Source organism: Bordetella tumbae, assembly GCF_965139195.1.
GTDB lineage: Bacteria > Pseudomonadota > Gammaproteobacteria > Burkholderiales > Burkholderiaceae_B > Bordetella_A > Bordetella_A tumbae.
The window spans coordinates 1-115,343 of sequence record NZ_CBCSJH010000005.1 but is presented as its reverse complement, the minus strand read 5'-3'; the positions used below and the strand labels follow the sequence as shown (position 1 = coordinate 115,343).

Sequence of the window (115,343 nt, the reverse complement as noted above, 5' to 3'; positions counted from 1 at the left end):
GCGTTGGAAAAAAGTGATCCGTGACGGCAACATCACTGTTGATTGATTCGGTAGTTCAGTTGAGCGGGCCCTGCTCGATGAGCAGGGCCCGCATGCGTTCCATCGCCGGGTTGGCGATGGCTCCGCCGCGCCGCCAGACGAGATGCATCTCGGCACGAATGTGGTCCGGCAGATCGATGTCGCGCACGGTCATGTTGTCCAGACGCATGAGCGCCGTGGACGCGGGGACGAGCGCCAAGCCTATCCCTGCGTTGACCAGTGCGATCATGGAGTGGGTGTGCCGCACATGCTGCATGAAACGCGGCGCGACGCCAGTTTCGTGAAATAGCGCCTGCAGCATTTCATGAAAATAGCGGCCATCTCCTGGCTGGTACATGATGAACGGCTCACCGTGCAGATCATCCAGCTGCAGACCGCGTCGACGGCGAGTCAGTGGATGAGCGCGAGGCAGCACCAATGACATGGGTTCGCGCACGACACAGGTCATTTCCAGGCCCTGCAAATCGGCCGGCAGGCGGATAAGCCCCAAGTCGATGCGTTCCGTGCGCAAAGCCTCCAACTGATCATCGGATACCATTTCGCGCAGTTCGAGATCAATGTTTGGTAATTGCTGCTGCGCGGCCGCCACCACGCGTGGCAGCAGGTCATAGTTCGCACCAGCCGAATAACCCAGCACAACCCGCCCAGCCTCGCCTTGCAGTGCATACCGGGCCTTGCTGGTTGCTGTGACGCAGCGCTGCAGAATATCGCGCGCCTCGGGTAAAAACGCCCGCCCGGCCGCGGTCAGGCGCACGCTGCGCCGCGTGCGTTCGAGCAACGCGGTGCCTAGTTCGTGCTCCAGCTGGCGGATTTGCCGGCTGAGCGGAGGTTGCGTCATGTTCAGGCGTTCGGCCGCTCGGCCGAAATGCAATTCGGTGGCGACTTCGACAAAGCAACGCAGTTGGCTGAGCTGGAACATGGCATAGGCGAAGCAAAAGCGTTATCTTAGCTAACTTTGACGAATCGCCTCGCCTGTCAGCCGCCGCAAGTTCCGATAGGCTTCCGGTAGCCATCAGCCTCTGTTTCCCTCTATGCCGCAATCTGTTCATCATTCGCCGTCCGCCGCGCCAGATCGCGTCCTTTTCCACAATACCAGCGACACGGTCCCTGTACTGCGGTTACGTGGGTTGCATAACTCACGGCTGGCGCCGGTCACGCTTGATATCCCTGCCGGGGAGTGTGTCGCCATCGTCGGCCCTTCCGGCTCTGGCAAATCGTTGCTGCTGCGCCAAATCGCCGACCTGGACCCAGGGCAGGGGTCTGCCGAACTCGATGGCCGCGATCGCATGCAGATGAGAGGTTATGAGTGGCGGCGTCAGGTGGTGTATTGCCAGGCCGAGGCGGGTTGGTGGGATGATGCCGTCACAGCGCATTTTGCGGATCTGGACGCCGCACGGGTCATCGCGCAGCGATTGGGCTTGCCTGCTGCCAAGCTCGATGCGCAGGTGCTGGAATTGTCGACGGGCGAGCGGCAACGGTTGGGGTTGGTACGGGCTCTGTTATTGAAGCCACGCGTGTTGTTGCTGGATGAGCCCACGGCAGCCCTGGATGAGCAGGCGACCGCGTTGGTTGAGCAAGAGTGGCAACGCGGTATGCAGCAGGGTTCGAGTATTGTGCTGGTGACGCATAACCAGGAACAGGCCCATCGTATGGGGCATCGGGGGTTCCGCATGGAAGCAGGCAGGCTGGAGGCTCTATGGACGTGATTCCTTTGCACGCATCGGACTTGATAATCGCGTCCTGTCTGGTCGTCTTGTGCGCGGGCGTATCGTTCGTACTACGACTGAATTTGCAGCGGCAGATTCTCTGGGCGGCGATTCGTACCGTATTGCAGTTGCTGCTGGTGGGGCATTTGTTGCGTGTAGTCTTCACGCATGCCAATCCCTGGCTGACGCTATTGATTATTGCCGTGATGATGGCCCTGGCGATCCGTGAGGTAGCGGCGCGTCCCAAGGCTCGTTTGATACAGCATGGCAACCTCGTCATCAGCGCCGTCGCGGTAACCGCAGCGACGTTGATCTGCGTGTTTTTCATCACGAATACGGCGGTGCAGCCGACGCCGTGGTATGACCCGCGTTATGTGGTGGCGCTGGTGGGGATTGTGCTGGGCAGTGCGTTGAACGCGGCCAGCCTGGCGCTGGATGCCGTCTTGTCCGGCGTGAGACGGGAGCGCTTGGCGATCGAGGCCCGACTGTCGTTGGGGGCGACGGTGCGCCAGGCATTTTCCACCTTGCTGCGCGAGTCCGTACGCCGCGGCATCGTGCCCAGCATCAACCAGATGGCCGCCGCGGGGATTATCACGCTGCCCGGCATCATGACCGGCCAGATCCTGGCGGGCATGGATCCGACGGACGCGGCCAAATACCAGATTTTGTTGATGTTTCTCCTTTGCGGCGCAAGCAGCATGGCCGCCATGGGGGCGGCCTATGGAGCAGTGCATCGGTTGACGGACGAACGCGGGCGCTTGCGTCTGGACCGGTTTCGAGAAGAGAGCTGACCCGGCGTTTAGGTATTTGTTATCAACCTCGCGTCATAATGCGCGCATCCATTGTGCAGGCGCCGTTCTCTGTGAAATCCGAGGGCGTGCCAATTTTGCGTCCCTATCATGCAAATTGAGAATGTCGATGTGGAGCCCAGGCCGAGCGCATGGAGCTTGTTCCTGATCTTTTCCCGTATCGGACTGTCGAGTTTTGGCGGCGGGTTGAGTGGTTGGTTTTACCGCGAGTTCGTCCAGGACCGGAAATGGATGAGCGAAGAGGATTTCCTCAACGGTCTGGCGTTGTCTCAGGCGCTGCCGGGCGTCAATGTCAAGAATATGGCGATCTGGATCGGCTACCGGCTGGCCGGCGCGCGGGGGGCAGTCGCGGGGTTTATGGGGATTATTGTTCCTCCGGCGATCTTCATCATCCTGCTGGCGACGGTGTTTGCCGCGCTGACTGAGTACTCTATTACCAACATTGCCTTGGCGGGCGCTGCGGCCGCCGCGATTGGCTTGTCCGCAAGTATGGCGATCACGACAGCGATCCGGGTGCCGAGGCGAGTGTTGCCTTGGATTTTCGTGGTGACCACATTTGTCGCAGTGGGCGTACTGCAATGGCCGCTGCTGTGGGTGGTGCTGGGCGAAGGTGTCCTGAGTGTCGGTATCGAATATGTCCGCCTGCTGAAAAAGGAGGCCTGATATGGGCAATATCCTGTGGACACTCTGGGGAGTCTTCGCGCCGCTTTCGCTGGTGACGATTGGAGGCGGACAGGCGACTGTAGCCGAGATTCATCGGCAAGTGGTGGATGTACAGCAGTGGATGACGGCGCAGGAGTTTTTGAATACCTTTGCGATCGCACGGCTCGCGCCTGGGCCAGGATCGTTGCTGGTGACCTTGATCGGTTGGGACGTTGGTGGTCTTTGGGGCGCGGTAGTCGCTACCATCGCGATTTTCGGGCCCACGGCGTTTCTGATTTATGCCGTGGCGTATGTCTGGCGGCGCCACCAGGGCGCGCGCTGGCAGTTGGCGCTGGAGGCGGGGCTGCGGCCCATCGCGGCCGGAATGATTTTGGCGGCAGTGTATGTGCTGTTCATGTCGCTGGAAGGCGGATGGTGGGCACGTGCAATTGCCGTGATTGCGACAGTGTTGATGATGCGAACACGATTGAATCCGCTGTTATTGATCGCCTGCGGCGCTGGCGTGTTGAGCGTGGTGCATGTTGCCGGATGGGTATAGGTGTAGAAAGCAGGGCGGCGTGAGGCGACTAGCGCCCATGTTACTGGCGGCTAGTCGAACTTCGCATCATTCACGGTCGGCTGTGCCAACGCTCAAGCCGCCTGGCTCAGGCGACGGCCGACCACAGCGCGGTGCTCGGGCCGATGTAACCCAAGGTGATCGCGCAGGGTGTGTCCTTGATATTCCGTGCGCACCAGTCCCCGGCGGCGTAGTTCTGGCAAGGCGAGATCAATAAAGTCGTTCAGTCCGCCGGGCAACCATGGAGACATGATATTGAAACCGTCGGCGCCTTCTTCTTCGAACCATTGCTGTAATTGGTCGGCCACGCTTTGCGGAGTTCCGACAATCTGCTGGTGTCCGCGTGCGCCGGCAATGCGTAGATAAAGGTCGCGGATGCTGAGGTTTTCCCGGCGAGCGAGATCGATCAGTAACTGCTGGCGGCTTTTCCCGCCATTGGTTTCAGGCAGATCTGGCAAAGGGCCATCCACCGGATAGGCAGATAGATCGAAACCGCCGATCATATTCGAGAGCAGTTGCACACCTACGATGGGATGGATCAGGTCTTGCAGCCGGGCGAATTTTTCCTCGGCCTCGGCTTGTGTGCGGCCTATGACCGGGAAAATGCCCGGCATGATCTTGATCTGATCGGGGTCGCGGCCGTAGTCGCTTGCGCGTTGCTTGATGTCGCGATAGAACGACTGGGCCTCGTCGAAGGTCTGGTGCGCGACGAAGATCACCTCTGCGGTGCGAGCGGCCAGATCCCGGCCGGCAGGCGAGGCGCCTGCTTGCACGACGACGGGGCGGCCTTGCGGAGAGCGTGCCACGTTCAGCGGGCCGCGCACACGAAAGTGTTCGCCGCGGTGATTCAAAGGGTGCAGCTTCTCCGGCTCGAAATAGACGCCGCTTTCCGTGTCACGCACAAAGGCATCGTCTTCCCAACTGTCCCACAGGCCGAGTACGACATCGTGGAACTCGGCTGCGCGGGCATAGCGCTGGGCATGATCGACGTGAGCGTCGAGGTTGAAGTTCTGCGCTTCGCCTTCACCGCTGGAGGTGACGAGGTTCCAGCCTGATCGGCCGCCACTGATCTGATCCAGCGATGCAAATTTGCGTGCGACATGATAGGGCTCGTTATACGTCGTCGAGACGGTCGCGATCAGGCCGATATGTTCAGTCACGGCGGCCAGCGCCGATAGCAGCGTCAGTGGTTCGAAATGATCGCTGCGCGCGGTACGCGACAATGAGTCGATGTTGCGATTGCGTACGCCAACGGAATCTGCAAGGAACACCGCATCGAATTTCGCGGCCTCGGCACGGCGCGCGAGCTCGACGTAATGTTTGAAATTGACGCCCGCATCTGCTTGGGCATCCGGGTGGCGCCAGGCGGCGATATGGTGCCCGGTCTGCATGAGAAATGCGCCGAGCTTGATTTGCCGGGGAGAGGTGGTCACGGTCGTGGCTCCGTATGGGTGTATGTCGTGGGACTAAGGAGAGATCACCAAGCCATTTGCAGTGAGGCTAAAGAGGGAATGGGGCGCAAGTAGAGATCAGTCTGTTCAGCGGGGACGCTGTCGGCCTCTGCCGGCGCGCCGTCGGGGGCGAGAAAATCCGAAAGAACGTCATCGCGGATGCGGATGAATCGAGGATCACTGCGGTTGCGCGGATGGGCAAGCGGCACGGGAACGATGCGGTGGATGCGGCCCGGATGAGGTTGCATGATCACGACGCGATCGCCCAGAAAGACGGCTTCTTCGACATCGTGGGTGACGAGGATCATCGTGATGCGTTCTTTTTCCCAGATGCGTTGCAGCTCGGTTTGCAGACGCGCGCGTGTCAAGGCATCGAGCGCACCAAACGGCTCGTCCAGCAGCAGCACGCGCGGCCGATTGACGAGCCCGCGCGCAATGGCGACGCGTTGCGCCATGCCTCCCGAGATCTGGTGAGGATAGGATTGCTCGAAACCTTCCAGGCCCACCAGCGCGACGTGCTCGGCCACCAGATCGCGTTTCTGTGCCGCGGTATGTGGGGAATTACGCAGCCCCACGGCGATGTTCTGTTCGACGGTGAGCCAGGGAAAGAGGCGATGATCCTGAAAGACGATGCCGCGTTCGCGTCCGGTGCCTTGCACGGGTGTGCCGCCTAGCGTGATGTGGCCATCGTAGTGATCTTCCAGCCCGAGTATCAGGCGCAGGAGCGTGGATTTTCCGCAGCCGCTGGCGCCGACGACGGCGACGAATTCTCCTGAGCGGACGTTCAGGTCAATCCCATGCAGGACTTGCAGTACGCCGCCCGCGGCTTGTGCGCTGGCGTAGCGTTTTCCTACTCCATGCAGGTCCAGATCGAGTTCCAACGTTGCAGATTCGGTCATATACGTTCCTGTGGTTATTGCGCGGCACCGCGCAGGTGCGCGAGACGGCGCTCGACGTGGCGGGCCAGGGCGTTCATCAGCCAACCGACCAAGCCCACGACGAACATGCCGAAGATCACCAGATCCATCTGGAAATGCTCGCTGCCTTCGATCAGCAGGTTGCCGATGCCGACACCCGCGACCAGCAGATATTCCGCGCCGATGGTGGCTAACCACGAATAGATCAAGGCGAGATAAACACCGGTGAAGATCGCGGGTGTGGCGGCAGGCAGTACGACGTGAAAGAACGTTTGTACGGGTGTATAGCGATAGACTTTGGCGACTTCGAGCAAGGGTTTTGGCGTGCTGCGGATGCCGTCGCAAGTGTTCACGACGACCGGCACCAACGCCGCCAATGAGAGAAAGACGACTTTGGCGGTGTCACCCAATCCGAACCACACCGAGATCAAGGGGATCCAGGCAAAGAGCGATATCTGCTTAAAGGTATTGAAGCTCGGCCCAACTAATCTATTGAACCAACGAGAGACGCCAAGCAGTGCGCCGAGCAGCAGGCCCGCCGATGTGCCGATGACAAAGCCCGTGAGTTCTCGTGTCAGGCTGGCGCCGAGTGCACGCCAGAGCTTGCCTGTGGTGATCTGGTCAGCGGCCGTGGCCAGGACTTTTCCTGGAGACACAAGCAGGGCCGAGTTGACGAGATCGGCGCGGGACAACGCCCACCACAGCAAGATGGCAGCGACTGGCAATACCAGGCCTCGCCAGCGACGCGTATCGCCATTGTCGTCAAGCGGAACAGGAGTGGCGCCGTTGGTGTTTGTCGCAGCGTTGCTCATGGCGCTTCTCCTTGGGTGCCCAGCCGCGACGCGGCGCGGGCGCCGATGAAACGCGCTTCTGACCAGTCGAGCAGACGATCAATGAGGTAGCCAATGGCACCTACCACAATGACTGCGGCCATGACGAGGTCCAGCTGGAACAGCTGGCGGCCATAGACGATGAGATAGCCCAGGCCTTCACTGGAGGCGACCAGTTCGACGACGACCAACGACAGCCAGGCCTTGGTGAAACCGAGCCGCAGACCGGTGAAGATGGTGGGAGTGGCCAGCGGCAGGACGACCTCCAGCACCTCCTGCCGCCGTGTGTAGCGGTATACATGGGCGACCTCGCGCAGTGCGGGACTGGCAAGCCGGAATCCCTGCAAGGTATTGAGCGTGACGGGGACCAATGCCGCCTTGGCAATGAGGATGTATTTCAGCGGTTCACCGATGCCGACCAGCAATAGCACAAACGGCAGCCAGGCCAGCACTGGAATTTGCACCAGCGCATTGAATGTCGGTAGCAGATAGGCTTGCAGCGGACGCCACAGGCCCATGGCCGTTCCCAGTGTCAACCCAAGCAGGCTGCCGACGGCAAAGCCAACCAAGACACGCAGCAGGCTCGCCTTCACGTTCAGCCACAAGTCTCCGCTGGTGGTCAGATCGCTGAGGGTTTCCCACACATACGAAGGGGGAGGCAGGACTTGGGGCGAGATCCAGCCTTGCTCTGCACCCAAGTGCCATAGGGCATAGAGAGACAGTGGTAATAACCACGGGGCAATAAACCAGATCGCCGCACGTGTATTCCAGGCAGGCGCGTGCGCTGACGCGAGATGGCGTCTGGGCAAGGTCAGGATGCTCATGGCACGTCTCCTAGCGAGCGCTGACCTGATTCGGTGCGGCCGTCGCTATGGTTTTGCCGCTGGCATCGGAGTACGCCCAGTATTGGTCCAGGCCCTTGTTCTTGAGGGCCTGTTCCAGATAACGGGTGTCGAACCAGTCATCGACCGAGACCTCCCGGCGGATCAGCTTCAGCTTGAGTGCATCGGCGGCAACCGCCTTGTAACGCGCGATGATGAAGTCATCGACGATGGGCGAATTGCGAGAGGCCAGGCTTTGCTGGTCGAACTCGGCGGCCCAGGATGTATAGGGCACACCGCTTTTCTCCCAAATTTTGAAAAGCGCGTCGCGATTTTTTTCGTCCGATGCCCAATGAGCGGCGTCGACGAAGACATCGACAACTTTCTGTACCTGCGCGGGGTTGTCGGTTGCGAAGTCCTCGCGTACGAGTAACGAGGCTTGGCGTGTATAGGCTGGGTCTTGCCCGCGTGTGGAGTAGATGATTTTCGCCAGGCCCTGGTCGCGAATCTTGAACCACTCGTAACCGCCAAAGGCGGCATCAACGCCATTGGATACCAAGGCGGCCTGAGCACTGCCGGAATCAAGATTGACGCCCTTGAGATCGCGCTCGGTCAGGCCATGCGCGGCAAGCACGTTGTTGGCGACCAGATGCCCATTGGTGCCGCGAAAGATCGAGACGCGCTCGCCTTTCAGGTCTTCGATGCTATCCAGTTTGGAGTTTGGCGGCACGACGACATAGAGATTATTGCGTGCGCCTGAGACCAATAGGATTTTGGTCTTCAGTCCATTGGCACGGCCGACTGTGGAAGGCAGGTCGCCTTGATAGGCAAAGTCGATTTGCTTGTTCGAGAGTGCTTCGTTGACGGCGGGGCCGGCGCCTTTGAAGAACAACCATTCGACTTTGACGCCGTCGGCCTGGAATGCCTTTTCCAATGCTTGGTTGGCACGGACAACACCACCGGGCGAGCCGCCCCAGGTGATGGGATCGCCGCCGCCGGCGGTCGCGACGCCGATGCGGATAACGTCGGCGGCATGTGCGCTGGCGGCAGCGCTGGTCAGCGTCAGCGCCAGCGCTGCGCGCGCTACCAGGGTGGACAGAAAATTCATCAGATACTCCAGAAATCCCCGGTGGTCACACCGGGGAGAATAGACATGACATCAAGCCGCGCGGGCTTGCGAGGTCGAGGTCAGTTTGCGGTCGACTTCAGTCCCGGCAAAGAATGCCGGGTTGGCTTCGGTATAGAACCGGTAGGGATTGCCGAAAACGAAGGCTTTGAAATTGGCTTCGCTCAAGACACCTTGTTCGACCAGATCCCAGCTTTCTGCCAAGGGCTCGGTCAGGTCCGGAACATCCCAATGCCCCACGTCGGAGGACCAGATCGCATTGATCTTGGCGCCAAGCGGATGAACTTTTTCGTTGAAGGCGGAGGCCACCGTACGATCGTCTGCTTCTGAGCCGAAGTAGAAACTGTTGACCCAGCGATCGCGTATGTCTTCGATTTTCTCTATGCCTGCCAATGCGAAGTCATCGAGTTCGTCGGGCTGGGGCTCACGGCTATGGGGCAGGGCCGAAATGCCCAGGCTGTCACGCAATAGCTGCGACGGATCGATGTCCCGGCCGCGGATGAAGTCTGCGCCGTAGCGTTCGAACAAGTCTTTCAGCAGGTCGAGATCAGCATTAGCGGGGTTGTAGTTCTGAACCTCGTGCCGATTACGTTTTTCCCACCGGTCGACCAGGTGCGTGTAGACATGTGATCCCCAATCTGCGCCACCCTCCAGCAGCGCGACGCGCAAGCCTGGAAAACGTCGCGTCACGCCGCCGAAGAACAGGGCCTTTGCAAATGCCTGAGAGCCATCGGCAAAATGGCCGATGTGATTGAACATGTAGTTGCTGATCGAATGCCGTCCCGTCCAGCCCTGACTGCCATAGTGTGTCGTGACCGGGACGCCGAGCTCGACGACCTTGGCCCAGAACGGATCGTAGTCGTACTCGCTGTCGATGCCGTAGAAATCAATATAGTGGGCATGCTTGGCAATATCGGGAAACTGCTCGGCGGGGTATTTTTCGGCAATTGCCTTGATCGGACGTCGCACGCCACCGGCGATGTTGATGACCTTGAGTCCCAATGTCTTGACGGCGAACTCCAGTTCTTCAATGCCTTCTTGGGGGGTATTGAGCGGGATTCCGGCTACAGGGGTCAGCCGATCACTGTATTTGCGGTATTGATCGGCATGGAAGTGATTGATGGCACGATGCAGTGCCTGGCGAGTGTCATCGCGGGCCGCCAGCGGGGCCAGCACGTCGTTGGGGAACAACACGGAGTAGTCGGCACCCTGTTCCGCGAGACGTTCGTAGAGTAATTCCGGCAGCGTGTATGTGGCGAGGTCCAGTGTGTTGCGCGTGACGCGTGCCCACCATGGTGAGCGCAACGTGCGGTGGTATTGACGTTCCTCCGCGGTCTGGGCATACCAGTCGCGCCCATTGCTTTTGGTGGCAAAGCGCGACCCCAATGCACGCCGCAACGAGTCGACGAGTTTGGCGCCGCCGTAGTGTTGAACATAGTCTTCGAGAATCGGCGCATAGTCGTTGACATGCACATCGGTGTCTATCACCGGGTAATCCAGCGTGGCTTTGACGGCTGCCGAGCGGGACGCGTGAATACGGTTCAAGCGATCATTCATGGGGCATCTCCGAAACGAGGTGAACGCAGCTAATGCGGACACGTCTGGCCCTTGTGCCGGAGACAAAGGCGTCGACGCATGCGCGATGCATAGCTCAAAACTCTACGGGCAGGCGTCGGGATGCCAAACGAAGATTTCGTTCTAATCTACTGCTTATGAGCAAATGCCGTGCGAAGGGGATACGGCCAGAGTAGAAAACCTGCGAAGGCTGAACGATTGCGCAGGCTAAGGACGGCGTGTCGGAAGATAAGCGCCTGAATGATGCAATTGGCCTTCGGCGTGCTCGATGGCTTTGATCGCGCCTTTGCCTTTCTTGGCGAGCAGTTGTTCGAGCAGGGCTTCGGTCAAAGCGGTAGCCGCGGTTGTGGACGGAAAAAACGATGGACTGTCCGTAGAGAACACAAGCGTGCAATCCGCATCCAGCGCGATAGGAGAGACCTTGCTGTCGGTCAGCGCCACGATCTTGCAACCTGCTGCACGAGCGGTGCGCGCAATTTGGCTGATTTCTTGTGAATACGGGGCGAAGCTGATCAGGACCATGGCATCGTTGGCGGTAAGCAAACGGAGTTCTAGTTCAAGCGTGCCGGCGTCGCTGCGGATGAGAAATGTGCTGCCGCGAAACAGTCGATAGACATAGTGAAAGCCGAATGCGATGGGATAGCTCGCACGAAAACCTGCGATATACACGTTTGTGGCGCGAGTCAGCAGCTCGGTGGCAACGGGCAGGGTCTCTGTGTTCTGGGCGCTGGTGCGCTCGAGATTTCGGAATTGTGTTGCCAGTATCTCGGCCTGCAGCCGCGCTGCTTTGCCAGTGCCGATGATTTTGCGGGCGCGCTGGGCATAAGGCTGAGAGCTGCTGTGAAAGGCGTCGACAAAAACCTCGCGCAGGTCTTGCCAGCCCGAATAGCCCAGATGCTGAGCCAGCCGCACGAGCGTAGCAGGCTGCACCCGGGCATCAGCAGCGATCTTGCGCATTGACAAGACAGGGACGTTGGTCGGCTGATTGAGCAGATAACGTGCCGCATTTTGAAATTGCGGAGTGAGCGCGGAGAACACCTGCCGCAAATGATCAATCAGTTGATCCAGCGATTCGGGTGGGGATGGGCTGTCGGAGCGCATAGATGGGATGCCGTTGGGGTGAAACGATTGTTGCATAAATGCCGCACCGTTGCATCCAGGCATGTGTGATCTGACCGCGATACGCTGGGCTGGTAAAGATGATGATTCATTTGTTCCTTGTATCTGGGTTTATGAAACAAGTGTTGCTTTGAGGAAAAAGAATTCATATACTGGCTGAAGGATGCTGTCCCGGCCCATCGCGCGTAGCAATAAATATCATCCGCTACCGCTTTCATACAAAGAGATCCGACCATGACGCACGTTTTCCATCGTCAGCCCAAGCAGAAACTCCCTGTCGCTGTTGCCGGAAAAGGGATAGAACTGTTCGATCAGGACGGCAAAAGCTATATCGACGCATCGGGTGGAGCGGCGGTGTCTTGCCTCGGACATGGCCACCCTGTTGTGATCGATGCGATCAAGCAGCAGGTGGAGTCGCTGGCCTACGCGCATACGTCGTTCTTTACGACCGAGGTGGCGGAGACGCTGGCCGACAGATTAGCCCAATCGGCGCCGGGGGATTTGAATCATGTGTACTTTGTCTCGGGAGGCTCGGAGGCGGTCGAGGCAGCCCTGAAGCTCGCGCGGCAATACTTTGTGGAAATTGGCCAGCCATCGCGCCGTCATTTCATTGCGCGGCGTCAGAGCTATCACGGCAATACGCTGGGGGCGTTGGCGATTGGCGGTAATGCCTGGCGGCGCGAGCCGTTTTTGCCATTGCTGGTGCCGGCGCATCATGTGTCGCCTTGCTATCCCTACCGCGAACGCCGGGAGGGTGAAAGCGACGTGCAATACGCGCAGCGGCTGGCCGATGAGCTGGAGGCCAAGATCCTGGAGCTGGGGTCGGATACGGTGGCGGCCTTTGTGGCTGAGACAGTGGTGGGGGCTACCGCGGGTGCGTTGGCGCCGGTAGGGGACTATCTCAAACGTATTCGGGCGGTGTGCGATAAATACGGCGTATTGCTGATCCTGGATGAAGTGATGTCCGGGATGGGGCGTACGGGATATCTGTTTGCCTGCGAAGAAGATGGTGTCGTGCCGGATCTGATCACCATTGCCAAGGGGCTGGGCGCCGGGTATCAGCCAATTGGCGCGACCTTATGTACTGACCGTATTTATGATGCCATTGTGGGCGGCAGCGGTTTCTTTCAGCATGGACACACCTATATCGGTCACGCGACGGCATGTGCCGCATCGCTGGCAGTGCAGCGTGTGATTCAAGAAGACAATCTCCTGGCCAACGTCCTGGCTCGAGGCGAACAATTGCGTGCCGGGCTCAAGGCCACGCTGGCAGATCATCCGAATGTCGGAGACGTGCGGGGGCGGGGTTTGTTTGTGGGCGTCGAGTTTGTGGCTGACCGCAATAGCAAAGAGACGCTGGACCCTGCTCAAAAGACCCATGCCAGACTCAAGGCGACGGCCAAGCAGAATGGCCTGCTGGTGTATCCCATGGGCGGGACGGTGGATGGGGTTCGAGGTGACCATGCACTGTTGGCGCCGCCGTTTATCTGCACGCCGGCAGATATCGACAGGATCATTGACCGGTTTGCGCAGTCAGTGCGCGAAGTCTTGCCAGTGACGTGACACCTGGGCTGCGTATGGCGAGTGAGCTCGCGGATGCATTGAGAGGGTGCATCCGCAGGCGGCGTTGGAGGGATGCAGGCCAGGCTTTCGGGCGGTCGAGTATGCTGTCGCCATGATGAGAAATTTTCGATCTGCCGGTGTGTTTGTGCTGCTGATGGCAGCGACGCTGCCGGTCATGGCCCAAGAGCAAGAATTCGACCGCTATGGTCACGCGTTGATCCAGGACGAGCACGGCTGGGTCTATGTCGATCGGGATCAGCGTCCCGTGTTGCGGCCGTTTATCTTTGATAACGGCCCGGACTACTACGAAGAAGGGCTGGCCCGTTTTGTCGAGAACGGCAAAATGGGTTTTCATAACCGTGCTTTGCACGTGGTAGTTCCCGCGGTATACGACTTTGCCTTTCCATTTGAAAATGGAACGGCCCAGGCAGGGACCAACTGCACTTTTCAGCGCGAGGCTGAGCACTCGAGCGTATCTTGCCAGCAATGGAAAACAGTTCGCAATCCGATGCGCGGCGCGGGCGCCAGATAGCGGGCTCAACGTCCGTGCAGCCCTTGGCACGCGTGGGCGCGATGGACGCACAGCGCCGGATTGCTGCGTTGCACGAATCCTTGATTTGATAGCCAACCCGAGTACACTCGGCAGACATCTCTCGTAGTGCGTGTCTTTGCCGAACAAGGAGCTCGTATGGCTAGTCTGACGATCAATGGCAAATCCCAAGAGGTAGACGTTCCCGATGATATGCCGTTGCTATGGGTGATACGTGACCGGCTGGGAATGACCGGCACGAAATTTGGGTGTGGCATGGCCATGTGCGGCGCCTGTACGGTGCATCTGGACGGTCAACCGATACGCTCCTGTATCACGCCGGTCGCCGCTGCGGCCGGCAAGCCGATCACGACCATCGAGGCAATAGGCGATGACGCCGTCGGCAAAGCTGTCAAAGAAGCCTGGGTAGAGATCGGCGTGCCCCAATGCGGATACTGTCAGTCGGGCCAGATCATGTCGGCGACCGCGCTGATCAAAGGCAACCCGAAACCTACCGATGAGGACATCGACGCGGCCATGAGCGGCAATATCTGCCGCTGCGGCACCTATCCGCGCATCCGGGCTGCGATCAAGGAAGTGGCCATCAAACAGGTCGCCAGCACAGGAGCCGCGAAATGAACCATTTTGCTCATTTGATGACGCAGCCGTCCGGAGCGATGGCTGATATGGCTCGTGCGGATCAACTGGCCTCGCCGGGCCGGCGCGATTGGATGAAAGCGGCAGGCGCGTTGACCGGTCTGGTGCTGATGGTGGGCGCGGGCGGCATGGTGCGTGCTGCAGAGGCCGCTAAAGAAGAAAAGAAGTACGGCGCCGACGGCATGCCACATGGTACGGTGGACGATCCTCTGGTGTTCGTATCGATCGGCAAGGATGGCATTGTCACGATCATCGCGCATCGCGCCGAGATGGGTACGGGGGTACGGACGGGTTTGCCGATGGTGGTGGCCGACGAGCTTGAGGCCGACTGGAGCAAAGTCCGTGTGATCCAGGCGCCAGGCGATGAGCCGCGCTATGGCAATCAGGACACGGATGGTTCGCGCAGTACGCGGCATTTCTTTCAGCCCATGCGGCGTGTCGGTGCGTCAGCGCGAGCGATGTTGGAAATCGCGGCAGCCAAGCAATGGAATGTGCCTGTGACCGAGGTCGTGGCGCGCAATCACGAAGTCCTGCACGAAGCCTCCGGACGCAAGCTCGGTTATGGAGAGCTCGCCGAGGCAGCCGCTGCGCTGCCGGTACCGGCCACCGACGCATTGCGGTTGAAAAAGCCAGAGCAGTTCCGCTATATCGGCAAGCAAAGCACGCGCAGCGTCGATATTCAGGACGTGGTGTCCGGCACGACGCATTTTGGTATCGATACCCGCCTGGATGGCATGCTGTATGCCGCGGTCGCGCGGCCGGCGGTACTGGGCGGCAAGGTCAAGAGCTATAAGGCCGATGCCGCCTTGAAAGTGCCGGGGGTGCTCAAGGTCGTGGAGATTCCTGCGGGTCCGATGCCGCCGGTGTTTGCCGCGTTGGGTGGCGTGGCGGTTGTTGCGGCCGATACGTGGGCGGCGATGAAAGGGCGTAATGCCCTGGAAATCGAGTGGGATGATGGCCCTAACGCGAGCTACGATTCAGAGGCGTTTCGCAAGACCCTGAGCGAGGGGGCGAATAAACCGGCCCCGGCGGTGCGCAATGATGGCGATGCGATGAAAGCCCTGGAGGGCGCAGCACAACGCATTCAAGCGGAATATTACCTGCCTCATTTGGCGCATGCGACCATGGAGCCTCCTGCGGCGACGGCGCGTGTGGCCGATGGCAAGTGCGAGGTCTGGGCCTGTGTGCAGTCGCCATACGGCACGCGCGAGAACGTGGCCAAGCAGCTGGGGTTGGATATCTCGGCCGTCACGGTTCATCAAACACTGTTGGGCGGCGGTTTTGGCCGCAAGTCCAAGTCGGATTACGCCGTCGAAGCGGCGTTGTTATCGCGTGCCATGGACGGCAAACCGGTCAAAGTCACCTGGTCGCGCGAGGATGACATCACCAATGATTATTTCCATACCGTATCGGTCGAACGCCTGGAGGCTGGGGTCGATGCCAACGGCAAGGCCGTCGCATGGCTGCATCGCACTGCCGCGCCGACCATAGGTTCGACCTTTGTCGCGAATGCGCAGGGCCAGCAGCCTTTCGAGCTGGGTATGTCGGCCGTGAATATTCCGTTTGCCATCCCGAATTTTCGGGTCGAGTCGGTGCCGGTGCCTGCCCATACGCGGATAGGCTGGTTCCGCTCCGTGTCGAATATTCCGCATGTTTTTGCGGTGCAGAGTTTCGTTGCGGAGATGGCGCATGCGCTCAAACGCGATCCGAAGGATTACTTGTTAGAGCTCATCGGGCCTGCGCGCAAGATCTCTCCGCCAGATATGTCCGACAGCTGGAATTATGGCGAATCGCCCATGATTTATCCACTGGACACAGGCCGTATGCGGCATGTGGTCGAGGTGGCTGCCAAAGCCGCGGGCTGGGGGCGCGAGCTGCCAGCCGGTCGAGGGCTGGGCTTGGCGGTGTCGTATAGCTTTGTGACCTACGTGGCCACGGTGGTAGAGGTCGAGGTCGGCAAGGACGGCAGTCTCATCGTGCATCAAGTGGACGTAGCCGTCGATTGTGGCCCGCAAGTCCATCCCGACCGGGTGCGTGCCCAGGTCGAAGGCGCATGCATCATGGGGCAAAGCCTGGCTACACGCAGTGAGATTTCGTTCGCCAAGGGCCGCACCAACCAGACGAACTTTCACCAATATGAGGTCACGCGCATGTCGGAGGCGCCGCGGGTGATCAAGGTGCATCTTGTTGAGCACGGCTTTGATGTGCCGTTGGGTGGCGTAGGCGAGCCCGCGGTGCCGCCATTTGCGCCAGCCTTGTGTAATGCGATTTTTGCCGCGACAGGCAAGCGTATTCGCAATTTGCCGATACGGGATCAGCTCAAGGCATGACGGGACAGATGCTTCGGNCCGGGCGATGTGCCCGGGCCGAAGTTCGTGTCACGATGGCTATCAGTTGACGTTAATGCCCTCGGCTTTCAGGATGGGTGTCCATTTGTTGATTTCGGATTGCACCCATTTTTTGAGGGACTCGGGCGTCTGACGGTCTTCCGAGACGATTTCCGCTCCCAGATCGGCCATCCTTGCGGTGAACTCAGGCGACTTGAGTGCGGCCTTGAGCGCTTTATTAAAGATGGCGATGTCTGCGGCAGGCGTGCCTTTCGGCGCGTAGATGCCGTGCCACACCTTCACCTCAAAGTCCTTGAGCCCTTGTTCGTTCAGGGTGGGAGCATCTGGCAGTTTAGAGATGCGGTTCAGTGTGGTGACGCCATAGAACTTCACATTGCCTGCCTGGATGTGAGGGATGGTCTGCGTGGTCTGGTCGCACAGCACGTCGACTTGTCCGCCCAGCAGGGCCGACATGGCGGGGCCGGTGCCTTGGTACGGAATGGTAGTGAATTTCACGTCCAGCGCTTGTTGCAGCAGTGAGCCGCACAGTTGCGAGACTGCACCCGGGCCGGCATTCGCCAGGTTGATTTTGTCGGCGTTGGCTTTGGCATAGGTAATGAATTCGGCCATGTTGCTGGCCGGGAAATCCTTGCGGGCCAACAAGGTCATGGGCACATCGATGACTTCGCCGACGTACTCGAAACTCGTCAGCGGATCGTATTTCAACGCGGGATAGAGCGCTGTGGCGGTGGCCATGCCATTGTGGTGGATGAAATACGTATAGCCGTCAGGCGCAGCGTTGGCGACATAGTTGGCTGCCACGGTGCCGCCCGCGCCAGTGCGGTTTTCTACGACGATGGGTTGCTTGAGTATTTTGCCGAGTTCAGCGCCGAGCGAACGGGCGACGACGTCAGTGGGCCCGCCTGCAGCAAAGGGAACGACCAGCGTGATGGGGCGGGAGGGATAGTCTGCGGCCTGTACGCTCGATGCGATGGAAAAGGACAAGGCGAGCGCCGACAAAGCAATATTTATAGGGCGATGGAAAAGCATACTGTCTCCTGTTAGGGGGCTTATGTTTTCCGAACCGCTCCAGTTCAGCAATTTGATTTTTTGGAAGCAGGGGTTTGGAGTGAGGAAAGCGGGGTAAACCCTGTTGTTGCGTCGCCGCAAAAATAAGCAAAGCTATGGCCTTAATTAGAGCCATAAAAATATTGCGGCCCTTGGGACTCTATTAAAAGAAAGAATTAAAAATAAGTGTCACAAATAAGGCTGACTCGGCACTGCAAAAACACGGTGATTTGCGGTGATGGGGGCTGTTGTGACGTGGCAGTATTGTTTCAATATATTGAAATTAGCAGTGTGGAATTTGTTCGAAGATTTTCTTATTTGTTAATGAATCGTAAGAAAAAACAGTAGCTGTTAGGTGTCATTGGGATGCGCACAGGCTATGCCTAGAATTCCGACTTCTGCGGGAGATAAGCGAAGATGGCCTATTTTAGGCTCAGGGTAATCCCGGATATGAACGATAGTTATGGAATTTGCCGATATTCTGACCGCTCTGGACCCACGTCTGCCTTGCGGCGAAGACTTGGAATACGACGCCGAGTTTCTGCAATTGCAGCAAGCTGCGGTCGAGCGTAGCGAGCAGCAATTCGGGTCGACGATCATTCCGGCCCAGCCGCCTGACTGGCGCGAAGTCGAAAGGCTGGCGCGCGGGTTATTGGACCGGACGCGCGACGTGCGCATCATGGGCTATTTGACGCAGGCCTGGACAGAGGCTCGTGGTCTGCCGGGTTATGCCGATGGCCTGACATTGGTGGCGGACACATTGGAGCGTTATTGGGACGCGGTGCATCCTCGTCTGGATAGTGTGGACGATAACGATCCGATGCCGCGCATCAATGCGTTGGTATCGCTGGGGGATCATGCCGGCGGNGNGCGGAGCGCGCGTTCCAGCCGATTGGTTAATGGCGTGCACGGGCAATTGTCGTTGCGCGATGCCGAATCCTTGCTGGACGGCAGCCGTTCGGATCCGGATTTTTATCCGGGCGGCCGCACACGCCTGATCGAGCATTTGCGTCAAGCATGGCTGCAGCAAGATGAAGATTTGATTGCCTTGTCGGCTGCCGTACAGGCGTTGCGCCGCATCCAGAATCAAGTCGCGGACAAGCTTGGGCAAGAATGGGTGCCGGATTACGCGGGCATCCTGCGGACGCTGGATGTGGTGATGCAGGTGCTGGGTGATAACGCCCCCATGACCAGTGCGGACACGTTAACTGGGGACGCAAGTGCTACGGCACAGCGTGAGGTTGCCGTAAAGGCCGCTGCAGAGCCCGCCTCATCGCATGCCGCGCCAGCGCCCGTGATGCGTTGGCAAGACGCACAGATTCAATCACGCGAAGAAGCTGCGGCGATGTTGGCCAAGGTCTGCGCGTATTTTGAAGTGCATGAGCCCAGTCATCCGGCACCGTATTTGATCCGGCGGGCGCAGCAGTTGATTTCCATGAGTTTTCACGACATTGTTAAAAATCTGGCGCCGCAAGGTCTCGAGCAGTTCGAGGCCTGGTTACCCAGGGACGCCAATGGCGGACCTGGCAACTGAGGTGACGTAATGCAGGCACACATATAGCTGGACAGGAGAGCACACATGGTAACGACACTAAAAGGCAGCGGGCAGAAGTTCATCGCACGTAACCGAGCCCCGCGCGTGCAGATCGAATATGACGTGGAAATCTATGGTGCAGAGCGCAAGATTCAACTGCCTTTTGTGATGGGCGTGTTGGCAGATCTGGCCGGTAAGTCTGTGGAGCCTCAACCTGATGTGGCCGAACGCAAGTTTCTGGATATCGACATCGATAACTTCGATGAGCGCATGAAATCCATTCAACCGCGCGCGGCTTTCCAGGTGCCCAATACGTTGACCGGCGACGGCAATCTGAACGTGGATATCACGTTCGAGAGCATTGACGATTTTTCGCCTGCTACGGTGGCGCGCAAGGTGGGCGCATTGAACGAGCTGCTGGAGGCTCGTACGCAGTTGGCGAACCTGTTGACCTACATGGATGGGAAAACAGGTGCCGAGGAATTGATCGGCAAGGTATTGAAAAACCCCGCTCTGATGAATGCGTTGGCTGCCGCACCGAATCCGGATGCGCCGACGACGGACGCCAATACGTCCGAATCTGATCCGGCCGCGAAATAAACGATAACGGAGATCGCGATGACTGCAGTAGCCAAACACGCAGATGCCCGCAGCACTGAAACGCTGGAGGCCGATGGCCTGTCCGCGTTGCTGAAGAAAGAGTTCAAACCCAAGACCGAGCAGGCCCGCGAGGCCGTCGAACACGCTGTCCGTACGCTGGCGCATCAAGCGCTGGAAAACAGCGGTGTGGCGGTGTCGGCAGATGCCTATCGAACGATTCAGGCCATCATTGCCGAGATTGACCGCAAGCTGTCGGATCAGATCAATCTGGTCATGCACCATGCTGATTTCCAGCAACTGGAAGGGGCATGGCGCGGTCTGCATTATCTGGTGACCAACACAGAAACGGACGAGTTGCTGAAGATCCGCGTGATGTGTATCTCGAAAAAGGAACTGGGCCGTACCTTGAAGCGTCACAAAGGCGTGGGCTGGGATCAAAGCCCGATCTTCAAGCGTGTGTACGAGGAGGAATACGGCCAGTTTGGTGGCGAGCCGATCGGTTGCCTGGTGGGCGATTACCATTTTGACCACAGCCCGCCCGATGTGGAGCTGCTGAGCGAAATCGCGAAGATTTCCGCCGCAGCGCATTGCCCGTTCATCGCAGGTGCATCGCCCAATGTGATGCAGATGGATTCGTGGCAAGAACTGGCGAACCCGCGCGATCTGACGAAGATCTTTACGAACACGGAATACGCTGCATGGCGTAGCCTGCGCGAGTCGGAGGATGCGCGTTATATCGGCTTGGCGATGCCGCGATTCCTGGCACGCCTGCCCTATGGGGCACGCACGAATCCTGTCGATGAGTTCGATTTCGAAGAAGACACCGACGGCGCGAATCACGACCGTTATGCGTGGGCGAACTCGGCGTATGCCATGGCGGCCAACATTAACCGTTCGTTCAAGTTGTACGGTTGGTGCACGTCGATTCGCGGCGTGGAGTCGGGCGGCGCGGTGGAAAATCTGCCATGCCATACGTTCCCGACCGATGACGGTGGCGTGGACATGAAGTGCCCCACCGAAATCGCGATCAGCGATCGCCGCGAGGCCGAGTTGGCCAAGAATGGTTTCATGCCGCTCGTGCATCGCAAGAACTCTGACTTTGCGGCGTTCATCGGCGCGCAGTCCCTGCAAAAACCGCACGAATACTACGATGCCGATGCGTCGGCCAACGCCAAGCTGTCGGCACGCCTGCCGTATTTGTTTGCCTGCTGCCGTTTTGCGCACTATCTGAAGTGCATCGTGCGCGACAAGATTGGTTCGTTCCGTGAGCGTGATGACATGGAACGCTGGCTCAATGACTGGATCATGAATTACGTCGATGGTGATCCTGCGAACTCGTCCCAAGAGACCAAAGCACGCAAGCCGCTCGCGGCGGCCGAGGTCCAGGTGCAAGAGATCGAGGACAACCCCGGCTATTACTCCGCGAAGTTTTTCTTGCGGCCTCACTATCAGTTGGAAGGGCTGACAGTGTCGCTGCGTCTTGTGTCCAAGCTGCCATCCTTGAAAAAGAATGATGGTTGAGATGGGCATTTTTTTCAGGGCACTTCGTGCCGTGACAGCAACTTAGGGAGAGAGAAGTGTCTGTTGACATGTTCATGAAGATCGACGGTGCCAACGGCGAGTCGAAGGATGCCAATCATAAGAATTGGACCGATATCGTTTCGTTCTCGTGGGGTGCCACACAGCCCGGCAACATGGCTAGCGGCGGAGGCCTGGGTGCTGGAAAAGCCAGTTTCAACGACTTGCACGTGGTGGCGCGTATTGACAAGGCCGCTCCGGCTGTCATGAAGCATTGCGCCAGCGGCAAACACCTGAGCAAGATTGAGTTGTCGGTGTGCAAGGCTGGCGGCCAGCAGATTGAATACACGAAGATCACGTTGGAAGACGTACTGGTGTCGTCCGTGCAATTGTCGGGTGAACTGAACCAGGAGTCCGTGACGGTGAACTTCGCTTTTCAAGCTGCCAAGGTCAAACAGCAATACTGGGAGCAGACGGAGCAAGGCGGCAAGGGCGCGGAAAGCGTGGTCGCTTGGGATATCAAGAAGAACCAGGAAGTCGGTTAAGCCGTCGGTACGGGCCTGGCGTTTCGGTGTCGGGTCCGTCCACGTCAACTCTTGCTCCCTTGAGCTGGCGCCACTGCGGGAAGTGTGTTGTGGTGGAGTCTCTTTGTTTTATGGCGACGGGCGATTTTCGGATCGACCGTCGACTTTGTTTTCTGTCTGCGGTGCTTTCTTATGATCAGACCTGCCGTTGCGTTGCGTGAAAGCAGCTTGTCCCAGCATCTGGAGACGATCCAGTCCCAGATACGTCGTCAACCGGCGGACGCTGATTTGCGGGCGCAGTTGTTCCAGTTGATGGTTGTGCAGGGTGATTGGGGACGAGCATCCGAACAATTGAAGTTGTCTGCCCAGTTGAATGCGCAGGCGCAGCCTACTGCCATCTTGTATGAGCAGGCGATTGCCGCTGAACGTCAACGCGAGCGCGTGTTGATCGGCCAGGAACAGCCGGCCGCGTTTGGTGAGGCACCCTCGTGGTTCGCTGATTTATGGAGAGCTTTGAGTTGTGATGCTGATGCGCCGGAGGAAGCGGCGCAATTGCGTGAACGTGCTTATGAGGCGGCCGAATCCCGAGCCGGGACATTGACGGTGTCCATGGATGATGCCGCGGCGACGTTCGAGTGGATCAGCGATGGCGACAGTCGTCTGGGGCCGGTTTTTGAATTCATGTCGGCGGGGCGTTATGGCTGGCTCCCGTTCTCGGCGTTGCGCGAGGTGCGGCTGTTGCCACCCGAAGGGTTGTGCGATGTGGTGTGGGCACAAGCGGAAGTGACGCTCGACGAAGGCCGTACCCAATACGGCCTGATCCCCGCGCGCTATCCGGCCCTGCCGGGACAAGTATTCGCTGATTTGCCGGACGGGGTGAAACTCGGTCGAATGACAGATTGGCATCCCCTGCAAGGCGAGATGTATGCCGGCGTGGGGCAAAAAATGTGGATGACCGATCAGGGGGAATACGCATTGCTGGATATCCGGTCGCTGGAGATGCGCTGATGGCAGTATCTGAGTCGACGGCGAGCCTGCGTCCCTGGGAGCAGTTGCCGCGCAGTGAGCGCGTGGCTCGGGATCGTTTGCAGCCGTCGCTGTTGGATCGCTTGATGGATAACGATCCATCCAAACGGCAGGAGCCTCGCGAAGCGTCGATGCTGACTCATGATGAGCTGCGGGTTGCCGTGCTGCGAGATCTGCGCTGGCTGCTCAATACCGTCAATTTACAGACCACGGATGATTTATCGTCGTATCCGTCTGTGCCGGAATCGACATTGAATTTCGGCGTACGGGCCATGGCAGGCAAGCGCATGTCGGAGATCGACTGGATCGACGTCGAGGATTCGATTCGTAATGCGATCGCGGCGTTCGAGCCTCGTATCCTGGATTCGTCGGTCGAGGTCCGGTGCGTGACAGATACCGGTACGCTGGAGCATCACAATGTGCTGAGCCTGGAAATCAAGGGCATGCTGTGGTGCGTGCCGCATCCCATGGAGTTCCTGTTTCGTACGGATATTGATCTGGAAAGCGGTCATATGGACCTGCGCGACCTGGGGGGTGTTGCCTGATGGATTCGCGCTTGCTCGACTATTACAACCGCGAGTTGGTGTACATGCGGGAAATGGGCGCCGAGTTTGCCCAGATGTACCCCAAGGTCGCCGGTCGTCTGGGGATGCATGGCACTGAGGTGGCGGATCCCTATGTCGAGCGGCTGCTTGAGGGGTTTAGCTTTCTGACGGCGCGTATCCATCTGAAGATGGATGCCGAGTTCCCGCGGTTTTCGCAGCGCCTGTTGGAGGTGGTGTATCCGAATTACCTCGCGCCTACGCCTGCGATGGCGGTGGTGCAGTTCTCTCCCAGCATGAACGAGGGGACGCTGGCCCGCGGCTTTGATCTGCCACGAGGGACGTTGTTGCGCGGACGTGTGCCGCGCGGCGAGCAGACACCGTGCGAATTCATGACGGGCCATGAGGTGCGTCTGTGGCCGCTGCGTGTGACGCAGGCCGAGTTCACGGGGACGCCGCCGGATCTGCCCTTGGCCCGGCTCGGATTGGGCGGACGCAATAGCCGCGTGCTGAGCGCTTTGCGAATTCGCATCGAGGTCTGCGGCGGTGTGCGTCTGGAAGACATGGATCTCGACCAGCTCGTGTTTCACCTGGCGGGCCAGGATCTGCAGATGCAGCGCTTGTTGGAAATCCTGATGGGCCATACCGTGGCGGTGCTGGGGCACGATACGCAGCGGCCGGTCAGTTGGATCAACAAGCTGTCTCCCTCGTCGATACGCCATGAGGGATTTGACGACGATCAGGCATTGCTGCCGGCCGATTCCCGCGTGTTTCAAGGGTATCGTTTGCTGCAGGAATATTTTGCATTTCCGCGCCGCTTCCTGTTTTTCAGTGTGAACGATCTGAAACGCGGCTTGCGTACGCCGCCCTTGTCGGGAAGTACTCGCCGCGAGACACGCAGTTTTGATCTGACGTTCTTGTTTTCCGTTGCGGCGCCGGAACTGGAAGGCGCCATTGCGGCGGAGCATCTGGCGTTGCATTGTGCGCCTATCATCAATCTGTTTCCCAAGCGTGCCGATCGTATTGCAGTGACCTCGCGTACGAGCGAATACCACTTGGTCGTGGATCGTACGCGCCCATTGGACTATGAGGTGTTTGGGGTAACCCAGGTGTTGGGGCATGCCTCGGCAGAGCGGCCCGAGCAGGAGTTCAGGCCGTTTTACGGGACGCTCGGGTCGGACCCGGATGATTACGGTGCGTATTACTCGACGCGTCGTGAGCCGCGCTTGTTATCTGAGCAGGCAAAACGCAACGGCACACGTACGGGGTATATCGGCAGCGAGGTGTTTGTGTCGCTCGTAGACCGGAATGAGGTGCCGTTTTCCGGTCAACTGCGTCATCTGACGCTGGATACGCTGTGCACGAATCGGGATCTGGCGATGTTGTTGCCGCTGGGAACGGATACGGATTTCACCTTGCGCGTATCGGCGCCAGTCGGTGCGGTAAAGGTGCTGCACGGTCCGACCCGTCCGCACGCTGCGTTGGCAGAGCATGCTGCGACGTGGCATCTGATCAGCCACTTGGGTCTGAACTACCTGAGTTTGATGGACCTGGACGCGGAGCAGGGCGCCCAGACGCTGCGCGAAATGTTGAATGTGTACGGCAATCTGGCCGATCCTGTCGTGCGTAAGCACATAGGCGGTGTACGTCACGTGCGTGCGGATCCGATGCATCACCGTCTGCCCCTGCCTGGTCCTATTGTGTACGGACGAGGCGTTCGTATCAGTATGCAAGTCGACGAGGCTGCGTTTTCGGGCATCAGTCCGTATTTGTTCGGCGCCGTACTGGAACAATTTTTTGCCCGGCATGTATCGATCAATATGATGTCGGAATTGGTGTTGTCTACATTGCAGCGCGGCGATATCGCCCGCTGGAAGCCTCGCATGGGGGCGCGGCCCGCCGTATAGGGCTGTCAAGGTTGATAGAAAGGAGTCGTGCCATGAATACCGCTGCGAAACGTCAGTATCCGGTCTACGATCCGGTGCATTTAATTGGCACGGTGTTGCATCGTGATGACGACGGTGGCTTTGTTGTCGAGTGTGATGGCCACCAGTGGCGCACGCGCTTGGCCGCCAGTTGCTTGTTGGTGCCGCAAGAGGGGGATCATGTGCTGATCAGTGGTCCTGAGGCGTCTCGCGTATATCTGATCGCTGTAGTTGAGCAGGCGGATCCGCAGCGTGCGCAGCTCGAGACGGTGGGCGACGTCGTACTGCGTTCGCGCACGGGCAGCGTGTCTCTTGAAGGGGCAACGGATGTCAATGTGTCCGGACAGAACGCGGTCAAGATCGATACTGTGTCGTTGGCGCTGCAGGCGAAAGAAGCCAGCTTCGTCACGGAAAAAATGAAATATCTCGGCGCAGAGGTGACGGCCACGGTCGGGTCTACGCGGGTCGTGGGCAAGGTATACGAGGCCATCATGGATCGGCTGTCGTTCTTGTCGCGCGTGACGTTCCGTGCGGCGGAGGAGGTCGAACATGTGCGCGCCGGGTCGTTGGACTATCGCGCCGACAAGAGCGCGCGATTGCATGCGTCGTACACCATGGTGACCGGCGAGAAGCTCGTGAAGGTGGACGCCAAGCAGATTCACATGGGCTGACGGATGACAGACACGATGGCGCAGGCAGGGGTACAAGCGACGGCCGACGAAATGTCAGGGTCGCAACCCGCTGCGACCGAAGCGGATCAGCAGGCGCCACAGACGTTGCCACCATCCAACGGCACGCTGCCGGGCATGCCGGCCGAGTTCTGGCGGGCATTGTCGCAGGACCCGTATTCCCACGATCTGTTTCATACGTTGCGCTGGATCGATGCACGGGCCGGCGCCCGTTTGCCGCTAGGCCGCGATACGGTCGCGCGCAATGAGCCCGTACGCTTGAGGCAAGAGCCGTCGATGGCTTTTGCGCCATCGACGCTGGCTTCGGTCGCGCTTGGGCGCGGAAACCGGCCGCCTGAACTCTCGATCTACAGCTTTGGCCTGTTCGGTCCGAATGGTCCGCTGCCGCTGCATTTGACGGAGTATGCACGCGAGCGCATGCATCACTATGGCGATCGAACGTTGTCGGGCTTTGCCGATGTCTTTCATCACCGGTTGATCCTGTTGTTTTATCGGGCATGGGCCGATGCGCAGAGCACGGTCAGCCTGGATCGGAAAGAAGCCCGTTTTACCCGCTATGTGGCGAGCTTGCTGCATATGGGCATGCCTTCGCTGGCCAGGCGCGACGCGGTGATGGATCACGCCAAGTTTTTCATGGCGGGCCATTTGTTGCGGCAAACCCGGAATCCCGAAGGGTTAAAGCAGATTCTGCAGACGTTTTTCTCCGTGCCGGTACGTATTGCGGAATTTGTGCCGCAGTGGATACGGCTGGATCCCTCGCAGCGATTAGGGCTGGGTGGATCCATGGGATTAGGGCAGGACACGATTCTCGGGGCGGCGGTGCGGGACGCGCAGCACAAGTTCCGCATCGAGCTGGGGCCGTTGACGCGGGCCGATTACGCCAGCTTTTTGCCTGGCGGCAGACGCGCCAAACAATTGCTGCATTGGGTGCGCGACTACATCGGTGTCGAACTGGCGTGGGATGTCCGGCCGGTGCTCAAGCGGCAGGACGTGCGCGGGGTCAAATTGGGCGAGCAGCAACCCTTGGGTTTGTCATCCTGGCTGGGTAAGCGCCGGGCAGAGCAAGGTGATGCTCGCGATTTACTACTGGATTATGAAGGCCGTGATCGTGCAAAGCGTGATGCACGCCAGGCGGCCGCAACATCGCAGCCCGAGGAGGCGAGATCGTGACGCATGACATGTTCTACGATGGCCAGGTACTGCATTGGCCAGGCCATGGAAAATTCCGTGCGACAAGCGGGATGCGCGGATCACAGATTCCGTCGGAATCGTGCACACCGGATGCTGGCCCGGTGCCGCCCGGGCTGTACAAGATATTCCTGGCGGATCAGGGCGCGGCGCAGGACGATGGGCGCGGCGCTTGCGCGTTGCAGCCGGCGTGGGGAATTCAGACGATCCCGCGTGGCGCTTCTGCCGGCGCGTGCGAACCGTATTGGGCCAACTGGGGCGTCAATCGCGCACGGATGGAGCCTGCCGATACGGCCACGCGTAATCGTTGCTCTCCGGTGCGCGGCGGGTTCTATCTGCATGATTCGACCAAGGGATTCAGTCATGGATGCATCGAAGTCGATGGCCGTATCTTTCCGCTGCTGCGCACGTATGCGCGTGGCGGCCGAGGGCGTTCGACGATGATCATCAAGGTCGATTATGTGGCCGGGCGCCAGACCAATGGAGGCACGCTTGTCGAATAATGCACGATGCCTGGCGGTGTTGTTGGCGGCCGCCCTGATCGGCACGGCGGCACAAGCGGCCGGGCCGATCAAAGTCGAGAATGCCCTGGCGCAATGCGTAACCTTGCAGCCAGGCGTGCGCACGACAACCGGAAAACAGGTGGTGACTGAAGCCACCCTCACTGTCAAAAAGCCAATCGGGGAATGTGGCTGCAAGTCTGCTATTGCGACGTATACCTCGCAGGTAGAGATGGAAGGAGGATATCGCAGCTTTTTGCAGCGCGGCGCCTTGTTGGTCAAGGAGTCGGGAGTGCAGCCGCTGACATTGGCCAGCAGTGAGCAATTGCTGGGGGATCGCGGTGTGGTGCTATCGTTGGCTTGCGCAGGACCGGATTGACGTTGCTCGAGCATGGCACTTGATTGATTTTCCTGTTTGATTCCTGCCGGATGATGCTGGCGGGCAGATTCGCTTTCACGCTGGGTACAACACAACGATATGTCTGACATTGGCCGCATAGATTTGTTTGGCAAGCTCAATCCGCTGCTATACCAGGCGCTGGAGGGGGCGACCTCATTCTGCAAACTGCGAGGTAATCCCTACGTTGAACTGGTGCACTGGATACACCAGATCGTACACACGCAGGATAGCGATCTGCATCGCATCGCGCGTCGGTTTGATGTTGATATGGGGATGCTGCAGGCCGATCTGACACAGGCGCTGGATCAACTGCCACGCGGTGCGGGGTCAGTATCCGATCTGTCGGAGCATATTGATCATGCCGTTGAACGAGCCTGGGTGCTCGGATCGCTGCGCTATGGTGCCGGACGCATTCGCGGCGGGCATTTGATCGCGGGTCTGGTAAAGACTTATGCCTTGCGCAACGTGCTGCTGGGGATGTCCGACCAGTTTTCACGCATTGTGCCGGATGTGTTGCTGGAGCAGTTGGACGCCATCGTGCATGGTTCGCCTGAGGATGCCACGGCGCAGCCGGTGGAGACTGACTCGGGGGCACCGGCATCCGTCGAAGGCGGTGGTTCCGCTTTGGCGAAGTATGCGGTCGACCTGACTGCCAAGGCCCGTGCGGGCGAAATCGACCCTGTGTCCGGAAGGGATGAGGAAATTCGCCAGATCGTCGATATTCTGATGCGGCGCCGGCAGAACAATCCCTTGCTGGCGGGCGAAGCCGGTGTAGGCAAGACGGCGGTGGTGGAGGGCCTGGCCTTGCGTCTGGCCAGTGGCGACGTGCCGCCTCCGCTGCGTGAGGTTTCTCTGCTGCTGCTGGATATCGGGCTGTTGCAGGCTGGGGCCGGCGTCAAGGGCGAATTCGAGCAGCGTCTGCGCGGCGTGATTGACGAGGTGCAATCCAGTCCTCGTCCGATCGTGTTGTTTATCGATGAGATTCACACGTTGGTAGGTGCAGGCGGCGCAGCGGGTACCGGCGATGCGGCCAATCTGCTCAAACCTGCATTGGCGCGTGGCCAGTTGCGTACGATCGGCGCAACAACCTGGTCGGAGTACAAAAAGTACATCGAGAAAGACCCGGCGCTGACCCGGCGTTTTCAGGTGGTGCAGATTCATGAACCGGCCGAACCTCGGGCGGTAGGTATGTTGCGCGGCCTGGCCGCGACGCTGGAGGCGCACCATCAGGTGTTGTTGCTGGACGAGGCGATCGAGGCGGCGGTGTCGTTATCGCATCGATATATTCCTGCCCGGCAATTGCCTGACAAGGCGGTTGCCTTGCTGGATACAGCGTGCGCTCGCGTTGCCGTGAGCCAACATGCGGTGCCTGCTGCACTGGAAGATGCGCGTCGCCGTATCGAAGCCCTGGAAATCGAGCAGCGTATCGCCGTGCGCGAGGCGCACTTGGGTGCGGGCGAGGAAGACCGGGTGGCCCAGGTCGGGACGGGTCTCGAACAAGCACGTGCACAAGAGAGCGAACTGGTGCAACGCTGGGAGGCCGAACGTGAGCTGGCTGAGCGGGTGTTTGCGTTGAGGCAGGCGCTGGATGCGTCGAATGCGCACGATGGTGAGCCGACAGGCGCAACGGCTGGCAGTGAGGCTGTCGCGGGTGAAGCATCGACGGTGCGCGCCGCTGACGCGGCCGATGCTGCTGGAGTGAGTGCAACGGCTGCGGCTGATGCATCGGCGCAGAGCCCGGCCGCCACGGTGGCCCCTGCGCAATTGCGTGCCGAGTTGGCGCAGGCGCAAGAGGAACTGGCGCGCCGTCAGGGCGAACAAGCGCTGATTTACCCCGCCGTGGATGCCGCCGCGGTGGCATCCGTCGTTGCCGATTGGACCGGCATCCCTGTGGGCCGCATGGTACGCGACGAGGCCCATTCGGTATTGCGTTTGGCAGATACGCTGGAACAGCGGGTCATTGGACAACGGCATGGTCTGGAGGCTATCGCACGGCGTATTCAGACGTCCCGTGCGCGCCTGACCGATCCCAACAAGCCGGTGGGCGTGTTCTTGCTGTGCGGCCCCAGTGGCGTGGGCAAGACCGAGACGGCATTGACCTTGGCCGAGGCCCTGTACGGTGGCGAGCAGAATCTGATCTCGATCAATATGAGCGAGTTCCAGGAATCGCATACGGTGTCCACGCTGAAGGGCGCGCCGCCGGGCTATGTAGGCTACGGCGAGGGCGGCGTACTGACTGAAGCCGTGCGGCGCCGTCCCTACAGCGTCGTGTTGCTCGACGAGGTGGAAAAGGCCCATGCGGACGTGCATGAGATTTTTTTCCAGGTCTTCGACAAAGGCTGGATGGAAGACGGCGAAGGCCGCTACATCGATTTTCGCAATACCGTCATCATCCTCACTTCGAATGTCGGTACAGAGTTGATCAGCAGCCTGTGCAAGGATCCGGATCTGATGCCGGATGCGGATGGTTTGGCCTCAGCCTTGCGAGAACCGCTGTTAAAGGCGTTTCCTGCGGCATTGCTGGGGCGTCTGGTGGCGGTGCCCTATTTGCCGCTCTCTGACGAGATGCTGGCCCGTATCGTGGATCTGCAGTTTGAGCGAATCCGCCAACGGCTCCGGGATAACCACGGCATTACGTTGACGGTCAGTCCTGGGGCGACGGCGCTGGTGGTGGCGCGTTGCACCGAGGTCGAGTCGGGCGGACGCATGGTGGATGCAATCCTGACGAATACGGTATTGCCGCAGATCAGCCACGAGTTGCTGACGGCATCAATGGATGGGCGCAATGTGCGTGCAGTCAGTTTGCTGGCGGCTGATGGCGAGTTTCAGTACGAGTACGAATCGCAGTCTTGAGTGTGCGGGCGCGCCTGCAGCGCAGTTACTTGCGGCGAGGCGTGTCTGTTTTTTGGCCGGTATTATCGTCAGATGCAGGAGAGGGCTGTTGCACGCGTGCAGGGCGCAGGTAGCCACCATATTCGCGTAAATGATCGCGTGCGGCCCAGCCCTGATTATCGTGATCCTGCGTGTTGCGCAGAGCCTCGCTGACGGGATCCAGTCGATGCGGGGCCAGCGGATCATCTGAGGGCAGGGTCGAGGGCGTTTGATCTGAAAATACGTTGTGCACGTCATCGCCTTCGTGAGAGTCCAGCAGGTCCAGTGGATCGCGCAGGGGACCGGAAACATTGGCATCGCCGCGCGGCAAATGACGTAAGGGGTCTTCAGGGTTGCGGTTTTGTGCGGATTCCATATCGAAGGGATGCGCGGAAACATCGGGTACGCTCCCGACCGGGAGGGTGCCAGGGCCGAACAGGTCGCTGAAAACGTCGGTGGATGAGGTATCAGCAGCCGACGTATTGGCAAACGGTTCGTCGAACAAGCGTTCCTCGGCGACCGGTGGACTGGACACGGCTGCCGTATCAGTAACGGCGTCCGTGGCCGCGGGTTCTGCGAAGTGTGTTGTGGGTGGCGACGGGGCAATGGCCTCGTCCGCGGGCTGAGGAATATCCTCGTTCAAGGGGGCCGTTGCAGTGGTATCTGCAGCAGTTGTAGTAGTAGTGTGGGCCTCGGCGACGGCTGCCGTGTCCTCGATATGTGAGGAGGGTGCGTTGTCGGACTGAGCCGTGGTGTCGGGCTCGGGCTGGGCGGCGGTGAGCGGGGCTGCGGCTTCTGCAGCAGCGGTCATCGCGACACTGGCCGTGGCGAGGGCGACAGGCGCCGATGATACTGATGGAGGCGAGGGAGGTGCTGAGGTGGTTAGCGAGATAGGAGTCGGGTTTTCCCGAGGTGGTGTGGGCGTTGGTGCTATCGCTGCAAGGTCGAGCAACGGGCTTTCCAGCAGAGGGTCCGGTTCTGCCGAGAGCGGGGTTTGCCCCGCATTCAGCGTCGTGAATCCGTCTGCCGATGCTGCGGTGTTCTCGACGGTGGGGGCAAGCGGGTCTTCTGCTCTGAGCTTATAGGAGCCGATCACCAATTCGTCGCCGAGGGAGAGCGGCACCTCCTGGTCTCGATGAATGGCGCGGCCGTTGATACTGACGCTGCTCATGCTGCTGAGATTCACCAGGTAGCAGGCATCGTTGCTGATGCGCACGGCTGCTTGGATACGGCATATGCCATGCGTGGGATCGGGCAGGACGAGGTGATTGTCTGCCGACCGTCCCAGCGTGCCGCCCGGGGCTTTGAATACCGCGGACCAGGGTGTGATGAAGCCGGAGTCTTCGGGGCGTTGCTGAACGGTGAGTTTCATGCAGAGATCTCCAATGCAGATGATCCAATGATAACGACCCTGGTAGGTAGAAGTGATGACGGGGAGTGATGAAAATTAATCGGCTCGGGTTTTTTTCGCCATGAGCGTAACAGTCGTAACTGTTTCTGTATTTACACGACAGTTTCTTATTTTTCGCTTGATATAGTCGGTTTATTCATAAGCTAGGGAGGCGTGCCGCGAATGATGGTGTTCCGTAGTACCTCGACTGCGCTTGGGAAAGCCCTGCGCATAGGGCTGCTGATGATTTTCTCGCTGGTGATCGCGGGCTGTTCTTCCACGGCGAGCCGTGTTGCGGTGCCGTATGCCATTGAGTTGACGGCTGATAAGCAGGTAAACCCTGATATCAACGGGCGGCCGTCTCCTGTGCAGATCACTATTTATGAGTTGAGCTCCACGAGCGCGTTCAGTTCCCGCGATTTTTTTGCACTGCAATCTGATCCCCAGGTCGCGTTGGGCAAAGAGCTGCTGAATTCGGATCAGGTGGTGCTGCGTCCTGGCGAAACAAAGACCCTGCACTATTCGGGCAACACCGAAGCCCGTATGGTGGGTATCGTCGCGGCGTATCGCGATCTAGAGAAAAGCCAATGGCGCCTGGCTGTGGAGTTGCCCGAGGCGCAGAAAACGAACATCTTCAAAGTATGGCAGTTTTCACCCAACGAAGAGACGATCAAGGTCTCTGTCAAAGATAACGAAGTGGTTGTCACGGATCGGGATAGATCGTGGTGGCCGTTCTAGGCGCATGGCTCGCGCTGCCCGCGGTCTGACTCCAACCCTATTGCAAGCATAACCATGGCAGAGAAGAACAAGGTCATTTGGTCAGAGGGGATGTTTCTGCGTCCCCAACACTTTCAACAATTCGAACGTTATCTCGATGGTGCGTTAAAGCAGCGCACTGCGGCGTTGCAGGGGTTTTCCTGGGGCTTCAGTCATCTGGTGCTGGATCGCGATGCGTTGGCGATCGGCAAGCTGGTGATGACGCAGGCCAGCGGCGTCTTGCCCGACGGCACGCCGTTCGATTTTTCTCATCCCGATGATGCGCCGGAAGCTTTAGATGTGCCAGGCTCGGTGCAGGACGTCCGCGTCATGTTGGCCTTGCCGCGTGTGCGGCCCGGGGCCACCGATGTGCAGTACGAGGACGAAGCCGATTCGCTGGCGCGGTACCTTGTGCAAGAGCTGGAGGTTGCCGATTCGGGATCGGTGGGATTGGAGCCTGCATTGCTGCAGGTGGGGCGTCTGCGCTTGCGTTTGATGCTCGAGACCGATATGGGTGACGAGTGGCTGGGCCTGGGGGTGGTGCGCGTCATTGAGCGCCGCGCGGACAACCGGGTCGTGCTGGATGAGCGCTACATTGCCCCATGGCTGTCGGTGGGGGCTCATCCCTTGTTGCTGGGTTTTGTACAGGAGCTTTACGGCCTGCTGCAGGCGCGCAGCGAGGCGCTGGCGATGCGTTTGTCGCAACCTGGCCGCGGCGGCGTGTCCGAAGTCTCCGATTTCATGCTGTTGGAGACGGTCAATCGCTATATCGGGTCGTTATGGCACACCCGTCAGACAACTTGGCTGCATCCCGAACGGCTGTTTCATGACTGGCTGATGCTGGCGTGCGATTTGGCGACTTATACCGCCGCGACGCGACGGCCGGAGGTACTGCCGACCTATGAGCATGACGATCTGCAGTTGACGTTCGGTACCCTGATGGATGAGTTGCGCCGTTCGCTGTCTGCAGTGTTGGAGCAGCACGCTTTGCAGATCCCGCTGCACGATCGTGGCCAAGGGGTGAAGGTGGCGCAGATTCCCGATCTGGAACTGCTGCGCACAGCGGGCTTTATCCTGGCAGTGCATGCGGATATGCCGTCGGATACGGTGCGCTCGCGTTTCCCCGCGCAGGTCAAGATTGGCCCGGTAGAACGTATTCGCGATCTGGTGCATTTGCAGTTGCCCGGTGTGACGGTACGGGCTTTGCCGGTAGCGCCTCGCCAGATTCCGTACAGCGCGGGCCATGTGTATTTCGAGCTCGACAAGGGCGGCGATTTCTGGAAACAGCTGGAGCGCACGGGCGCTCTGGCGTTGCATTTGGCGGGTGAATTCCCGGGCCTGTCCATGGAGTTCTGGGCCTTGCGCGATTAGGGTAGCCTGCCGGAGATATCATGCACGCATCTGATTCTGCATTACCCGGTCCCATGGGGTCGGGCCTTCCGGAAGGGGGCGCTTCGGCCTCCGGTCGCTTGCGGCCACACGAGTATGTGATCAGCGGTTCCAATCCACTGGTGGCTGCTGCGAACCCACTGCTGGACTTGATCCCCCAGATACGTGCGACCACGTCGCACCCGTCGCCAGCCATACTGCGCGAGCATCTGCTCGATGAGATTCGACAGTTCGAGTTGCGTGCACAACAGGCGGGTATTCCTAACGAGACTATTCTCGGAGCACGATATTGCCTGTGCACCGCCTTGGACGAGGCCGCCGCATTGACCCCGTGGGGGGGCAATGGGGTGTGGTCCGCACACAGTTTGCTCGTGACGTTTCACAACGAGACCTGGGGCGGGGAGAAGTTTTTTCAGTTGCTGGCGAAACTCTCGCAGAATCCCGGTCAGCATCTGGACTTGTTGGAACTGCTGTACTTTTGCCTGGCGTTGGGATTTGAGGGGCGCTATCGCGTACTCGATAATGGCCGTTCGCAGCTGGAGACGCTGCGTCAACGCTTGCTGCGGATTCTGCGCGGCGCCCGCGGCGAATATGCGCTGGCCTTGTCGCCGCATTGGCAGGACGTGCCGGCCCAGACGCAATTGCGGCGCTTGCCTGTGCCGTTATGGGTGTTTGGTGCACTGATTGCCGTGTTGGCATTGGCAATTTATTGGGCCTTGGCTTGGAGTCTGAGCCGGCAGTCTGACGTGGTGTTTTCTGCGGTGAATAGTCTGAGACCGCCTACGGTGCAGATCGCACCGACACGCCAGCCGGCGTCTTCTCCGCGTTTGGCCGTGTTTTTGGCGCCCGAGATCAGAGATGACCTGGTGACTGTGCGTGATGAGGTCGATCGCAGTGTGGTCGTGCTGCGCGGCGACGGATTGTTTGAGTCGGGGTCGGCCTCGGTGAGAGATCAGTATTTGCCGGTGCTGTCGCGCGTGGCCGATGCCATGCGTCAAACCGAAGGCAATATTCTGGTGCGTGGATATTCCGACAATGTCCCGATACGCAGTGCGCGCTATCCATCGAACTGGCATTTGTCGCAGGAGCGTGCAGATGCGGTCAAGGATCTGCTGGAGGCCCGATTGAATCAGCCGAACCGCGTGCGGGCAGAGGGCCGTGGCGATGCCGATCCGGTTGCGCCCAACGATACGGCAGCAGGGCGCGCGCGCAATCGTCGCGTTGAGATAACGCTGATGGTGCCGCCGGTGCCGCGAGGGGAAACTGTCGAGGGTACGCGGCAATGATTCATAACGTATTTAGTTTTATCTTTAGCCGAGGGCTGTGGAATTTCTTTGGCCTGGTGGCGATTTCCTTGCTGATCTGGATTGCTGGGCCGCTGTTGGCCATCGGCACGACTCGCCCTCTGGAAAGCGAGATGACCCGCATCATTGTGATTGCGGTGTTGTTCGGGCTCTGGTTGTTGCGCATTATCTGGCGCAAATGGCGCGAGGGCCGATTGAATGCGCAGTTGCTAGGTCAGCTGCGCAAGCCTGCGGCCAAAAAGAAAGTCGAGCCGGAACCCGGTAACCCCGAGATTCGTCAGCTCGAGGAGCGTTTCAACGAGGCCGTGGAGTTATTGCGCAAGACGCGCTTTGAGGGCGACAAAAGGCGATTTTCGTTGTCCCGCTTTTCCAAGCAGCATCTGTATCAGTTGCCTTGGTACGTCATCATCGGTGCGCCGGGGGCAGGAAAGACGACGGCGTTGGTGAACTCGGGCCTGAATTTTCCGCTCGCGGATCGTTTTGGCAAGGTGGCGCTGCGTGGCGTGGGCGGCACACGGAACTGCGATTGGTGGTTTACCGATGATGCGGTGTTGTTGGATACCGCTGGCCGCTACACGACTCACGAAAGCGATGCGACGGGAGACGAAGAGGAATGGAAAGGATTCCTCGGCCTGTTGTCGAAGTATCGCGGCCGTCAACCGATCAACGGGGCCATGTTGACGATCAGCGTGGAGGATTTGCTGGCCGCCTCGGATGCCGAGCGCGCGCAGCATGCCGCAGTGTTGCGCCGTCGTCTGCAGGAGTTGCGTGAACAGCTCGGTATTCAGTTTCCCGTGTATGTGCTGGTCACGAAAGCGGACTTGCTCTCGGGTTTCGAGGAATATTTCGGCTCCTTCAGCCGCGAGGATTTGTCCCAGGTCTGGGGCTTTACCTTGCCGTATACCCGGACGCAGGAAGCCGATTTCGATTTGTACGAGGCATTTCATACTGAGTATCAGTTGCTGCAGCGCCGCTTGCATGATGCGTTGCCTGAAGTGCTGGCTGCCGAGACGGATCCTGCTCGGCGGGCATTGGCCTATATGCTGCCGCAGCAGTTCGCAGGGCTGCAGACGGTGCTCGGACAGTTCCTGAGCGATGTGTTTGCGACGTCGAAATTCGAGGCACGGCTGGTGCCACGCGGGGTGTATTTCACCAGCGGCACACAGGGTGGAGAGACGTTTGACCAAGTAACGGGCTATCTGAAGCGCTACTTGCGTATTGATGGCGGTGCCGCGCAGGCAGCTGCTGTCCCGGAGGAAGACGGACGCAGCTATTTCTTGAAAGGCGTGTTGCAGGACGTGATCTTTCGCGAGGCGGGTCTGGCAGGCCGGAACTTGCGCTGGGAACGCCGCTATCGCCGTCTGCACTGGGCCGGTTATGGCCTGATCACGGTGGTGTTGATTGCCTTGTTGGTCGGATGGGGAATCAGCTATCGCAACAACAAGACGTACGTCGCCGAAGTCGAGCGTCGCGTGCCTACGGTAGAAAAGCTGGGGCGCGACATCAAGATTACGCGTGCGGGGGATGTGCTGGGGTTGATGCCATTTTTGGATAGCCTGTGGTATTTGCCGCGCGATGCGAGTTTTGAGTTGGCCTCGCCGCCGTTGACGTATCAGTTTGGCCTGTATCAAGGCCAGAAAATGCAGTCCGCGGCCCAGGGGGTATATCGAAATACTCTGGAGCAGGTGCTGTTGCCACAAGTGGCACGGCGTGTAGAAAGCGCGTTGCGTACCGCAGCGCCGAATGATCTGGAGTTTTCGTACGAGGCGTTGCGTGCGTATCTGATGCTGTATGAGCCGGATCACTATGATGCAGAGTTCATGCATGCTTGGCTGCTGTCCGATATGCAAAAGACTTTGCCTGAGGGCTATACGCGGCGTCAGTATGATTTGATGTCGTTGCATTTACGCAATCTGGTGCAGGGGCGTGTGTTGTCATCACCGTTCCCGCGTGATGACGAGTTGGTCGCCCAGATGCGTCAGCGGCTGGCGCATTACACACTGGCGCAACGCTCGTATAGCCGTCTGCGCCGATTGCTGTCCAATACGGATCAAGGTCCGGAGCAGACCGCGGTGACGCTGGGCGGGCCTCAGGCCAGCGCCGTGTTTGTACGCAAGAGCGGCAGGCCACTGACGGATGGAATCCCCTCGCTGTATAGCTACGATGGCTATTGGAAGGTCTTCAATCAACGGGTAAACCGGGTGGCCGAGCTGTTGCGTCAGGATGATGCCTGGGTGCTGAATATTGCCCCGCCAGGAGCGTTGGATCAGGCGGCACAGCAGCAGTTGATCGTGGATATCAAGCGGTTGTACATGAACGACTATGTGCAGCAGTGGGATGCCTATTTGAACGATCTGAAGTTGGCGCCCGCAACATCGTTGCTGCAGAATATTCAGATTGCCCGCACGCTGTCCGCGCCGGATTCGCCGTTGGTCAAGCTGGTGCAAGGCGTTGCGCGCGAGACAAATCTATTGCGTGATACCGGTGACGGACGCTCGCTGATGGACCAGGCCCGCGAACGCGTAAGCAGCACCCGCGATGCGTTGGAGCAGATGTTTGGCCCGACAGGACCCAACTCGGCAGTCCGCAGCGATGCCACGGATGAAAAGCTCGAGCGGATTGTGGACCTGCATTTCGAGCCCTATCGCCGCCTGGCCCAGAGTGAAACGCAAGGTGGACCTCCGCTGATTACCGCCACGACGGGTTTGATCAACGATCTGTACACGTATTTGACCGCCGCCGATGCGGCGCTGCGCAGCGCAAGCCCCGCACCCAATTCGGATGTTGTGACCAAGCTGCGTGCCGAGGCCGGGCGATTGCCGGAGCCGATACGTGATGTGCTCAATACGATGTCGGTAAATGCTTCTGGTGAGATCTCGGGGGCGTCGCGCCAGCGTATGGGCGAGACGATGTCGGCGACCATCGGATTATTCTGCCGGCAATCGATCGCGGGACGTTATCCGTTTGCGCGCAGCTCGTCGCGCGATGTGGCGCCGAACGATATGGCACGCTTGTTTGGCCCCAATGGGATGATGGATGAGTTTTTCCAGAAAGAGTTGGCCACACAGATCGATGTGTCGGGCCCGCGGTGGCGCTTTAAACCTGGCATCGACGGTGAAAAAGGCGAGCGTGCGTCGTATCTGGATTCGTTCCAGCGTGCAGGGGTGATCCGCGATGTGTATTTCATGGCGAGCAGCCCGTTACCGTCTTACCGCGTCGCAATTCGTCCGATCGAAATGGATGCGCAGATTACGCAATTCGTGATGGACGTGGATGGCCAGGCCGTGCGCTATGCACATGGTCCGCAGATTGCGACCACGGTGCAATGGCCGGGGGCCAGAGGATCGAATCAGGTGCGCATTGAACTGACGCCGCAAACGGGAGGCGCAGGACTGTCTGCTTCGGGGCCGTGGGCGTTGAACCGTTTATTGGACAAGGCGCAGTTGAGTCGTGGCCCGTCGCCTGAGATTACGATAGCGACGTTTGATATTAATGGCCGCAAGGTCGTGTTGGAGATCACTGCGAGCAGTGCCAAAAGTCCCTTCAATCTCGCCGAGATGCAGGGATTCGCCTGCCCGGGCCGCTAGATGAGACTCGCCATGGACGACGCAAGAGGACAGTTGGGGTGGTACGGCAAGATTCCTGCATCGGGAGATTTTGTCCATCGTCGCTTGCCGCGTGAACTCATTGCCTGGTGGGACCGATGGCTGCAATATGGATTGGCGGCGATGAAGCAGGCGCCCGATGACAGCGCGGCTCGCAGTTTTGCGTCGGCGCCGATCTGGAATTTCGCCATTCCGGCTGGACCGAGCGGCCATGGAGCACAGCTGGGTTGCCTGGCGCCAAGCCGGGACAGAGTGGGGCGCGCCTATCCTTTGTGCGTGATGATGCCGATTGCCGAGAGCGACTATCACAGCAGCATCCTGGATGGTGCGAGCGACTATTACCGCAAAATCGGCGCGAGCATTCTTACCGCAGTGCGTCATGGTTGTGTAACGGAACAGTTCGATCGCGAGTTGCAGACGATCCAGATACCCGGTGTTGTGCAGCCGGTGGCGCGCTCCAGCGGCAGCGATATCATGGATATCTTGAATGCGGGTCTGGAAACGGCGGCAGAGCCGGTGGCGGCGCGCAGTTTGACGGCATGGCCCGATTTGCCTTTTTGCTTTAACCCCAGTTCGCATACCAGCTATTGGTGGACGAATCAGATTGATGGGGCTGCATTACAGACGTATATACACGGCGGGGCATTCAATGCCACGTTATTCACCCGATTGTTTGCCTCGCTGCCCGCATGGCGCTAGCGACGTAGCAGGTGTCTGGAGTCCGGAGTTTGACTGCTCCCTTCCCTAAAGGAAAGGGATTCCCACTTCACCGAACCGAGCCGTTGCACATCATCATTCATGTACTCAGGTCTTACCGTTTCTCCATGGGCTAACACCGCCAGCCCGGCGGCTAATACGTTATGCGCCGCGTTGATGTCGCGGTCGTGGCCGGCGTTGCATTGCCGACAGGACCAATGTCGCACGCTCAATGGCAGCTTTGGTAACACGTGCCCGCACATGTGGCAGCGCTTGCTCGACGGGTACCAGCGATCTACCCGCACGAACTCACGTCCATACCAATGGGCCTTGTATTCGAGCTGTCTCAAAAATTCCGCCCACCCGGCATCGCCGATGGACTTAGCAAGGCAGCGGTTTTTCTGCATGTTGGACACAGACAAGCTTTCTACGGCAATCACTTGGTTCTCGTGGATCAACCGGGTAGAAAGCTGGTGCAGGAAATCTCTGCGAGTGTCTGCGATCTTTGCATGCAGCTTGGCGACTTTCAGTTTGGCCTTGGCACGACGAGCCGATCCCTTCTGCTTCTTCGCCAAGCGGCGCTGTAGCGTAGCTAACTTAACTTCATGCTTACGAAAGATCTGTGGCGCATCGACTTTTTCTCCTGTTGAGAGCACCGCAAAATGAGACAGGCCCAGATCAATCCCGACACAGTTCGGCGTAGGCGCTTTCCGCGCTATAACGTCGTCGCACAGCAGGCTGACAAAGTATCGTCCTGTCGGGTCTTTGCTGACCGTAACGGTGGTGACCTTGGCGGCTTTAGGGATTTGACGGGACCAACGGATGGACAACGCCTCAGTCATCTTCGCCAGCTTGAGAGAACGGCCATCCCATCGAAAGGCACTGGCGGTGTATTCCGCCGATTGCGGGCCATCCTTGCGTTTGAAGCGAGGATATCCCGTTCGCCTGGCAAAGAACCCGGTAAACGCCGTTTGGAGATGGCGCAGTGTCTGCTGCAACGGAACACTGCTGACCTCGTTCAGCCAGACATAGTTCGGCAGCTTTTTCAGCGTCGTCAGCGCAGCAGACGTCGCGTGATATCCCAGCCGCTCTTGCCGCTCAGCCCAGGCTGTCGAACGAAGACTAAGCATGTGGTTGTAGACCACACGAACACAACCAAACGTGCGAGTCAGCGTGATCGCTTGCTCGGGCGTCGGATAGAACCGGAATCGGTAGGCACGTTTGGTTTGCATGCCCGAGATACTATCCACGCCAGACCAGAAAACTGGATATTTATCCAGCAATCAACTCAAATCAGACCAATTCTGCAGCCTTACGGCTGCGCCCCTTACCTCCCCGGCGTGAATGCCGAGGTTTCTCGGAGCAGTGGATGAGTGCGACCACCCCTTTGCCCAAGCGCGATGCGTCTGCGAGCGATGCTCTTGGATTGCGATCTCTGAATGTGATTGCCGCTGCGGCCAACGGCGGCGTTCCTCAGGCGCGGATCCGCAGAGTGTTGGCCGATGTCGCCGAGTTGCTCAAACCATTGCACGCGCAAGGCGGTGTGCATGGTGGCATCGCTATGAGCACGATCGGCTTGGATGCATCGGGCAAGGCTCACTTGTTGATTCCGCCGCTGACGCCCGCTGCCAATGCAGAGAGCGCCGCCCGAATGGATGGTTATGCGGCCTTTGAGCAATACACGGACGATCCGGATTTGCCCTGCGGGCCTTGGACAGATATTTATGCCTTGAGCGCTGTGGCGCATACGATGCTGGTGGGGCAAGCCCCGCCATCTGCACTGGAGCGTTGCGTCAAAGATGTGTCTATTCCCTTGGCGGGTCGTGATATTGGTGTTTACGACCCCGAGTTTCTCGAGGCGGTGGACCGCGGGCTGTCGATGAGGCCGTCCGCTCGGCCAGCGAGTCTCGAGTCGTTTGCCCGTGCATTTGGTTTGGAGCCGGCCGTCTCGGCCGTTGCACCGGTTGCTGCGCCCGCTACAGCGCAAGCGCCGGCTCCTGAGCCAGCTCAGGCGTCTGCGCATGAGCCGGAGCCCGTAGTGCAGACGCAGCCAGAAACGGAGCAGCCTGTCGAGGCCGCTGTCACGTCTGCCGGTCCGCCTCCGATGATGGCTCCGAAGGTAGCGGGAGGGGCCAAGTCGGGACCGCGTGTGCCCTTGCTCGTTCTATTGGGAGTCTTGGCGGCGATCTCGCTGGCGGTCTATATGTGGTTGCGCCCCGATGGCCCGCTGTCGGCTTCGAGCGGACAAAAGCCCGCCGCCAGCGCGGGAACGGAGCCGGCTCCCACGCCGGCTCAACCGGAACCTCCGATTCCGGCGCCACCCGCCTTGTCCGATCTCGGGCGTGGCGGGCGTGCCAATGAGGCGGCCGGGGGGACGGCGACGGCGCCTGGTACATCGCCCGCGGCTAATCCCGACACATCTTCTGCGGTTAACTCAGGTGCTTCGCCCACGACTAATCCGGACGCGCCATCAGCAGCAGACAACGCTAGCGGTGCGGGCGCGCAAACCGGGGCGGCCGATTCGAGCTCGTCCGTGAATGCTGCGGGAACGGGGGCGTCGACCTCCCCATCTGTTGCGCCAGGAGGGGCGATTGCCCCACATGCTTTATCGAGCCCCGACAGTGTTGTGAACCCGGGAGCTGCGTCGAGCACTGAAACTGGGCCCGGTCCTCAAGCGCCGTCCAATGACGGCGCGGCTGCGGGTACGACGGGNGCCGGTGCGGGGGCAGATGGCGCTTCAACATCGCTCCCCGCGACCGGCGCATCCCCCGACACAGCAAACGGGTCAACGGTCACGGACGGTAATCAAGCCCTCGGCCAGGATGCCGACGCAGCCGCACAGGCTAAAGCCGCGGCGGAGGCGAAAGCTGCCGCGGAAGCTAAAGCTGCGGAGCAAGCCAAGGCATCGGCGGCACAGGTTCCGGTGCGGATCAGCGTGCGTCCCTGGGGCGAGGTGATTATTGACGGCCGTTCGCGGGGAATCAGTCCGCCGCTGGGTCAAGTAATGCTGCCGCCGGGGCGGCACCAAGTCACGATTCGCAATCCTGCATCATCCGATTATCAGACGACCATTAACGTCGGCGCAGGCGGTTCGGCAGGTATTTCTCACGTCTTTGAGTGAGGGCGGGTGGGGATGTTGGCGCCTGAGCGGCGCCAACATGGGCTGTGTGGATCTTTCAGGCCAGCGTCCTGATGACGCTAGTTTGAGTCCGCCATTGTTCCCTCGTAATCGGGGATGTCGGCGTCGACGAGCAGATCGGCGGTGAACATATAGCCCCAGCCATGGACGGCTTTGATGGGCAGGCGGACTCGCTGAGCGGCTGCCTTGCGCCGCATGCGGCTGATCATGACGTCGATAAAGCGCCCGCGGCGATCGCTTTCGGAGCCTTCGCCTGTGGCGGTGTCGAGGCTCAGTGCATCGCGGCTGATCCGCTTGTCGGGCTCGTGGGCAAACCGGAGCAGCAAACTGCGTTCGGCTGTGGTCAGGGAAAGCATCTGCCCACTGGGCGCCATCAACGCCCAGCCTTTGCTGGTCAGGCGCCACCCGCCCGACGGCGACGGGGCAGGATCGGTGGCTGGATAGGCAGATTCCTGTACTGTTGCGGGAGGCGTCAGCGCTTGGGCCGACGCCGCGTCTGCCGCAGCGGTGGCCTGCGTCGCATCAGGAACCCGGCGCGTGAGCGCCTGAAACACGGCAGCCAATTCGAGGCCGTTGACGTAGGTGTCCAGACAAGCATCGGCACCGCTCAAGAGCGTGCGTACCCGGGCATCGCTATCGGGAAACTGTGCGAGTGCGACAATCCCGATACCGGGACGCATGACACGCAACTGCGCTGCCGCAATATCGATGATGGCCAACGGACCTGAGAGCACCACTAACGGAATGGCCTGCTGAGACAGGTGCAGATATAGCTCCGAGAGCCCGGAATAACGGTGTACTTGAAATCCCAGGCGCGATAACTCAGTGATCTGCTGTGGATAGGCGGTGTCGTCGCCAGTAAGAAAAAGGACGTCCGGCGATGTGTTCATGATTCCATTCCGAATAGGGCGTCGAGACCCATCAAATAGGTCCGTGCCTAGTCTACCCCGGCGAGGGACTTGTTTATGTTGTGGCTCAGAATGAGCCGTGCGGGATGCACGCGGCAAAACTGAGCTAATGTCCAATTCGCGCGGATCAAGGATAGATCGCCACGCTGTAACAGACGAGATGTGAAGGGCAATCTTGTGTGACGCTGTGTGTCATATGGCGCGATGCGGGCCGAAGTCCGCGTTACAGTTAATGAGTGTACAAATAAGTTGGAGTGCAAAGATGTTCACTTGGTTGCATGTGCGTAATGTGATATTTGCAAGCCTAATTATCGGGACGGCGGGGTGCGCCAGCACGACCGGCCATGCTACGGCAGAGGGGGCTGCGGCCAGCAACGCGGCCACCAGTGCGGATTCGCTGGCCCAGACTGGCTGGGAATTGACCCGCTGGGTTAATTCGACAGGAGATCAACGGGCGATTCCGCATGGTGATAATGGTGAACCTATTCAGTTGGTATTTTTGGCTCAAGGCCAAACGTATCGGGTCAATGGGTTTTCCGGGTGTAATCGCTATATGGGCAATTATCGCTTGCAGGACGGGAAACTGTCGATTTCTGTGCAGGGGACGACACGCATGGCATGTGCGTCTCAGGACCGTGCGCAGTTGGAATCCTCGTATTTGCGCGCGTTGGCGGATATTCGCTCATTTACCCTGGATAGCGGCGGTGCGCCGCGCCATCTGACGTTCAATGTGCGAAATGGGGACGTGTTGGAGTTTGTGCGCAGGCAGGACCCGCCGACACCACGATAATTTACCCGGGTAAAATTTTGAAAGACGTCATTTGCGGCTGACTCGTTTACTATTACGCCGCTCCGCTTATGCCGTTGTTTCTTTTGCCATGTCTTCCGTCGTCAATATCGCTGCTTACAAATTTGTCCCTTTGCAAGATCTTCCTGTCTTGCGGGCCGAGGCGTTGGCGCGGGCCGGGGCGGCCGACCTGAAAGGCACTGTGCTGCTAGCCGAAGAGGGTATCAATCTCTTTTTGGCAGGATCTGCGAGCGGTATTCAGACGTGGCTGCAATGGCTGCAGTCCGATTCCCGCTTTGCCGACCTGGAGGTGAAATTCAGCCATTCGGCGAATGTTCCGTTTCGCAAGATGCTGGTCAAGATCAAGCGCGAGATCATTCGTATGAATCATCCGGCGATCCAACCCCGTGCTGGGCGCGCCCCGGCGGTAGCGCCTACGACCTTGGCCCGTTGGTTGGATCAAGGCGTGGACGACGAAGGGCGGCCGGTAGTGATGCTGGATACCCGCAATGCCTTCGAGGTCGACGAGGGGACTTTTGACGGAGCCATCGACTGGCGCATCGACCGGTTTACGCAGTTTCCCGATGCGGTGCAGGCGAACCGCGATAGTTTGCTTGGCAAGACGGTGGTCAGTTTCTGCACAGGGGGCATTCGCTGCGAAAAGGCCGCCCTGTATATGGCGGAAGCCGGGGTCGAGCATGTTTATCAGCTCGATGGCGGTATTCTGAAATATTTCGAGGACACCGGCGGCAAGGGCTTCCGCGGAAATTGTTTCGTGTTCGACGAACGTATCGCGCTGGATCCTGAGTTGGCGCCGGCCCCTGCATCGGACGATTCAGCCGGGCAGGGCCAATGACGCAGGTGCGGTGCACGGTGTTCTGTCTGACACGGTAATCCATAGAAAATCAGGGGCCGGGTTGCAACGCACTCGGCCCCTGGTTTTTATCCGGTGCGGTGCCCTTTTAACGTACGCGCATGCCTGGCTTGGCGCCAGGCCAGGGCTCCAGGACGTAGATGCCGGCATCGGCCTTGTCATCGGCATGACTGCCGGCCAAGACCATACCCTCGGAGACGCCGAATTTCATCTTGCGCGGCGCCAGGTTGGCGACCATGACGGTGAGCTTGCCGACCAGGTCCTCGGGCTTGTAGGCGGATTTGATGCCGGAAAACACGTTGCGATGACGGCCCTCGCCGACGTCGAGCGTGAGTTGCAGCAGCTTGGTCGACCCTTCGACGTGCTGGCAATCGACGATCTGCGCAATGCGCAGGTCGATCTTGGCAAAGTCGTCGATGGTGATGGTGTCCGCGATGGCTTCGCCGCCCGGCATGGGAGCGGTCGGCTCTGGTGCTGCCGGCGGTTCGAAGAGCTGATCCAGCATGGCGGGATCGACGCGCTGCATCAGGTGCTTGAAGGGCGCCACATGCTGCGGCAGCACGGACGCGTCAGCCCAGGTGTAGGCCTGCTGGGCACCGAACAGCTCGCGTGCGACGCGATCAGTCAAGGCGGGAAGGACCGGCGTCAGCATGACGGACAGTGCCTTGAAACCGGCCAGCGAACGCGAGCAGATATCTTGCAGCGCGGCCTTTTGCGCCGCGTCAGCGGTGCCGATGCCTTTGGCCAAGACCCAGGGCTGGGCCGTGTCGAACGCCTGGTTGATGCTGTCGGCGTAGGCCATGATCTCGCGGATGGCGCGGTTGTATTCCCGGGCCTCGAAGGCGGTACGGATGGACTCTGCCTGGGCAGCGAAACTGGCCGAGAGCGCGTCGGTGTCGCCGGTATAGGCCAACGCGCCGTCAAAGTGTTTGGTGATGAAGTTGGCCGCGCGGCTGGCGATATTGACGTACTTGCCCACCAGGTCGCTGTTGACGCGTGCGATGAAGTCATCGGGGTTGAAATCGATGTCTTCAACCTTGGCGTTGAGCTTGGCCGCGATGTAATAACGCAGCCATTCGGCATTCATGCCGATTTCCAGATAGCGCAGCGGCGAGATGCCCGTGCCCCGGCTCTTGGACATTTTTTCACCGCTGACGGTGATAAAACCGTGCACGTTCAGCGAGTCAGGCGTTTTGCGGCCGGCAAATTTGAGCATGGCCGGCCAGAACAGCGCGTGGAAATAAATGATGTCCTTGCCAATGAAGTGCACCTGCTCGGTGCTGCCTTGCGGATCCAGCAACGCGTCGAAATCCAGTCCTTGTTTGTGGCAATAGGATTTGAGCGACGCCAGGTAGCCCACCGGCGCGTCCAGCCAGACGTAGAAATATTTGCCCGGCGCATCGGGGATTTCGATACCGAAATAGGGGGCATCGCGCGAGATATCCCAATCGCCCAGTTTGGCCTCGCCGTCGTTGCCACCCAGCCATTCGCGGGTCTTGGCCTGGACCTCGGGTTGCAGGTGCTTCAGGCCAATGGCGTTGGTGCCGGTCGTCCAGTTTTGCAGAAACTCGACGCAGCGCGGATCGGACAGCTTAAAGAAAAAGTGTTCGGATGATTTCAGGACCGGCGTGGCGCCGGTCAGAGCCGAGTAGGGGTTGATCAGCTCGGTCGGGGCATAGACGGCGCCACAGACTTCGCAAGAGTCACCGTATTGGTCCTTGGCATGGCACTTGGGGCATTCGCCCTTGATGTAGCGGTCAGCCAGGAACATGCCTTTGACCGGGTCATAGAACTGCTCGATGGCGCGCGTTTCGATCAGGCCCTGGGCCTTGAGTGCGCGATAGATGTCGTGCGACAAGGCGACGTTTTCGTCCGAGTCGGTCGAATGCCAGTGATCGAAACGGATATGGAAACCGTCCAGGTAGCGAGGGCGCTCGGCGGCATAGCGAGCCACCAGATCGCGCGGCGAGATCCCTTCTTTTTCGGCCTTGAGCATGATGGGCGCGCCATGCGCGTCGTCCGCCCCCACGAAGTGCACGGTGTGACCGGCCATACGCATCGAGCGAACCCAGATGTCGGCCTGGATGTATTCCATGATGTGGCCGATATGGAAAGATCCGTTGGCATAGGGAAGCGCGGTCGTGACGAACAGAGTGCGAGACATATCGTGGATGACGGTTTGAGGACTAGAGTGGGGCTATTTTACCGGCCCTGCCGGGCTCGTGTGGCAGGGGTAAAAAAAGCCCCCACGCCGCGCCTTCGGCTTGCTGCCCCCCGAGGGGGCNGTTTTTATCTTGGGACGGCCCGGCGATAAAAANGCCCCCACGCCGCGCCTTCGGCTTGCTGTCCCCGAGGGGGCCGTTTTTATCTTGGGACGGCCCGGCGATAAAAAAACGATGCCCCCGCTCTGGCTCGTGCCAGAACAGGGGCTGGGTGATCGGTGCGCCGGATACAGCGATCTGTGACGCGTCCGGGGGACGCGCGCTGCACCAGGGACTCGGCACATCGTCGATCGTGCCGGGTCGGTGGCGGGAATTAGTGGATTTCTCGGGCCTCGACGTCGATGACCTCGCCGCGCGGCGTCGCAAAAGGCGACGCGGAGCGAGGGGGCGACGATGCGGTCTGGCCACCGGGCCGGAAAGCGTTCGGGCGGCCGTTTGCGCGCTGGCTCCAGTAGGCGCGTACGCCGAAGGGCTTGCCGCGGACCTTGGCGACGAGATACAGGATACCGATTGCGATGGCGGTCGATATCATGAAGGCCAGCGCCATGGCCATGCCGAACAAGGCCAGCACGGCGAACGCTACAGCACGAAGAAATCGGGAAATTGTGTCGATCATGATCATCCGATGCAAAACAGGAGAAAAGGTTCCCGTGTATCCGCTATCCTTGCGGGTAGCGGCGAGCGCAAAGCTCTCCTGCCTATGGAATTAGAGTAATGAGTATAACGATAGCGCAAGTTCGCGAGGTGTTGCGAGCAGTTACAGATTCGGCAGACCCCACCGACGCGGCGGCGGGGCAGGCGTTAGCGACATTTGTAAGGGACAGTGACATTCAAGTGGCCGGCGAATCGGTGTCGCTCACGCTGACGCTGGGATATCCCGCTGCGTATGCCGCCGCTCGCATCGAGCAGGCCGCTCGGCAGGCTTTGATCGAGGCGGGCGCGAAGCAGGCGCAGGTGTCCGTGAATTGGGCCGTCAAGCCGCACGCCGTGCAGCGTGGCCTGAAGCCGCTGCCCAATGTGCGTAACATCATCGCGGTAGCCTCGGGCAAAGGCGGCGTCGGCAAAAGTACGACAGCGGTCAATCTGGCGCTGGCATTGGCTGCTGATGGCGCGCGGGTGGGAATGCTCGACGCAGACATTTATGGCCCCAGCGTGCCGACCATGCTGGGGATTTCGGGCCGCCCCGCCAGCCATGACAACAAGACGATGGAGCCGCTGGAGGGCCATGGCCTGCAGGCGAATTCGATCGGGTTTTTGATTGATGCCGACGCTCCTGCGATCTGGCGAGGCGCGATGGTGACTCGAGCTTTTGAGCAGATGCTGCGCCAGACAAACTGGGGCGATCTGGATTATTTGATTATCGATATGCCGCCAGGTACGGGTGATTTGGCCCTGACCCTGGCTCAAAAGGTGCCTGTCGTGGGTGCGGTGATTGTGACGACGCCGCAGGATCTGGCGTTGCAGGATGCCCGTAAGGGGTTGCGTATGTTCCAGAAGGTCGATGTCCCGATTTTGGGGATTGTGGAAAACATGGCTGTGCATATTTGCACGCAATGCGGCCATGCCGAACATATTTTCGGCGAGGGCGGCGGCCAGCGCATGGCACAGCAGTACGAGACGCCTTGGCTGGGAAGCTTGCCGTTGACGATGCGCATCCGCGAGCAAACGGATTCGGGCCGGCCCACGATGGTGTCGGATCCAGAGAGCGAAGCGGCCCGGCATTACCGCGATATCGCGCGTAAATTGGCCAGAGCGGTTGCGGCGTTGCCGCGTGACATGGCGGGCAAATTGCCTTCTATCGTCGTTCAGCCGCCGACCTGACGTATGCGGGTCGGGGTTGCACTGTTATTCGTAGGCCTGCTGGGCGTGATGGGCAGCGCTCGCGCGCAAGGGCCCGAGGTCATTATTGATTCAGGGGGCGTACCGCCGGCGGCGTTGACTTCCATTACCGAGGCCGTTGCCGCGATCACGCGTCTGGCCGAGGACCAGGACGGTGGCGAGATCAACCGGTTGCGGCGTCGCGCGCGCGATGCTGCGTTGGCCGCACTGGCCACGCAGGGATATTTCACACCTAATGTCACGCTCGAGGTCGGAAAGGATGTTGGTGGTGAGACCTGGGATATCACGATTGAGCCCGGCAAGCGGGCCACGGTGGCTGCGGTCGATCTGAAATTCACCGGGCGCGTGACTCGCCCTGAGTACGCGACGCGCATCGAAGAACTACGCAAGAGTTGGTCCTTGGCGGTCGGGCAGCCCTTTATTAATGGTGATTGGAACAAGGCCAAGGCGGACCTGTTGGATGCGGTGTCGTCGCGCGATTTCATGCTGGCCTATATGACGGCATCGGAGGCGGCAGTGCACGCCGAGACTGCAGAGGTCTACCTGGCGGTCACCATCGATAGCGGGCCGCTGGTGCGCATGGGGCAGCTCAAGACCCAGGGTTTCAAGCGCGTGCCTGATTCATTGGCGCGCCGTTATGTGCGCTACGACGAAGGCGAGCCCTATAGTCAGGACAAGCTCAATGATTGGCAGCAGGATCTGCAGGCTACGTCGTTTTTCCGAGGGGCTTTTGTGACCTTGGGGTCAACGTCGTCCGACGAGCAGTCGCGGTCTTCGGGAGCGGGCGACCTGGCGGCGGCGACGCCGGGCGGTGATCCGGCTGTGTCGGGTGGCCCGACAGCGGCGCCTGCACCCTCTCGCGATTCCGACGGGGTCGTTACCTTGCCGGTCGATGTGCGCGTGGTCGAAGGGCCCGCACGCCGCTTGAGCGCTGCCATTGGCGTGGACGACGATGTGGGCGTGCGTGGTGAAGTGACGTATCAGCAGAATGTGGTGTTCGGTCTGCCCGTGACCCTGGAGAGCGGGATCAGCCTGGACCAGAAGGAGCAGCGCGCCTATGCCGATTTTCATTTGCCGCCCGATGAAAAAGGTCAAAAAGATTCCGTCGGTGTATTGGCCAGCCATTCGGATATTCAAGGGCTGGACGTCCGCCGTGTTGCCCTGGGGGCGACGCGGCTGCGCGAACGCAAAGGCGCGGGCGATAGCCGGGTTGAATACGAAAACCGTTGGGGCGTGCTGTTGGCCTATGACAAGGTCAAAATCGATGGCGGCGACGAGTATGACTTACCGACGGCAACGCTGACCTCGGAATGGCTGCGGCGCGATGTCGATAGCAAATATGATCCGCGCGAAGGCAATTTGATTGCACTCGGCGGCGGGGTTGGGGTGGTGCTGGATACCGGCAAGCCGTTTTTCCGTGCCCGCTTGCGTGGCCAGAAATGGTGGCCGATTGGCGAGCGTGATGTCTTGACGCTGCGGGGCGAGGTTGGCCGCGTTTGGTCCGATTCACAGACCCGGGTACCGGATGATTTCGGGTTCCGTACTGGCGGCGCCCGTACGATCCGGGGTTATCGCTACCAGAGTATCGGGGTGGAGCAAGACGACGCGGTGGTGGGGGCGCCTACGTTGGCCGTCGCGAGTATTGAATACGATCATTACTTTGACGAGCGGTGGGGGATGGGCGTCTTTGTCGATGCCGGCGATGCCGCCGAGTCGTTCGGCGAGATGGAAATGCATGTGGGGTACGGGGCAGGACTGCGGGTGCGCACGCCGGCTGGCCCTATCTTTCTGGATCTGGCGTACGGTCAAAAAGAGCGTGACCTGCGGCTGCACTTTTCGTTGGGGATCGCGTTTTGAAGGGCCTGCGAGCGCTGTTACGTCACCTCTTGGTGTGGTGGTTGCCGCTGCCGATTGCGTTGGTGGTGTTGCTGTGCGGCTTTGCATTGTGGCTGACAGGAACGCAATCGGGAACGCGCATGTTGCTGGGCGCGGTGGCGCAGCAGTTTGATGGGCGGGCAGAGAACGTCAACGGTACGATCCTCGGCAAATTGCAGGTCGGGCGCCTGCAGTTGGCGTTCCCGGGGACGGCTGTCGATTTGGCGGATCTGCGTCTGGATATACGCTGGAGCGCCCTGGGGCAGCGTTTGGTGCACGTACAGGAGTTGTCCGCGGGCAGCGTACAGGTGGCTTTGACGACGACGCCGGATGAGCCTGAGCCACCGGCAGTCGACGAGCCTTTCGTCATGCCGGAACTGCCCGTGAAAGTGCAGGTTGACCGATTTGCCGTGGGCGGCCTGGACGTGACGATGGACGGCGAGCCCTTGCCTGTCGCGGTGAGTGATTTTGCCGTCAGCCTGGGGGCGGATCAAAAGGGCGCCAGCTTGAACCTGCATAGCTTGCATGTGGCGCACGACCAGGTGCTGGCTGACATGCAGGGCAAGGTCGAGTTGTTGGGCATGGCGCAGCCATGGCCTTTGCAGGCAGCGCTGGATATCCAGGCCCAGGGAAGAAGCGCCGATTCCCCGCTATGTGCCAGCCAGATGCTGGCTGCGAAATCCGATAAGGCCGCAGGGACGAAAGCGGCGGCCGCTAAGGGCGCTACGTCGAAGTCGCCAGCATCGAAAGCCGAAGCATCGAAGGCATCTGCTTCAAAGACAACTGCCTCGAAAGCCGCGGCATCGCAGGACGCTGAGCAGAAAACCGCAGACTCGACGGAAACATCAACGGCGACGTCCCCCGCTGCATCGACCGTCACTTGCGCGGCCACGGTCCAGGTTCAGGCTGAGGGCTCGCTGCAGCAGATGGATGTGCGGCTGGATGGCGCGACCGCCGATGGCGCGTTGAAATTGTTGGCGCAGGCTGGCCTGGAGTTTGAACAGCCGTTTCCATTGCGTACGGCCAATGTGAATATGCGCTTGGCAGATCAGTCAGGCATCGTCGTGACGCTGGATCGTCAACCTTTACCGTTACAGTCCGGTGTCGATCGGGTCGTGGCGACGTTGGATGCCGAGCGGTTGAATGTCGGCGATTTTGTCGGGGATGTGATCCCGCCCGCGTTGTTGAGCGCGCGCATGGCTGTCGATGCACAGGTCGAAAATGTCTATGATTTGAAACACGCCTATGTGCAGGCCACGATTTCCAAGGATAGCCGCTGGAATAAGCAAGTGTTGGCCGGAAGTCTGACGGGCCGCATTGATGCGCTGCCAGTTGCGGAATCTGAGGCAACATCTGGATCGACATCGACATCGACATCGACATCGACGCCAGTGTCCGGGACGCCTGCCGCGCATTCCGACGATCCCCTGGCCGGCTTTGAACTTCGTGATCTGCTGCTCGATCTCATCGTAGGCCCGAATCGCGTGAAGGCCCAGGGTGGACTGAGTCGGGGCGAGGGCACGTTGACGTTGGACGCCAATACCCCACGGCTGGATGCTTTCTGGCCGGATCTGCCCGGTGGCGCATCGCTGAAAGCCAAACTGGCCGGACGGCTGGATCAGCATCAGGGGCAGCTTTCGGCCCGCTATACGCCGGGGGATTCCCGCGCCGATACATTGGGCCGCGCACCGATGCAGGCCGACCTCGCTTTTAGCGGCGGTTGGGGGCCGGGCCGTCCCGCAAATGCTTCGCGAGCTGCAACTGCTGAGCAGGAAAAGGCTTCGTCCGGCGCGACGGAAAACGGCGCTGCGGGCCTTGTCGGTTGGCGCGGCAAGATAGAACGCTTGACGGCTGGATCGATGAACTTCGCGGCGGCGTTGCAGCCCGTGATGTTGTCGTTCCTGCCTGAGGCCAAGGCCCCTCACTGGCAGTGGGACGTGGGGGCGACGCAATTGACCCTGACCCTGCCCGACAAACAACGTGCCGTGCTTTCGCACCAGGGATCACGCGGCGGCCAAGGGCGGTGGCAGACGGCCGGCCGTGCGGATAATCTCGTTGTTACCGCGTCGATGTTGCGCCAGATCATGCGGGCGCTGGATCCTGCCGCAGCCGAAGCTCGTCAACAGCGTGTCAATGCGCGCCCATCCGAGGGACAGCGCCGCATTGCGCTGGATGCTGCTTGGGATCTGAAATTTGCAGGCGCACTGTCGGGCACCGCACGTGTCGCGCGCCGTGACGGGGATTTACGCATTCCCGGGGATCCTCCGATTCCTCTGGGGCTGACCAATCTCGCGATCGACGTCAAAGCGACGCCGACGGGCGGCAACGCCAGCCGTCTGGATGCGACGCTGGATGTGCGTACTCAGAAAATGGGCACGGTGGCCGGTTCAGCCTCGGCGGTGCTCGTGAGCGGCACGGGCGGCGCAATGGGCCTGGATGCCAAACGTCCGATACGCGTCAATCTCGATGCAGACATTGCCGATCTGACGTGGGTAGACCTGTTTGTCGGCGACACGATGGAAGTGCGCGGCAAGGTCCAGGCCAAGATCGACGCGCAAGGCACGCTGAATGGCAAGTGGAGTACGGCGGGCACGATTCAGGGCCAGGCGCTGCGTATTGTCCGCATCGATGATGGGGTTCGCCTCATTGACGGCACATTGAACGCGCATCTCGATGGCACGCGCCTCGTGTTGGACTCGTTGAAATTCCCGGCCTCGCTGCGGGTGTTGCCGGATGAGTGGCGCACGAAGGAATGGGTGACTGAGAGTCCCGACGCCAAGAACGGCTACGCCGAGGCCTCAGGGCAGTGGGATTTGCAAACGATGCAAGGCGCGATTCGCCTGAAGCTGCATCGATTCCCCGCGTTGCAACGTTCTGACCGCTACGCCATGGTGTCGGGGACGGTCGATGTTGATGCGCAATTGCCCCGGTTGGCGATTACCGGCGATCTGACCGCGGACGCGGGCTGGTTCAGCCTGGAGATCCTGCAGGGCGTTCCGAGCCTGGATGACGATGTTCATGTCATTAAAGTCGGCGAGACGGATCAGCCTGCCGATTCGCCGATGCAGATGTCCATGACGCTGAAATTCGACATGGGGCCGCGTTTCTACATTACCGGCATGGGGCTGGATGCGGGATTGTTGGGTTCGATTCAGATTCACATGGCCGACGGCCGGCTGACGGGGATCGGGGCGTTGCGCACACGAGGCGGCGGTATCGAGGCATACGGACAGAAATTGCGCCTGCGGCGCGGTACCCTCACGTTCCAGGGGCGATTGGATAATCCATTGCTCGATATCGAGGCGCTGCGTACTGGCGATCAGGTCGAGGCCGGCGTCAAGGTAGGCGGAACGGCGCAGCGTCCGAGGATCGATCTGGTGTCGTATCCGGATGTCAGCGATGTTGAGAAACTGTCATGGCTGGTGCTGGGCCGTGGTCCGGACGAGAGCGGTAATGACGCTGCCCTGATGTTGTCGGTCGGTGCGGCGCTGCTGGGCGGTGGGCAGCCGTTTTACAAGCAGTTTGGACTGGACGATGTGAGTATCCGCTCTGGCGCCATCGGCAGCTCGGGGAGTCTGCTACCCGACCGTACCGTTGCCAGTGGGGTCAACGCAGACAGTGATAGCGATTTGGCGACGCAATTCCTGGTCGCGAGCAAACACTTTGCCAATGGGATCACGCTGAGCGTCGAACAGGCGATGGCGGGCTCGGAAACGGTGGGGCGCGCCAGTTATGAACTGTCCCGCCGCTGGTCGCTGGACCTGAAGGGCGGGGCGGTCAACGGGCTGGCATTGGTGTACCGGACGTTCTTTGCCGATTGAGGCGATAAAATACCTGTTAACCAACCTGAGCAAGTTATTACCATGAGCATTAAAAGCGACCGCTGGATCCGACGCGCGGCCGAGGCCGGCATGATCGAACCTTACGAGCCAGGCCAGGTTCGCACGGCCAATGGCGGCCGTATTGTGAGCTATGGCACCAGCAGCTATGGCTACGACGTGCGCTGCGCCAACGAATTCAAGATCTTTACCAACATCAACTCCACCATCGTCGACCCCAAAAATTTCGACGAAAAGTCCTTTGTGGATTTCACGGGCGATGTGTGCATCATTCCGCCCAATTCGTTCGCCCTGGCGCGTACGGTGGAGTTTTTCCGCATTCCACGCAGCGTGCTGACCATTTGCCTGGGCAAGAGCACGTATGCCCGCTGCGGGATCATCGTCAACGTCACGCCGCTCGAGCCCGAATGGGAAGGTCACGTCACGCTCGAGTTTTCCAACACCACGCCGCTGCCTGCCAAGATCTACGCTGGTGAAGGCTGCGCGCAGATGCTGTTCCTGGAAAGCGACGAGGTCTGCGAGACGTCCTACCGTGACCGTGGCGGCAAATACCAGGGGCAACGTGGGGTCACCTTGCCGCGCACTTGATGGATCGCCTGCCTCTTGGGCGGGTGCTGGGTGGTGTTGCTTTTTTGCAACTTTACGTGGGTTGCCGGAATATAATGGAATTTCCTTATCGCGCGGGTTGCCGGCGCAGGAGCCTACGATGTTCGGTTTCCTCAAAAACACCCAGCATGTGGATGAAGACGCGCAAGACGAGTTCGTTGATCGTGTCCATACAGCAGCCGAAGAATTTTTGACGGCAGTGTCTGATCAGTCCGCTCTGGACTATTCCCTCCAAAGCCTCGGTGCCTTGGATTCGGTGCTGGATGACGCTCACCAAGGGCGCATCACCCTGACTCCGATGCAAACCGTTGGTGCGGCCGCCTATCTGTACGAGGTGGCTCGGCGGCACTATGGCGGTTTGTACGAGGTGTGCGACGATGAGGATCCGGTGGTTCTGGTGACGGGCGAGCCCGAGTTCGACGTCTGCCTGTGCGCGATTGCCAAGGTTGAACGGCGGATCCGTGATGGCGAGGCCGAAGCATTGCCGGCCTTTTTTCAACGGTATGTCAGCGCAGTGAATGCGCGCGCCTCGGTGACGATCAGCTAGTGCGATTGCTCGATCGGCACTATCCAGTTGTAAATCTCCCTGCCAGGTTGACGAGATGTCAACCTGCTGCCTCCTTATCGCTGTACACTCGCGTCCGTTTTGGCCTTGCCTCAGGAGCGCCCGCATGAAATTCCGCTTCCCCATTTTTATCATCGACGAAGACTACCGTTCCGAGAACGCCTCGGGTCTGGGGATTCGTGCATTGGCGACGGCGATTGAGGCCGAGGGCGTCGAGGTCATCGGCGTCACCAGCTATGGTGATCTGAGTTCCTTTGCGCAACAGCAGAGCCGGGCCAGCGCGTTTATCCTGTCGATCGACGACGAAGAGTTCGACGTTGCTTCGCCCGAGGATGTGGCCAGCGCGATCAAGAATCTGCGCAGCTTTATCGGCGAATTGCGTTTCCGCAATGCCGACATCCCGATTTATCTGTACGGTGAGACGCGCACCTCTGAGCATATCCCCAACGATATTCTGCGTGAGTTGCATGGCTTTATTCACATGTTCGAGGACACGCCTGAGTTCGTAGCGCGTCACATCATCCGTGAGGCGCGCAGCTACGTCGATGGCCTGCCGCCGCCGTTTTTCCGCGAGTTGGTCAACTACGCCCAAGATGGTTCGTATTCGTGGCACTGCCCAGGGCACTCGGGCGGCGTGGCATTCTTGAAGAGCCCGGTGGGGCAGATGTTCCACCAGTTCTTTGGCGAAAACATGCTGCGTGCCGATGTGTGCAACGCCGTAGACGAACTGGGCCAGTTGCTGGATCATACCGGCCCGGTGGCTGAGTCAGAGTTGAACGCCGCGCGTATTTTTCACGCGGATCACTGCTTTTTCGTGACCAACGGCACGTCCACGTCCAACAAAGTCGTGTGGCATGCCAACGTGGCTGCCGGCGACGTGGTGGTGGTGGATCGCAACTGCCACAAGTCGATTCTGCACGCCATCACCATGACCGGCGCGATCCCGGTGTTTCTGCGTCCGACGCGTAATCACCTGGGCATCATCGGCCCGATCCCGCTCGAGGAATTCGACCCCGAGAACATCAAAAAGAAAATCGAGGCCAACCCATTCGCGCGCGAGGCGGTCAATAAAAAACCGCGCATCCTGACGCTGACGCAAAGCACTTACGATGGCGTCATCTACAACGTCGAGATGATCAAGGAAAAGCTCGGCGATTACGTCGATACGTTGCATTTCGACGAGGCGTGGTTGCCGCACGCCGCGTTTCATGAGTATTACCAGGACATGCACGCCATTGGTCAGGACCGTCCGCGTCCGCACGGGCCAATGGTGTTCGCCACCCACTCGACCCACAAGCTGCTGGCCGGTATCTCCCAGGCGTCGCAGATCATTGTGCAAGAGTCCGAGTCGCGCAAACTGGATCGCAATATCTTCAACGAAGCCTATTTGATGCACACCTCGACGTCGCCGCAGTACGCGATCATCGCCTCGTGCGACGTGGCGGCTGCGATGATGGAGCCTCCGGGTGGCACTGCCTTGGTGGAAGAAAGCATACGCGAAGCCATGGACTTCCGTCGCGCGATGCGCAAGGTGGAATCCGAGTTCGGCAAGAACGACTGGTGGTTCAAGGTCTGGGGACCGAATCGCCTGGTGTCCGAAGGCATCGGCAATCGCGATGATTGGTTCCTGGAGGCCAATGATCACTGGCATGGTTTCGGCGAGATGGCCGACGGCTTTAACATGCTGGACCCGATCAAGGCGACCTTGGTCACCCCCGGATTGGACATCTCGGGCAGCTTTGGCGAGACGGGTATCCCCGCTGCCCTGGTGTCCAAGTATCTGGCCGAACACGGGGTGGTGGTCGAAAAGACCGGCCTGTACTCGTTCTTTATCCTGTTCACCATCGGCATTACCAAGGGCCGTTGGAATACGCTGTTGACCGCGTTGCAGCAGTTCAAGGACGACTACGATCGCAACCAGCCTTTGTGGCGCATTCTGCCCGAGTTCTGCCGCGGTCATCGCCGCTACGAGCGCATGGGTTTGCGCGACCTGTGCCAGCAGATCCACGAGGCCTATCGCGCCAACGATGTGGCACGTCTGACGACCGAGATGTATCTCAGCGACATGGTGCCCGCGCTCAAACCGTCGGATGCGTTCGCACGCATGGCGCACCGCGAAGTCGAGCGCGTGGAAGTCTCGCAACTGGAAGGGCGCGTGACTGGCGTGTTGCTCACGCCTTACCCGCCGGGCATTCCGCTGTTGATCCCGGGCGAACGCTTTAACCGCACTATCGTGCAGTATCTGCAGTTCGCGCGTGACTTCAACGAGCGTTTCCCCGGGTTTGAAACCTATATCCACGGCTTGGCCGAAGAGACCACACCCGATGGCAGCAAGCGGTATTACGTGGACTGCCTAATCGAAGAGTGAGCGCGGTGTTCGTGACTGCCGTGCTGGGCTCGGAGCACGGCGGGCTCCGTGATGTCGGTGGGGACAAATGTCCCGCACCGGGGAGCCGCCTGTGTTCGACGTAGCCATCATCGGTGCGGGCGCTGCAGGCATGATGTGCGCCGCCGTGGCAGGGCAGCGAGGGCTGCGGGTCGTGTTGATCGACCATGCCGAGCGCCTGGCGGAAAAAATCCGGATTTCCGGCGGCGGCCGCTGCAATTTCACGAACCTGGGGGCAGGGCCGGCAAATTTCTTGTCCGATAACCCACACTTCTGCCGGTCGGCGCTGGCAGGCTACACCCCGCAGGATTTTCTGGCGCTGTTGCGCAGCCATCGCGTGGCGTGGCACGAAAAGCATCGCGGACAGTTGTTCTGTGATGACAGCAGCGAATCCATCATCGAGATGCTGCGCGCCGAATGCCAGACAGGACGCGTGCAATGGCGCATGCCCTGCAGTGTGAGCGAGATCAGCCGTTCCGACGCGGGCTATGCCTTGCACACCAGTCAAGGCGAAATCCGAGCTGCCAAACTGGTCATCGCCACCGGCGGAATGGCCATTCCCCAATTGGGCGCCACGGATTTTGGCTTGAAAATCGCTCGGCAATTCGGTTTGAAAATCATCGAACCTCGTCCTGCCTTGGTGCCGCTGACGTTCGACGCTGCGCAGTGGAAGCCTTTTGCCGAACTGTCCGGGGTGGCGCTGGAAGTATCGCTGACCACAGGGGCAGGCCGTGCGCGCGGCGAGTTCCTGGAGGACTTGCTGTTCACGCATCGTGGCTTGTCTGGACCGGCGATTTTGCAGATCTCCAGCTTTTGGCAGCCTGGTGAGGCCATCGTGATTGATCTTGCGCCGGGTCGTGACCTGGCCTCTGAACTGATCGCAGCCAAGCCGGGCAGCCGACAGCAGTTGCATACGGTCCTGGGCGCGCTGTGGCCCAGGCGCCTGACTGATCAATGGCTGGGCGTCGCGGGGCAATCAGGACAGCAGCAGGTTGCCGGGCAAACCAAGCAGGGAGGGCGGCAAGCCAGCGGCCCTGCCGGCAAGGGCGAACTAGCCGAACTGCGGTTAGCTGACATTCCCGATAAAACGTTGCGGTCCCTGGCCGACGGCATTCATCAATGGCGTCTCGCGCCCAGCGGCACCGCCGGATATAAAAAGGCCGAAGTCATGCGCGGCGGTGTCGATACGCGCGGACTGGATCAAAAGTCGATGCAGGCGCGCACCGTGCCGGGCCTGTACTTCATAGGTGAGGCGGTCGATGTGACCGGCTGGCTGGGTGGGTACAACTTTCAATGGGCCTGGGCCTCGGGCGTGGCGTGCGGCCGGGCGCTGTGAGAGTGCGGCCGGCTTAGGGGCGATGCGACCTGCACGCATCACCCCTATTTTTCCTACTCAAGAGTCCATCAGGCTAAAGCAAGCCTGAATCTGGCCGCCATGGGCGTGCGCAGGATGTCTCGCGTTGTTTTATTAAATAAAAATGACTATCATTTGAGTTATCTTTATTGATTATTTCATCCTGACGGGAGTCTCGATGGTCCATATTCAAACCAGGCCTGCCGCAGTACTGCCACCTGCGACCACGTCCTGCCTCGGCGTATGGCAGCGGGCGACGTTGCGGGGCAATCGTGCCTATGAGCGGGGCGATCACGCTGCGGCCTTGACGCAATACCGCGCGGCCCTGAGCCTGGCCGATACCTTGCCGGGGCAGTTGGATGATGTCGAGGCGGCGGTGGCCGCGCTGGTGGTGTCGCATCACAACCTGCTGACGTTGTATGAGCAAACCGGGCAATCTGAGTTGGCCGCCGCCCACGCCTGTCGGGCACATGAATTGCTGCATGAAATGGCGTTGGATCCCGCCTTGCCAGAGTGTTGGCGCGAGGCCGCCTGGCGCCATGGGCGTGTGACCTATGCGGAGTTGCTGCAGTTTTTGCAGCGTCATCCGGATCACGATCGCGCCCGCCGTGCTGCCGCGCTGGTGTGGCGCGACGAGACACAGCCGCAGCATTGAATCTCAAGGAAATGTCGAGCGCTTCCAGTTGTTGCCAGAGGCGCCACGTATTTCATTACGGCCGATTCACCTCGGCATCCGAACCGCTCCCTCCGGGAGCTCGAACAGGAGATTTGCCATGCCCTATACCTTGCCCGATCTGCCCTACGCCTACGATGCGCTCGAGCCGCACATCGACGCGCAGACGATGGAAATTCACTACACCAAACATCATCAGACCTATATCAACAACCTGAATGCCGCGCTGGAAGGCGCCGGTCTGTCGACGGACGAGCCGGTCGAGAAGCTGATTGCCCATATCGACAGCCTGCCCGAGGCAGTGCGCGGCGCCGTCCGCAACAACGGGGGCGGCCATGCCAACCACAGTCTGTTCTGGAAGGTCATGTCGCCCAAAGGCGGCGGCCAGCCTCAGGGCCGTGTGGCAGCCGCTATCGACGCCGATCTGGGTGGCGTCGAGGCATTCCGTGATGCCTTTACCAAGGCGGCCTTGACCCGTTTTGGCAGCGGCTGGGCCTGGCTGAGCGTCACGCCGCAAGGCAAACTGGTGGTGGAAAGCTCGGCCAACCAGGACAGCCCCCTGATGCAGGGTAATACCCCGGTGTTGGGCCTCGATGTCTGGGAACACGCGTATTATCTGAAATATCAGAACCGTCGCCCGGAATACATCGGCGCGTTTTTCAATGTGATTGACTGGGCCGAAGTGGCCCGCCGTTACGAGGCCGCCTTGGCCTGAGTACCGGTTTGTGCTGCATCCTTTGCGCAGGTTGTTGATGAACACATTTAGCCGTCACCGTATTCGCCCGCAGCTGACCAGCATCAGTGTCTGGACACTGGCCGTCCTGGTCGCGTGTCTCGGCGCTCATGCGTTGTGGGAATATCTGTTGCCGCGCGCGCCTCACGTTGCCAACGCATTGGCGGGTGGCTTGCTGGCAGCGGGCGCGACGGCGCTGGGCACAGTGCCGGTGATGTTCTCGCAGACCCTGTCCGACAAGGTGCAGGACACGATGTTTGGATTCGGCGCGGGCGTCATGTTGGCGGCCTGCGCCTTTTCCCTGGTGGCTCCAGGCCTCGACGCCGCCGGCCAGCTGGGGCATGGGCCTTGGGGATCGGGTTTTATCGTCGGCGGTGCGATTTTGTTGGGTGCGGCAGTGTTGTTGACGATGGACCGTCTCTTGCCTCACGAACATTTCATCAAGGGCAAAGAAGGCATCGAGGTGCATCGTTTGCGCCGCACCTGGCTGTTTGTGTTTGCCATTGCGCTGCATAACCTGCCCGAAGGCCTGGCCATAGGCGTGGGATATGTGGGTAACGACCCGGTGCAAGGCAGTGCGCTGGCGACCGGGATCGCGATTCAAGACGTGCCCGAGGGGCTGGTGGTCGCGCTGGCGTTATTGTCGGCGGGCTATAGCCGGGCGTTTTCCGTAGCGCTGGGCATGTTGTCGGGGCTTGTGGAGCCCTTGGGGGCTGTCGTCGGAGCCCTCGTGGTCGGCTGGTCGGCGGAGTTGCTGCCCTGGGGGCTGGGCTTTGCGGCGGGCGCCATGTTGTTTGTCATCAGTCATGAAATCATTCCGGAGTCCCATCGCAAGGGCCACGAGGTGTTTGCGACCGGGGGGCTGATGATCGGTTTTGTCCTGATGATGTTGCTGGATACGGCGCTGGGGTAAATCAGCTGCGCCAAATGCAGCTTGCCTCGCCCAGGCACCCGACAGGGACTCACAATGAGGGAATGCAACGAGGGCTGATTGCCACCAGCGGTTTTCGAAGCTGTCTTTGCGAATGCGATGGGTTGAGCTGGCGCCACCCGCGTAGCCAGAACGCCACTCAACAGCGTTGATGCAGCAAGGGAAGGCGTACGAACATCCGTCAATGGCGGCCATTGCGAGCAGGAGGTCGGCGTGTAAAAGCCCCGCCGGGCCGTTGAGCCGCGATTTAGCCCGCGAAGCGGGCCGAGGCCCCTGGTCATGGGCCGAGTCGCGGCGATAGGCCCGGCGGGGCTTTTACACGCCGACCTCCTGCGCCAAAAAAACTCCACCCGACGCATGCCACAGACCACAACCGTGGCGGGGAAAAATGCCCCACGTCGCGCCTTACGGCTTGCTGCCCCCTCGGGGGCTTTTTGATGTCCAACTGCCTCGAGTATGGAAAACCGGCACGCCGCCGCTAGTCGGCACCCCGCTTTTCGCGGTATGCTTCACTCCGCTGTCATGTTCGTCGCGGGAGAGAGCGGCCCACCACCACGGTATAGGGTCGTCGCCGAAGGCGCAATTCGCCCGGAATCGCTCAGGTAACCCATACCGCGACGCATCAGTTTCCTGTCTGGCTCTTGGGGCCAGCGCAGGTCGCTGACACAGCACTCTGGAGAGACCTGGCGCCGCGGATTCCGTGTGTAGCCCAGGCGCCGAAGGTGCAAACCCGCCGAACGCGGGGCAACTCTCAGGCAAAAGGACAGAGGGGCGGAAAATCCAGCTGGTTTCTGGCGCTTTCCGCATCCAGGCCGGCATTCCGTAACCTCAAGGCGATGCCGCCACTCTGGAGCCTGTCCATGTCTGCTGTTCTTCAACGTACCCCCTTGGCCGAGACCCATGTCGCCGCTGGCGCGCGCATGGTCGATTTTGGCGGCTGGGATATGCCGCTGGCGTATGGGTCGCAACTGGAAGAACACCACGCCGTGCGCCGTGACGCAGGTATGTTTGACGTGTCCCACATGTTGAACGCCGACGTGGCCGGCCCTCAGGCGACCGAATTCTTGCAGCGTCTGGTGGCCAACGATGTCGCCAAACTGACGGTGCCGGGCAAAGCGCTCTATACCTGCATGCTGAACCCGCAGGGCGGCATTGTGGACGACTTGATCGTCTATTTCTTTGCCGTGGACCAGTGGCGTGTGGTGGTCAATGCCGGTACGGCCGACAAAGACATCGCCTGGATGCGCCGCGTGGCGGCCGCCGGCCAGTTCGACGTGACGATTACGCCTCGCCGTGATCTGGCCATGGTGGCAGTACAGGGCCCCAACGCCCGCGCCAAAGTCTGGGCCGCGCGTCCGGCCTGGCAGGCCGCTACCGAGCCGCTGACGCCCTTTGTGGCCGCTGAAGTGGCCGACGATACCCTGGTGGCGCGTACCGGCTATACCGGCGAAGATGGGTTCGAAATTGTCCTGCCTGCCACCGAGGTCGTGGCATTGTGGAACGATCTGGCCGCTCAGGGCGTGCGTCCCTGCGGTCTGGGTGCGCGTGACACGTTGCGCCTGGAGGCTGGCATGAATCTCTACGGCCAGGACATGGACGAATTGACCCAGCCGAATCAGGCCGGGCTGTCCTGGACCGTTTCTCTGAAAGACGCGGCGCGCCGTTTCGTTGGCCGCGATGCGTTGGAACAATTCGCGACGCCGTGCGCATTCGTGGGGCTGAAGCTCCAGGACCGCGGCGTGATGCGTGCCCATATGGCGGTGCGTACGCCGCAGGGCGCGGGCGAGCTCACCAGCGGCACCATGTCGCCGACCTTGGGCGTATCCGTGGGTTTTGCCCGCGTTCCCCTGGGCGTCGAACCCGGTCAGACAGTCGAAGTCGAGATCCGTGGCAAATGGATGCCCGCCTTGGTAACCAAATTACCATTCGTGCGTCACGGCAAAGCCGTCGAACACTCGTAAACTGCCGCCATGCGCTGGCAGGGGTGCCGGCGCAGGCGCGACCCAATTTTTAGGAGCTTTTATGAGCCTGCCCACCGATCGTAAATACACTGAGTCCCATGAATGGGTGCTCGCCGAAGGCGATGTGTTCGTCGTCGGCATCACCGACAATGCCCAGGAGCAACTGGGCGATCTCGTCTTCGTTGGCGATGTCAACGTAGGCGCCAAGCTCAAGGCTGGCGAGACCGCAGGCGTGGTCGAGTCGGTCAAGGCCGCCTCCGATATCTATGCGCCCGTGACGGGCGAGATCGTGGCCTTTAACGAAGACCTGGAAAACACGCCGAACCTGATCAACGAGTCGGCCTACACCGCCTGGATCTTCAAGATCAAGCCCGATAACGCCGCTGACGCCGACAAACTGTTGGACGCCGCCGGCTACGAAGCCGTCGCCAACGGCTGATCTGGCCGATGCTGCGCGGGCGTTGGCGCCCGCGCGGCCATTTTTCTGTACCGAGACCTCTCATGTCGCGCGCTCTAGATACCCACTCTGATTTCATCCCTCGTCATATTGGTCCCTCATTGGGGGATCAGGAAAAAATGCTCGCAGCCGTTGGCTGCGACAGTCTGAACACCTTGCTTGACGAGGTGGTGCCGCCCGCGATTCGCAGCCAAGCGCCCTTGGCGTTGCCCGCGTCGCGCAGCGAACCCGATGTGCTGGCCGAACTGAAGGCTATCGCCGGTCGCAACCGCATTTACCGCAATTACATCGGCCAGGGGTATTACGGCACGCACACGCCGAACGTGGTGTTGCGCAACGTGCTGGAAAATCCCGCCTGGTACACGGCCTATACGCCGTATCAACCCGAGATCTCGCAAGGCCGCCTGGAAGCCTTGTTGAACTACCAGACCATGGTGGCCGATCTGACGGGCTTGGATATCTCCAATGCATCGCTGCTGGACGAGGGGACGGCGGCTGCCGAGGCTATGACGCTGGCGCGTCGTGGTTCTAAATCGGCCAGCCCGGTGTTCTTTGTTTCGGCGCACTGCCATCCGCAAACGATCGAAGTCGTGCGCACGCGTGCCGAAGGCCTGGGTATCGAGATCGCCATCGGCGACGAGGCGCAGGGCTTGCCGGAATGCTTTGGCGTGCTGCTGCAATACCCGCACAGCCTGGGCGCGGTGACGGACTATCGTGCGCTGGCCGAGGCCGCGCATGCACAAGGCGCCGTCGTCGCGTGCGCGACAGACTTGCTGGCGCTGGCGTTGTTGACGCCGCCGGGAGAGTGGGGCGCGGACATCGCAGTGGGTTCGTCGCAACGCTTCGGGGTGCCGTTTGGTTTCGGTGGCCCGCACGCGGGCTTCATGGCCTGCAAAGACGCCTACAAGCGCAATATGCCGGGCCGTTTGGTCGGCGTGTCGAAAGATGCGCAGGGCAATCCGGCATTGCGTCTGGCATTGCAGACGCGCGAGCAGCATATCCGTCGCGAGAAAGCGACGTCGAATATTTGCACGGCCCAGGTGCTGTTGGCCGTGATGGCGGGTTTGTACGCCGTATGGCATGGTCCCGAGGGCATCCGTCGCATCGCCACGCGCGTGCAGCGCTACACGGCGATTCTGCGCACGGCGCTGACGCAGTTGGGGATCAAGGTTGTCAACGACACGTTCTTTGACACGCTGCTGCTGGAAACCGGGGCAGCGACGCCCGCGTTGGTGGTGGCCGCCGAGTGCGAACACATCAATCTGCGCCGCGTCGATGGCGCCCGCCTGTCGATCTCGCTGGACGAGACGGTGACGGCAGCCGATTTGCAGGCTTTGGTGAATGTCTTTGCCGCAGGCCTGGAAAAAGACGATGTGGCGCTGGACATCGATGCCCTGGACGCCAAGGCTGCCGGCGGGATTCCGGCTGCGCTGCAACGTGAGGGCGCGATTCTGTCGCATCCGGTGTTCTCCAGCATTCAATCCGAAACCGACATGCTGCGTTATCTGCGCAAGCTGTCCGACAAGGACCTCGCCCTGGATCGCAGCATGATTCCGCTGGGGTCGTGCACGATGAAGCTGAACGCGACGGCCGAGATGATTCCCATCACCTGGCCCGAGTTCGCACAGATCCATCCTTATGCGCCTCTGGACCAAAGCCAGGGCTATCGCGAATTGGTGCAGCGCCTGTCCGACGCGCTATGCGAAATCACCGGATACGACGATATCAGCCTGCAGCCGAACTCGGGCGCACAGGGCGAATATGCCGGCTTGCTGGCAATCCGAGGCTATCACCGCGCCAACGGCCAATCGCAGCGCGATGTGTGTTTGATCCCGGCATCGGCGCACGGCACCAATCCCGCATCCGCGCAATTGGTGGGGATGAGTGTGGTCGTCGTGGCGTCTGACGCCAACGGCAACGTGGATATCGCTGATCTGCGCGCCAAGGTGGAACAGGTCGGCGATCGCCTGGCTGCCTTGATGATCACCTATCCGTCGACCCACGGCGTGTTTGAAGAGTCCATCACCGAGATTTGCGATCTGGTGCATCAGGCCGGTGGCCAGGTGTATCTGGATGGCGCCAACATGAATGCCATGGTCGGTGTCGCCCAACCCGGAAAATTCGGTTCCGATGTCTCGCACCTGAACCTGCACAAGACGTTCTGCATTCCGCACGGCGGTGGCGGTCCGGGTGTCGGTCCGGTGGCCGTGCGTTCGCACCTGGCGCCGTATTTGCCGGGCGTGTTGAATGCGCAAGGCAAACTGGATGTCGAAGCTGAAGTCGGCCCCGTGTCCGCAGCCCCGTTTGGCTCGGCCAGCATTTTGCCGATCTCGTTTGCCTATATCGCGCTGATGGGCGCCGACGGCCTGCGTAGCGCGACCGAAATGGCGATCCTGAACGCGAACTATCTGGCTGCACGGTTGCGTGATCATTATCCGGTGCTATACGCCGGCCGTAATGGCCGTGTCGCGCATGAGTGCATTCTGGACGTGCGTCCGTTGAAAGACACGACTGGCATCAGTGCCGAGGACATCGCCAAACGTTTGATGGACTATGGTTTCCATGCGCCTACCATGAGCTTCCCCGTTGCCGGGACGCTGATGGTCGAGCCGACCGAATCCGAAGGCCTGGCGGAACTGGATCGCTTTGTCGACGCCATGATCGCCATCCGCGAAGAGATCGCGCAAATCGAACGTGGTGAGCGCGATCGCGATGACAACGTACTGAAGAACGCGCCGCACACGGCGCAGATGCTGTTGGCCGAAGAATGGCACCACGATTACCCGCGCCAGCAGGCCGCGTATCCGGTCGAGTCACTGCGCGAGACCAAGTACTGGCCGCCGGTGGCGCGCGTGGATAATGCCTACGGTGATCGCAATCTGGTGTGCGCGTGCTTGCCTATCGAGGCGTATGCGTGACATCGTAGTGTGACGATGACGCCGCGCGGATAGCGCGCGTCAACGTAAAAACGCCCGCCGATTGATAGTCGGCGGGCGTTTTTGTTTAGTGATGCCGGCAGGGCCGGCATCATGTCAGTGCTTATTTACGAGGCGCTTCTTTGATCGTGTTGGTGAACATCGACACATTGGCCAGGAACATCTGCACCGTGAATTCCACGTTGTCTTGGCCCACGCCGCCGTAGGCGTTCACGTCCATTTCCATCGTGGCAACTTTGTTTTCGGCGTCCCAGTAGGCGCGCGTCAGGCGGTTGTTCTGGTTCCATTCGTTGAGTACGCGCATCGGCACGGCGTAAGGCGTGGCGACGGAGATGCGCATTTGCATGTCCGAGCACGAGGATTCGGTTTCGCAATCGTTGAACAGGATGTCGACGCTTTTGGCGCCTTCGTTGTTGCCATCGATCGTCAACACGGGTGTGTCGTAATCCGAGGTGCCGAGTTCGTAGTCGAAGCCCGCGTCACTGACCATTTGACCGATCTGAGCAGGATCCAGCGAATTCAGCATGGTGTTTTCGCTCTCCTCGCCATAACTGTGATCGTCGTCCTCGACACTGCTCAGCAGGGCGCCAAACAGCTCGTCGGCGGGGACTTCTTCACCATTCAGATTGGCCTTGCCGTCGGCATAGTGGAACGTGCTCACGACATTGTCGCCGTCGGTCTTGGCGATACCGAACATTTCGGCCATGCCGGCCATGGAGCTCACTTGGTCAGCGGCTTCTTTGGCGGCGGCTGCGGCGTCGACTCCCTCACCTTGCAAGTACTGCACGGCCAGGCCCTCCACCATGGGCTTGGACACCGTGACCTTCATGTCGATCAGCTTGACGGATTGCTGCAACAGTTGCTTGGCATCGTCTGGCAGTTCCTTGCCTGCGACCAGGCCGGCAGGCTTGGTCAGCTCGATGGCCAGATTCAGGTTGCTCTGGCCTTTGGCGGTTTCCCAAACGAAAGGATCGACGCGCATGGTCGGGTTGGCGGCCAGCAATTGGATAGCCTGGTTGACGAGCTCGATTGCCTGCGCTCCATCCGCCGTGCTGTCTTCCGCACCGTTGGCAATCTTGGTCAGCATTTCGTTATAGAGATCGGACAGTGCTTTTGCGGCTTTGCCGTCGATCTTGTCGAACTTGATCGTGGCATGGCCTTTACCGAAATCGCTGCCATTGACGGCGATCTGGCCGATTTTGTAGTCGGCCGCGACGTTTACGGTGGTGTCTTGTTCGGCGATTTTCGCGGTGTAAGCCAGATCCTTCAGTTCGATCTTGGTCTTGACGGTTGCGGCCGGGGCCTGAGCAGCCTGTTCAGGCTGGGCAGACTGTTCGGGTTGAGCCGGCGTCTGGCTTTCTGCACTCGGATTCTGCGCGGCATTGGCTGCCTCGTCGGCGGCTTTTGCGGCCTCTTCGGCTGCTCGGGCGGCTTCTTCTTCGGCGTCCGATGTTTCGTTCGCGTAGGGATCCAGCGGCTCTTCGACCTCGATCACGATGTTATCGAACTTGGCGCCGGAGCTGCCTACGCCAAAGCCGAATTTGCCTTGCTGGCTATCGACGTCCACCGTCATGCCGGTGATATTCGCGTTGACCTTCTGGCCTTCGTCATCCTCTGACAATTGCAGAGCCAACTGGTTGATCTTGCCGGTGCCGACCGTGTGTTTGGTGGCGCGTACGAAGCTGCCTTCGAATTGGGCGCCGCTGAACTTGACGGACTGGCCTTCTTGCGGGGCGTAATCGACGGGAGCGATCGTGGCCGTGCCGACGCCATCACCGTTGTAGGACAGAATCGTGTCACCGACCAACGGCGAGACGCCCTTGGTCAGGTCGAACAAGGGCTTGACGAGATCATTTGAGGCGACTTCGCTGTGAACAAAAGCCAGCTTGGGCAGCCATTGGCCACGGGCCAATGCGCCTTTGGGGAACGGGCCGTGTTCAATGCGGCCGACAATCTCAACCATGCCTTTGGGGGGCGTTTCTTCGCCCGGGACTTTAGTCAGCTGAATGCCATAACGGACATCGCTGCTGAAAAAATGGCGTTCGTAGGAAATCTGGCTGATCGTGACACCGAAGCCTGTGCTGCCCAATGCGCTGGCCAACTCCTTGTTGAGTTCCGTCAGGCGCACAGGCTCTTCTGTTTCGATGCGCTTGCCGGTGTACCACGTGGTGCCGAGCCAGCCCGCGACTGCGATGACGACCACGCCCGCCGTGATCCCTACTGCCTTTTTCATTTTTTCGTCCATTTATTGTTTGCATGCTGCCGGTATAGCGATGGTGCGCCATACCGGCACGGGCGATACCCGCCCGCGGCGAGTATAACGAGATGTAGCGGCAGTGTTGCCGGATCAACCGTTACGAGTCGTTTCTGTAGTAGACAGAATGGCAATAGACAGCTCAGAAGGGCAGGCAGATGCCGTGGTACGGCATGGTGCCTGTGCCGCGGGTGTTCGTGAATGAATGGACTCCTGTTTCAAAGGGTATCGAGCGGATAGATCGGCCGCCGCACGTGCTTGAATTCAATTTGACTGTAGTCTGAGGTGGTCACGCCCAGGCCGGTGCATGGAATGATCTCCGTTGCCATGTCGGCAAAGCCGGCACGCCAGTGGACACGGCTTTTCAGCACGACATAGCGCTTTTGTAGAGGATCGATACCGGCTGATAGCAGACAGTTGATATCAAAGGGCTCCTGGTGGCGGGAAATCAGGACGATTTGCACCTTGCCGGTATCGAATACCACTGTCAGGCCGGTGTCATTGCGCACGCCGCGATACATGGGGCCACGGTTCAGGTACACGCCATCGAATACGAGTTTGACGCGGCCGGTGACCGACAGCGGCCGGCTTTGCTGTTTCAATGCGGGCATGGGCAGCTTGCCGCCCATGGACAGCGTGATCTCGGCGCCTACGCCAGCGGCCGCGGCCTGTTGCGCAGCCTCGGGGTCGCAGAGAGCGTAGAACGCGACGTTTTCCAGGCCTTGGCGCAGGATCTCCGCCAGGACTTCAGTGGTATCCATCGTGCCGCCTGAACCGGTGTTGTCGAAGTGGTCCAGCAGTACGACGGGGCCTTGCTCAATGGCTTTGGCGCGTGTAATGGCAGGGGCGAGGGGTTCGCAGTGAAATACCCATTGCGCCCGGGCTTGCCAGGCTGTATCGAGCAATTCGTCGCGATAGCGCTCGGCTGCCGGCAGATCGCCGTCGGTGCAGATGACGGCGCTCAGACCCGCCTCACGTATATCCGCATGAGGAAAACCCACAAAGACCGAGGCGGCTAGAACCCCTTGCGACTCCAATGTCCGGCAACGTTCTTGCAAGGACTTATTCGGCTCGGCATGGGTGCCCTGGCACATGATGTGTGGCAGCATGGGTTTGTTGGCCCAGGTCATCACGGGACGAATTTCGCCTTTTAGGGTGCGTGCAATGGTATCGGCCGCACGGACCCCTGCGGCGCGAATGTCAACGTGAGGATAGGTATGAAATCCGGTGACGACGGTGGCATGGCGCACGATATCGTCATAGATGTTGGCATGCATATCCAGCGTGACGCCTACCGGCGTGTCGGGATCAATCTCGCGCAGGCGATGCAGCAGATTACCCTCGGCGTCTTCGACGCCGTCTGCCACCATGGCGCCGTGCAGATCGAGCAGGATGGCGTCGTAGCCGCCGCGCCGGACCTCGTCCAGGATGAGTTCGCACAAACGTGCGTAAGTGTCTGCGTCAGTGGGGGCGCTGGGCCACGATTCTGCGGCGACGGGGATGGTGATCTCGGCGCCTTCGCGGCGTGCGATCTCGATATAGCCTCCCAGGCCGCTATCGGTGTTCTCGTAAGCGCGAACGGCACGCTCGCCCGCCAGGATCTCCGGGCTGCCGCGAAAGAATCGCTCGAGCGGCGTGGGCACGGGAGAAAAGGTATTGGTTTCATGCTTGATCATTGCCAGTAGCCAACGCATGTCGAAGTCCTTATTAACCTATCAACAGAGGGGCCAAAGCCCGCGAGAGAGATAAAAAAAGCCCCCACGCCACGCCTTCGGCTTGCTGCCTCCCGAGGGGGCGCTTTTTGCCTTGGGGCGGCCCGGCGGTAAAAAAACCAGCGGTCGCCGAGCCGATCAGCAGCGCCGTCAAGCGGCCGCCAGCGGCCGGAAATGCTGAAAATCCCAACCGCGCCCGGGCGCGGCGTCAATCAGGGCGCGGGTGTAATCGTGTGTCGGCTGCGTGAGTACCGTTTCCGCCGCGCCCGTTTCCACGACTTGCCCGCGTTGCATGACCAGAATGGTGTCGCAGATTTGCGCCGCGACTCGCAGGTCGTGTGTAATGAACAGCACGCCCACGCCGGTGCGTTGGCGGATTTGTTCCAGCAGCCCTAATACTTGAGCCTGTACCGAGACATCCAATGCCGAGACAGCCTCGTCGGCAACGAGGACTTCGGGTTCCATCACCAAGGCGCGGGCGATGCAGATTCGTTGCCGTTGTCCGCCGGAAAACTGGTGGGGATAGCGATCCATGGCATCAGCATCGAGCCCGACGACGCGCAATGTGTCGACGGCCTTTGCGGTGGCTTGATCGCGTGGGGTGCCGAAATTCAGCAGGCCTTCGATAATGGATTCGCCAATTTTGCGGCGTGGATTCAGCGAACGATAGGGGTCCTGAAAAACGATTTGAATACGCTGGCGTACTGGTCTGAGCGCAGTGCCCGATAGCATGGCGATATCGTCGTTGCCCATCAATACTTTGCCTGTCGTGGGCTCGATCAAGCGCATGATGCAGCGCGCGACCGTGGACTTACCGGAACCCGATTCGCCCACGATGCCCAGGATCTCGCCTTTGCGCAGCACCAGATTGACGTCTTGGGCGGCAGGTACCTGGCGCAGGCCGCCGGACCAGAATGAACGTTTATCGACATAGGTGCGCCCGAGCCCCTGTACCCGCAATACCGGTTCGCCCGTCGGCGCATCGCGGCGCAGCGGGACCAGGCTGGGCACGGACGAGACCAAGCGCCGGGTATAGCTTTGTGCGGGGCGCGCCAGAATCTCGTCTCGTGTGCCGGATTCGATCAGGTCGCCTCGATTCATGACCACAATGCGGTCGGCGATTTCCGCGACCACGCCAAAATCATGCGTGATGAACAGGACCGCGGTCTGGTGTTCGGTCTGCAGTTCTTTGATCAGTGCCAGGATTTGTTTTTGCGTGGTGACATCCAGGGCAGTGGTCGGCTCGTCCGCAATCAGCAGGCGAGGTTCCAGAATGAGCGCCATTGCGATGACGATACGCTGGCGCTGACCGCCAGAGAGCTGGTGAGGATACGAGTCATAAATGCGCTCGACGTCTGGCAGATGTACCGAACGGAACATGCTCAGCACTTTCTCGCGCCGCTCGGCGCGTGATAGCCGGCGATGCAACCGCAGGACCTCATCGACCTGACGGCCTACGGTATGTACGGGATTGAGCGCGGTCATGGGTTCTTGAAACACCATGGCCATGCGGGTGGCGCGCATCTCGCGCAAACGCTGCGGTGTTGCGCTGAGGATGTCCTCGCCTTCGACGCGAATGGCGCCGCTGGGTTTGAGCGCGCCGGGCGGCAGCAACCCCATGACGGCCAATGAACTGACCGATTTGCCCGATCCTGACTCGCCCACCACGCAGACGGTTTCGCCTGCGCGCACGTCCAGGCTCAGATTACGTACGACCTGTTTGCCGGTTCCTGCAACCGTGACGGAGAGGTTGCGGATAGCCAGGACGGCGTCCGACGTGTCTCCGGCGGGGGGGTACGGGGAATAGGACATGAGGTTAGATCCTGCGCACCATTTTGGGATCGAGTGCGTCGCGCAAGGCATCGCCCAGGATATTGACGCTGAGCACGGTGAGCGACAGAAACAGGCCCGGGAACAGAATCAGGCCGGGCAGCATCCGAAAGTACATGCGTCCCTCGGACATGATGTTGCCCCAGGACGGAATTTCCGGCGGAATGCCTGCGCCCAGAAAACTGAGAATGGCCTCTGTCAGCATGGCCGAGGCGAATACGTAGGTGCCTTGTACGGTGAGCGGAGCGATCGTGCTGGGCACCATATGCCGCCACAACAGCAACGGCAATGGCGTTCCCAGAGCCAGGGCGGCCTCGACGTAGGGCTCGCCGCGTACGCTCAGGATCTGGCCACGCACGAGGCGTACGACGCGAGGAATTTCGGGGATGGTGACGGCGACCAGGACGGTAGTCAGACTGGCGCCCGTGACGGCGACCAACGAGATCGCCAGCAAGATTCCCGGGATCGCCATGATCGCGTCCATGACGCGCATGATGAATCCATCCAATCGACGGAACCAGCCTGCGAGCAGGCCGATGACCAAGCCCAGGGTGACACTGATGACGGCGGCGCCCAGGCCGGTGATGAGCGAGACGCGTGCGCCGTACACGATGCGAGACCAGAGATCGCGACCAAACGCGTCTGTCCCCAGCAGGGTTTCAGTAAAAGGCCGTTTGAGCCGCTGGCCAGGATCCAGGGCAGTCGGGTCGACTGTTCCTAGCCAAGGCGCCAATAGCGCGGCCGCGGTGATGATGAGCAGGATCGCCAGCGCCAGCAGCACAGGCCAGCTTTTGAATCCCTGCCGCACACGATGCCATGCCGTGGATCGCGGCGGTGCATCGGGTGCCTGAACGGCAGGGGCGGCGACGTTGGACGGGGTGGCCATGGTCAGTACCTGATGCGCGGGTCGAACAGCGTATAGGCGCAATCGACGACCAGATTGATGAACACATACACAAAGGCGAAGAACAGCGTCAGCCCTTGAATGACCGGATAGTCGCGCGCCAACACTGCCTCGACCACCAGGCGCCCCAGGCCAGGGATGTTGAATACGGATTCGGTGACGACGACTCCACTGATGAGCAAGGCGATGCCTACCCCGATCACCGTGGCGATGGGCACGGCCGCATTGCGCAAGGCATGTCCCAGCAATACACCGGTTTCCCCCAGGCCTTTGGCTCGTGCCGTGCGGATGAAATCCTCGCCCATGACCTCGATGACACTGGTACGTGTGATACGCGCAATCAGCGCGACATAGATCGTGGAAAGTGCCAGCGCGGGCAAAATCAAGCGGTGGAGAAAGGGCCAGAAGCCGCTGGATAACGGCGTATAGCCTTGCACCTTGAACCAATTCAGTTCGATCGCAAAGGCCCAGATCAAGAGATAGCCTGTCACGAAGACCGGTACGGAAAATCCCAATACGGAAAATCCCATGACCATGCGATCGAGCAAGCGGCCCTGTTTCCAGGCGGCCAGTATACCCAGCGGCAGCGACACGATCAGCGTGAATAGCAACGTCAGGACAGCGAGGCTGAGCGAGGGCTCCAGGCGTTGCCCGATCAACTGCCGTACAGGGACTCCAGACATCAACGAGGTGCCAAAATCGCCTTGTACAAGGCGGCCCGCCCATAGAAAAAACTGTTTGAACAGTGGCTGATCCAGCCCCATCACCTGGCGTATCTGCTCGATGCGTTCGGGTGTGGCCCCGTCGCCGGCCATGATGACCGCCGGATCGCCAGGGCTCAGACGCAAGATGGCAAAGACGACAACGGCCACCAGGATGAGTACTGGAATGGTGGCCAGCAATCGGCGCAGAATAAAAGCCAGCATGGCGGGGCTACCGGATCAAGGAGCTTTCTTGACGTTCCAGAACGCCATGATCGGGGCGTGCACCAGCCCGCTGAGTTTGACGGAGTATGCGGTGGGAACGGACATCTGACCCAGCGGCACATACAGACCCTCGTCGATGCCGATGCGTTGCACTTCGTCGGCGATTTTCTTTTGCTCGGCAGGATCTGAGGTCAAGGCGAATTTGGTGCGCAAGGCTTCGATTTGCGGGAAATCGGGCCAGCCGAACCAGGCACTGTCGCCATTGGCCGATGCGGGGGCGGAGCGCACCGGGTCCATGATGTCGGTGGCGTACCAGTTGGTGTTGTGGATATTCCAGCCGCCAGCATCCGGTGCGGCCTTTGATGCACGGCGCGTGGCGACGCTTTGCCAGTCCATGGCGGCCAGGTTCACATTAAAGCCGGCTTTGCGCAAAGCCTCTGCCATGACGACGGGTTGCGGGCTGAGGGTGCCGACGTCCGTCGCATGCATGACGAGGATAGGGGTATTGTCGTAACCGGCTTCTTTGAGCAGCGCCTTGGCTTTTTCGATGTTGGACGGTACGACAATGTCTTTGCCGATATCGCTTTCAAACGGCGTACCGCAACCCCAGAGCGACGCGCAGGTCTGGTAGTACTTTGGATTGCCGACCAGCGCTTTCATGACGTCTTCCTGGCCAATCGCGTACATGGCGGCCTGGCGGATTTTTTTATTGTTGAAAGGCGGGTATTTGAAGTTGAAGCGATACATCGTGAAATAACCCACCGGGCTGAGCGACTCGACTTTGAATTCGTCGTTGCCATCCAGCATGGGCAGCAGATCGTATGGGAACTGCTCGACGTAATCGAGCTCGCCGCCCAAGAGCGCATTCGCCGTGGTGAGCGCATCGGGCATGACGTCCCAGACGACTTTGTCGACGTTGACGACTTTGCCGCCGGCCAATCCGCTGGCGGGTTCTTTGCGCGGTACGTAGTCCGTGTTCTTGACGTAGACCGTTTTGACGCCGGGTTTGAATTCGGCCACCTTGAACGGGCCGGAGCCTGTCATGTCGGTGATGGGCTTGCCGATGGGCGTCTCGGCGATGCGCTTGGGCATCATGAACGCCGCGGTGCCGGTGGGTTTGGAGAGCGCGCGCAAGGCCAGGTCCGTGGGCTCGGTCATGACGATGCGAAAGGTGCTGTCATCGACCACGTCAATGCTGGAGACGAATTTCAGCAGCGTGCGGCCCATGCCGTCGCCGGCGGCCCAGCGTTTGATCGAGGCGACACAGTCTTCGGCTTTGACCGGCTGGCCGTCATGCCATTTCAGGCCGGGCCGCAGTGTCATGGTGTACGTCTTGCCGTCACTCGATACGTCCCACTTGTCCAGCATTTGCGGCTGGATTTTGTTGTTGGCGTCGGTAGCCAGCAAGGTGTCATAGATCATGTAACCATGCCACGTGGTGATGTATGCCGTGGTCGCATGAGGGTCGGTCAATCGCAGCGGGGAGTGCATGACCGCGCGAATGGCGGTTTCTGCATGAGCGCTTCCCATTGCCAAGAGCGCAGCACCGGCCAGGGCGGCCGCACGAACAAACTTCAACATGAAAATCCCCTTTTTCCGTTGTTGGGCGGACCAAGGCCGCCGCATGATCGGATACGCCGTGAAGACGGCGTATCCGATCAGAGTGTTGCCGCGCGGGCCGCAAAAGCGGGACCGCAAGGCGCCATTCTGATGCCATGGCGCAGCCGTGTCCATGGCTGCTGTGCTGCATCCATCAGCATCGATCCTGGCGCAGCGCATACCAGGATGGTCTGCGCAATCTGGGTGAAATCCGCCCGGAAATGGGCAGAGCTTTTCAGTACGAGGATGGCCTGGCGCGTAGGCTCGATGCCAGCAAAGCGGAACATTTCCTGATCCGCCATCTGGACTTTGTTGGACGCGACTACGATGCGTACGTCATTCAGGCGCAAGCAGGCACTGGGGCCGAGATCCATGTGAAAGCCGCGGTAAAACGCGCCGTGCGTGTCGAAACGGCCGTCGGATATTTTTTCGACGATGTAGTCGGCTTCGAGAGGTTCGTCGTCAGGAATGCCAGAATGTCCGCCCAGCGCGAGGCGCACGGTTTTGCCTTCGCCTGCGTGATGCGCAGCGAGCGCCGCTGCGGGATCCACGATCAGGCCGATGGCGGCATCGGTGGCGTTGTGACGTATCAGGGCGCGCAAAACGCCGGTGGTATCCGAGCTGCCGCCTGCGCCGGGGTTGTCCTGGACGTCGGCAATGATGATGGGGCGAAGGCTGGTGTGAGCCAGGGTAATGGCCATTTGCACGGCTTCGTCCGCGTTCAGTATTTTTCCGCCAAAGTCGGCTTCGGCGTTGAGAACCGCGCGTTCCATGGCGTCTGCCGCAGCGTCGGCGTCTGCCTGGGTGTCACCGTAGGCCCAGACCGTAGGGGCACATTCGGGAAAGTCTGCCGCTGGAAAGCCGGTGGCAAAGGACAAGCTGATCGAGGCGTCGCGAGACTCCAGATCCTCCAGCCGCTGATACAGGCTGTTCGAGGGTTCGATGTCGGTGGATTGCCAGCACAGTGATATCAAATAGGGGATGCTGCGCAGGGCGACGTAGGGGCGCGGCATGCCATGCAATCTGCGGTCGAGCAGTTGTGCTGCACGTTGGCCGGTCTCGGCCATGTCGATGTGCGGATAGGTGCGATAGCAGATCAGGCTGTCGGCGTGCGTGATCATGGCGCGTGTGACGTTGGCGTGCAGGTCCAGGCTCGCGACGATGGGAACGCTCGGGCCGACGAGTGCGCGTACGCGGCGCAGGAGTTCGCCTTCGCCATCGTCGAGATGTTCGGCCACCATGGCGCCGTGCAGGTCCAGATAGACGCCGTCCAGAGGGAGTGCTTGTTCCAGGCCGCTGAGGATCATGCCGCTGATGCGCTCGTAGGCGTCGCGGGTGACGTGTCCGGAGGGGCTGGCTGCGGCCCAGGTGGTGGGCAGGAGGGTGTAGGCGCGCATGGCATCGATGAAGCCTGCGATGGGGATGTTGGCGCCTGCGACGGCGTCAAACAGGGCTGGACCGGATACTAGTTTGGGCCAGCCGCCGCCTTTGTCGGCGAATTCTTCCCAGGTGGCGCGTGAAGGTGCAAAAGTGTTTGTTTCGTGCTGGAACCCGCCTATCCCGATACGCATCGGTACGATCCTTCTGTAGTGGGCGTGCGTTGGTGGTAGTTGACTATAAGGATTCTGCGGAAGATGCAAGGGATGGGCAATCAGGCTTTGCCCGGATGTATGAATGAGGCGCGCCTGTGAGGCGGGGTGTGCCTTTCAGTGGGGATGTTTGTTTTTGTAATTGGCGTTTGTTTTTAACGCGGGAGTTTGTTTTTGGCGATGGCGTTTGTTGATTTTTTGCGGTGATGCTTTTTGTGTTTGATGTGCCGGAGAGCGATCGTTTGTCTTTGACTCGTTGTTTGTTCTTTGGTCATCGGACAGCTCGTTCTTAACACGTCGGGGCTGGGGGATAAAGGCGAACGTCCCGGCTTATCTGATGTGAGTTTGTCGCCGCCCGGCGGGAGTCGCGGGCAGGCCTGTCGGAGGCTGCCGAGTCCGCAGAGGATTGGCGGGGGCAGTCCGGGGGCCATGTTTGAGCGAAGCGAGTTTGGCCCCCGGCCCGCCAATCCTCTGTGGACGAAGGCCGAACCCCCGTTCAGGGGGTGAGTCAGCCGACCAGGCCTGTCCGCGACTCCCGCCGGGCGGCGACAAACGCGTTAAGAACCCGATCCTTCCCTGCACTAAAGCTACCGAAAGATATCTACTGAGCTCTATTCAATCAGAGCCCGATTCGATTTATCAGGCAATGTTTTTCAGAGCATTGCCGATGTGTTGGAAGAGCTCTGCGATCTGGGCTTCCTCGATGATCAGCGGAGGCGACAGGGCAATGGTATCCCCGGTGTAGCGGACCATGAGGCCGCTGTCGAAGCATTTTTGGAATGCTTCGGCGGCGCGGGCGCCGGGGGCGCCTGCACGGGGAGCGAGTTCGATGCCCGTGACCAGGCCAATGTTGCGCACGTCGATGACGTGAGGGGCGTCTTTCAGACTGTGGGCGGCAGCTTCGAAGGCGGGGGAGAGCTCGCGGGCACGGGTGAAGAGTTTGTCGCGCTGGTAGAGGTCCAGCGTGGCCAGGATCGCTGCCGCGGCCAAGGGGTGGGCCGAGTAGGTGTAGCCATGGAAAAACTCGATGCCGCCCTGTACGCCGTTGACGATGGCGTCGTGGACGTCGCGTTTGACGGCGACAGCGCCCGCGGGGACCGCCGCGTTGCTGATGCCTTTGGCCATGGTGATCAGGTCGGGGGTGACACCGAAATACTCGCTGGCGGTGGCGGCGCCCAGGCGGCCAAAGCCGGTGATGACTTCGTCAAAGATCAGCAGGATGCCGTATTTGGCGGTGATGGCGCGCAGGCGTTCCAGGTAGCCTTTGGGGGGAACCAGGACGCCGGTGGAGCCGGCCATGGGCTCGACGATGACGGCGGCGATGGTGGATGGGTCATGCAGGGCGACGATGCGTTCGAGATCGTCGGCCAGGTATTCACCCCAGGCGGGCTGGCCTTTCGAGAAGGCATTTTTCTCCAGGTTGTGGGTGTGCGGCAGGTGATCGACTGCGGGCAACAGGGCGCCGGAGAAGGTCTTGCGGTTGGGCGAGATGCCGCCGACGGAGATGCCGCCGAATCCCACGCCGTGGTAGCCGCGCTCACGGCCGATCAGGCGTGTGCGTTGGCCTTCGCCGCGCGCGCGGTGGTAGGCCAAGGCGATTTTCAGTGCGGTGTCGACTGATTCGGAGCCGGAGTTGGTAAAGAAGATGCGATCCAGGCCCTGCGGCATGAGTCCGGCAACGGCCGATGCGGCTTCGAAGGCCAAGGGGTGCCCCAGCTGGAAACCGGGCGCGTAGTCCATCTCGGCGGCTTGGCTGGCGATGGCTTGCACGATTTCTTCGCGGCAGTGGCCGGCATTGACGCACCACAGGCCGGAGGTGCCGTCCAGGATCTGGCGGCCGTCAACCGAGGTGTAGTACATGCCCTTGGCACTGGCCAACAGGCGCGGCTGGCTTTTGAATTGCCGATTGGCGGTGAAGGGCATCCACAGATGGGACAGGTCGGGCAAATCGGTGGGGGCGTTCATGATGCAAGCTCCAGGTGAAACTGCGCGAAGGCCGCTGGTACGCAGCAGGATGGCACCATTCTGATCGCGCCGGGACGGGATGAAAATATACAATTGGTGCAAAACTTGCGAACTGTACTGGCCCCAATTCTATAACTGTATTGATATGTTCGATTTTCAGCCCGTTCGTACACGTAACCAGGCGCCGACTCTGGTGGACCAGGTGGTCGACGCCTACGTCAGCGCTATCCGAGACCAGACGCTGCGTTCGGGCATGCCTGTGCCGTCCGTACGCGATTTTGCCCGGACCTATCAACTCAGCACGTTTACGGTGGCGGGCGCCTATAGCCGGTTGGTGGCGCAAGGGTGGTTGGTCGCGCGGCCCGGCGCCGGTTATCGCGTTGCCCCTCGGCCTAAAGCGGATGCAGAGGCAATGCCCACGTCATGGCAGCCGCCACGGCTGAATGCGGGCTGGCTGCTCTCGGATATTTATGCGGATCATTCCATTCCGATCAAGTCGGGCGGGGGATGGTTGCCGGGCGAATGGTTGAACGAAGATGGTCTGCATCAGGCATTGCGGCATCTGGGGCGTGTGCCGGCTTTGCGTATTGCGGGTTATGGACATCCGTACGGCTATGCGCCTCTACGCGAGATGGTGGCGGCCGGTCTGGCTGCGCATGGTCTGGATGTGGCGATGGATCAGGTGGTGCTGACGCAGGGCGTGGCGCATGGTCTGGATGTGGTGATTCGTACCTTGTTGCGGCCGGGAGATACGGTACTGGTCGAGCAGCCCTGCTATGCCAACCTGTTGCCGTTATTGCGTCTGGCGGGGCTGCGGATCGTCAGTGTGCCGCGCACCTCGGAGGGACTGGATTGCGAGGCGTTGACTCGGATGGCCGAGGCGCATCGTCCGCGGGCGTTGTTCGTCAACACGGTACTGCAAAATCCGTCCGGTGCCGTGATGACCATGGCGAATGCGTTCCGGGTGCTGCAGGCCGCGCAACAGCATAATCTCTGGATTATCGAGGACGATATCTCACGCGAGTTGATGTCTGGTGCCGCCCCGTTATTGGCGGCGCTGGACGGCGCGCAACGCGTGGTGTATCTCGGTGGCTATTCCAAAGTCATCAGCCCGTCGGTCCGCGTCGGCTACATCGCTGCGCATCGGGATTTGATCCGTGACATCGCGCGCACCAAGATGGCGGTGGGGCTGACCTCGCCAGAGATCATGGAGCGTGTCGTGCACCAGGTGATCCGCGAGGGGCGTTATCGCGCGCATATCGTGCGCACGCGAGAACGTCTGGCTCAGGCTCATGCCCAGGTCACGCAACAGATGGATGAACTGGGTATGCAGGTGTGGGCGCGGCCGCAGGCCGGGCTGTTTCTATGGGCTCGCTTGTCCGATGCCAGCGCGCACACCGGCGCAAACGCCTTGGCCGAGTTGGCGCTGAAAGACGGTATCTGGTTGGCGCCGGGTTCTTATTTCGACCCGGACGAAGCGGATATCCCCTGGATACGCTTTAACGTTGCGTATTCGCAGGGCCCGCAGTTATGGCGATTCTTGCAGCGCGTGCAGGCTGGCGAGCGCTGACAGAGGGCGTGGTCTGCGATTACACTCAGGGCGACTGCGGCATTGGCGCAAGATGACATGCGCCTTTGGATTCAGTGACGGCTGCAATGGTCGCCCGGCGCTCGTGCGTCATCGTCCCGATGACGATCAGGTCCGGCGCTCGTACACGACAAAATCGTACGCGTAGCCGTTCTCGGCGGGCTGCGGTTCACGCGATAGTTCTTGCCATTGCTCAGCGGGCAATGCAGGAAAAAACGCATCGCCCTCAACCATGGCATGCACTTCGGTGGCGATCAACCGTTGCGCGATCGGCAGGGCTTGTTCATAAATCTGTGCGCCGCCGATGACGTACGCATCGGCTACCTCGCCACAGGCCTGAACGGCGGCTTGCAGGGTGGGCACGACGACGGCGCCGGGCGCGGCATATTCCGTATTACGGCTCACGACCACGTTCGTGCGTCCCGGCAACGGCCGTCCCAATGATTCCCACGTCTTGCGGCCCATGATAATCGGGCTGCCCAGTGTGGTCCGTTTGAAATGCGCCAGATCGCCTGGCAGTTTCCAGGGCAGCGCATTGTCGCGGCCGATCACGCGATTATCAGAATAGGCGACGACGAGGGTCAGGCGAGGCAAGGCGGACATGGCAGTAATGATGAGTTATGGCGAGGGCTCATCGGTGGCGCCGTGCATGAGCAAGCCCGCCTGATGAGCGATGTCTTGAGCACAGCGGGTCAGGCGAGGCAGCGCCTCTAGCAGGTCTGGACCATCCCGGCGCTTTAGTGTTGCCACCGTCAGCGCGGCTTGAGTCTGAGAATGGGGCGTGCCGACAGGCACACCGAGGTCCAGGCCGCCGACGAATTTTTCGCCATCTGCGTACTCGTATCCGCGATCGCGAATAAGCTCCAATTGTGCCAGGAACTGACGGCGTCCGGCAGAAGGCATGCTGACAAAGTCAGCGCGCTGGTTCAACAGGGTATCGCGTTCGGTTACCGGTAAATGGGCCAGCAGCACGCGTCCCGAGGTGGTCAATACCGGGGAATGCAGTGACCCGGCCTCGACCGACAAGCGAAAGGGTTGCGGGCTTTGTTCCTGGGCCAGCACCATGACCTGGCCCCGGTGCAGCACACAGAGGTGACACGACTCGCCTATGGTGTCGGCTAATTCGCGCATCAAGGGCTGCGCCGTCTGCAAGAGCTTGTCATGCGGCGAATGCGCGCGGCTGAGTTCGAACAGTTTCAGTGTCAGGCTGTAGCCGCCGTTGACGGGATCGCGCCGCAGGTAGCCGCGTGATTCCAGGCAGGTCAGCATGCGAAAAATCTCGCCTGGCTGCCGCCCCAGCGCTCGTGCAATTTGCGATTGAGTCAAGGGCACTGCCCGGTCGGACAGGTGCTCGAGCACATCCAACGCTTTTTCTACCGCTGGGACGGAATACTTGTTTTTTTTGTTGTCGTCCGGTGGGGGGGAGGCTGTTTTGGGCATAAAGGCGGGGCGGGACGGTGGATTGCGCGAATCTTAACGCGTTCTCCGTTCAACCAAATGCAAGTGATCGCACACCAGGACCACTTCGTCGTGTTGGTTGATCATGGTGACGGTCTCGGTCACGATGCCATGTTCGGTTCGCTTGGGGTGATCGCGCTTGTCTGTAATCTGCACACGAGCATAAATGGTATCGCCAATAAAGACCGGCTTCACAAATCGCAGGCGGTCATACCCATACGACATTGCGCGCGGGTTGACCTGACCCGCGGTTAGGCCGATGCCTACGCTGAAAATCAGCGTGCCATGGGCGATACGTTGTTTGAACGGCTGTGTCGCACACCATGCTGCGTCCATGTGATGGGGGAAAAAATCCCCCGTCTGCCCGGCGTGCAGCACGATATCGGTTTCGGTAATGGTGCGGCCCTGGGTGCGCCGCTCGCTGCCGATGGCGTAGTCTTCGAAATAAATGTCCTGGCTCATATCGATCTCCGGGAGGTCATTGCGCCGATGGCAGGCCAAAAGCGGTGACGATGTCTTGGGTGTGCGCGCCCAGTCTCGGGGCGCCGCGAGTGTGCCGCAAGGGCTTGCCATCGATACGGATCGGGCAGCGCGTTGTGCGCATGCGCGCGCCGCTGTCGCTGGTGATTTCCTGCACCATGTCCAGGACCGTAAAGCCGGGGTGCGCGACCAGTTCGGGCCATGTCAGGACGTCTGCGCACCAGATGCCCGCAGGTTCCAATCGCTCCAGCCAATACGCCGTGCTTTGCGTACGCAGATGTTCGGCCAAGAGGCGCTTGAAATCGTCCCGTCGGCTGAACCACGTGTCGCGTGCCGCCGCTGCGGCGATGCGCAGCGGCTCGCATTCCAGCAACGTCCCAAGGCGATCCAGGGCGCCCATGGCCAGCGCCAGATGCCCATCCGATGTCGCATAGATACCGTACGGGGCAGCGGCATGCACATTGGCGTGGCTGACTGCACTGCGACGAGGTTGTTGACCGGACGGATCGTTCAAGAACGCAGTGAACGGTTCGAATTGCAGGTCCAGTGCGGACTCCAATAGACTGGCCTCGACCAGTGCGCCTCGTCCGTGAACGGCGCGGCGCAACAAGGCCGCCAGGATGCCTTGCGCCAGATGGGCGCCGGTCAGGATATCTACGACCGAGACGCCGGCGGGTGTCGGCGGATCTGCGTCGTTGCCTGCCAGCCAGGCGAGGCCGGAGAGCGACTGCACTAATAGATCCTGGCCAGGTTTGTCTTGCCAAGGTCCTTCGGCGCCATATCCCGTGATGCTGGCGTAGACCAGGCGCGGGTTGACCGCCGAGGCCGAGGCGTAATCCAACCCGACGCGTTCCATGACGCCAGGCCGGAAATTATGAATCATCACATCGGCCTGACGTACCAGGGCGATCACGCGCGCGAGATCGTCTGGATCTTTCAGGTCCGCGGCAAAGCTGCGCTTGTTGCGGTTGATGGTGTGGAACAGCGCGCTGTCGCCATCGTGCGTCTGGTCTGCTACGACCAAGCTACGGCAGGCATCGCCGCCTTGCGGGCGTTCGATCTTGATGACGTCGGCTCCCAGGTCGGCGAGTCGCATCGCACACGAGGGGCCAGCCAGATACTGGCTGAAATCCAGAACCACGAGCCCCGTCAGGGGAAGATCGTGTGCCTCCATGTTTCCTCTATGTGTCGTTGGTAATTTTTGTTTGTTGAAAAATATTAAGTTTATATATAAACGTAGTCAATCCGGTGTGATGCAATTAATTTGCTTGACTGGCAAAATTTTGCCGGCTTAGAATTTTGCATATAAACAATAAATTAATATTTGAATAAATATGCCTCAGAGGCAAACAAGGAGACAAACCATGAAAATCCGCCATCTGGCGCTGGCCGCAGTGCTTTGCCTGGGAGCGTTCGGCTCTGCCGCCGCGCAAACGGTGCGTTTTGCGACCTCGCAGGTCAACCCGAACGAACCGGTCGTGAAAACGATGAAAGCCTTTGCGCAACGGGTAGAGGAGCGCTCCGGGGGCAAGCTGAAATTGCCTTTGTTCACGGGCGACCAGTTGGGCGCTCAAAAGAAAGTGAACGAGATGCTCAAGAGCGGCGCACGCATTGTGAACGTGACCGATTACGGCCAGCTCAGCCAGTTCGTGCCGGACTTGGGCATTCTGGCCGGGCCATACATGTACAGCAATCTGGACGAGGCCAATCGTCTGTTCGCGTCTGACGTCTTTGCCGAACTGTCGGGCAAACTCGAAGCGCAGGGCATCAAGCTGATCATGGCTGATGGCCTGTTTGGCTACCGTCACGTGATTGCCAACAAAGCCGTACGCAAACCGGCCGACATGCAGGGTATGACCATTCGTGTGCCGCCATCGCCCATCATGCTGGAGACATTCACCGCGTTGGGTGCGCGGCCCACGGACCTGCCGTGGAGCGAGGTTTACAACGCCTTGCAGACCGGGGTCGTGGATGCGGCGGAAGCCAACTTCGGTTCTCTGGCAGGATCCAAGCTGTACGAGGTGCGCAAGGTCGTCTCCATGACCAGTCACCAGATCATGTTCGCTGCGTTTGCCACCAGCACGCAGTTTTTCAATAGTCTGTCGCCGGATCTGCAGACCATCTTGCTGGAGGAAGGCAAGCGCGCTGGCCAGGAGCTGACAAAAGCGACCCTGGAGTCGGACGCCGCCTATGCAGAAGAACTAAAGCGCCACGGCGTAGAGATCGTCACCGATGTCGACGTAAAGGCTTTTGCTGAGAAAGCGCGCACCGCCTATGGAAATATCAAGGGATTGACGCCCGGTATGGTGGATCGCGTACGCGCGGCCATGGCCAACTGAGGGGCATTGCCGTGAGTGAAGCCGATATCGCAGAGGACGAAGGCCCGCTGTTCAGCCTGCGTCGCCTGGATGAACTGATTGCCGTATGTTGTCTGCTGGCCATCGTATTCGCTATCGCGTGGGGTGTCGTGACACGCTATGTGTTGCCTCAACCTGCGTCGTGGACCTTTGAGGTCGCCGTGATGGCGTTTGCCTGGATGGTGTTTTTCGGCGCCGCTGCCGGTGTGCGGCGTCGTATGCACGCGGATATCGATGTGTTGACTGCGTGCTTTTCGCTACCAGTGCGACGCGTGATCGCCATCTGCAATTGGGTATTGTTGGCTGCGTTTTTTGCGGCCATGACTGCCTTGTTCGCGCTGCAAGCCGTACTGGCGCATGGCATCTTGACGGTCGCCCTCAGTTTGCCGCGCTCGGTGGTGTATGCGCCGTTGGCGATTGCTTCGGCCATGATGTTGCTGCAGCACGTCTTGCTGCGTCCGTGGCGTCATGGATGGATGGCTTCACAACAACATGCCGAGGTGCCGCTATGACCTGGATGCATTTATGGCTGCCGTCAATCCTGATGCTGGTGCTGCTGTTCATGCAGACGCCCATTACATGGAGTATGGCCATTGCGGCATTGAGCTTTTTCCTGCTCAATATGGACACCATGCCCTTGGCCAATTTCGCCCAGGAAATGGCGGCAGGGACGGAGTCGGTGTCATTGCTGGCGTTGCCCTTGTTTGTGCTGGCCGGATGCATCATGAACGCATCGGGGATCACACGGCGCCTGATGAATGTGGCTGAAGTGCTGGTGGGGCACATGACTGGCGCGCTGGCACAGATGTGTACGGTGCTCGGGACATTGCTGGGCGGCCTGACCGCGTCGGCGAATGCGGATGCCGCCATGCTGGCCAAAACCATCGGCAATCAAATGGCGCAGCGTGGCTATAGCCGTGCGTTTGCCGCGGTGATTACCTCGTCCGCCGCCATCATCACGGCGTTGATTCCGCCATCTATCGGTTTGATCATCTACGGATTCTTGTCCGAGACCTCGATCGGCAGATTGTTTGCCGCGGGTGTCGTGCCCGGCCTGTTGTTGGCCGTCGGCCTGATGCTGACAACGCATGTCGTGGCCCGGCGGCGTGGCTACACCGCGCAACGTGCGACGAGAGCCAGCGCGGGCGAGATATCCAAGGCCGTCATCGATGGATTATGGGCCTTGTCGATTCCCGTCGTGATTTTTGCCGGGACCCGGTATGGTCTATTTACCACCACCGAGTCGGGCGCCATCGTAGTGCTATACGTGCTGCTGGTTGCGGTGCTGGGCTATCGGGAAATCCGTATGCGGGACTTGCCTGGCGTGTTGGCCGAGTCCGCGCGCGATGCTAGCTCTGTGATGATGATGATCTGCGCCGCCTCGGCGTTCGGCTTTTATCTCACGTGGGAACAAGTGCCGCAGTCGATGTCCTCGTGGCTGGCGGGGGCGACGTCTGATCCCCTCACCATGCTGCTGTTGATCAACGTGACCTTGATTCTGCTGGGCACGGCCATCGAAGGCTCTGCCGCGTTGATCATCTTGACGCCGATGCTGCTGCCCATCATCGACCACTCACAGATCGACAAGGTGCATTTTGGCATTGTCATGATCACCAATTTGACCATCGCAGGCATCACGCCGCCTGTCGGCGGACTGATGTATATCTCGTCGCAGGTCTTGCGTGTCCGAATGGGCGAATACGCCCGTGAGGTCTTGCCTTACCTGGCCATGATGATGTTGCTGCTCGTGCTGCTGTCGGCCTTTCCCGGCATTACGTTGTGGCTGCCGGATTTGATCTATGGCGGTGTTGCCGTCCAGTAACCCTTGATTGTTGATAATGATGCTCACCCTACATGGCATGACCTGGGATCATCCGCGTGGCTATGACCCGCTTGTGGCTTGCGCCCAGCAATGGAAAGCGCAGACCCAGGTCGATATCGTCTGGCATCGCCGGTCCTTGCAAGACTTCGAGTCCTATCCCGTTCAGGAGTTGGCCCGCCAGTTCGATCTCATCGTGATCGATCATCCTCACGTCGGACAGATCACGCAGGAACATTGTCTGGCACCGTTGGACGAGCCTCAGCGTCAGGCCGATCTAAACGCCATTGCGCGTGACGCGGTGGGCGCATCGCTGCAAAGCTATCAATGGGATGGACGTATCTGGGCGCTGCCTATTGATGCCGCCACACAAGTCCAGGCCTGGATTCCGGGGCGTCTGGAACAACCTCTGCGTGACTGGGACGACGTGATTGCTCTCGCTGAGCAAGGTGCAGTCGCCTGCCCGTTGCGCCCGCCGCATTCCCTGATGGTGTTGTATACCTTGTCCGCCCATCTGGGCGGACTGACTCGTGTCACAGGGCCCGAGTTGTTCAGCGGCGATGCGCCGCACGAAGCCTATGAGCGACTACGCGAGTTGGCAGCGCTGGTGCCCGCCGATAACTTCGGCATGGACCCCATTGCCGTATTCGAAGAGGCGGCGCTACCGCAGTCTCGCGTGGCGTGCGTCCCCCTGATTTATGGCTACGTGAATTACGCGATCGAGGGATTCCGTGCACAGCGCATCGCTTTTGCCGATATGCCTGTGATAGCAGGGCGAGCGCCGCGAGGTTCGGCGTTGGGCGGGACTGGCATTGCCGTGTCGGCCATGCGCGAGCATGCTGTGCACGCGGCCGATTTCGCCTATTGGGTGGCAGGGGAATCCACGCAGCGGACCTTGTATACCGCGGCAGGAGGACAGGCAGGACATGGCCGGGCGTGGGAAGACCCCGCGGTCAATGCCGCGACAGCAGATTTTTATCGCGCCACGCGGGCGACGCTGAATGGCGCGTGGGTGCGGCCGCGGCACAACGGCTATATGGCATTTCAACATGCGGCTTCCCTGCGTTTGAACCAGGCTTTGGCAGCCGGCGAGACGTCTGCCAGTTTGCTGCATGATCTCAATCGTTTGTTTCGCGATAGTCTGGCGGTGTCCGCATGATGCAGGCGACGGTTACGGGCCAGCCACCCTTGAACGGCTTGCTGGTGCTCGACTTGAGCCAGTTTTTGTCTGGGCCGTCCGCTGCCTTGCGGCTCGGGGATTTAGGCGCGCGCGTCATCAAAGTCGAACGTCCCGAGGGGGGTGATATCTGCCGTCATTTGTACTTGAGCGATACCGATCTGGGCGGCGACTCGACCTTGTTTCACGCCATCAATCGCAATAAGGAAAGCTTCGCTGCCGATCTGAAAGACGCAGGCGATCTGGCGTACGTGCGTGAACTGATTCGCCATGCGGATGTGTTGATCCAGAATTTCCGACCCGGCGTCATTGAGCGGCTGGGGCTGGGGTATGACGAGGTCCGCCAAATCAATCCGCGTCTGATTTATGCTGGAATCTCGGGTTATGGAGAGAACGGCCCGTGGGTGGGATTGCCGGGGCAGGACCTGCTGGCGCAAGCCGTGTCGGGAGCCATGTGGTTGACGGGAAATCGCGATGACGGCCCCGTGCCGTTTGGGTTATCCGTGGCCGACATGCTGGCAGGGCATGCGCTCGTCGAAGGCATTCTGGCCAGCCTGGTACGGCGCTCGATAACGGGCGAAGGCGCATGGGTGCAGACCAGCCTGCTCGAGGCGCTGATCGACTTTCAGTTCGAGGTCCTCACGACGCATTTGAACGACGGCGGCCGTTTGCCGCGGCGATCGGCTGCATTCAACGGCCATGCCTATTTGGCTGCGCCGTACGGGGTCTACCCCACGCGGGATGGCTACCTGGCAGTGGCGATGATGCCGTTGGCGCAGTTGCGCGACAGTTTGCCGTTGCCCGGGCTGCAGGCTTACTGTGACGATGCGTCGGCCGGCTTTGAGCATCGCGACGTCATCAAGCAGTTGATTGCCGATTGCCTGGCTCAACGCGATACCGCGCATTGGTTGACTGTGCTGCAGAAGGCGGGCATCTGGTGTGCCGAAGTCTACGATTGGCCCAAGCTGCTGCAAAGCGAAGCCATGCGTCGTCTGGATATGCTCCAGGTGGTATCGCGTGACGCTACGCACATCACAACGACGTGCAGCCCTGTCCGCATCGACGGCCGCCGGTCGAGCACGGCACGGGCCGCGCCCCATATCGGCCAGCACACGGCGGCCATTTGCAATGAGTTCGGCCTCAGACCGCCATCGGCGCCGTCAGGGCAGGATGGTGCTCGTAGCCTTCCAGGACAAAATCCGTAGGCTCGACTTGTTCCAGCCATTGCGGTTCATATTTCCCGGTCACTGCGTAATCGGGGATGCGATCCGACAGCACCAGTTGCGGCGCGGCGTAGGGCTCGCGCGTCAATTGTTCGCGCAGCATCGGCAGATGGCTTTCGTAGATATGCGCATCGCCGATGAAATACGAGAACCAGCGCGGCTTGTAGCCCGTCAGGCGGCCGACCAGGTGCAATAGCGCCGCGCCCTCGGTCAGGTTGAACGGGGTGCCCAGGCCCACGTCGTTGGATCGGATATACAAGCACAGCGAGATTTCCCGCGTGCTGGCATTCGGCAGGAATTGATACAGCAGATGGCACGGCGGCAGCGCCATTTCCTCGATCTGCGCCCAGTTCCAGCCATGGAACAGGATGCGGCGATCCTGTGGGTTGTTCTGAATCGTGTCCAGGCATTGACGCAGTTGGTCCACTGCTTTGTACAACAGGACATGAGGCACCCCGTCTTCGTCGGGTTCGGCGACCTGGCGGTAGCCGCGGCCTAGCGCGTCCTGAATCTGCGCGGTGTTTGCGCGAGGCAGCAGTTTGTACGCAGGCCAGCGGCGCCATTGGACGCCATAGACCGGACCCAGGTCATCGGGGCCTTCACGATAGGGGTTGGCCAGCCAATTGGCGTTTTCATTGGCGTTCTGGTCCCAGACCTTGCAGCCCAACGCCCGGAAATCGGCCGCGCTACGTGCGCCGCGCATGAAACCTACCAGTTCGCCGATGGCGGATTTGAACGCCAGCTTTTTGGTGGTCACGGCGGGAAAGCCCTGTTGCAGGTCAAAACGCAGCGCCGCACCGGGTAGCGAAAGCGTCCGTATGCCCGTGCGGTTTTCCTGCCACGCACCGTGGTCGAGAATGGATTGAATGAGCGAAAGGTATTGTTTCATGGCGATCTGCCCGCCGATGCGGGCGTGATGGCGAGGCGGCATTCAAAAACGCGCAGCTGCCTCAAATTGCTTGAGCCCTCTCGGGGCAGCCGGACAACGTCCGGCCCTGGGAACTGCTTTACGCGGCCTGTGTTTCCTGCGTGTCGGCAATATCTACCGAGAACGTTAGCTCTGCCGTTTTTTCCAGCATGGCGGACGCCGAGCAATATTTCTCGTGCGACAGTTGCACGGCGCGCTTGACTGCGGCACGGGGCAGGTTCTTGCCCGTGACGGTGAAGGCGAAATGAATCCGGGTGAAGACCTTGGGGTCCGTTTCCGCACGGTCGGCGGAGAGCTTGACGCTGCAGCCGGTGACCGCGTGGCGGCCGCGCTTGAGGATCAACACGACATCGTATGCTGTACACCCGCCGGTGCCAGCCAGCAGCAACTCCATCGGGCGCGGCGCCAGATTGTTGCCGCCGCCTTCGACGGCGCCATCCATGGTGGCGATGTGACCGCTGCCCGTCTGGGCCACGAACAGCATGCCGTCCGGGCCGCCCCAGTTGATCGTGCAATCCATGAGAAGAATTCCTTGTGCGTGATTCGCGAACAAAGGTTGATGATAACCGCTACGTGGGTAGGCGCGGGGGCGTGCGGCAGGGGTAATGGCGCCGTCCGTATCCCGGTAATCTTGTGTCGCTCGCAGGGGCTTTCAGCGATCTGGGACTGTCGTACATCATGCGGGCAATGGCAGGGTGCCGTTCACCAGGAACGTATCGATCGAAAACGTCGTGACGACGGCCTCGCCGGCTCGTTTGAACGTGATCTTGTCTGCCGTGGTCTCGCACAACCACGATTGCAGGTCATGTGGGTGTTTACTGGCGAAGGCGCGAGGAGTGAACAGGGCTACGCAGAGGCCCTTGTGCTGCGCACGTGCCGAAGGGTATTGAAACGCCTCGATCCCAGCCGTGCGCATGGCAGACCCCAGTTCCTGGCAAGGCAGGTAGTCGCGCGGGTGTGTCAATTGACTGTGGTGGTCGCCAAACGCGGCATCCTGCAGCCGGACCCCGTATTTCGTGGCATAGCGCGCTGAGAATAGAGTGTGTTCGGTGTGCATGGTGGGCTTGGCCGGCGGGGCGTCCATGGAAAACCAGAACACAAAGCGGTAATAGGCCGATTCGGCCAAGGTGGTCTGCAGGTCGGCGCCGCCGTAAAACAGATTGGGTTCGTGCACGCGCCCATAGCGCGAGCCCCATTTGAGAGGGGGATAGCGAAAGGGCGTACGCAGCAGGTAATGCAGATCGGTGCCGTCCGTCAGGCCCGGTGGCTTGACCGATTCGAGGAGGTCTTCTAATAGGGCTTGTTCTTCGAGGGTGTCGACAAAGCTCAGCGTCGCGATTTGCTCCTGGCTTTCGACGAGACGCAACACGACACCGGACATTGGCGCGACATGTTGCGGGCCTTGGCAGGCTTCCCATAGGTTGGGGTTCATTAAATCTTGCCCCGGATGGCGTCTACGAACTGCAATACCGTAATCAAGCCCTGAATGCTGCGGACCTGCTGAGCGGGAATACCGCCCGTGACAGTGTTGGGGGTTTGCATGAAGTGGCGCATCCATTCGGGGTCACCGCCCGTCAGCGCGAATAGCGAACGGGCCAGTCGCACCAGCAGCAGTGCCAACTCGCCTTGTTTCGAGGATGGATCCAGCGCCGGTGTGTGTTTCAGGCGGCTGATGGCGGTACGGTGCACGCCCAGCACCGCAGCCAGATCGGCCTGGTTCAGGCCGATCTGGCGAGCGGCGTTCAGCACGGCCTTGGCCAGAACGGCGTCAGCAGAGAGGACGGGCTTGGGCAGGGCAGTCATGATGGGCGGCCTGAAATGTTCATATTGCACAAATTGTAGGTAAAAAGTTGGTTTTGCACAATTTCTCGAAGGTCCGAGGCTTCCAGTAAAGCTGCATTGGTCTGGCAATTCCGTACAATTCCTCAGGGAGAACCCTGCCATGGCAGGCGGAGTGTCCATTCAGGAGCTTGTTTTATGTCTGTAGCCCCCACGCTTTCCGGTTTTGCGCCATTTTCACGCCGTCGCGGTCCGCTTGATGCCTTGTTCGGCGAGGTGGACAGGGCTCTGAGGGTGTTGACCGGAGCGGCGACGGCGTCGCGTCCTAATCCCGCTGAGGCTCCCGAACCGGAGCCTGCGCTGACCGAGCAGGAAAAACGCCATGCGGCGGGGTTGATGCGTGTCAATCATGTCGGCGAGGTGTGCGCACAGGCGCTTTATCGTGGCCAGGCTGCGGTCTGCCGTGACGAGCCCGCACGGAAATTGTTGCTCGAAGCTGCTGTCGAGGAGGTCGACCATCTGGTCTGGTGCTCTCAGCGGCTCGAGGAGCTGGGCAGCCGCCCCAGTCTGCTTAATCCCATGTGGTATGCCGGCTCGTTCACATTAGGCGTGCTGGCCAGTTATGCGGGCGTGCCGCGCAATCTGGGTTTCATGGCAGAGACCGAGCGTCAGGTCGAAGAGCATCTCGATGGCCACCTGATGACCTTGCCCGAGACCGATCAGCGTTCGCGCCAGATCGTGAGCAAGATGAAGGACGACGAGGCCAAGCACCGCTCGAGCGCCGAGAATGCCGGCGGGGTCCCTTTGCCGGCGCCGGTGAGAGGGGTGATGCGAGCCATGTCGCGGGTGATGACGACGACTGCGTATCGGATTTGAAGTCCGGCGACGGTTGGTGCGTTGCACAAGAAAATCCTCATATGGATATGAATTACCTCAACGTGTCCCACATAAGTAGTTGAAAACTATAGGGTAAGCCCGCAAGGGTTTACCCTTTTAGCTAAAATCGCGTTTGATGCATGTGCTTGTTGCGGTGCGGCTTTCCGGTGAGGTGATGTGGTTTTGCAACACTCGATGGCGATCAAAAACCCAGTTCAAAAAATATCTTGCATCGCACAAAACGATGCGCTAATATTCATTCATGGATGTTGAAAACGCAGCGGCGCGGTGAATAACCCCGATGCGTAGCGGTCGAACCTGATGCAGTGTTCACCCCAACATGCCCCGGTTGTCTCCTCCACCCTCCTCCTTTGGTGGATTTAGCCCGAGATCGCAAGATCTCGGGCTTTTTTTTAACCTGAATTAATGTGTCCCCAATTTCAAAGGGGGCAGGCTGCTATTCGATATCAAATTCATTTGAACCGCCTCAACACGGGTGGTCTGCGTGGTGTGGCAACACGCTCCTGAATTTGTTCTGGCGTCTGCCAATTTCTTTGTCTCTCTTAGTCTAGGGATAGCATTACAATCCGTTGAAACGGTGTGTGTAATGTGTACCTGCGCCAATGGCGCCGTTACGTTTTGTGGGGGTGCCTTGCACTTGTTTATGCCCTGCATACAAGAGCGTTACACGCACTGTAGATAATGATGTGTTTCCGGGCATTCCGCCCAATCCGCTTTTTTGCCGCCGAGCCGGCTCAAGGCAAAACGCCTTCTTCTGAGGGCAACAAGCCGAAGGCGCAGCGTGGGGGTTAGATTTTGTGACTTGGTTGTATATCTGCGTGGCGGCGTTCATGGTTGGGGGGCTCATCGTTGCCTCCGAGCGCTGGCATGGTGCGTTTACCGGTGATAGCGACCTGAGCAAGCCGCAGGCCTCGCACACGCGTGCGACGCCCCGGGTGGGCGGCTTGGCCGTGTTGGCGGGCTCATTGGCGGGCCTGCTGGTGCTGGGGCCCAGCAACATGACGCTGACTTGGCTCTGGCCGGCGCTGTTTGTCGCGGCGCTGCCTGTATTTGTGGCGGGCCTGCTCGAAGACATTACAAAAGATATCGGCGCCAGCAAACGCCTGCTGGCGGCTTTTCTGTCGGCAGCGATCGCCTGGTGGCTGCTGGGCGGTGTCAGCCGTGTCGGCATGGCACCGGTAGATTGGGTGCTGTCGTTCTGGCCTGTCTCGCTGGTTTTCACGATGTTCGCCGTCGGTGGCTGTACTCATGCCCTGAATATTGTGGACGGCATGAACGGCTTGGCGGGTATGGTCGCCACGCTGATGGCCGTGTCCATTGCGCTGGTCGCGATGCAGGTCGGCGATATGCCCATCTTTATGATTGCGGCTTCGTTGGCGTCGGCGACGTTGGGCTTTTTGGTGTGGAATTTTCCGTTTGGCCGGGTGTTCCTGGGCGACGGTGGGGCGTATTTCCTGGGCTTCATGTTGGCGGAACTGGCCGTGCTGCTGGTGGTGCGCAATCCGTCCGTGTCGCCTTTTTATGCCTTGGCCGTGCTGTTTTATCCGGTATTCGAAACAGGGTTTTCGATCTGGCGCCGCCGTTTCAAGCGCGGTGTGCCGGTCGATCAGCCTGACGCGCTGCACTTGCACCAATTGGTGTTTCGCCGGTTGGTCCGGGTGACGTTCAGCCGCGGGCGCCGCCATGCGGTGCCGGCCTTGTGCAATGCTTTGGCTTCCCCATATATGTGGGTGTTGGCCTTGATTGGCCTGGTTCCGGCGACCATCTGGTGGGACAACGCCTGGATCCTGAGCTTGAGTCTGGCCGTGTTTGCGGCAGCCTATATCTGGCTGTACGTGCGGCTGGTGTCGTGGCGTCGTCCGGGGTGGCTGTTGTTGCCACGTACTCACTGAGTGAATGTCCTGACGAGAGGCCCACAACGGGTCAAGGGCCGCTGTTACAATTTTCCCCGTTCCTATTTAAAATGCCGTGATCGTAGCGCGGCAAAGGGAGAGCTATCTTGCGTATCGATGAGGTAAAACTTGCCGTGGTTGGCCTGGGCTATGTCGGGCTGCCGCTGGCCGTGGAGTTCGGCAAGAAGCGTCCGGTCATTGGGTTTGATATCAACACCAAGCGTATTCAGGCCCTGCAGGCAGGGCATGACCACACGCTGGAGGTGGACGATGCCGAGTTGGCCGAGGCCAAGCATCTGACATACACCGCCGATCGTGCCGAGTTGGCCAAGGCCAATGTGTACATCGTGACGGTGCCCACGCCCATTGACGAATACAAACAGCCCGATCTGACGCCGCTGGTCAAGGCCAGCGAGACCATCGGTGCGGTGCTCAAGCGCGGCGATATCGTCATTTACGAGTCCACCGTCTATCCGGGCGCGACCGAAGAAGACTGCGTGCCGGTACTGGAGCGCGTGTCGGGCCTGAAATTCAACGAGGATTTCTACGCCGGCTACAGCCCCGAGCGTATCAACCCGGGCGACAAGGCGCACCGCGTCAGCACGATCAAGAAAGTCACTGCGGGCTCCACGCCCGAGGTCGCTGATCTGGTCGATGCGCTGTACAACGAGATCATCACTGCGGGAACGCACAAGGCGTCCAGCATTCGTGTGGCCGAGGCCGCCAAGGTCATCGAAAACACGCAGCGTGACGTGAACATCGCGCTGATCAACGAGCTGGCCTTGATCTTCAACAAGATGGGCATCGACACCGAAGCCGTACTGCAGGCCGCAGGCACCAAATGGAATTTCCTGCCGTTCCGTCCAGGCCTGGTGGGCGGACACTGCATCGGTGTGGATCCGTACTATCTGACGCACAAGGCGCAATCCATCGGCTATCACCCCGAAATCATTCTGGCGGGCCGCCGCTTGAACGATTCCATGGGCGGCTACGTGGTGTCGCAGTTGGTCAAAGCCATGACCAAAGAGCGTATCCACGTCCAAGGCGCGCGCGTGCTGGTGATGGGCCTGACCTTCAAGGAAAACTGCCCCGATCTGCGCAATACCCGCGTGGTCGACATCGTGCACGAGCTGGGTGAATACAACGTCGATGTCGACGTTTACGATCCCTGGGTCGATGCGGAAGAAGCCGTGCACGAATACGGCATCACGCCCGTTGCCAAACCGGAGCCGGGCAAATACGACGCCATCATCCTGGCGGTGTCGCATGAACAATTCGTCAAAATGGGCGCTGCCGAGATTCGTAAACTGGGCAAGGCCAAGCATGTGTTGTACGACTTGAAGTACGTGCTGGCCACCAACGAATCCGACCTGCGTCTGTAAAGAGGGTGGTATGAGCGAACGTTACGAAAACATCCAGCGCGAGTTGCGTGCCACGCCACGTAAATGGCTGGTCACGGGCTGCGCCGGATTCATCGGGTCTAACCTGCTGGAAGCGCTGCTCAAGCTCGACCAGACGGTTGTGGGGTTGGATAACTTCGCGACTGGCCATCAGCGCAATCTGGACGAGGTGCGTGACTCGGTAGAGCCCGCTCAATGGGCGCGCTTTACCTTTATCGAAGGCGATATCCGCGATCTCGAAACCTGCCAGAAGGCCACGCAAGGCGTGGACTATGTGCTGCACCAGGCAGCGCTGGGGTCGGTGCCCCGTTCGTTGAACGATCCGATCACGACGAATGCGGTCAACATCAGCGGTTCGCTGAACATGCTGGTGGCCGCGCGCGATGCCAAGGTCAAGACCTTTGTGTATGCCGCATCCAGTTCCACCTATGGCGATCATCCTGCCCTGCCCAAGGTCGAAGACCAGATCGGCAAGCCGCTGTCGCCCTACGCAGTCACCAAGTACGTCAACGAGCTGTATGCGGATGTGTTTGCGCGCTCGTACGGTTTCCGTAGCGTGGGCCTGCGTTATTTCAACGTGTTCGGCAAGCGCCAGGATCCCGATGGCGCCTATGCGGCGGTCATCCCGAAATGGACGGCGGCCATGATCGGCGGCGAGGATGTCAATATCAACGGTGATGGCGAAACCAGCCGTGATTTCTGCTTTGTGGACAACGCTGTGCAGGCCAATTTGCTGGCCGCGTTGGCACCCGAAGAAGGCATCAACCAGGTTTACAACGTGGCCTATAGCGGCCGCACGACGTTGACCCAGTTGTACGGCTTTCTGGCCAAAACCTTGGCCACGCAGGGCGTGCAATACGACAAGAAACCGGTATACGTGGATTTCCGCGCAGGCGATGTACGGCATTCGCAGGCCGATATCGGCAAGGCAAGCAAACTGCTGGGTTATCAGCCCGCGTTCGATATTCTGCGTGGCCTGGAAACCGCGATGCCCTGGTACGTCAAATTCCTGGGTTGATCATTCGAAAGGCCGTGGGCGCGCTCTGCCGAGCCGCCCGCGCGCCAGGCGGTCGCTTTTACCGCGACGAATCATAGGCGAGTGGGAGAATTCTTGAAAGCGCTCATTCGCAGAGTCAACGCGATCCATCCGGATCATCAACGCATCTTCAAGGCTGCGTTTCGGGTGGCGGTCTTCTTGATCCTGGGCAAGGCCGCCGGCGCCGTCAAGGAAATGGCGGTCGCGTACCGTTATGGCATCAGCGATGCGGTAGATGCCTATCAGTTCACGATGACCATGACCAACTGGTTGCCGGTCACGATCGTGGGCGTCCTGGGGGTGGTATTGATCCCTGTGCTCGTGCGCCTGCGGCGCACGGGGGGCAAGGAACGCGACCTGTTCATCAGTGAGCTCCAGGGCTGGATGCTGATGCTGGGGCTGTTGTTGGCCGTGGCGACTGCACTGGCCTGGCCTTGGGTGTTGCAATGGCTGGGCAGTGGCCTGTCTGTACAGGTCGCCAGCATGAGCACGGATTTGCTGCTGGCGTTTGCACCGGTGACGGTATTTCTGTTGATGGCGGGTATCAGCGGGGCGCGTTTGCGCTCACACGAGCGGCACGTCAATACCTTGCTGGACAGCGTGCCGGCCGTTGCCACGTTGGCTTGGGTCATGCTGGCCGCCGCCTCACCGCACGATGTGGGGCCGTTGCTGTGGGGCACGCTGGTTGGATATGCGATTCAGGCGGTGTGGCTGGCTTGGCTGGCTGCGCGCGCCGATAATGGCTTTTGGGGGGCTCCCCGTCTGACGATGCAGTCATCGCATTGGCCCGAGCTGGTGAGTGCGGCGGGCATCATGCTGGTGGGTCAGGTAGCGATGAGTTTCGTCGGTCCGCTGGATCAGTACACAGCTGCAAATCTGGGCGACAACGCCAACGCGACGCTGGGATATGCGGCTCGCTTGTTATCGTTGTTGATCGGTATTGGTGCCGTGTCCGTCGGGCGTGCGGCGCTGCCGGTGTTGGCAGACATACAGAGCCGTGGCGATGCGGCGCGGGCGCGTACGATGGCCTTGAAATGGTCAGTCTTGATGCTCGGGGCGGGTGCTGTTGCGGTCGCGATTGCCTGGGTGTTGGCGCCCTGGGGGGTGTCGGTGTTGTATCAGCGCGGCGCTTTTACCGCTGAAAACACGCAGGCTGTGGCCGAGGTGTTTCGTTGGGGGCTGCTACAGCTGCCGTTTTATTTCGGGGTGTTGATTCTGGTGCAACTGTTGGCGAGCCAGAATCGATATCGTGTCATGGCGCTGATTGCCGTCGCCAATTTTCTGCTCAAGGCTGTGTTGAATACGGTGCTTGCTCCGCGCATGGGGGCATCGGGCATCATGCTGGCGACGGCGTTGATGTATGCCTTGTCGTTTGCGTGTTATCTCGTGGTGGCGTTACAGCGTCATGAGCCGCCGGCCGCTAAGGAGACCGTTTGATGGATTCGCCCGCGATGCGTGAGCCGCGTGTCCTGATCTTCATTCATTCGCTGCATGGCGGTGGTGCGGAGCGTGTCGCCGCGGATTTGAGTGCGCATTGGGCTCAGGCCGGCTGGCAGGTCATGCTGGTTACGCAGGCGGATGCCAGCGAGGATGCCTACACGCTGCATCCGCACGTGCAGCGCAAAGTCCTGCACACGGTGGGTGAGGGTGGTGGTTTACGCGGGATATGGGCGAATGTGCGGCGCGTGCATGCTTTGCGCCGGGTACTGCGAAAGTTTCAGCCCGATATCGTGCTGGGCATGATGACGACGGCCTCGGTGTTGGCGGTGATGGCCGCGCGTGGCATGCCGTGCCAGGTGATTGCGACAGAACATACGCATCCGCCATCACAGACTTTGTCGGGGCTGTGGCAACGCCTGCGCCGGTGGACATATCCGCACGCCGCAAAGGTAGTGGCATTGACGCGTGGTACGGCGGATTGGTTGGACCAGCATGTGCCGGGGAGCAAGCTGGCGGTGATTCCGAATCCGGTGCATTGGCCGTTGTCGCGCGCCGAGCCGGTCGTCATGCCGCCTGTGGCCGATGGCCGCCGCCGTCTGCTGGCGGTGGGACGATTGCATCCGGACAAGGGGTTCGACCTGCTGGTACAAGCCTATGCGCAGATTGCTAGCCGGCATCCCGAGTGGGATCTGATCATCTTGGGCGAGGGTGGCGAACGTCAACGCTTGCAGGCACAGATCGATGCGGCAGGCCTGCACGGGCGTGTCAGCATGCCGGGGCGGGTCGGCAATGTGGGCGACTGGTATGCGAGTGCGGACATCTATGTGTTGAGCTCTCGTTTCGAGGGATTGTCCAATACGTTGCTGGAGTCTTTGGCCAGCGGATTGGCCGCCGTTTGCTTTGATTGCGATACGGGGCCGCGCGAGGTTGTCCGTGACGGTACGGATGGTGTGCTGGTTCGGCCCAATGGCGATGTCGCGGCCATGGCGGCGGCGCTGTCGGCGTTGATGGATGATGACGAGACCCGCCAGGCCTTGGCGCAGCGGGCTATCGAGGCGCGTGAACGATTTTCGGCTCAGCGGGTGCTGGGCTTGTGGCAACAACTTTTCGACGATGTGCGAGGGCAGGGCTGATCGCCCCGTCCGCCAGTCGTCTGGACGAGCACGGAAGAAACCATCATGTGTGGAATAGTCGGAATCTGGGGAACCTTGCAGGACAAGGCGCAGGTGCTGGCCGAGAGCTGCCGGCGTATTCGGCATCGTGGTCCCGACAGCAATGGCTTTTGGGAAGACCCCGCAGCCGATGTGGCGCTGGCACATGTCCGCCTGGCCATTCTGGATCTGACCGAGGCCGGGCATCAGCCTATGGTGTCGGCCTGCGGCCGGTATGTACTGGTGCTCAACGGCGAGATCTACAACCATATGGAGTTGCGTGCTCGCCTGGAGCAGGCCGGGCAGGCGCCTCAGTGGCGTGGTCACTCCGATACGGAAACCATACTGGCCGGCTTCGCCGCATTGGGTGTCGAGGCAACCTTGCAGGCGGCTGTGGGCATGTATGCGATTGCCTTGTGGGATCGGGAGCGCCGTACTTTGACGCTGGCGCGAGACCGCATGGGTGAAAAACCTCTGTATTACGGCTACACGGGCGCCAATCTGGTGTTCGCCTCCGAGCTGAAGGGGCTGATGCCGATTCCGGGGTTTGGCCGCGAACTGAGCCGCGCTGCGATGACTTCGCTGATGCGTCACAACTACATTCCGTCGCCTCAATCCATCTACGAAGGCATCTACAAGCTGCCGCCGGGAACGTGGTTGGAGATTTCCGAGGCAGACATGCGCGCGCGGCGTGTGCCGGCGCACCATGCCTATTGGTCTGCGTTGCAGATGGCGGATCAGGGTGTGCAGACACGCAGTAGTTTTGCTTCGGATGCGCAGGCCACCGATGAACTCGAGGCCGTTCTGTCCAAAGCCGTTGGCGGGCAGATGTTGTCTGATGTGAGCCTGGGCGCATTCCTGTCGGGCGGCATTGATTCGTCGACGATAGTCGCACTGATGCAGGCGCAAAGCTCGCAGCCTGTGCGCACGTTTGCGATCGGTTTTCACGAAAAAAAATATAACGAGGCCGAACACGCCAAGGCAGTGGCGCAGCATTTGGGCACCGACCATACCGAGCTCTACGTCACGGCCGACGATGCCTTGGCTGTCGTGCCGACGTTGGCCGATATGTATGACGAGCCGTTTGCAGATTCCTCGCAGATTCCGACCGCGCTGGTGACGCGCATGGCGCGCCAGCATGTGACCGTGGCGCTGTCTGGTGACGGGGGCGACGAGTTGTTTGGCGGGTATTCGCGGTATTTTCGCGTGCGGGACTGGTGGCACAAGTGCGGACGTTTTCCTGGGCCTGTGCGCCATGCGATGGGTGCCATCATGGGTGCGTCCACGGCGTTGCCCGGACGTGGCGCCTGGCGCGGTAAAGTCGGCAAATTCGGTGAGATGCTGCGCGCCGACACGCATGGTGATTTTTATCGGTCGTTCGTGTCGTATTGGTCGGACCCGGCGCAGGTCGTCAAGCAGGGTGTTGAACCCCCATCGTTGTTCGAACAGCCTATGGATGGCTCCGTGTTCGACGTGATGATGAAGCTCGACACGGTGACCTATATGCCGGACGATATTCTGGTCAAGGTCGATCGCGCCGCCATGGCAGTCAGCCTGGAAACGCGGGTACCCTTGTTGGACCATCGCGTTTATGAGTTTGCCTGGCGCTTGCCCTTTGAATACAAGGTGCGCGGCGACACCGGCAAGTGGTTGTTGCGCCAAGTGCTGTATCGCCACGTGCCGCAGTCGTTGGTGGATCGCCCCAAACGCGGATTTGCCGTGCCGCTGGCGAGCTGGCTGCGCGGGCCGTTGCGCGATTGGGCCGAATCGTTGCTGGACCCGGCGCGCCTGCGCCAAGAGGGCTGGTTTGAGCCCGAGCCTATCCTGCACAAATGGCGTGAGCATGTCTCGGGTCATCGCGACTGGAGCAGTCGCTTGTGGGGCGTGTTGATGATGCAAGCCTGGTTAGATCGCTATCACGCCGGCGTCGCCGGCGAAAAGGATTCCTTACGATGAAAATATTGCTGCTGGTCAGTTCCATGCATGCAGGCGGAGCCGAACGGGTGGCCGCCACGTTAGTAAACGCCTGGACCGATCGCGGTGATACCGTGACACTGGTGCCTACTTATTCCTCCAAGGGCACGTGTTTTTATCCTGTTTCCGATGCCGTGAATCTGATCTGGCTGGCCGACCGGGTCGGCACGCGCAGCGGCGGCCCGTTGGCCGCGTGGAGGCGATTGCGCGCATTGCGGGAATTGATTCGCGAGCAGGATCCCGATGTGGTGGTGTCCTTTCTGACCAACGTCAATGTGGCCGCGATCTTGGCGACAAAGGTGCTGGGTAAATTGGATATCCCGCTGATTGTCTGCGAACGGACCAACCCCGTTGCCGAGCTGTCGACCGGCCGCGTATGGCGTATTGCGCGCCGCTGGCTCTACCCCCGTGCGGACATGGTGACGGTACAGGCCGATGATACGGTCGGTCCGTTTGCGCGTCAGGTGCCCGGCATCAAGCAATTGAAGGTCATCCCCAATCCTTTGCCGCCCGAGTTGTTGAATGCCCCTGTGGTAGATACGCAGGCCGTTACGCCGCGTAAACAGCTGTTGGCAATGGGACGGCTGGCGCCGGCCAAACGATTCGATTTACTGATTGACGTTTTTGCGGACCTGGCCGGCGAGTTTCCCGATTGGGACCTCAGCATCTGGGGCGAAGGCGCGGATCGCGACGATCTGCAGGCACGTATCGACGCAGCTGGTCTGGACAATCGCGTGCAACTGCGTGGGCGTACCGACGCCCCTTGGGATGCTTTGTCTCAAGGGCACGCGTTTGTGCTGAGCTCGGCTGTAGAGGGCTTTCCGAATGTATTGCTGGAGTCGATGGCATTGGGCCTGCCCTGCGTGACGTTCGATTGTCCGAGCGGCCCGCGCGAGATGACGCGCGATGGCCAAGACGCCGTGCTGGTGCCCGCGGGTGACCGGGACAAGCTGCGAGAGGGGCTGCGCCGGGTATTTTCCGACCCGGCCCTGCGCCAAGAGCTCGGCAAACGCGCCGCCGAGTCGGTGCGTAATCGCTACGCCTTGCCGGCGGTGCTGGCGCAATGGGATGCCTTGTTTGACAGCGTAAGAGGCAAATCATGAATAACCCTGCGACCCTGCGCGTCACGCATGTGATTACCGGTTTGGGGCAAGGCGGCGCCGAAGCTGTCCTGTTTCGCTTGGCGACTTATCCCGATCAACAGGTGCATCACACGGTGGTATCGTTGACGGATGAGGGCGTGTATGGAGAGCGCCTGCGTGCGGCTGGTGTCACGGTGCATACGCTGGGCATGGCGCGTGGCCGTGTGAGCCTGGGTGGGTTGTTGACGTTGCGCCGGTTATTGGCCGAGCAAAAGCCCGATGCGGTGCAGACATGGATGTATCACGCGGACTTGATCGGTGGGCTGGCTGCGCGGTTGGCCGGTGTGCGCGCTGTGGCGTGGGGGATTCGTAATTCCGGGGCTCATCTGCAACGCAGCAGCCGTTCGGCGCGATTGGTGTTGAAGCTCTGCGCGTTGTTGTCAGGCCGCGTGCCTGCGGCCATTGTTTGCGCGGCGCGCGACGCTGCTGTACGGCATGAACAGTATGGTTATCGCGCCGATCGCCTCGTGGTGATCGCCAATGGCTATGATTTATCGCGGTATCAGCCCGATGCCGAAGCACGCCAGCGAGTGCGTGGGCAATGGCAATTGGCCGACGAAGTTCCTGTGATTGGCTGCGTAGCGCGCTGGGATCCACTGAAGGATCATGCGAATCTGCTGGGTGCTTTGGCCGTGTTATTGCGCCAGAATGGTGGTCAAGGTCTGGGCGCTGATCCGGGGCACAGTAATACGCAGCAGGACGCAGGGTCTAGTGCTGATGCGACGGCTGGCTCGACCGCATGGGCTCAATTGCGTTGCGCGTTGGTGGGACGCGGCATGTCGCCAGACAATGCCGAGCTGGGCGCTTTGATAGATCGTTTGGGACTGCGTGATCGTGTTCTGTTGTTGGGTCCTAGTGATGAGGTCCCTGCCGTCATGAATGCGTTGGACATTCACGTACTGTCCAGTTGTGCAGAAGGCTTTCCCAACGTGGTCGCCGAGGCCATGGCCTGCGGCACGCCTTGCGTCGTCACGGACGTGGGTGACGCGGCTCACATCGTCGGGCAGACGGCCGCTGTCGTGCCCCCCGAGAACGCCGAGGCCCTGGCCCAGGGGATCGCCAGCACATTGCAAGACATCGCTGCACGCGGCCGTCAGGCTGTGGGCGAGCCGGGGCGCGCACGCGTGCTGGCGGAATTCGACTTGGCCCACATGGTCGCGGCATACGACGCCGTGTGGCGCCGCATCGCGCAGGAGGCCAGATGACCGCACCTCGTTTGCTGTTCGTGGTGAATAATCCCGCGTTCTTTCTCTCGCATCGTTTGCCATTGGCACTGGCCGCGCAGCGTGCCGGCTACGACGTTCACGTCGCCACCATGGCAGGCGACAGCGTGTCGCGCATCGAGGGCTATGGGCTGACACATCATGCGATCCCGATGACGCGCAGCGGAAAGAACCCGGTGCAAGAGCTACGCACGGTATGGGCCTTGTATCAGTTATTCCGCCGGTTGCAGCCGGACGTGGTGCATCTGGTGACGATCAAACCTGTGCTGTACGGCGGCATCGCCGCACGGCTGGCCGGTGTGTCCGCGATGGTGTCGGCCATTTCGGGATTGGGTTTTGTATTTGTCGCCAAGGGCGCCAAGGCGACGTTAGTACGTCAGGTCGTTGCCATGTTGTATCGCCTGGCGCTGGGCCATCGCAACAGCCGTATCGTTTTTCAGAATGGAAACGATCGGGACGTGCTGCAGGGTCTGGGCGCTGTGCGCGATGAACAGGTGGTCATGATTCGCGGGTCCGGTGTGAACCTGGCTGACTATGCTGCCGTTGCTGAACCGCCGCCGCCAGTGGTTGCTCTGATGGTGGCCCGTCTGCTGCGAGACAAGGGGTTGCAGGAGTTTGTCGAGGCCGCTCGCATCCTGCGTCGTGAAGGGATCAACGTGCGTATGCGGTTGGCCGGCGGCATTGACCCCGGTAACCCCGCCTCGGTCACCCAAGCTGATGTCGACGGATGGCAACAGGAGGGCATTGTCGAGGCCCTGGGCGAACGCAGCGATATCGCTGCGCTGTATGCGGCTTCGCATATTGCGGTATTGCCCTCATATCGAGAGGGCCTGCCGAAGTCGCTGATCGAGGCTGCGGCTTGCGGCCGTGCGGTCGTCACCACCGATGTGCCGGGTTGTCGTGACGCCATCGAGCCTGATACGACAGGGCTGCTCGTGCCCTCGCATGATGCGCCGGCGTTGGCTGCAGCGATTGGCCGTTTGGCCAGTGATGACGCGCTACGCCAACAAATGGGCCAGGCAGGGCGTGTACTGGCCGAGCGAGAATTCGATATCGACGATGTGTGTCGTCAACATCTGGATATCTATCAGACGCTGCTCGATCAGCGTGTTCGTTAGTTAACCGAGCGGCATCCAATTAGAGATATTTGCGAGGGTGGAGTGCCTTCGCAAAGAATGACGGGCCGCCTTGAGTCAACAAGGTGGCCCGTTCAATCAGAACGGCAATTTCGCATCAGGAGCGAGTTGCTGCAATTGCTTGCGGAAATCCTCCTGGATGCGGGTCAGTGCCTCGTCCGTGTCAGCCTCGAATCGCAGCACGACGACCGGCGTGGTGTTCGAGGCACGTGCCAGACCGAAGCCATCGGGATATTCTGCACGCACCCCATCGATGGTGACCACGCGCAGGGAACCGTCGAATTTGCCTTGCTCCTGCAGCGTCTTGATCAGGGCAAACGGCTGGCCTTCTTCCATTTCGAGTTTGAGTTCGGGTGTGGAAACGGCCTGAGGCAGGGCCTCCAGCAGTTGCGACGGATTGCTTTCGCGCGAGACGATTTCGAGCAGCCGTGCACCGGTGTACAGGCCGTCGTCGAAACCGAACCAGCGCTCCTTGAAGAAAATATGCCCGCTCATTTCGCCAGCCAGCGGCGCGCCGGTTTCGGCGAGTTTGGCCTTGACCAATGAATGGCCGGTCTGCCACATCAGCGGCTTGCCGCCGGCGGCCTCGACAGCCAGGCCCACGTGGCGGCTGCACTTGACGTCGTAAATGATGGTCTCGCCGGGGCAGCGCTGCAGCACGTCGCGCGCGAACAGGATCAATTGGCGATCGGGCCAAATGATCTGTCCGGATTTGGTGACCACGCCCAGACGGTCGCCGTCACCGTCAAACGCCAGGCCGATTTCGCAATCGGTTGTCGCCAGGCAGTGAATCAGGTCTTCCAGGTTGTGCGGGTCGGCTGGATCGGGATGGTGATTGGGGAACGTGCCGTCGACCTCGCAGAACAGCTCGGTGACTTCGCAGCCCAGTGCACGAAAGAGCTGCGGCGCCACGGCGCCGGCGACGCCGTTGCCGCAGTCGATGGCGATCTTGAGCGGGCGCGCCAATTTGACGTCGCCGACGATGCGCTGGATGTATTCGTCGATCAGATTCAGCTCACGGCGGGTGCCGCGCTGGCCTGCCGGCGCAGTTTGCCCCGACGTTGCCGCGGTATTCATGGCATCGCGCAGCGCCAGGACGCCTGGTCCGTAGAGCGCCTTGCCGCCCATCATCATCTTGAACCCGTTGTATTGCGGCGGGTTATGGCTGCCGGTGATGGCAACTCCAGAGCCGGTTTTCTGGGTATAGGCTGCGTAATACACCAGCGGAGTCGGGACTTCGCCGATATCGATCGTGTCGACACCGCCATCCAGAATGCCGTCTTGCAGGGCCTGCGACAGTTCGGTGCTGCTGAGACGGCCGTCGCGGCCGATCACCAGCGCGGAAATGCCTTGGGTACGTGCCTGGTCGGCCAGCGCGCGGCCCAGTGCAACAGCAAAGGCCGGATTCAAGGCATCGGGTACCGTACCCCGGATGTCGTATGCCTTGAAGACGGAATCGGGGTAATGAGTAGCGGTGTTCAAGCAGACTCCTGGGAATGATGAATAATCAAATAGGGCTGATCATATTCAAGCAGAGAGGCGTTACGTGTGCGTGAATGTGAATTATGTGTGCAGGAATGTGAATTATCCTCGATTCGCGGGGCTTGCGGGGCGGCTGCCGGCCGGCGGGCCGCCATATCTGCCGGTCAGCCCCTACAATAACCCTCCTGTCTTCCATGTCGTCCTGCGTGGCCGGGCGCTTTGATTGCGGTTTTCGCTATGAGCTTATTAAACGCATTGCAATCCCTACTGGGCTCGGCCCACGTGCTGACCGGCGACGATGCTGCGGCGCACCTGCAGGACTGGCGTCGTCGCTATCGCGGCACTGCGCTGGCGGTGATCCGTCCCGATTCCACTGAACAAGTCGCGCAAGCAGTGCGTCTGTGTGTCCAGCATGGCACGCCCGTGGTGCCGCAGGGCGGTAACACCGGCCTGTGCGGCGGCGCAACCCCCGACGACTCGGGCCAGGCGGTAGTGCTGTCGACAGGCAGGCTGAACCGCGTTCGTGCCATCGACACCGCCAACGATACGATTACGGTCGAGGCCGGCTGCATTTTGCAAGCCGTGCAACAGGCGGCTGCCGAGGCCGGCCGCCTGTTCCCCCTGAGCCTGGCGGCCGAAGGCAGTTGCACGATAGGCGGAAATCTCGCCACCAACGCGGGCGGTACTCAGGTGTTGCGCTACGGCAATGCCCGCGAATTGGCGCTCGGGCTGGAGGTCGTGACCGCCGAAGGCGAGATATGGAATGGCCTGCGGGGGCTGCGCAAAGATAACACTGGTTACGATTTACGTGACCTGTACATCGGCAGCGAGGGCACGCTGGGCATTATCACGGCCGCCACCCTGAAGCTGTATCCGCAACCCGTGGCCTCTTGTACGGCGTTGCTGGCCTTGGACTCCATCGACGCCGCAGTCGAGTTGCTGTCGCGAGCGCGTTCCGGGTTCGGGGCGTCGCTGACGGGGTTCGAGTTGATGGCGGGCGATTGCCTGCAGACGGTTGTGCAGCTATTCCCCCAGCAGCGTCTGCCCTTTGAGGGCGATTCGGCTAAATCCCCTTGGTTTGCCCTGCTGGAGCTGTCTGACAGCGAGAGCGAGGCGCATGCTCGCGAGCGTTTCGAGGCAGTATTGGGCGAGGCGATCGAGGCGGGGCTGGTCACCGATGCGGCCATTGCCGCCAGCGTGGCGCAGAGCCGCGCGCTATGGCATTTGCGCGAGAGCATTCCCTTGGCCGAGGCCGAGCAGGGCAAAGGCGTCAAGCACGATGTATCGATTCCGATTTCATCGATTGCCGGGTTTGTGCACAAGACCAATGGGTTGCTGCAGGAACGCTTTCCCAATGTACGCAATGTGGTGTTCGGCCACCTGGGCGATGGCAACCTGCACTACAACGTGGCGCGTGCGCCCGGGCAGACAGAGGCCGATCTATTGGCGTTGCAGCAAGACATTTACGACATCGTGCATCGGAGCGTGATCGAGCATGCGGGCTCGATCAGTGCCGAGCACGGGATCGGGCAGCTCAAGCGTGATGAGTTGCCTCATTACAAGGCGGCTCTGGAACTGGGTTTGATGAAACGTATCAAGCAGGCGCTGGATCCCCGGGGCTTGATGAATCCGGGCAAAGTCTTGCAGGCTTGAACTGAGCCCGCGGCGGCACTGCCGCCGCGGTGTGTCTCACGCTCACTTGAACAGCAGGTCGGGTAACCACGACGAGAATGTCGGCACATAGGTCACGAGTGCCAACGCCGCAATCAGCGCGCCATAAAACGGCCAGATGGTGCGCATGACGGTGCCTACCGATACCTTTCCTATGGCGCATCCCACAAACTGCACCGTACCTACCGGGGGCGTGTTCAGTCCCAGCGCGCAATTCAACAAGATGACCACGCCGAATTGCACGGGGCTCATGCCGTACTGCATGCAGATCGGCAGAAAGATCGGCGTGCAGATCAGGATCGTCGCCGCCATATCCAGAAAGGTGCCCAGCAGAAACAGCGCGATGTTGACCATCAGGAAAATGGCCCAGGGCTCTGTGGAGATCGAGCCCATCAGTTCACCGGTCTTTTCTGCGACGCCGTAGAACCCGATCAAATAGCCAAAGGTGGCTGAAATACCAATCAGCAACAGGACGATGCCCGTGGTCTTGACGGCTTTGGCAGCTGCACGGATGAATTGATCCCAGCTCAGCGACCGGTACACCAGTGCGGTCAGCGCCAGTGAATACAGGACGGCGACGGCGGCAGATTCTGTCGCCGTGAATACGCCACTGAGAATGCCGGTAATGATCAGCACGATCACGAACAATCCCGGTGCCGCCGACACGAGCGATCGCACCACCATGGCCCATCCGGGAAAGGTGCCTGCAGGATAGCCGCGTTGGCGGGCCACGAGATAGGCTGCCGCCAGGTTGCACAGCGTCAGGATGACCGCCGGTACGACGCAGGCGGCAATCAATGCGGCGATGGAGACCTTGCCGCCGGTAGCCAGGGTATAGATGATGATGTTGTGGCTGGTAGGCATCAGCGCGCCGACCAATGCCGCATGCGTGGTGACGTTCACCGCGTAATCGGCGTGATAGCCCTCGCGTTTCATCATCGGGATCATGACGGAGCCCATGGCCGAGACGTCGGCAACTGGTGACCCCGATACGCCGCCGAACAGCGTGCAAGCCAGGACGTTGGACATTCCCAGCCCGCCACGCACGTGACCGACCACGGATTTGGCAAACGTGACAATACGGTCGGCAATGCCGCCGTACAACATCAATTCTCCGGTGAAGATAAAAAACGGAATGGCCAGGAACGAAAAGGCGTTCATGCCCGAGGTCATCTGCTGAAAAGCCACCGCGATGGGCAGGTCCTCATAGACGATGGCCGATATCGAGGCCAGACCGATGGCAAAGGCTACCGGCACCCCGATGACCAGAAAGCCGATGAACGTCAATGAAAGTAGAGTCAATGCCATGCGGGTACCACCTTTTGATTGCGCAGCAGCGCAATGATGTGTTCGATCGAAAACAACACGATCAATGCACCGGATAACGTGGCGGGCGCGTATTTCCAGCCTTCGGACAAACCCAGGTTGGGGATCTTGTAGCTGTGCACCGACTCGGCCAGCTGGCCGCAGTACCACGCCATGAGCGCACCGAACAGCAGCACCAGCAAATGGATGACGATTTGCAGGCGTCGCTGGCCGGCTTCGGGCAGCAGATTGACCAGGGACTCAAAACCGATATGGCCTGCATCGCGCACGGCCACTGCCGCGCCGAGCATCGTGACGTACAGCACCAGCAGCAGCGACAGGCTCTCGGCCCAGGTCGGTGTGTTGTTCAGCACGTGACGGCCGAAGATTTGATACGAGACAGCGGCGACCAGGCATATCACTCCGATCACACTTAGCACCATGCATAGCCGGGCAATGGCTGCGCACAGACGTGCGTAGCCATTTAATACCCGTGACATTGTGCTGCCGCTGCTTTCCGTGGATGAAAGCGTTTGGGCAGACATGGCTCTTCCTTATTTAACTGCCTGGATGCGAGCCACCAGATCTTTCATCTCTGGCGTCGTGACAAAGCGTTCATAGACGGGCTTCATGGCCGCCTGGAACGAGGCCTTATCGGGTTCGATGATTTCCGAACCGGCTTTGACGACGATGGCGCGCGACGTGTTCTCGCGTTCGCTCCATAGCTTGCGCATGTAGGGCACCGATTCGCGCGCGGCATCGCGAATGATCTTGCGGTCTTCATCTGACAGCTTGTCCCATTGACGTTTGGAAAACAGCAGGATTTCCGGTGTCATAGTGTGTTCGGTCAGAGAGTAATACTTGGCCACCTCATAATGGTGTGCGCTTTCGTAGCTGGGATAGTTGTTTTCTGCGGCATCCACGAGGCCGGTCTTTAATGCCGTGTAGACCTCGCCCATGGACATGGGGGTGGCATTGCCGCCCAGTGCCTCGACCATGGCGACTGACAGATCCGATTGCTGGACGCGGATCTTCATGCCTTTTATGTCGTCTTTGGTCTTGACGGGTTTGTTGCGCGTGTACATCGAGCGTGCGCCGCTGTCATACCAGGCTAGCCCGACAAAGCCTGCGTTTTCGCAGGATTTCAGGATTTGTTCGCCGATGTCGCTATCGAGCACTTTGTGCAGGTGTTCTTTGGACCGGAATAAAAAGGGCAGCGACGGCACGCGTGTCGTTTCGCAGATGTTGTGCATCGCGGCGCTGCTGACGCGCGTCATGGCGAGCGCGCCCATTTTGACTTGTTCGATGGAGTCTTCTTCGCGGCCCAGTGTGCCGCCGGCATAGACCTTGACGTCGATGCGTCCGTTGGTCCGTTGTTTGATCAACTCGCCCATGTGGCGTACGGCTTGTACGGTGGGGTAGTCGTCAGGGTGGATGTCCGCCGAGCGCAGCGTTTCGGCATGAAGGGATGCACCTGCGGACAGGCACGCAGCAGTCAACGCGGCCACGGTGGCGCGTTTCAGGGTAAAGCACAACATTGTCTACCTCCGGCTTAGGAGTGGGGCGTAATCAGGTTTCTTGTGGAAAAAACGCTGCGGGCACTACGTTGGTGCCAAGTGGGCCATGGGTGTTGGCCCGTTATGAGTCAGTCACTCGGGGGCTAGCCGATAAAAGCGGGTTCCTCCAGGCCGCGGGTGCCAGGTGTGAGGGCGAACAGCGCGCCATCCAGCGCGTCTGGAGCGACGTGAGGGGGACGTATGCTGGTGATGAATAGTGTGTCCAGGCCGGCGCCGCCAAAAGCGCACATGGCCGGTTTGGCGATGGGCAGTGTCAGGCTGCGATCCAGTTTGCCTGCCGGGGTGTAGCGGTACAGCATGCCGGCATCGTTGCCGCATATCCAGTAGCCGCCGTCTTGATCCACGGCTGCGCCATCGGGGCGGCCGGCTGGCAGGCGGTCGATGAAGACGCGGCCATGATGCGGCACGCCGTTGTCGATGTCGTAATCAAAGGCCCATACGGTTTGGCGATCCGGGTGCGAATCGGACACATACATGGTGCGGCCGTCGGGACTGAAGGCCATGCCATTAGGCACGATGAATGTCATGGGCAAGGGGATGCTGAGCTCACCGCCCGCGTAGCGATATAACCGGCCAGCGTCGTGGCCCAGTGCCATGTTCTGGACCATCGTGCCTGCCCAGAAACGGCCCTGGCGGTCGCAGCGGCCGTCGTTAAAGCGCATGTCGGGTGCCGCGTGCGTGACCAGGGCCAGCGATGTCGCAGGCAGCGGTGTTGTTTCAGAAACGCTATTGCCGGTGCTGGGTGACGCGGTGACTGCTGGCAAGGCATAGAGGCCGCTTTCCATGGCAGCCAGCCAGCCCGTGCCGTGCATCGCAATGCAGCCCGCCATTTCAGGGAGCAGCCAGTGATGTGCCAATCCTTGGGCGGGATCGTAGCGCCACAGGCGGCGTGCCGGGATGTCTGTCCAATACAGGGCCTGGTCACTGGCACGCCAGACGGGGCTTTCGCCCACGGTGCATAGCATGCTGCCCAGCCGTTCTGCTTGGGGCTGGGTGTTCATGGGTGGTCTCTGAGGTGAATGCCCACCGCCCGGCTAGTCAGCGAGCGATGGTAGTGTCGGGTGTTCGTGGGTGATTCAGTAACGAGAGTCATTCAAGCATTCCGGCGGTGTAGCAGAAGCAAGGGACAGACTGAGTGATACGTGAACGCCGACAGATATCCTGGGTGAAACAGATACGTTGTCGTACAACTTCGGGCAGTATAATGAGGCCAGAATTTTCACGTCAAGCGCAGTATTACTCGGGATATCCCTTGATGACGAACAACGCAGACTGGCCGGTTTCTGTGCCGCGTCGGCCGCGCAATCTGGCGCAAGGCTTGGTTGAGGACGTGTCCGAACGTATTCGGGGTGGGCAAATCCGGCCAGGTGAAAAATTACCGACCGAGTCCGAATTGATGCGGCAATTCGGTGTCAGCCGTACTGTGGTGCGCGAGGCTTTGTCGCGTTTGCAGGCGGCGGGGTTGGTCGAGACGCATCACGGTATTGGGACTTATGCGCTGGAACCCAGCGGCGGAGCGGATTTTCGGGTGGATCCCGCGGATCTGGCGACGGTGCGTGATGTGCTGGTGTTGCTGGAATTGCGTATCTGTCTGGAGAGCGAGGCGGCTGGGTTGGCGGCGATGCGCCGTACGGATGCGCAGTTGGCGGATATGCGGGTGGCGCTCGATGAGTTCCGCCATAGCCTGGGGAATGCGGGCGATACGATTACGCCCGATTTCAGGTTTCATTTACTGATCGCACAAGCGACGGACAATCGTTATTTTGCTGATCTGATGTCGCATTTGGGGTCGGCGGCTATTCCTCGGGCGCGGATTAATTCTGCGCGTATTGCGGATGAGGACCGGGAGCAGTATCTGGCTCGGGTTAATCGGGAGCATGAGGATATTTATGACGCGATTTCGCGTCAGGAACCGGATGCGGCTCGGGCGGCTATGCGGACGCATTTGAGTAATAGCCGGGAGAGGTTGAGGAGGGGGCAGACGCGGTAGGGGTGTCTGTCTGTGCGCATGTGTGCGTTGCGTATGCAGTGCGTGTGCTGTTTATTCCGTTTTGGTTGCGAGGGCGGATGTTCTTATGGACGTCGAGCCGAGGCAATCGGGCCGGGAGGCCNNCGCAAAGCCAGTCCGGCG

General features: G+C 60.2%; 95 protein-coding genes, 1 pseudogene and 2 riboswitches (1 of these 98 running past the window's edge). Of the genes and pseudogenes, 61 read left to right on the top strand and 35 right to left on the bottom strand.

Annotated elements, in window-relative coordinates:
• Positions 1 to 46, top strand: the 3' end of a protein-coding gene (locus ACNA0J_RS08510; protein ID WP_415818395.1) for a Bug family tripartite tricarboxylate transporter substrate binding protein. 950 nt of this gene lie to the left of the window's left edge; 46 of the gene's 996 nt are visible here — the last part of the coding sequence; the start codon falls outside the window, past its left edge; it ends in the stop codon at positions 44 to 46.
• Between the two features lie 9 nt (positions 47 to 55).
• Here ACNA0J_RS08510 and ACNA0J_RS08505 read toward each other — a convergent pair whose 3' ends face one another.
• A complete protein-coding gene (locus ACNA0J_RS08505) occupies positions 56 to 958 on the bottom strand; it encodes a LysR family transcriptional regulator (RefSeq protein ID WP_415818393.1) in 903 nt (300 codons plus the stop codon).
• Between the two features lie 112 nt (positions 959 to 1,070).
• Here ACNA0J_RS08505 and ACNA0J_RS08500 point away from each other — a divergent pair, with 112 nt between their 5' ends.
• The 4 genes from ACNA0J_RS08500 (at position 1,071) to ACNA0J_RS08485 (ending at position 3,755) form a co-directional block, all read left to right on the top strand.
• The gene (locus ACNA0J_RS08500) at positions 1,071 to 1,745 is read left to right on the top strand and encodes an ABC transporter ATP-binding protein (RefSeq protein WP_415818391.1); all 675 of its coding nucleotides are present in this window, start codon (positions 1,071 to 1,073) and stop codon (positions 1,743 to 1,745) included.
• On the top strand, positions 1,736 to 2,536 hold the full coding sequence (locus ACNA0J_RS08495) for an ABC transporter permease (protein WP_415818389.1): 801 nt from the start codon (positions 1,736 to 1,738) through the stop codon (positions 2,534 to 2,536). Before ACNA0J_RS08500 ends, ACNA0J_RS08495 begins: the two co-directional genes overlap by 10 nt.
• A gap of 108 nt (positions 2,537 to 2,644) precedes the next feature.
• Positions 2,645 to 3,217: a chromate transporter gene (locus tag ACNA0J_RS08490; RefSeq protein ID WP_415818387.1), complete on the top strand. Its 573-nt coding sequence runs from the start codon at positions 2,645 to 2,647 to the stop codon at positions 3,215 to 3,217.
• Position 3,218: 1 nt separating this feature from the next.
• On the top strand, positions 3,219 to 3,755 hold the full coding sequence (locus ACNA0J_RS08485) for a chromate transporter (RefSeq protein ID WP_415818385.1): 537 nt from the start codon (positions 3,219 to 3,221) through the stop codon (positions 3,753 to 3,755).
• Between the two features lie 92 nt (positions 3,756 to 3,847).
• Here the strand turns inward: ACNA0J_RS08485 and ACNA0J_RS08480 are convergent, their stop codons facing one another.
• From ACNA0J_RS08480 to ACNA0J_RS08450, 7 genes are all read right to left on the bottom strand, one after another.
• On the bottom strand, positions 3,848 to 5,206 hold the full coding sequence (locus ACNA0J_RS08480) for an LLM class flavin-dependent oxidoreductase (RefSeq protein WP_415818383.1): 1,359 nt from the start codon (positions 5,204 to 5,206) through the stop codon (positions 3,848 to 3,850).
• Between the two features lie 44 nt (positions 5,207 to 5,250).
• Positions 5,251 to 6,123: an ABC transporter ATP-binding protein gene (locus ACNA0J_RS08475; RefSeq protein WP_415818381.1), complete on the bottom strand. Its 873-nt coding sequence runs from the start codon at positions 6,121 to 6,123 to the stop codon at positions 5,251 to 5,253.
• A gap of 14 nt (positions 6,124 to 6,137) precedes the next feature.
• Positions 6,138 to 6,953, bottom strand: coding sequence for an ABC transporter permease (locus ACNA0J_RS08470; protein ID WP_415818379.1), 816 nt, complete (start codon positions 6,951 to 6,953; stop codon positions 6,138 to 6,140).
• On the bottom strand, positions 6,950 to 7,795 hold the full coding sequence (locus ACNA0J_RS08465; RefSeq protein WP_415818377.1) for an ABC transporter permease: 846 nt from the start codon (positions 7,793 to 7,795) through the stop codon (positions 6,950 to 6,952). The genes ACNA0J_RS08470 and ACNA0J_RS08465 overlap by 4 nt, the downstream gene beginning before the upstream one ends.
• A 10-nt stretch (positions 7,796 to 7,805) precedes the next feature.
• Positions 7,806 to 8,900, bottom strand: a complete 1,095-nt coding sequence (locus ACNA0J_RS08460; protein WP_415818375.1) for an ABC transporter substrate-binding protein — start codon at positions 8,898 to 8,900, stop codon at positions 7,806 to 7,808.
• A gap of 51 nt (positions 8,901 to 8,951) precedes the next feature.
• The gene (locus ACNA0J_RS08455) at positions 8,952 to 10,475 is read right to left on the bottom strand and encodes an amidohydrolase family protein (RefSeq protein ID WP_415818373.1); all 1,524 of its coding nucleotides are present in this window, start codon (positions 10,473 to 10,475) and stop codon (positions 8,952 to 8,954) included.
• A gap of 225 nt (positions 10,476 to 10,700) precedes the next feature.
• A complete protein-coding gene (locus tag ACNA0J_RS08450) occupies positions 10,701 to 11,594 on the bottom strand; it encodes a MurR/RpiR family transcriptional regulator (protein ID WP_415818596.1) in 894 nt (297 codons plus the stop codon).
• Positions 11,595 to 11,846: 252 nt separating this feature from the next.
• Between ACNA0J_RS08450 and ACNA0J_RS08445 the strand changes: the two genes are divergently transcribed.
• From ACNA0J_RS08445 to ACNA0J_RS08430, 4 genes are all read left to right on the top strand, one after another.
• Entirely contained in the window at positions 11,847 to 13,175 is a 1,329-nt protein-coding gene (locus ACNA0J_RS08445) for an aspartate aminotransferase family protein (RefSeq protein ID WP_415818371.1), read from the top strand.
• Positions 13,176 to 13,287: 112 nt separating this feature from the next.
• Positions 13,288 to 13,707: a WG repeat-containing protein gene (locus ACNA0J_RS08440; RefSeq protein WP_415818369.1), complete on the top strand. Its 420-nt coding sequence runs from the start codon at positions 13,288 to 13,290 to the stop codon at positions 13,705 to 13,707.
• Positions 13,708 to 13,863: 156 nt separating this feature from the next.
• Positions 13,864 to 14,343: a (2Fe-2S)-binding protein gene (locus tag ACNA0J_RS08435; protein ID WP_094823318.1), complete on the top strand. Its 480-nt coding sequence runs from the start codon at positions 13,864 to 13,866 to the stop codon at positions 14,341 to 14,343.
• A 17-nt stretch (positions 14,344 to 14,360) separates the two neighbouring features.
• Positions 14,361 to 16,691 (top strand): xanthine dehydrogenase family protein molybdopterin-binding subunit, encoded by a 2,331-nt coding sequence (locus tag ACNA0J_RS08430; RefSeq protein ID WP_415818594.1) that lies wholly within the window; start codon positions 14,361 to 14,363, stop codon positions 16,689 to 16,691.
• A 60-nt stretch (positions 16,692 to 16,751) separates the two neighbouring features.
• Here ACNA0J_RS08430 and ACNA0J_RS08425 read toward each other — a convergent pair whose 3' ends face one another.
• Positions 16,752 to 17,738, bottom strand: a complete 987-nt coding sequence (locus ACNA0J_RS08425) for a tripartite tricarboxylate transporter substrate-binding protein (protein ID WP_415818367.1) — start codon at positions 17,736 to 17,738, stop codon at positions 16,752 to 16,754.
• A 481-nt stretch (positions 17,739 to 18,219) separates the two neighbouring features.
• Between ACNA0J_RS08425 and tssA the strand changes: the two are divergent.
• The 13 genes and pseudogenes from tssA to tssH form a co-directional block, all read left to right on the top strand.
• Positions 18,220 to 18,623: pseudogene (gene tssA, locus ACNA0J_RS08420) on the top strand (type VI secretion system protein TssA); the annotation flags it as partial.
• A gap of 1 nt (position 18,624) precedes the next feature.
• Positions 18,625 to 19,290, top strand: a 666-nt coding sequence (locus ACNA0J_RS08415) for a type VI secretion system protein TssA (RefSeq protein WP_415818365.1), incomplete at its 5' end; no start/stop codon positions are given.
• Between the two features lie 45 nt (positions 19,291 to 19,335).
• Positions 19,336 to 19,890, top strand: a complete 555-nt coding sequence (gene tssB / locus ACNA0J_RS08410) for a type VI secretion system contractile sheath small subunit (RefSeq protein ID WP_415818363.1) — start codon at positions 19,336 to 19,338, stop codon at positions 19,888 to 19,890.
• Positions 19,891 to 19,908: 18 nt separating this feature from the next.
• A complete protein-coding gene (tssC, locus tag ACNA0J_RS08405) occupies positions 19,909 to 21,411 on the top strand; it encodes a type VI secretion system contractile sheath large subunit (protein WP_415818361.1) in 1,503 nt (500 codons plus the stop codon).
• Between the two features lie 56 nt (positions 21,412 to 21,467).
• Positions 21,468 to 21,953 (top strand): Hcp family type VI secretion system effector, encoded by a 486-nt coding sequence (locus ACNA0J_RS08400; RefSeq protein WP_415818359.1) that lies wholly within the window; start codon positions 21,468 to 21,470, stop codon positions 21,951 to 21,953.
• A 171-nt stretch (positions 21,954 to 22,124) separates the two neighbouring features.
• Entirely contained in the window at positions 22,125 to 22,940 is an 816-nt protein-coding gene (locus ACNA0J_RS08395) for a type VI secretion system accessory protein TagJ (RefSeq protein ID WP_415818357.1), read from the top strand.
• Complete coding sequence (tssE, locus tag ACNA0J_RS08390; RefSeq protein ID WP_415818355.1) at positions 22,940 to 23,503, top strand: type VI secretion system baseplate subunit TssE; 564 nt, start codon at positions 22,940 to 22,942, stop codon at positions 23,501 to 23,503. Before ACNA0J_RS08395 ends, tssE begins: the two co-directional genes overlap by 1 nt.
• Positions 23,503 to 25,407 carry a type VI secretion system baseplate subunit TssF gene (tssF, locus tag ACNA0J_RS08385; RefSeq protein ID WP_415818353.1) on the top strand — a complete coding sequence of 635 codons (1,905 nt, stop codon included), beginning with the start codon at positions 23,503 to 23,505 and terminating at the stop codon, positions 25,405 to 25,407. The genes tssE and tssF overlap by 1 nt, the downstream gene beginning before the upstream one ends.
• 32 nt (positions 25,408 to 25,439) lie before the next feature.
• Positions 25,440 to 26,096: a DUF3540 domain-containing protein gene (locus ACNA0J_RS08380; RefSeq protein WP_415818352.1), complete on the top strand. Its 657-nt coding sequence runs from the start codon at positions 25,440 to 25,442 to the stop codon at positions 26,094 to 26,096.
• Positions 26,097 to 26,099: 3 nt separating this feature from the next.
• On the top strand, positions 26,100 to 27,284 hold the full coding sequence (gene tssG / locus ACNA0J_RS08375) for a type VI secretion system baseplate subunit TssG (protein WP_415818350.1): 1,185 nt from the start codon (positions 26,100 to 26,102) through the stop codon (positions 27,282 to 27,284).
• Positions 27,281 to 27,805 carry a DUF2778 domain-containing protein gene (locus ACNA0J_RS08370; protein ID WP_415818348.1) on the top strand — a complete coding sequence of 175 codons (525 nt, stop codon included), beginning with the start codon at positions 27,281 to 27,283 and terminating at the stop codon, positions 27,803 to 27,805. Before tssG ends, ACNA0J_RS08370 begins: the two co-directional genes overlap by 4 nt.
• Positions 27,795 to 28,181 (top strand): DUF2195 family protein, encoded by a 387-nt coding sequence (locus ACNA0J_RS08365; RefSeq protein ID WP_415818346.1) that lies wholly within the window; start codon positions 27,795 to 27,797, stop codon positions 28,179 to 28,181. The genes ACNA0J_RS08370 and ACNA0J_RS08365 overlap by 11 nt, the downstream gene beginning before the upstream one ends.
• A gap of 99 nt (positions 28,182 to 28,280) precedes the next feature.
• Entirely contained in the window at positions 28,281 to 31,055 is a 2,775-nt protein-coding gene (tssH, locus tag ACNA0J_RS08360; RefSeq protein WP_415818344.1) for a type VI secretion system ATPase TssH, read from the top strand.
• Positions 31,056 to 31,080: 25 nt separating this feature from the next.
• Here the strand turns inward: tssH and ACNA0J_RS08355 are convergent, their stop codons facing one another.
• Positions 31,081 to 32,445, bottom strand: a complete 1,365-nt coding sequence (locus ACNA0J_RS08355) for an FHA domain-containing protein (protein WP_415818342.1) — start codon at positions 32,443 to 32,445, stop codon at positions 31,081 to 31,083.
• A gap of 201 nt (positions 32,446 to 32,646) precedes the next feature.
• Between ACNA0J_RS08355 and tssJ the strand changes: the two genes are divergently transcribed.
• From tssJ to tagF, 5 genes are read left to right on the top strand one after another with little or no spacing between them, the layout of a single operon-like run.
• Positions 32,647 to 33,201 (top strand): type VI secretion system lipoprotein TssJ, encoded by a 555-nt coding sequence (gene tssJ / locus ACNA0J_RS08350; RefSeq protein ID WP_415818340.1) that lies wholly within the window; start codon positions 32,647 to 32,649, stop codon positions 33,199 to 33,201.
• Positions 33,202 to 33,255: 54 nt separating this feature from the next.
• On the top strand, positions 33,256 to 34,590 hold the full coding sequence (tssK, locus tag ACNA0J_RS08345; RefSeq protein WP_415818338.1) for a type VI secretion system baseplate subunit TssK: 1,335 nt from the start codon (positions 33,256 to 33,258) through the stop codon (positions 34,588 to 34,590).
• 20 nt (positions 34,591 to 34,610) lie between these two features.
• On the top strand, positions 34,611 to 35,894 hold the full coding sequence (locus ACNA0J_RS08340; RefSeq protein WP_415818336.1) for a DotU family type VI secretion system protein: 1,284 nt from the start codon (positions 34,611 to 34,613) through the stop codon (positions 35,892 to 35,894).
• Positions 35,891 to 39,499 carry a type VI secretion system membrane subunit TssM gene (tssM, locus tag ACNA0J_RS08335; protein WP_415818334.1) on the top strand — a complete coding sequence of 1,203 codons (3,609 nt, stop codon included), beginning with the start codon at positions 35,891 to 35,893 and terminating at the stop codon, positions 39,497 to 39,499. Before ACNA0J_RS08340 ends, tssM begins: the two co-directional genes overlap by 4 nt.
• Before the next feature lie 12 nt (positions 39,500 to 39,511).
• Complete coding sequence (gene tagF / locus ACNA0J_RS08330; RefSeq protein ID WP_415818332.1) at positions 39,512 to 40,216, top strand: type VI secretion system-associated protein TagF; 705 nt, start codon at positions 39,512 to 39,514, stop codon at positions 40,214 to 40,216.
• Here the strand turns inward: tagF and ACNA0J_RS08325 are convergent.
• The gene (locus tag ACNA0J_RS08325) at positions 40,213 to 41,496 is read right to left on the bottom strand and encodes an RNA-guided endonuclease TnpB family protein (protein ID WP_415818330.1); all 1,284 of its coding nucleotides are present in this window, start codon (positions 41,494 to 41,496) and stop codon (positions 40,213 to 40,215) included. The genes tagF and ACNA0J_RS08325 overlap by 4 nt on opposite strands.
• A gap of 1,430 nt (positions 41,497 to 42,926) precedes the next feature.
• Between ACNA0J_RS08325 and ACNA0J_RS08320 the strand changes: the two genes are divergently transcribed.
• A partial coding sequence (locus tag ACNA0J_RS08320) for a PEGA domain-containing protein (protein WP_415818328.1) occupies positions 42,927 to 43,334 on the top strand: 408 nt, incomplete at its 5' end.
• 77 nt (positions 43,335 to 43,411) lie between these two features.
• Here ACNA0J_RS08320 and ACNA0J_RS08315 read toward each other — a convergent pair.
• The gene (locus ACNA0J_RS08315) at positions 43,412 to 44,242 is read right to left on the bottom strand and encodes a winged helix-turn-helix domain-containing protein (RefSeq protein ID WP_415818326.1); all 831 of its coding nucleotides are present in this window, start codon (positions 44,240 to 44,242) and stop codon (positions 43,412 to 43,414) included.
• A gap of 280 nt (positions 44,243 to 44,522) precedes the next feature.
• On the opposite strand from ACNA0J_RS08315, the gene ACNA0J_RS08310 reads away from it, so the two are divergent.
• Together ACNA0J_RS08310 and ACNA0J_RS08305 are read left to right on the top strand one after the other, a co-directional pair.
• Entirely contained in the window at positions 44,523 to 45,050 is a 528-nt protein-coding gene (locus ACNA0J_RS08310) for an META domain-containing protein (protein WP_415818324.1), read from the top strand.
• An 88-nt stretch (positions 45,051 to 45,138) separates the two neighbouring features.
• Positions 45,139 to 45,903 (top strand): sulfurtransferase, encoded by a 765-nt coding sequence (locus ACNA0J_RS08305; protein ID WP_415818322.1) that lies wholly within the window; start codon positions 45,139 to 45,141, stop codon positions 45,901 to 45,903.
• 106 nt (positions 45,904 to 46,009) lie between these two features.
• Here the strand turns inward: ACNA0J_RS08305 and metG are convergent, their stop codons facing one another.
• Positions 46,010 to 48,085 carry a methionine--tRNA ligase gene (gene metG, locus ACNA0J_RS08300; RefSeq protein ID WP_415818320.1) on the bottom strand — a complete coding sequence of 692 codons (2,076 nt, stop codon included), beginning with the start codon at positions 48,083 to 48,085 and terminating at the stop codon, positions 46,010 to 46,012.
• A gap of 371 nt (positions 48,086 to 48,456) precedes the next feature.
• Positions 48,457 to 48,759 (bottom strand): hypothetical protein, encoded by a 303-nt coding sequence (locus ACNA0J_RS08295; protein ID WP_415818318.1) that lies wholly within the window; start codon positions 48,757 to 48,759, stop codon positions 48,457 to 48,459.
• Between the two features lie 98 nt (positions 48,760 to 48,857).
• On the opposite strand from ACNA0J_RS08295, the gene apbC reads away from it, so the two are divergent.
• From apbC to gcvP, 13 genes are all read left to right on the top strand, one after another.
• The gene (gene apbC / locus ACNA0J_RS08290) at positions 48,858 to 49,964 is read left to right on the top strand and encodes an iron-sulfur cluster carrier protein ApbC (RefSeq protein ID WP_415818316.1); all 1,107 of its coding nucleotides are present in this window, start codon (positions 48,858 to 48,860) and stop codon (positions 49,962 to 49,964) included.
• A gap of 3 nt (positions 49,965 to 49,967) precedes the next feature.
• Positions 49,968 to 51,839 (top strand): autotransporter assembly complex protein TamA, encoded by a 1,872-nt coding sequence (locus ACNA0J_RS08285; RefSeq protein ID WP_415818314.1) that lies wholly within the window; start codon positions 49,968 to 49,970, stop codon positions 51,837 to 51,839.
• Positions 51,836 to 55,678, top strand: coding sequence for a translocation/assembly module TamB domain-containing protein (locus ACNA0J_RS08280; RefSeq protein ID WP_415818312.1), 3,843 nt, complete (start codon positions 51,836 to 51,838; stop codon positions 55,676 to 55,678). The genes ACNA0J_RS08285 and ACNA0J_RS08280 overlap by 4 nt, the downstream gene beginning before the upstream one ends.
• A 42-nt stretch (positions 55,679 to 55,720) precedes the next feature.
• On the top strand, positions 55,721 to 56,284 hold the full coding sequence (dcd, locus tag ACNA0J_RS08275; protein WP_415804027.1) for a dCTP deaminase: 564 nt from the start codon (positions 55,721 to 55,723) through the stop codon (positions 56,282 to 56,284).
• 118 nt (positions 56,285 to 56,402) lie between these two features.
• Positions 56,403 to 56,849, top strand: a complete 447-nt coding sequence (locus tag ACNA0J_RS08270; RefSeq protein WP_415818310.1) for a hypothetical protein — start codon at positions 56,403 to 56,405, stop codon at positions 56,847 to 56,849.
• 124 nt (positions 56,850 to 56,973) lie between these two features.
• The gene (locus tag ACNA0J_RS08265) at positions 56,974 to 59,235 is read left to right on the top strand and encodes an Orn/Lys/Arg family decarboxylase (protein WP_415818308.1); all 2,262 of its coding nucleotides are present in this window, start codon (positions 56,974 to 56,976) and stop codon (positions 59,233 to 59,235) included.
• Between the two features lie 67 nt (positions 59,236 to 59,302).
• Positions 59,303 to 60,589, top strand: coding sequence for a BaiN/RdsA family NAD(P)/FAD-dependent oxidoreductase (locus ACNA0J_RS08260; RefSeq protein WP_415818306.1), 1,287 nt, complete (start codon positions 59,303 to 59,305; stop codon positions 60,587 to 60,589).
• Between the two features lie 196 nt (positions 60,590 to 60,785).
• Entirely contained in the window at positions 60,786 to 61,262 is a 477-nt protein-coding gene (locus ACNA0J_RS08255; protein ID WP_415818304.1) for a DUF2753 family protein, read from the top strand.
• Between the two features lie 118 nt (positions 61,263 to 61,380).
• Complete coding sequence (locus ACNA0J_RS08250; RefSeq protein ID WP_415818302.1) at positions 61,381 to 61,995, top strand: superoxide dismutase; 615 nt, start codon at positions 61,381 to 61,383, stop codon at positions 61,993 to 61,995.
• A 37-nt stretch (positions 61,996 to 62,032) separates the two neighbouring features.
• On the top strand, positions 62,033 to 62,926 hold the full coding sequence (locus ACNA0J_RS08245; RefSeq protein WP_415818300.1) for a ZIP family metal transporter: 894 nt from the start codon (positions 62,033 to 62,035) through the stop codon (positions 62,924 to 62,926).
• Positions 62,927 to 63,466: 540 nt separating this feature from the next.
• A riboswitch (glycine riboswitch) is annotated at positions 63,467 to 63,569 on the top strand.
• 38 nt (positions 63,570 to 63,607) lie between these two features.
• Positions 63,608 to 63,721: riboswitch (glycine riboswitch) on the top strand.
• Between the two features lie 83 nt (positions 63,722 to 63,804).
• On the top strand, positions 63,805 to 64,905 hold the full coding sequence (gene gcvT, locus ACNA0J_RS08240; RefSeq protein ID WP_415818298.1) for a glycine cleavage system aminomethyltransferase GcvT: 1,101 nt from the start codon (positions 63,805 to 63,807) through the stop codon (positions 64,903 to 64,905).
• 61 nt (positions 64,906 to 64,966) lie between these two features.
• Positions 64,967 to 65,344, top strand: coding sequence for a glycine cleavage system protein GcvH (gcvH, locus tag ACNA0J_RS08235; RefSeq protein ID WP_415818296.1), 378 nt, complete (start codon positions 64,967 to 64,969; stop codon positions 65,342 to 65,344).
• Between the two features lie 62 nt (positions 65,345 to 65,406).
• Complete coding sequence (gcvP, locus tag ACNA0J_RS08230) at positions 65,407 to 68,280, top strand: aminomethyl-transferring glycine dehydrogenase (protein ID WP_415818295.1); 2,874 nt, start codon at positions 65,407 to 65,409, stop codon at positions 68,278 to 68,280.
• A 121-nt stretch (positions 68,281 to 68,401) separates the two neighbouring features.
• Here the strand turns inward: gcvP and ACNA0J_RS08225 are convergent, their stop codons facing one another.
• From ACNA0J_RS08225 to aptA, 8 genes are all read right to left on the bottom strand, one after another.
• A complete protein-coding gene (locus ACNA0J_RS08225; protein WP_415818293.1) occupies positions 68,402 to 70,531 on the bottom strand; it encodes a DUF945 family protein in 2,130 nt (709 codons plus the stop codon).
• Positions 70,532 to 70,770: 239 nt separating this feature from the next.
• Positions 70,771 to 72,246 (bottom strand): M81 family metallopeptidase, encoded by a 1,476-nt coding sequence (locus tag ACNA0J_RS08220; protein ID WP_415818291.1) that lies wholly within the window; start codon positions 72,244 to 72,246, stop codon positions 70,771 to 70,773.
• 168 nt (positions 72,247 to 72,414) lie between these two features.
• Complete coding sequence (locus tag ACNA0J_RS08215) at positions 72,415 to 74,076, bottom strand: ABC transporter ATP-binding protein (protein WP_415818289.1); 1,662 nt, start codon at positions 74,074 to 74,076, stop codon at positions 72,415 to 72,417.
• Positions 74,077 to 74,080: 4 nt separating this feature from the next.
• Entirely contained in the window at positions 74,081 to 74,980 is a 900-nt protein-coding gene (locus tag ACNA0J_RS08210; protein ID WP_415818287.1) for an ABC transporter permease, read from the bottom strand.
• Between the two features lie 2 nt (positions 74,981 to 74,982).
• Positions 74,983 to 75,924 (bottom strand): ABC transporter permease, encoded by a 942-nt coding sequence (locus tag ACNA0J_RS08205; protein WP_415818285.1) that lies wholly within the window; start codon positions 75,922 to 75,924, stop codon positions 74,983 to 74,985.
• A gap of 15 nt (positions 75,925 to 75,939) precedes the next feature.
• A complete protein-coding gene (locus ACNA0J_RS08200; protein ID WP_415818283.1) occupies positions 75,940 to 77,505 on the bottom strand; it encodes an ABC transporter substrate-binding protein in 1,566 nt (521 codons plus the stop codon).
• A 77-nt stretch (positions 77,506 to 77,582) separates the two neighbouring features.
• Positions 77,583 to 79,094, bottom strand: coding sequence for a M81 family metallopeptidase (locus ACNA0J_RS08195; protein ID WP_415818281.1), 1,512 nt, complete (start codon positions 79,092 to 79,094; stop codon positions 77,583 to 77,585).
• A gap of 657 nt (positions 79,095 to 79,751) precedes the next feature.
• A complete protein-coding gene (gene aptA, locus ACNA0J_RS08190; protein ID WP_415818279.1) occupies positions 79,752 to 81,077 on the bottom strand; it encodes an omega-aminotransferase AptA in 1,326 nt (441 codons plus the stop codon).
• Positions 81,078 to 81,222: 145 nt separating this feature from the next.
• Here aptA and ACNA0J_RS08185 point away from each other — a divergent pair, with 145 nt between their 5' ends.
• Entirely contained in the window at positions 81,223 to 82,647 is a 1,425-nt protein-coding gene (locus tag ACNA0J_RS08185; protein ID WP_415818277.1) for an aminotransferase-like domain-containing protein, read from the top strand.
• A gap of 126 nt (positions 82,648 to 82,773) precedes the next feature.
• Here ACNA0J_RS08185 and ACNA0J_RS08180 read toward each other — a convergent pair whose 3' ends face one another.
• From ACNA0J_RS08180 to ACNA0J_RS08165, 4 genes are read right to left on the bottom strand one after another with little or no spacing between them, the layout of a single operon-like run.
• Entirely contained in the window at positions 82,774 to 83,268 is a 495-nt protein-coding gene (locus ACNA0J_RS08180; RefSeq protein WP_415818275.1) for a dihydrofolate reductase, read from the bottom strand.
• 15 nt (positions 83,269 to 83,283) lie between these two features.
• Positions 83,284 to 84,105 carry an IclR family transcriptional regulator gene (locus tag ACNA0J_RS08175; RefSeq protein WP_415818273.1) on the bottom strand — a complete coding sequence of 274 codons (822 nt, stop codon included), beginning with the start codon at positions 84,103 to 84,105 and terminating at the stop codon, positions 83,284 to 83,286.
• A gap of 33 nt (positions 84,106 to 84,138) precedes the next feature.
• Positions 84,139 to 84,585, bottom strand: a complete 447-nt coding sequence (locus ACNA0J_RS08170; RefSeq protein ID WP_415818271.1) for a MaoC family dehydratase — start codon at positions 84,583 to 84,585, stop codon at positions 84,139 to 84,141.
• 16 nt (positions 84,586 to 84,601) lie between these two features.
• The gene (locus ACNA0J_RS08165) at positions 84,602 to 85,777 is read right to left on the bottom strand and encodes a CaiB/BaiF CoA transferase family protein (RefSeq protein ID WP_415818269.1); all 1,176 of its coding nucleotides are present in this window, start codon (positions 85,775 to 85,777) and stop codon (positions 84,602 to 84,604) included.
• Positions 85,778 to 85,967: 190 nt separating this feature from the next.
• Between ACNA0J_RS08165 and ACNA0J_RS08160 the strand changes: the two genes are divergently transcribed.
• The 5 genes from ACNA0J_RS08160 to ACNA0J_RS08140 are packed head-to-tail and all read left to right on the top strand — an operon-like array spanning position 85,968 to position 91,161.
• On the top strand, positions 85,968 to 86,942 hold the full coding sequence (locus tag ACNA0J_RS08160) for a C4-dicarboxylate TRAP transporter substrate-binding protein (protein WP_415818267.1): 975 nt from the start codon (positions 85,968 to 85,970) through the stop codon (positions 86,940 to 86,942).
• Positions 86,943 to 86,953: 11 nt separating this feature from the next.
• Positions 86,954 to 87,472 (top strand): TRAP transporter small permease, encoded by a 519-nt coding sequence (locus tag ACNA0J_RS08155; protein ID WP_415818265.1) that lies wholly within the window; start codon positions 86,954 to 86,956, stop codon positions 87,470 to 87,472.
• Positions 87,469 to 88,782, top strand: coding sequence for a TRAP transporter large permease (locus tag ACNA0J_RS08150; protein WP_415818263.1), 1,314 nt, complete (start codon positions 87,469 to 87,471; stop codon positions 88,780 to 88,782). The genes ACNA0J_RS08155 and ACNA0J_RS08150 overlap by 4 nt, the downstream gene beginning before the upstream one ends.
• 16 nt (positions 88,783 to 88,798) lie before the next feature.
• Positions 88,799 to 89,938 (top strand): extracellular solute-binding protein, encoded by a 1,140-nt coding sequence (locus tag ACNA0J_RS08145; protein ID WP_415818262.1) that lies wholly within the window; start codon positions 88,799 to 88,801, stop codon positions 89,936 to 89,938.
• On the top strand, positions 89,935 to 91,161 hold the full coding sequence (locus tag ACNA0J_RS08140) for a CaiB/BaiF CoA transferase family protein (RefSeq protein ID WP_415818260.1): 1,227 nt from the start codon (positions 89,935 to 89,937) through the stop codon (positions 91,159 to 91,161). The genes ACNA0J_RS08145 and ACNA0J_RS08140 overlap by 4 nt, the downstream gene beginning before the upstream one ends.
• On the opposite strand, the gene ACNA0J_RS08135 is transcribed toward ACNA0J_RS08140, so the two are convergent.
• From ACNA0J_RS08135 to ACNA0J_RS08120, 4 genes are all read right to left on the bottom strand, one after another.
• Positions 91,097 to 92,068 carry a thymidylate synthase gene (locus ACNA0J_RS08135; RefSeq protein ID WP_415818258.1) on the bottom strand — a complete coding sequence of 324 codons (972 nt, stop codon included), beginning with the start codon at positions 92,066 to 92,068 and terminating at the stop codon, positions 91,097 to 91,099. The genes ACNA0J_RS08140 and ACNA0J_RS08135 overlap by 65 nt on opposite strands.
• 118 nt (positions 92,069 to 92,186) lie before the next feature.
• Positions 92,187 to 92,627, bottom strand: coding sequence for an OsmC family protein (locus ACNA0J_RS08130; RefSeq protein WP_415818256.1), 441 nt, complete (start codon positions 92,625 to 92,627; stop codon positions 92,187 to 92,189).
• A gap of 156 nt (positions 92,628 to 92,783) precedes the next feature.
• A complete protein-coding gene (locus tag ACNA0J_RS08125; RefSeq protein ID WP_415818254.1) occupies positions 92,784 to 93,539 on the bottom strand; it encodes an RES family NAD+ phosphorylase in 756 nt (251 codons plus the stop codon).
• Positions 93,539 to 93,910, bottom strand: coding sequence for an MbcA/ParS/Xre antitoxin family protein (locus ACNA0J_RS08120; protein WP_415818252.1), 372 nt, complete (start codon positions 93,908 to 93,910; stop codon positions 93,539 to 93,541). The genes ACNA0J_RS08125 and ACNA0J_RS08120 overlap by 1 nt, the downstream gene beginning before the upstream one ends.
• Positions 93,911 to 94,084: 174 nt before the next feature.
• Between ACNA0J_RS08120 and coq7 the strand changes: the two genes are divergently transcribed.
• The 10 genes from coq7 (at position 94,085) to ACNA0J_RS08070 (ending at position 107,159) form a co-directional block, all read left to right on the top strand.
• The gene (gene coq7, locus ACNA0J_RS08115; protein ID WP_415818250.1) at positions 94,085 to 94,762 is read left to right on the top strand and encodes a 2-polyprenyl-3-methyl-6-methoxy-1,4-benzoquinone monooxygenase; all 678 of its coding nucleotides are present in this window, start codon (positions 94,085 to 94,087) and stop codon (positions 94,760 to 94,762) included.
• A gap of 818 nt (positions 94,763 to 95,580) precedes the next feature.
• Positions 95,581 to 96,675: an MraY family glycosyltransferase gene (locus ACNA0J_RS08110; RefSeq protein ID WP_415818248.1), complete on the top strand. Its 1,095-nt coding sequence runs from the start codon at positions 95,581 to 95,583 to the stop codon at positions 96,673 to 96,675.
• A 107-nt stretch (positions 96,676 to 96,782) separates the two neighbouring features.
• Positions 96,783 to 98,057, top strand: coding sequence for a Vi polysaccharide biosynthesis UDP-N-acetylglucosamine C-6 dehydrogenase TviB (gene tviB, locus ACNA0J_RS08105; RefSeq protein WP_415818246.1), 1,275 nt, complete (start codon positions 96,783 to 96,785; stop codon positions 98,055 to 98,057).
• 10 nt (positions 98,058 to 98,067) lie between these two features.
• On the top strand, positions 98,068 to 99,093 hold the full coding sequence (locus ACNA0J_RS08100) for an SDR family oxidoreductase (RefSeq protein ID WP_415818244.1): 1,026 nt from the start codon (positions 98,068 to 98,070) through the stop codon (positions 99,091 to 99,093).
• Positions 99,094 to 99,186: 93 nt separating this feature from the next.
• On the top strand, positions 99,187 to 100,548 hold the full coding sequence (gene murJ, locus ACNA0J_RS08095; RefSeq protein WP_415818242.1) for a murein biosynthesis integral membrane protein MurJ: 1,362 nt from the start codon (positions 99,187 to 99,189) through the stop codon (positions 100,546 to 100,548).
• Entirely contained in the window at positions 100,548 to 101,684 is a 1,137-nt protein-coding gene (locus tag ACNA0J_RS08090; RefSeq protein ID WP_415818240.1) for a glycosyltransferase family 4 protein, read from the top strand. Before murJ ends, ACNA0J_RS08090 begins: the two co-directional genes overlap by 1 nt.
• Positions 101,685 to 101,729: 45 nt before the next feature.
• Positions 101,730 to 103,658, top strand: coding sequence for an asparagine synthase (glutamine-hydrolyzing) (gene asnB / locus ACNA0J_RS08085; RefSeq protein WP_415818238.1), 1,929 nt, complete (start codon positions 101,730 to 101,732; stop codon positions 103,656 to 103,658).
• Positions 103,655 to 104,779 (top strand): glycosyltransferase family 4 protein, encoded by a 1,125-nt coding sequence (locus tag ACNA0J_RS08080; RefSeq protein ID WP_415818236.1) that lies wholly within the window; start codon positions 103,655 to 103,657, stop codon positions 104,777 to 104,779. Before asnB ends, ACNA0J_RS08080 begins: the two co-directional genes overlap by 4 nt.
• Positions 104,776 to 106,023: a glycosyltransferase family 4 protein gene (locus ACNA0J_RS08075; protein WP_415818234.1), complete on the top strand. Its 1,248-nt coding sequence runs from the start codon at positions 104,776 to 104,778 to the stop codon at positions 106,021 to 106,023. Before ACNA0J_RS08080 ends, ACNA0J_RS08075 begins: the two co-directional genes overlap by 4 nt.
• Positions 106,020 to 107,159, top strand: coding sequence for a glycosyltransferase family 4 protein (locus ACNA0J_RS08070; protein WP_415818232.1), 1,140 nt, complete (start codon positions 106,020 to 106,022; stop codon positions 107,157 to 107,159). Before ACNA0J_RS08075 ends, ACNA0J_RS08070 begins: the two co-directional genes overlap by 4 nt.
• A gap of 96 nt (positions 107,160 to 107,255) precedes the next feature.
• Here the strand turns inward: ACNA0J_RS08070 and ACNA0J_RS08065 are convergent, their stop codons facing one another.
• Positions 107,256 to 108,659 (bottom strand): phosphomannomutase/phosphoglucomutase, encoded by a 1,404-nt coding sequence (locus ACNA0J_RS08065; RefSeq protein WP_415818230.1) that lies wholly within the window; start codon positions 108,657 to 108,659, stop codon positions 107,256 to 107,258.
• Positions 108,660 to 108,896: 237 nt separating this feature from the next.
• Between ACNA0J_RS08065 and ACNA0J_RS08060 the strand changes: the two genes are divergently transcribed.
• Positions 108,897 to 110,312, top strand: coding sequence for an FAD-binding oxidoreductase (locus ACNA0J_RS08060; protein ID WP_415818228.1), 1,416 nt, complete (start codon positions 108,897 to 108,899; stop codon positions 110,310 to 110,312).
• A gap of 42 nt (positions 110,313 to 110,354) precedes the next feature.
• On the opposite strand, the gene ACNA0J_RS08055 is transcribed toward ACNA0J_RS08060, so the two are convergent.
• The 4 genes from ACNA0J_RS08055 to ACNA0J_RS08040 all read right to left on the bottom strand — a co-directional run bounded on the left by ACNA0J_RS08055 (position 110,355) and on the right by ACNA0J_RS08040 (position 114,213).
• On the bottom strand, positions 110,355 to 111,638 hold the full coding sequence (locus ACNA0J_RS08055) for a TRAP transporter large permease (protein ID WP_415818226.1): 1,284 nt from the start codon (positions 111,636 to 111,638) through the stop codon (positions 110,355 to 110,357).
• Entirely contained in the window at positions 111,629 to 112,135 is a 507-nt protein-coding gene (locus tag ACNA0J_RS08050) for a TRAP transporter small permease (protein WP_415818592.1), read from the bottom strand. The genes ACNA0J_RS08055 and ACNA0J_RS08050 overlap by 10 nt, the downstream gene beginning before the upstream one ends.
• Positions 112,136 to 112,189: 54 nt before the next feature.
• Positions 112,190 to 113,173, bottom strand: coding sequence for a TRAP transporter substrate-binding protein (locus ACNA0J_RS08045; RefSeq protein ID WP_415818224.1), 984 nt, complete (start codon positions 113,171 to 113,173; stop codon positions 112,190 to 112,192).
• A 122-nt stretch (positions 113,174 to 113,295) separates the two neighbouring features.
• Positions 113,296 to 114,213, bottom strand: coding sequence for an SMP-30/gluconolactonase/LRE family protein (locus ACNA0J_RS08040; RefSeq protein ID WP_415818222.1), 918 nt, complete (start codon positions 114,211 to 114,213; stop codon positions 113,296 to 113,298).
• Positions 114,214 to 114,467: 254 nt separating this feature from the next.
• Between ACNA0J_RS08040 and ACNA0J_RS08035 the strand changes: the two genes are divergently transcribed.
• Positions 114,468 to 115,202, top strand: a complete 735-nt coding sequence (locus ACNA0J_RS08035; RefSeq protein WP_415818220.1) for a FadR/GntR family transcriptional regulator — start codon at positions 114,468 to 114,470, stop codon at positions 115,200 to 115,202.
• Positions 115,203 to 115,343: the final 141 nt, after the last annotated feature.

What these genes read in the sequence shown, in the direction of transcription:
- gcvH (WP_415818296.1), top strand. Translation starts at nt 64,967, where the DNA reads ATGAGCCTGCCCACCGATCGTAAATACACTGAGTCCCATGAATGGGTG.
- asnB (WP_415818238.1), top strand. Translation starts at nt 101,730, where the DNA reads ATGTGTGGAATAGTCGGAATCTGGGGAACCTTGCAGGACAAGGCGCAG.
- ACNA0J_RS08215 (WP_415818289.1), bottom strand. Translation starts at nt 74,076, where the DNA reads ATGTCCTATTCCCCGTACCCCCCCGCCGGAGACACGTCGGACGCCGTC.
- tssC (WP_415818361.1), top strand. Translation starts at nt 19,909, where the DNA reads ATGACTGCAGTAGCCAAACACGCAGATGCCCGCAGCACTGAAACGCTG.
- ACNA0J_RS08225 (WP_415818293.1), bottom strand. Translation starts at nt 70,531, where the DNA reads ATGAAAAAGGCAGTAGGGATCACGGCGGGCGTGGTCGTCATCGCAGTC.
- dcd (WP_415804027.1), top strand. Translation starts at nt 55,721, where the DNA reads ATGAGCATTAAAAGCGACCGCTGGATCCGACGCGCGGCCGAGGCCGGC.
- tssM (WP_415818334.1), top strand. Translation starts at nt 35,891, where the DNA reads ATGATTCATAACGTATTTAGTTTTATCTTTAGCCGAGGGCTGTGGAAT.
- ACNA0J_RS08435 (WP_094823318.1), top strand. Translation starts at nt 13,864, where the DNA reads ATGGCTAGTCTGACGATCAATGGCAAATCCCAAGAGGTAGACGTTCCC.
- ACNA0J_RS08080 (WP_415818236.1), top strand. Translation starts at nt 103,655, where the DNA reads ATGAAAATATTGCTGCTGGTCAGTTCCATGCATGCAGGCGGAGCCGAA.
- gcvT (WP_415818298.1), top strand. Translation starts at nt 63,805, where the DNA reads ATGTCTGCTGTTCTTCAACGTACCCCCTTGGCCGAGACCCATGTCGCC.
- ACNA0J_RS08185 (WP_415818277.1), top strand. Translation starts at nt 81,223, where the DNA reads ATGTTCGATTTTCAGCCCGTTCGTACACGTAACCAGGCGCCGACTCTG.
- ACNA0J_RS08430 (WP_415818594.1), top strand. Translation starts at nt 14,361, where the DNA reads ATGACGCAGCCGTCCGGAGCGATGGCTGATATGGCTCGTGCGGATCAA.
- ACNA0J_RS08125 (WP_415818254.1), bottom strand. Translation starts at nt 93,539, where the DNA reads ATGAACCCCAACCTATGGGAAGCCTGCCAAGGCCCGCAACATGTCGCG.
- ACNA0J_RS08075 (WP_415818234.1), top strand. Translation starts at nt 104,776, where the DNA reads ATGAATAACCCTGCGACCCTGCGCGTCACGCATGTGATTACCGGTTTG.
- tssG (WP_415818350.1), top strand. Translation starts at nt 26,100, where the DNA reads ATGACAGACACGATGGCGCAGGCAGGGGTACAAGCGACGGCCGACGAA.
- ACNA0J_RS08285 (WP_415818314.1), top strand. Translation starts at nt 49,968, where the DNA reads ATGCGGGTCGGGGTTGCACTGTTATTCGTAGGCCTGCTGGGCGTGATG.
- ACNA0J_RS08260 (WP_415818306.1), top strand. Translation starts at nt 59,303, where the DNA reads ATGTCCCGCACCGGGGAGCCGCCTGTGTTCGACGTAGCCATCATCGGT.
- ACNA0J_RS08165 (WP_415818269.1), bottom strand. Translation starts at nt 85,777, where the DNA reads ATGGAGGCACACGATCTTCCCCTGACGGGGCTCGTGGTTCTGGATTTC.
- ACNA0J_RS08495 (WP_415818389.1), top strand. Translation starts at nt 1,736, where the DNA reads ATGGACGTGATTCCTTTGCACGCATCGGACTTGATAATCGCGTCCTGT.
- tssH (WP_415818344.1), top strand. Translation starts at nt 28,281, where the DNA reads ATGTCTGACATTGGCCGCATAGATTTGTTTGGCAAGCTCAATCCGCTG.
- ACNA0J_RS08295 (WP_415818318.1), bottom strand. Translation starts at nt 48,759, where the DNA reads ATGATCGACACAATTTCCCGATTTCTTCGTGCTGTAGCGTTCGCCGTG.
- ACNA0J_RS08210 (WP_415818287.1), bottom strand. Translation starts at nt 74,980, where the DNA reads ATGGCCACCCCGTCCAACGTCGCCGCCCCTGCCGTTCAGGCACCCGAT.
- tssB (WP_415818363.1), top strand. Translation starts at nt 19,336, where the DNA reads ATGGTAACGACACTAAAAGGCAGCGGGCAGAAGTTCATCGCACGTAAC.
- tssF (WP_415818353.1), top strand. Translation starts at nt 23,503, where the DNA reads ATGGATTCGCGCTTGCTCGACTATTACAACCGCGAGTTGGTGTACATG.
- ACNA0J_RS08355 (WP_415818342.1), bottom strand. Translation starts at nt 32,445, where the DNA reads ATGAAACTCACCGTTCAGCAACGCCCCGAAGACTCCGGCTTCATCACA.
- ACNA0J_RS08220 (WP_415818291.1), bottom strand. Translation starts at nt 72,246, where the DNA reads ATGCGTTGGCTACTGGCAATGATCAAGCATGAAACCAATACCTTTTCT.
- ACNA0J_RS08140 (WP_415818260.1), top strand. Translation starts at nt 89,935, where the DNA reads ATGATGCAGGCGACGGTTACGGGCCAGCCACCCTTGAACGGCTTGCTG.
- ACNA0J_RS08070 (WP_415818232.1), top strand. Translation starts at nt 106,020, where the DNA reads ATGACCGCACCTCGTTTGCTGTTCGTGGTGAATAATCCCGCGTTCTTT.
- ACNA0J_RS08310 (WP_415818324.1), top strand. Translation starts at nt 44,523, where the DNA reads ATGTTCACTTGGTTGCATGTGCGTAATGTGATATTTGCAAGCCTAATT.
- ACNA0J_RS08255 (WP_415818304.1), top strand. Translation starts at nt 60,786, where the DNA reads ATGGTCCATATTCAAACCAGGCCTGCCGCAGTACTGCCACCTGCGACC.
- ACNA0J_RS08055 (WP_415818226.1), bottom strand. Translation starts at nt 111,638, where the DNA reads ATGGCATTGACTCTACTTTCATTGACGTTCATCGGCTTTCTGGTCATC.
- ACNA0J_RS08485 (WP_415818385.1), top strand. Translation starts at nt 3,219, where the DNA reads ATGGGCAATATCCTGTGGACACTCTGGGGAGTCTTCGCGCCGCTTTCG.
- ACNA0J_RS08195 (WP_415818281.1), bottom strand. Translation starts at nt 79,094, where the DNA reads ATGCGTATCGGGATAGGCGGGTTCCAGCACGAAACAAACACTTTTGCA.
- ACNA0J_RS08135 (WP_415818258.1), bottom strand. Translation starts at nt 92,068, where the DNA reads ATGAAACAATACCTTTCGCTCATTCAATCCATTCTCGACCACGGTGCG.
- ACNA0J_RS08170 (WP_415818271.1), bottom strand. Translation starts at nt 84,585, where the DNA reads ATGAGCCAGGACATTTATTTCGAAGACTACGCCATCGGCAGCGAGCGG.
- ACNA0J_RS08500 (WP_415818391.1), top strand. Translation starts at nt 1,071, where the DNA reads ATGCCGCAATCTGTTCATCATTCGCCGTCCGCCGCGCCAGATCGCGTC.
- ACNA0J_RS08130 (WP_415818256.1), bottom strand. Translation starts at nt 92,627, where the DNA reads ATGGATTGCACGATCAACTGGGGCGGCCCGGACGGCATGCTGTTCGTG.
- ACNA0J_RS08455 (WP_415818373.1), bottom strand. Translation starts at nt 10,475, where the DNA reads ATGAATGATCGCTTGAACCGTATTCACGCGTCCCGCTCGGCAGCCGTC.
- ACNA0J_RS08250 (WP_415818302.1), top strand. Translation starts at nt 61,381, where the DNA reads ATGCCCTATACCTTGCCCGATCTGCCCTACGCCTACGATGCGCTCGAG.
- ACNA0J_RS08205 (WP_415818285.1), bottom strand. Translation starts at nt 75,924, where the DNA reads ATGCTGGCTTTTATTCTGCGCCGATTGCTGGCCACCATTCCAGTACTC.
- ACNA0J_RS08340 (WP_415818336.1), top strand. Translation starts at nt 34,611, where the DNA reads ATGCACGCATCTGATTCTGCATTACCCGGTCCCATGGGGTCGGGCCTT.
- ACNA0J_RS08450 (WP_415818596.1), bottom strand. Translation starts at nt 11,594, where the DNA reads ATGCGCTCCGACAGCCCATCCCCACCCGAATCGCTGGATCAACTGATT.
- tagF (WP_415818332.1), top strand. Translation starts at nt 39,512, where the DNA reads ATGGACGACGCAAGAGGACAGTTGGGGTGGTACGGCAAGATTCCTGCA.
- ACNA0J_RS08305 (WP_415818322.1), top strand. Translation starts at nt 45,139, where the DNA reads ATGTCTTCCGTCGTCAATATCGCTGCTTACAAATTTGTCCCTTTGCAA.
- ACNA0J_RS08200 (WP_415818283.1), bottom strand. Translation starts at nt 77,505, where the DNA reads ATGTTGAAGTTTGTTCGTGCGGCCGCCCTGGCCGGTGCTGCGCTCTTG.
- metG (WP_415818320.1), bottom strand. Translation starts at nt 48,085, where the DNA reads ATGTCTCGCACTCTGTTCGTCACGACCGCGCTTCCCTATGCCAACGGA.
- ACNA0J_RS08425 (WP_415818367.1), bottom strand. Translation starts at nt 17,738, where the DNA reads ATGCTTTTCCATCGCCCTATAAATATTGCTTTGTCGGCGCTCGCCTTG.
- ACNA0J_RS08470 (WP_415818379.1), bottom strand. Translation starts at nt 6,953, where the DNA reads ATGAGCAACGCTGCGACAAACACCAACGGCGCCACTCCTGTTCCGCTT.
- gcvP (WP_415818295.1), top strand. Translation starts at nt 65,407, where the DNA reads ATGTCGCGCGCTCTAGATACCCACTCTGATTTCATCCCTCGTCATATT.
- aptA (WP_415818279.1), bottom strand. Translation starts at nt 81,077, where the DNA reads ATGAACGCCCCCACCGATTTGCCCGACCTGTCCCATCTGTGGATGCCC.
- ACNA0J_RS08445 (WP_415818371.1), top strand. Translation starts at nt 11,847, where the DNA reads ATGACGCACGTTTTCCATCGTCAGCCCAAGCAGAAACTCCCTGTCGCT.
- ACNA0J_RS08475 (WP_415818381.1), bottom strand. Translation starts at nt 6,123, where the DNA reads ATGACCGAATCTGCAACGTTGGAACTCGATCTGGACCTGCATGGAGTA.
- ACNA0J_RS08490 (WP_415818387.1), top strand. Translation starts at nt 2,645, where the DNA reads ATGCAAATTGAGAATGTCGATGTGGAGCCCAGGCCGAGCGCATGGAGC.
- ACNA0J_RS08440 (WP_415818369.1), top strand. Translation starts at nt 13,288, where the DNA reads ATGATGAGAAATTTTCGATCTGCCGGTGTGTTTGTGCTGCTGATGGCA.
- ACNA0J_RS08270 (WP_415818310.1), top strand. Translation starts at nt 56,403, where the DNA reads ATGTTCGGTTTCCTCAAAAACACCCAGCATGTGGATGAAGACGCGCAA.
- ACNA0J_RS08035 (WP_415818220.1), top strand. Translation starts at nt 114,468, where the DNA reads ATGACGAACAACGCAGACTGGCCGGTTTCTGTGCCGCGTCGGCCGCGC.
- tssJ (WP_415818340.1), top strand. Translation starts at nt 32,647, where the DNA reads ATGATGGTGTTCCGTAGTACCTCGACTGCGCTTGGGAAAGCCCTGCGC.
- ACNA0J_RS08150 (WP_415818263.1), top strand. Translation starts at nt 87,469, where the DNA reads ATGACCTGGATGCATTTATGGCTGCCGTCAATCCTGATGCTGGTGCTG.
- ACNA0J_RS08145 (WP_415818262.1), top strand. Translation starts at nt 88,799, where the DNA reads ATGATGCTCACCCTACATGGCATGACCTGGGATCATCCGCGTGGCTAT.
- ACNA0J_RS08175 (WP_415818273.1), bottom strand. Translation starts at nt 84,105, where the DNA reads ATGCCCAAAACAGCCTCCCCCCCACCGGACGACAACAAAAAAAACAAG.
- tssE (WP_415818355.1), top strand. Translation starts at nt 22,940, where the DNA reads ATGGCAGTATCTGAGTCGACGGCGAGCCTGCGTCCCTGGGAGCAGTTG.
- ACNA0J_RS08460 (WP_415818375.1), bottom strand. Translation starts at nt 8,900, where the DNA reads ATGAATTTTCTGTCCACCCTGGTAGCGCGCGCAGCGCTGGCGCTGACG.
- ACNA0J_RS08245 (WP_415818300.1), top strand. Translation starts at nt 62,033, where the DNA reads ATGAACACATTTAGCCGTCACCGTATTCGCCCGCAGCTGACCAGCATC.
- apbC (WP_415818316.1), top strand. Translation starts at nt 48,858, where the DNA reads ATGAGTATAACGATAGCGCAAGTTCGCGAGGTGTTGCGAGCAGTTACA.
- ACNA0J_RS08160 (WP_415818267.1), top strand. Translation starts at nt 85,968, where the DNA reads ATGAAAATCCGCCATCTGGCGCTGGCCGCAGTGCTTTGCCTGGGAGCG.
- ACNA0J_RS08045 (WP_415818224.1), bottom strand. Translation starts at nt 113,173, where the DNA reads ATGTTGTGCTTTACCCTGAAACGCGCCACCGTGGCCGCGTTGACTGCT.
- ACNA0J_RS08090 (WP_415818240.1), top strand. Translation starts at nt 100,548, where the DNA reads ATGGATTCGCCCGCGATGCGTGAGCCGCGTGTCCTGATCTTCATTCAT.
- ACNA0J_RS08040 (WP_415818222.1), bottom strand. Translation starts at nt 114,213, where the DNA reads ATGAACACCCAGCCCCAAGCAGAACGGCTGGGCAGCATGCTATGCACC.
- ACNA0J_RS08465 (WP_415818377.1), bottom strand. Translation starts at nt 7,795, where the DNA reads ATGAGCATCCTGACCTTGCCCAGACGCCATCTCGCGTCAGCGCACGCG.
- coq7 (WP_415818250.1), top strand. Translation starts at nt 94,085, where the DNA reads ATGTCTGTAGCCCCCACGCTTTCCGGTTTTGCGCCATTTTCACGCCGT.
- ACNA0J_RS08265 (WP_415818308.1), top strand. Translation starts at nt 56,974, where the DNA reads ATGAAATTCCGCTTCCCCATTTTTATCATCGACGAAGACTACCGTTCC.
- ACNA0J_RS08100 (WP_415818244.1), top strand. Translation starts at nt 98,068, where the DNA reads ATGAGCGAACGTTACGAAAACATCCAGCGCGAGTTGCGTGCCACGCCA.
- ACNA0J_RS08395 (WP_415818357.1), top strand. Translation starts at nt 22,125, where the DNA reads ATGATCAGACCTGCCGTTGCGTTGCGTGAAAGCAGCTTGTCCCAGCAT.
- ACNA0J_RS08380 (WP_415818352.1), top strand. Translation starts at nt 25,440, where the DNA reads ATGAATACCGCTGCGAAACGTCAGTATCCGGTCTACGATCCGGTGCAT.
- ACNA0J_RS08050 (WP_415818592.1), bottom strand. Translation starts at nt 112,135, where the DNA reads ATGTCACGGGTATTAAATGGCTACGCACGTCTGTGCGCAGCCATTGCC.
- ACNA0J_RS08060 (WP_415818228.1), top strand. Translation starts at nt 108,897, where the DNA reads ATGAGCTTATTAAACGCATTGCAATCCCTACTGGGCTCGGCCCACGTG.
- ACNA0J_RS08120 (WP_415818252.1), bottom strand. Translation starts at nt 93,910, where the DNA reads ATGACTGCCCTGCCCAAGCCCGTCCTCTCTGCTGACGCCGTTCTGGCC.
- tssK (WP_415818338.1), top strand. Translation starts at nt 33,256, where the DNA reads ATGGCAGAGAAGAACAAGGTCATTTGGTCAGAGGGGATGTTTCTGCGT.
- ACNA0J_RS08505 (WP_415818393.1), bottom strand. Translation starts at nt 958, where the DNA reads ATGTTCCAGCTCAGCCAACTGCGTTGCTTTGTCGAAGTCGCCACCGAA.
- ACNA0J_RS08180 (WP_415818275.1), bottom strand. Translation starts at nt 83,268, where the DNA reads ATGTCCGCCTTGCCTCGCCTGACCCTCGTCGTCGCCTATTCTGATAAT.
- ACNA0J_RS08315 (WP_415818326.1), bottom strand. Translation starts at nt 44,242, where the DNA reads ATGAACACATCGCCGGACGTCCTTTTTCTTACTGGCGACGACACCGCC.